Annotated in this window: 107 protein-coding genes and 1 tRNA gene (1 of these 108 running past the window's edge); 43 read left to right on the top strand and 65 right to left on the bottom strand. The window is 46.1% G+C overall.

Annotated features, from left to right (window positions below; translation table 11 throughout):
* Positions 1 to 1,409 carry the 5' portion of a response regulator gene (locus C9J01_RS00540; protein WP_107296163.1) on the bottom strand. The gene continues 1,039 nt to the left of window position 1, outside the view, so only the first 1,409 of its 2,448 coding nucleotides appear in the window; its start codon is at positions 1,407 to 1,409; the stop codon falls past the left edge of the window.
* Between the two features lie 79 nt (positions 1,410 to 1,488).
* Between C9J01_RS00540 and C9J01_RS00535 the strand changes: the two genes are divergently transcribed.
* Positions 1,489 to 2,250 (top strand): substrate-binding periplasmic protein, encoded by a 762-nt coding sequence (locus tag C9J01_RS00535; protein WP_107296162.1) that lies wholly within the window; start codon positions 1,489 to 1,491, stop codon positions 2,248 to 2,250.
* A 55-nt stretch (positions 2,251 to 2,305) separates the two neighbouring features.
* Here the strand turns inward: C9J01_RS00535 and ribA are convergent, their stop codons facing one another.
* The 5 genes from ribA to hdfR all read right to left on the bottom strand — a co-directional run bounded on the left by ribA (position 2,306) and on the right by hdfR (position 5,870).
* Positions 2,306 to 3,358 carry a GTP cyclohydrolase II gene (gene ribA / locus C9J01_RS00530; protein ID WP_107296161.1) on the bottom strand — a complete coding sequence of 351 codons (1,053 nt, stop codon included), beginning with the start codon at positions 3,356 to 3,358 and terminating at the stop codon, positions 2,306 to 2,308.
* A gap of 437 nt (positions 3,359 to 3,795) precedes the next feature.
* Positions 3,796 to 3,978, bottom strand: coding sequence for a restriction endonuclease subunit S domain-containing protein (locus C9J01_RS00525; RefSeq protein WP_107296160.1), 183 nt, complete (start codon positions 3,976 to 3,978; stop codon positions 3,796 to 3,798).
* An 84-nt stretch (positions 3,979 to 4,062) separates the two neighbouring features.
* Complete coding sequence (locus C9J01_RS00520; RefSeq protein WP_107296159.1) at positions 4,063 to 4,386, bottom strand: DUF6916 family protein; 324 nt, start codon at positions 4,384 to 4,386, stop codon at positions 4,063 to 4,065.
* A 122-nt stretch (positions 4,387 to 4,508) separates the two neighbouring features.
* On the bottom strand, positions 4,509 to 4,667 hold the full coding sequence (locus tag C9J01_RS29735; RefSeq protein ID WP_170114868.1) for a hypothetical protein: 159 nt from the start codon (positions 4,665 to 4,667) through the stop codon (positions 4,509 to 4,511).
* A 342-nt stretch (positions 4,668 to 5,009) separates the two neighbouring features.
* The gene (gene hdfR, locus C9J01_RS00515; RefSeq protein WP_107296158.1) at positions 5,010 to 5,870 is read right to left on the bottom strand and encodes an HTH-type transcriptional regulator HdfR; all 861 of its coding nucleotides are present in this window, start codon (positions 5,868 to 5,870) and stop codon (positions 5,010 to 5,012) included.
* A 101-nt stretch (positions 5,871 to 5,971) separates the two neighbouring features.
* Between hdfR and C9J01_RS00510 the strand changes: the two genes are divergently transcribed.
* The 3 genes from C9J01_RS00510 to C9J01_RS00500 all read left to right on the top strand — a co-directional run bounded on the left by C9J01_RS00510 (position 5,972) and on the right by C9J01_RS00500 (position 9,475).
* Positions 5,972 to 6,376 (top strand): MaoP family protein, encoded by a 405-nt coding sequence (locus C9J01_RS00510; RefSeq protein ID WP_336596055.1) that lies wholly within the window; start codon positions 5,972 to 5,974, stop codon positions 6,374 to 6,376.
* Positions 6,377 to 6,480: 104 nt separating this feature from the next.
* Positions 6,481 to 7,509, top strand: coding sequence for a glutathione synthase (gshB, locus tag C9J01_RS00505; protein WP_107296156.1), 1,029 nt, complete (start codon positions 6,481 to 6,483; stop codon positions 7,507 to 7,509).
* Positions 7,493 to 9,475: a flavohemoglobin expression-modulating QEGLA motif protein gene (locus tag C9J01_RS00500; RefSeq protein WP_107296155.1), complete on the top strand. Its 1,983-nt coding sequence runs from the start codon at positions 7,493 to 7,495 to the stop codon at positions 9,473 to 9,475. Before gshB ends, C9J01_RS00500 begins: the two co-directional genes overlap by 17 nt.
* Positions 9,476 to 9,559: 84 nt before the next feature.
* Here the strand turns inward: C9J01_RS00500 and C9J01_RS00495 are convergent, their stop codons facing one another.
* Positions 9,560 to 9,958 (bottom strand): VOC family protein, encoded by a 399-nt coding sequence (locus tag C9J01_RS00495; RefSeq protein ID WP_107296154.1) that lies wholly within the window; start codon positions 9,956 to 9,958, stop codon positions 9,560 to 9,562.
* Positions 9,959 to 10,194: 236 nt separating this feature from the next.
* Here C9J01_RS00495 and C9J01_RS00490 point away from each other — a divergent pair, with 236 nt between their 5' ends.
* Entirely contained in the window at positions 10,195 to 11,193 is a 999-nt protein-coding gene (locus tag C9J01_RS00490; RefSeq protein ID WP_158264466.1) for a YdcF family protein, read from the top strand.
* Positions 11,194 to 11,257: 64 nt separating this feature from the next.
* Here C9J01_RS00490 and C9J01_RS00485 read toward each other — a convergent pair whose 3' ends face one another.
* Entirely contained in the window at positions 11,258 to 11,716 is a 459-nt protein-coding gene (locus C9J01_RS00485; RefSeq protein ID WP_107296152.1) for a c-type cytochrome, read from the bottom strand.
* A 279-nt stretch (positions 11,717 to 11,995) separates the two neighbouring features.
* On the opposite strand from C9J01_RS00485, the gene C9J01_RS00480 reads away from it, so the two are divergent.
* Positions 11,996 to 12,400, top strand: a complete 405-nt coding sequence (locus C9J01_RS00480; protein WP_107296151.1) for a hypothetical protein — start codon at positions 11,996 to 11,998, stop codon at positions 12,398 to 12,400.
* A gap of 86 nt (positions 12,401 to 12,486) precedes the next feature.
* On the opposite strand, the gene C9J01_RS00475 is transcribed toward C9J01_RS00480, so the two are convergent.
* From C9J01_RS00475 to C9J01_RS00460, 4 genes are all read right to left on the bottom strand, one after another.
* Positions 12,487 to 13,326, bottom strand: a complete 840-nt coding sequence (locus C9J01_RS00475; protein WP_107296150.1) for a 2OG-Fe(II) oxygenase family protein — start codon at positions 13,324 to 13,326, stop codon at positions 12,487 to 12,489.
* 382 nt (positions 13,327 to 13,708) lie between these two features.
* Positions 13,709 to 14,167 (bottom strand): NfeD family protein, encoded by a 459-nt coding sequence (locus C9J01_RS00470; RefSeq protein WP_107296149.1) that lies wholly within the window; start codon positions 14,165 to 14,167, stop codon positions 13,709 to 13,711.
* Complete coding sequence (locus C9J01_RS00465) at positions 14,164 to 15,108, bottom strand: SPFH domain-containing protein (RefSeq protein ID WP_107296148.1); 945 nt, start codon at positions 15,106 to 15,108, stop codon at positions 14,164 to 14,166. The genes C9J01_RS00470 and C9J01_RS00465 overlap by 4 nt, the downstream gene beginning before the upstream one ends.
* A gap of 132 nt (positions 15,109 to 15,240) precedes the next feature.
* Complete coding sequence (locus tag C9J01_RS00460; RefSeq protein ID WP_107296147.1) at positions 15,241 to 16,884, bottom strand: methyl-accepting chemotaxis protein; 1,644 nt, start codon at positions 16,882 to 16,884, stop codon at positions 15,241 to 15,243.
* Between the two features lie 413 nt (positions 16,885 to 17,297).
* On the opposite strand from C9J01_RS00460, the gene C9J01_RS00455 reads away from it, so the two are divergent.
* From C9J01_RS00455 to C9J01_RS29730, 4 genes are all read left to right on the top strand, one after another.
* Positions 17,298 to 18,884, top strand: coding sequence for a methyl-accepting chemotaxis protein (locus C9J01_RS00455; RefSeq protein WP_107296146.1), 1,587 nt, complete (start codon positions 17,298 to 17,300; stop codon positions 18,882 to 18,884).
* A gap of 138 nt (positions 18,885 to 19,022) precedes the next feature.
* The gene (locus C9J01_RS00450) at positions 19,023 to 20,948 is read left to right on the top strand and encodes a RecQ family ATP-dependent DNA helicase (RefSeq protein ID WP_107296145.1); all 1,926 of its coding nucleotides are present in this window, start codon (positions 19,023 to 19,025) and stop codon (positions 20,946 to 20,948) included.
* 179 nt (positions 20,949 to 21,127) lie between these two features.
* Complete coding sequence (locus C9J01_RS00445) at positions 21,128 to 21,427, top strand: YfcZ/YiiS family protein (protein WP_039456122.1); 300 nt, start codon at positions 21,128 to 21,130, stop codon at positions 21,425 to 21,427.
* A 348-nt stretch (positions 21,428 to 21,775) separates the two neighbouring features.
* The gene (locus C9J01_RS29730; RefSeq protein ID WP_170114867.1) at positions 21,776 to 21,940 is read left to right on the top strand and encodes a hypothetical protein; all 165 of its coding nucleotides are present in this window, start codon (positions 21,776 to 21,778) and stop codon (positions 21,938 to 21,940) included.
* Positions 21,941 to 22,080: 140 nt separating this feature from the next.
* Here the strand turns inward: C9J01_RS29730 and C9J01_RS00440 are convergent, their stop codons facing one another.
* The 3 genes from C9J01_RS00440 to C9J01_RS00430 form a co-directional block, all read right to left on the bottom strand.
* Complete coding sequence (locus C9J01_RS00440) at positions 22,081 to 22,401, bottom strand: DUF1496 domain-containing protein (protein WP_107296144.1); 321 nt, start codon at positions 22,399 to 22,401, stop codon at positions 22,081 to 22,083.
* A gap of 94 nt (positions 22,402 to 22,495) precedes the next feature.
* Positions 22,496 to 22,846 (bottom strand): RidA family protein, encoded by a 351-nt coding sequence (locus tag C9J01_RS00435; RefSeq protein ID WP_107296143.1) that lies wholly within the window; start codon positions 22,844 to 22,846, stop codon positions 22,496 to 22,498.
* A gap of 141 nt (positions 22,847 to 22,987) precedes the next feature.
* Positions 22,988 to 23,665 carry a DNA alkylation repair protein gene (locus C9J01_RS00430; protein ID WP_107296142.1) on the bottom strand — a complete coding sequence of 226 codons (678 nt, stop codon included), beginning with the start codon at positions 23,663 to 23,665 and terminating at the stop codon, positions 22,988 to 22,990.
* A gap of 231 nt (positions 23,666 to 23,896) precedes the next feature.
* Between C9J01_RS00430 and C9J01_RS00425 the strand changes: the two genes are divergently transcribed.
* From C9J01_RS00425 to C9J01_RS00405, 5 genes are all read left to right on the top strand, one after another.
* Positions 23,897 to 25,264 (top strand): glutamine synthetase family protein, encoded by a 1,368-nt coding sequence (locus tag C9J01_RS00425; RefSeq protein ID WP_107296141.1) that lies wholly within the window; start codon positions 23,897 to 23,899, stop codon positions 25,262 to 25,264.
* Positions 25,265 to 25,279: 15 nt separating this feature from the next.
* Positions 25,280 to 26,749: an aldehyde dehydrogenase family protein gene (locus C9J01_RS00420; protein ID WP_237156824.1), complete on the top strand. Its 1,470-nt coding sequence runs from the start codon at positions 25,280 to 25,282 to the stop codon at positions 26,747 to 26,749.
* Between the two features lie 3 nt (positions 26,750 to 26,752).
* Complete coding sequence (locus tag C9J01_RS00415; protein ID WP_107296140.1) at positions 26,753 to 27,916, top strand: iron-containing alcohol dehydrogenase; 1,164 nt, start codon at positions 26,753 to 26,755, stop codon at positions 27,914 to 27,916.
* A 21-nt stretch (positions 27,917 to 27,937) separates the two neighbouring features.
* Positions 27,938 to 28,693 carry a glutamine amidotransferase-related protein gene (locus C9J01_RS00410; RefSeq protein WP_107296139.1) on the top strand — a complete coding sequence of 252 codons (756 nt, stop codon included), beginning with the start codon at positions 27,938 to 27,940 and terminating at the stop codon, positions 28,691 to 28,693.
* An 83-nt stretch (positions 28,694 to 28,776) separates the two neighbouring features.
* Positions 28,777 to 29,091 carry a DOPA 4,5-dioxygenase family protein gene (locus C9J01_RS00405; protein ID WP_107296138.1) on the top strand — a complete coding sequence of 105 codons (315 nt, stop codon included), beginning with the start codon at positions 28,777 to 28,779 and terminating at the stop codon, positions 29,089 to 29,091.
* 128 nt (positions 29,092 to 29,219) lie between these two features.
* Here C9J01_RS00405 and C9J01_RS00400 read toward each other — a convergent pair whose 3' ends face one another.
* Positions 29,220 to 30,017 (bottom strand): PAS domain-containing protein, encoded by a 798-nt coding sequence (locus C9J01_RS00400; protein WP_107296137.1) that lies wholly within the window; start codon positions 30,015 to 30,017, stop codon positions 29,220 to 29,222.
* A 307-nt stretch (positions 30,018 to 30,324) separates the two neighbouring features.
* A complete protein-coding gene (locus tag C9J01_RS00395) occupies positions 30,325 to 31,239 on the bottom strand; it encodes a LysR substrate-binding domain-containing protein (RefSeq protein WP_107296136.1) in 915 nt (304 codons plus the stop codon).
* A gap of 207 nt (positions 31,240 to 31,446) precedes the next feature.
* On the opposite strand from C9J01_RS00395, the gene iadA reads away from it, so the two are divergent.
* Together iadA and dcuC are read left to right on the top strand one after the other, a co-directional pair.
* Positions 31,447 to 32,583, top strand: a complete 1,137-nt coding sequence (gene iadA, locus C9J01_RS00390; RefSeq protein ID WP_107296135.1) for a beta-aspartyl-peptidase — start codon at positions 31,447 to 31,449, stop codon at positions 32,581 to 32,583.
* 11 nt (positions 32,584 to 32,594) lie between these two features.
* Positions 32,595 to 34,058, top strand: a complete 1,464-nt coding sequence (gene dcuC / locus C9J01_RS00385) for a C4-dicarboxylate transporter DcuC (RefSeq protein WP_107296134.1) — start codon at positions 32,595 to 32,597, stop codon at positions 34,056 to 34,058.
* A gap of 195 nt (positions 34,059 to 34,253) precedes the next feature.
* On the opposite strand, the gene C9J01_RS00380 is transcribed toward dcuC, so the two are convergent.
* The 3 genes from C9J01_RS00380 to arfB form a co-directional block, all read right to left on the bottom strand.
* Positions 34,254 to 35,147 (bottom strand): aspartoacylase, encoded by an 894-nt coding sequence (locus C9J01_RS00380; RefSeq protein WP_107296133.1) that lies wholly within the window; start codon positions 35,145 to 35,147, stop codon positions 34,254 to 34,256.
* 127 nt (positions 35,148 to 35,274) lie between these two features.
* Positions 35,275 to 35,724, bottom strand: a complete 450-nt coding sequence (locus C9J01_RS00375; RefSeq protein ID WP_107296132.1) for a hypothetical protein — start codon at positions 35,722 to 35,724, stop codon at positions 35,275 to 35,277.
* An 88-nt stretch (positions 35,725 to 35,812) separates the two neighbouring features.
* Positions 35,813 to 36,226, bottom strand: a complete 414-nt coding sequence (gene arfB / locus C9J01_RS00370; protein ID WP_107296131.1) for an alternative ribosome rescue aminoacyl-tRNA hydrolase ArfB — start codon at positions 36,224 to 36,226, stop codon at positions 35,813 to 35,815.
* A gap of 178 nt (positions 36,227 to 36,404) precedes the next feature.
* Here arfB and C9J01_RS00365 point away from each other — a divergent pair, with 178 nt between their 5' ends.
* Positions 36,405 to 36,740, top strand: a complete 336-nt coding sequence (locus C9J01_RS00365) for a DUF3392 domain-containing protein (protein WP_107296130.1) — start codon at positions 36,405 to 36,407, stop codon at positions 36,738 to 36,740.
* A 326-nt stretch (positions 36,741 to 37,066) separates the two neighbouring features.
* Here the strand turns inward: C9J01_RS00365 and C9J01_RS00360 are convergent, their stop codons facing one another.
* Positions 37,067 to 38,782 carry an NAD-dependent malic enzyme gene (locus C9J01_RS00360; RefSeq protein WP_107296129.1) on the bottom strand — a complete coding sequence of 572 codons (1,716 nt, stop codon included), beginning with the start codon at positions 38,780 to 38,782 and terminating at the stop codon, positions 37,067 to 37,069.
* A gap of 949 nt (positions 38,783 to 39,731) precedes the next feature.
* On the opposite strand from C9J01_RS00360, the gene C9J01_RS00355 reads away from it, so the two are divergent.
* Entirely contained in the window at positions 39,732 to 41,144 is a 1,413-nt protein-coding gene (locus C9J01_RS00355; RefSeq protein ID WP_336596054.1) for an endonuclease/exonuclease/phosphatase family protein, read from the top strand.
* A 64-nt stretch (positions 41,145 to 41,208) separates the two neighbouring features.
* Here C9J01_RS00355 and C9J01_RS00350 read toward each other — a convergent pair whose 3' ends face one another.
* A complete protein-coding gene (locus C9J01_RS00350; RefSeq protein WP_107296127.1) occupies positions 41,209 to 42,597 on the bottom strand; it encodes a glycoside hydrolase family 1 protein in 1,389 nt (462 codons plus the stop codon).
* A 240-nt stretch (positions 42,598 to 42,837) separates the two neighbouring features.
* On the opposite strand from C9J01_RS00350, the gene C9J01_RS00345 reads away from it, so the two are divergent.
* Positions 42,838 to 44,586: an SgrR family transcriptional regulator gene (locus C9J01_RS00345; protein WP_107296126.1), complete on the top strand. Its 1,749-nt coding sequence runs from the start codon at positions 42,838 to 42,840 to the stop codon at positions 44,584 to 44,586.
* Between the two features lie 77 nt (positions 44,587 to 44,663).
* Here C9J01_RS00345 and C9J01_RS00340 read toward each other — a convergent pair whose 3' ends face one another.
* The 3 genes from C9J01_RS00340 to C9J01_RS00330 form a co-directional block, all read right to left on the bottom strand.
* Complete coding sequence (locus tag C9J01_RS00340; RefSeq protein ID WP_107296125.1) at positions 44,664 to 44,921, bottom strand: HP1242/YdcH family protein; 258 nt, start codon at positions 44,919 to 44,921, stop codon at positions 44,664 to 44,666.
* An 88-nt stretch (positions 44,922 to 45,009) separates the two neighbouring features.
* Positions 45,010 to 45,849: a histidinol-phosphatase gene (locus C9J01_RS00335; RefSeq protein ID WP_107296124.1), complete on the bottom strand. Its 840-nt coding sequence runs from the start codon at positions 45,847 to 45,849 to the stop codon at positions 45,010 to 45,012.
* A gap of 88 nt (positions 45,850 to 45,937) precedes the next feature.
* Positions 45,938 to 46,837 carry a LysR family transcriptional regulator gene (locus C9J01_RS00330; RefSeq protein WP_107296123.1) on the bottom strand — a complete coding sequence of 300 codons (900 nt, stop codon included), beginning with the start codon at positions 46,835 to 46,837 and terminating at the stop codon, positions 45,938 to 45,940.
* Between the two features lie 163 nt (positions 46,838 to 47,000).
* On the opposite strand from C9J01_RS00330, the gene C9J01_RS00325 reads away from it, so the two are divergent.
* Complete coding sequence (locus tag C9J01_RS00325) at positions 47,001 to 47,696, top strand: pirin family protein (protein WP_107296122.1); 696 nt, start codon at positions 47,001 to 47,003, stop codon at positions 47,694 to 47,696.
* 101 nt (positions 47,697 to 47,797) lie between these two features.
* Here C9J01_RS00325 and selB read toward each other — a convergent pair whose 3' ends face one another.
* From selB to C9J01_RS00310, 3 genes are all read right to left on the bottom strand, one after another.
* The gene (selB, locus tag C9J01_RS00320; RefSeq protein ID WP_107296121.1) at positions 47,798 to 49,597 is read right to left on the bottom strand and encodes a selenocysteine-specific translation elongation factor; all 1,800 of its coding nucleotides are present in this window, start codon (positions 49,595 to 49,597) and stop codon (positions 47,798 to 47,800) included.
* Complete coding sequence (gene selA / locus C9J01_RS00315) at positions 49,594 to 50,961, bottom strand: L-seryl-tRNA(Sec) selenium transferase (protein ID WP_107296120.1); 1,368 nt, start codon at positions 50,959 to 50,961, stop codon at positions 49,594 to 49,596. Before selA ends, selB begins: the two co-directional genes overlap by 4 nt.
* A 210-nt stretch (positions 50,962 to 51,171) precedes the next feature.
* Positions 51,172 to 51,263, bottom strand: a tRNA-Sec gene (locus tag C9J01_RS00310).
* A 345-nt stretch (positions 51,264 to 51,608) separates the two neighbouring features.
* Here C9J01_RS00310 and C9J01_RS00305 point away from each other — a divergent pair.
* The 3 genes from C9J01_RS00305 to C9J01_RS00295 all read left to right on the top strand — a co-directional run bounded on the left by C9J01_RS00305 (position 51,609) and on the right by C9J01_RS00295 (position 55,461).
* On the top strand, positions 51,609 to 52,052 hold the full coding sequence (locus C9J01_RS00305) for a GrdX family protein (RefSeq protein ID WP_107297366.1): 444 nt from the start codon (positions 51,609 to 51,611) through the stop codon (positions 52,050 to 52,052).
* A 242-nt stretch (positions 52,053 to 52,294) separates the two neighbouring features.
* Positions 52,295 to 53,857, top strand: a complete 1,563-nt coding sequence (locus C9J01_RS00300) for a bifunctional metallophosphatase/5'-nucleotidase (protein WP_107296119.1) — start codon at positions 52,295 to 52,297, stop codon at positions 53,855 to 53,857.
* Between the two features lie 98 nt (positions 53,858 to 53,955).
* Entirely contained in the window at positions 53,956 to 55,461 is a 1,506-nt protein-coding gene (locus tag C9J01_RS00295) for a hypothetical protein (RefSeq protein ID WP_146157051.1), read from the top strand.
* A gap of 374 nt (positions 55,462 to 55,835) precedes the next feature.
* On the opposite strand, the gene C9J01_RS00285 is transcribed toward C9J01_RS00295, so the two are convergent.
* Positions 55,836 to 56,993 carry a winged helix-turn-helix domain-containing protein gene (locus C9J01_RS00285; RefSeq protein ID WP_107296116.1) on the bottom strand — a complete coding sequence of 386 codons (1,158 nt, stop codon included), beginning with the start codon at positions 56,991 to 56,993 and terminating at the stop codon, positions 55,836 to 55,838.
* A gap of 249 nt (positions 56,994 to 57,242) precedes the next feature.
* On the opposite strand from C9J01_RS00285, the gene C9J01_RS00280 reads away from it, so the two are divergent.
* On the top strand, positions 57,243 to 57,728 hold the full coding sequence (locus C9J01_RS00280) for a VOC family protein (protein WP_107296115.1): 486 nt from the start codon (positions 57,243 to 57,245) through the stop codon (positions 57,726 to 57,728).
* 66 nt (positions 57,729 to 57,794) lie between these two features.
* Here the strand turns inward: C9J01_RS00280 and C9J01_RS00275 are convergent, their stop codons facing one another.
* Complete coding sequence (locus C9J01_RS00275; protein WP_107296114.1) at positions 57,795 to 58,760, bottom strand: alpha/beta hydrolase; 966 nt, start codon at positions 58,758 to 58,760, stop codon at positions 57,795 to 57,797.
* Between the two features lie 139 nt (positions 58,761 to 58,899).
* Between C9J01_RS00275 and C9J01_RS00270 the strand changes: the two genes are divergently transcribed.
* The gene (locus tag C9J01_RS00270; RefSeq protein ID WP_107296113.1) at positions 58,900 to 59,820 is read left to right on the top strand and encodes a LysR family transcriptional regulator; all 921 of its coding nucleotides are present in this window, start codon (positions 58,900 to 58,902) and stop codon (positions 59,818 to 59,820) included.
* A gap of 85 nt (positions 59,821 to 59,905) precedes the next feature.
* On the opposite strand, the gene C9J01_RS00265 is transcribed toward C9J01_RS00270, so the two are convergent.
* From C9J01_RS00265 to trxB, 12 genes are all read right to left on the bottom strand, one after another.
* On the bottom strand, positions 59,906 to 60,874 hold the full coding sequence (locus tag C9J01_RS00265; RefSeq protein ID WP_107296112.1) for a hypothetical protein: 969 nt from the start codon (positions 60,872 to 60,874) through the stop codon (positions 59,906 to 59,908).
* Complete coding sequence (locus C9J01_RS00260; protein ID WP_158264465.1) at positions 60,871 to 62,145, bottom strand: cytochrome-c peroxidase; 1,275 nt, start codon at positions 62,143 to 62,145, stop codon at positions 60,871 to 60,873. The genes C9J01_RS00265 and C9J01_RS00260 overlap by 4 nt, the downstream gene beginning before the upstream one ends.
* The gene (locus tag C9J01_RS00255; protein WP_107296110.1) at positions 62,117 to 62,521 is read right to left on the bottom strand and encodes a FixH family protein; all 405 of its coding nucleotides are present in this window, start codon (positions 62,519 to 62,521) and stop codon (positions 62,117 to 62,119) included. Before C9J01_RS00255 ends, C9J01_RS00260 begins: the two co-directional genes overlap by 29 nt.
* 492 nt (positions 62,522 to 63,013) lie before the next feature.
* Positions 63,014 to 64,312 (bottom strand): glycine reductase complex selenoprotein B, encoded by a 1,299-nt coding sequence (gene grdB, locus C9J01_RS00250; protein WP_107296109.1) that lies wholly within the window; start codon positions 64,310 to 64,312, stop codon positions 63,014 to 63,016.
* Between the two features lie 14 nt (positions 64,313 to 64,326).
* Positions 64,327 to 65,619 carry a glycine/sarcosine/betaine reductase component B subunit gene (locus tag C9J01_RS00245; RefSeq protein WP_107296108.1) on the bottom strand — a complete coding sequence of 431 codons (1,293 nt, stop codon included), beginning with the start codon at positions 65,617 to 65,619 and terminating at the stop codon, positions 64,327 to 64,329.
* A 104-nt stretch (positions 65,620 to 65,723) separates the two neighbouring features.
* Positions 65,724 to 66,767, bottom strand: coding sequence for a selenide, water dikinase SelD (selD, locus tag C9J01_RS00240; protein ID WP_107296107.1), 1,044 nt, complete (start codon positions 66,765 to 66,767; stop codon positions 65,724 to 65,726).
* Between the two features lie 105 nt (positions 66,768 to 66,872).
* A complete protein-coding gene (gene grdD, locus C9J01_RS00235) occupies positions 66,873 to 68,036 on the bottom strand; it encodes a glycine/sarcosine/betaine reductase complex component C subunit alpha (RefSeq protein ID WP_107296106.1) in 1,164 nt (387 codons plus the stop codon).
* A gap of 12 nt (positions 68,037 to 68,048) precedes the next feature.
* Entirely contained in the window at positions 68,049 to 69,590 is a 1,542-nt protein-coding gene (gene grdC, locus C9J01_RS00230; protein WP_107296105.1) for a glycine/sarcosine/betaine reductase complex component C subunit beta, read from the bottom strand.
* 80 nt (positions 69,591 to 69,670) lie between these two features.
* On the bottom strand, positions 69,671 to 70,135 hold the full coding sequence (gene grdA, locus C9J01_RS00225) for a glycine/sarcosine/betaine reductase complex selenoprotein A (RefSeq protein WP_272898703.1): 465 nt from the start codon (positions 70,133 to 70,135) through the stop codon (positions 69,671 to 69,673).
* Between the two features lie 14 nt (positions 70,136 to 70,149).
* Positions 70,150 to 70,617, bottom strand: a complete 468-nt coding sequence (grdA, locus tag C9J01_RS00220; RefSeq protein ID WP_107296104.1) for a glycine/sarcosine/betaine reductase complex selenoprotein A — start codon at positions 70,615 to 70,617, stop codon at positions 70,150 to 70,152.
* A gap of 105 nt (positions 70,618 to 70,722) precedes the next feature.
* The gene (gene trxA, locus C9J01_RS00215; protein ID WP_107296103.1) at positions 70,723 to 71,049 is read right to left on the bottom strand and encodes a thioredoxin TrxA; all 327 of its coding nucleotides are present in this window, start codon (positions 71,047 to 71,049) and stop codon (positions 70,723 to 70,725) included.
* A 10-nt stretch (positions 71,050 to 71,059) separates the two neighbouring features.
* Positions 71,060 to 72,271 carry a thioredoxin-disulfide reductase gene (gene trxB, locus C9J01_RS00210; RefSeq protein WP_107296102.1) on the bottom strand — a complete coding sequence of 404 codons (1,212 nt, stop codon included), beginning with the start codon at positions 72,269 to 72,271 and terminating at the stop codon, positions 71,060 to 71,062.
* Between the two features lie 911 nt (positions 72,272 to 73,182).
* On the opposite strand from trxB, the gene C9J01_RS00205 reads away from it, so the two are divergent.
* Together C9J01_RS00205 and C9J01_RS00200 are read left to right on the top strand one after the other, a co-directional pair.
* Positions 73,183 to 74,580, top strand: coding sequence for an aminopeptidase (locus C9J01_RS00205; protein ID WP_107296101.1), 1,398 nt, complete (start codon positions 73,183 to 73,185; stop codon positions 74,578 to 74,580).
* Between the two features lie 92 nt (positions 74,581 to 74,672).
* Positions 74,673 to 76,151, top strand: a complete 1,479-nt coding sequence (locus C9J01_RS00200) for an oligopeptide:H+ symporter (RefSeq protein ID WP_107296100.1) — start codon at positions 74,673 to 74,675, stop codon at positions 76,149 to 76,151.
* A gap of 77 nt (positions 76,152 to 76,228) precedes the next feature.
* Here the strand turns inward: C9J01_RS00200 and C9J01_RS00195 are convergent, their stop codons facing one another.
* The 10 genes from C9J01_RS00195 to yihU form a co-directional block, all read right to left on the bottom strand.
* Entirely contained in the window at positions 76,229 to 76,504 is a 276-nt protein-coding gene (locus C9J01_RS00195; protein WP_107296099.1) for a PTS sugar transporter subunit IIB, read from the bottom strand.
* A gap of 75 nt (positions 76,505 to 76,579) precedes the next feature.
* Positions 76,580 to 77,626, bottom strand: a complete 1,047-nt coding sequence (locus C9J01_RS00190) for a TRAP transporter substrate-binding protein (RefSeq protein ID WP_107296098.1) — start codon at positions 77,624 to 77,626, stop codon at positions 76,580 to 76,582.
* A 62-nt stretch (positions 77,627 to 77,688) separates the two neighbouring features.
* Positions 77,689 to 78,978, bottom strand: a complete 1,290-nt coding sequence (locus C9J01_RS00185; RefSeq protein ID WP_107296097.1) for a TRAP transporter large permease — start codon at positions 78,976 to 78,978, stop codon at positions 77,689 to 77,691.
* Positions 78,979 to 78,988: 10 nt separating this feature from the next.
* Complete coding sequence (locus C9J01_RS00180) at positions 78,989 to 79,597, bottom strand: TRAP transporter small permease (RefSeq protein WP_107296096.1); 609 nt, start codon at positions 79,595 to 79,597, stop codon at positions 78,989 to 78,991.
* Positions 79,598 to 79,669: 72 nt separating this feature from the next.
* Entirely contained in the window at positions 79,670 to 79,879 is a 210-nt protein-coding gene (locus tag C9J01_RS00175; RefSeq protein WP_107296095.1) for a hypothetical protein, read from the bottom strand.
* Positions 79,880 to 80,053: 174 nt separating this feature from the next.
* Positions 80,054 to 80,914: a class II fructose-bisphosphate aldolase gene (locus C9J01_RS00170; RefSeq protein WP_107297364.1), complete on the bottom strand. Its 861-nt coding sequence runs from the start codon at positions 80,912 to 80,914 to the stop codon at positions 80,054 to 80,056.
* Between the two features lie 270 nt (positions 80,915 to 81,184).
* A complete protein-coding gene (locus C9J01_RS00165) occupies positions 81,185 to 82,435 on the bottom strand; it encodes an AGE family epimerase/isomerase (RefSeq protein ID WP_107296094.1) in 1,251 nt (416 codons plus the stop codon).
* Between the two features lie 93 nt (positions 82,436 to 82,528).
* Positions 82,529 to 83,269: a sulfite exporter TauE/SafE family protein gene (locus tag C9J01_RS00160; RefSeq protein WP_107296093.1), complete on the bottom strand. Its 741-nt coding sequence runs from the start codon at positions 83,267 to 83,269 to the stop codon at positions 82,529 to 82,531.
* A 74-nt stretch (positions 83,270 to 83,343) separates the two neighbouring features.
* Positions 83,344 to 84,405, bottom strand: coding sequence for an aldose epimerase family protein (locus tag C9J01_RS00155; protein ID WP_107296092.1), 1,062 nt, complete (start codon positions 84,403 to 84,405; stop codon positions 83,344 to 83,346).
* 17 nt (positions 84,406 to 84,422) lie between these two features.
* Positions 84,423 to 85,316, bottom strand: a complete 894-nt coding sequence (gene yihU / locus C9J01_RS00150) for a sulfolactaldehyde 3-reductase (RefSeq protein ID WP_107296091.1) — start codon at positions 85,314 to 85,316, stop codon at positions 84,423 to 84,425.
* Positions 85,317 to 85,540: 224 nt separating this feature from the next.
* Between yihU and C9J01_RS00145 the strand changes: the two genes are divergently transcribed.
* A complete protein-coding gene (locus tag C9J01_RS00145) occupies positions 85,541 to 86,431 on the top strand; it encodes a PfkB family carbohydrate kinase (RefSeq protein WP_107296090.1) in 891 nt (296 codons plus the stop codon).
* 29 nt (positions 86,432 to 86,460) lie between these two features.
* The gene (locus C9J01_RS00140) at positions 86,461 to 87,234 is read left to right on the top strand and encodes a DeoR/GlpR family DNA-binding transcription regulator (RefSeq protein WP_107296089.1); all 774 of its coding nucleotides are present in this window, start codon (positions 86,461 to 86,463) and stop codon (positions 87,232 to 87,234) included.
* Between the two features lie 108 nt (positions 87,235 to 87,342).
* Here C9J01_RS00140 and C9J01_RS00135 read toward each other — a convergent pair whose 3' ends face one another.
* The gene (locus C9J01_RS00135) at positions 87,343 to 87,708 is read right to left on the bottom strand and encodes a YybH family protein (protein ID WP_107296088.1); all 366 of its coding nucleotides are present in this window, start codon (positions 87,706 to 87,708) and stop codon (positions 87,343 to 87,345) included.
* A gap of 143 nt (positions 87,709 to 87,851) precedes the next feature.
* Between C9J01_RS00135 and C9J01_RS00130 the strand changes: the two genes are divergently transcribed.
* Positions 87,852 to 88,730 (top strand): LysR family transcriptional regulator, encoded by an 879-nt coding sequence (locus C9J01_RS00130; protein WP_107296087.1) that lies wholly within the window; start codon positions 87,852 to 87,854, stop codon positions 88,728 to 88,730.
* Positions 88,731 to 88,833: 103 nt separating this feature from the next.
* Here the strand turns inward: C9J01_RS00130 and C9J01_RS00125 are convergent, their stop codons facing one another.
* The 3 genes from C9J01_RS00125 to C9J01_RS00115 form a co-directional block, all read right to left on the bottom strand.
* Positions 88,834 to 90,090 (bottom strand): PTS ascorbate transporter subunit IIC, encoded by a 1,257-nt coding sequence (locus tag C9J01_RS00125; RefSeq protein ID WP_107296086.1) that lies wholly within the window; start codon positions 90,088 to 90,090, stop codon positions 88,834 to 88,836.
* A gap of 9 nt (positions 90,091 to 90,099) precedes the next feature.
* Positions 90,100 to 90,387: a PTS sugar transporter subunit IIB gene (locus C9J01_RS00120; protein ID WP_107296085.1), complete on the bottom strand. Its 288-nt coding sequence runs from the start codon at positions 90,385 to 90,387 to the stop codon at positions 90,100 to 90,102.
* Between the two features lie 80 nt (positions 90,388 to 90,467).
* Positions 90,468 to 90,911, bottom strand: a complete 444-nt coding sequence (locus tag C9J01_RS00115; RefSeq protein WP_107296084.1) for a PTS sugar transporter subunit IIA — start codon at positions 90,909 to 90,911, stop codon at positions 90,468 to 90,470.
* A gap of 312 nt (positions 90,912 to 91,223) precedes the next feature.
* Here C9J01_RS00115 and C9J01_RS00110 point away from each other — a divergent pair, with 312 nt between their 5' ends.
* Both C9J01_RS00110 and C9J01_RS00105 read left to right on the top strand, forming a co-directional pair.
* The gene (locus C9J01_RS00110; protein WP_107296083.1) at positions 91,224 to 92,252 is read left to right on the top strand and encodes a LacI family DNA-binding transcriptional regulator; all 1,029 of its coding nucleotides are present in this window, start codon (positions 91,224 to 91,226) and stop codon (positions 92,250 to 92,252) included.
* A gap of 281 nt (positions 92,253 to 92,533) precedes the next feature.
* Entirely contained in the window at positions 92,534 to 93,097 is a 564-nt protein-coding gene (locus C9J01_RS00105; RefSeq protein WP_107296082.1) for a porin family protein, read from the top strand.
* A gap of 60 nt (positions 93,098 to 93,157) precedes the next feature.
* On the opposite strand, the gene C9J01_RS00100 is transcribed toward C9J01_RS00105, so the two are convergent.
* Positions 93,158 to 93,523 (bottom strand): DsrE/DsrF/TusD sulfur relay family protein, encoded by a 366-nt coding sequence (locus C9J01_RS00100; RefSeq protein WP_107296081.1) that lies wholly within the window; start codon positions 93,521 to 93,523, stop codon positions 93,158 to 93,160.
* A 154-nt stretch (positions 93,524 to 93,677) separates the two neighbouring features.
* On the opposite strand from C9J01_RS00100, the gene C9J01_RS00095 reads away from it, so the two are divergent.
* Positions 93,678 to 94,499 (top strand): TOBE domain-containing protein, encoded by an 822-nt coding sequence (locus C9J01_RS00095; RefSeq protein ID WP_107296080.1) that lies wholly within the window; start codon positions 93,678 to 93,680, stop codon positions 94,497 to 94,499.
* A gap of 13 nt (positions 94,500 to 94,512) precedes the next feature.
* Here C9J01_RS00095 and C9J01_RS00090 read toward each other — a convergent pair whose 3' ends face one another.
* Entirely contained in the window at positions 94,513 to 94,758 is a 246-nt protein-coding gene (locus C9J01_RS00090; RefSeq protein WP_146157050.1) for a hypothetical protein, read from the bottom strand.
* Between the two features lie 388 nt (positions 94,759 to 95,146).
* Here C9J01_RS00090 and rbsD point away from each other — a divergent pair, with 388 nt between their 5' ends.
* From rbsD to C9J01_RS00060, 6 genes are all read left to right on the top strand, one after another.
* A complete protein-coding gene (gene rbsD / locus C9J01_RS00085) occupies positions 95,147 to 95,566 on the top strand; it encodes a D-ribose pyranase (protein WP_107296078.1) in 420 nt (139 codons plus the stop codon).
* Positions 95,567 to 95,590: 24 nt separating this feature from the next.
* Positions 95,591 to 97,096 carry a ribose ABC transporter ATP-binding protein RbsA gene (gene rbsA / locus C9J01_RS00080; RefSeq protein WP_107296077.1) on the top strand — a complete coding sequence of 502 codons (1,506 nt, stop codon included), beginning with the start codon at positions 95,591 to 95,593 and terminating at the stop codon, positions 97,094 to 97,096.
* A complete protein-coding gene (gene rbsC, locus C9J01_RS00075) occupies positions 97,093 to 98,076 on the top strand; it encodes a ribose ABC transporter permease (RefSeq protein ID WP_107296076.1) in 984 nt (327 codons plus the stop codon). Before rbsA ends, rbsC begins: the two co-directional genes overlap by 4 nt.
* A gap of 66 nt (positions 98,077 to 98,142) precedes the next feature.
* Positions 98,143 to 99,021: a ribose ABC transporter substrate-binding protein RbsB gene (rbsB, locus tag C9J01_RS00070; RefSeq protein WP_039461926.1), complete on the top strand. Its 879-nt coding sequence runs from the start codon at positions 98,143 to 98,145 to the stop codon at positions 99,019 to 99,021.
* 219 nt (positions 99,022 to 99,240) lie between these two features.
* On the top strand, positions 99,241 to 100,161 hold the full coding sequence (gene rbsK, locus C9J01_RS00065; protein ID WP_107297363.1) for a ribokinase: 921 nt from the start codon (positions 99,241 to 99,243) through the stop codon (positions 100,159 to 100,161).
* Between the two features lie 44 nt (positions 100,162 to 100,205).
* Positions 100,206 to 101,210: a substrate-binding domain-containing protein gene (locus C9J01_RS00060; protein WP_107296075.1), complete on the top strand. Its 1,005-nt coding sequence runs from the start codon at positions 100,206 to 100,208 to the stop codon at positions 101,208 to 101,210.
* Between the two features lie 481 nt (positions 101,211 to 101,691).
* On the opposite strand, the gene C9J01_RS00055 is transcribed toward C9J01_RS00060, so the two are convergent.
* Together C9J01_RS00055 and C9J01_RS00045 are read right to left on the bottom strand one after the other, a co-directional pair.
* Positions 101,692 to 103,188, bottom strand: a complete 1,497-nt coding sequence (locus C9J01_RS00055; protein ID WP_107296074.1) for an oligopeptide:H+ symporter — start codon at positions 103,186 to 103,188, stop codon at positions 101,692 to 101,694.
* Positions 103,189 to 103,546: 358 nt separating this feature from the next.
* On the bottom strand, positions 103,547 to 105,877 hold the full coding sequence (locus C9J01_RS00045; RefSeq protein WP_107296072.1) for a hypothetical protein: 2,331 nt from the start codon (positions 105,875 to 105,877) through the stop codon (positions 103,547 to 103,549).
* Positions 105,878 to 106,100: 223 nt separating this feature from the next.
* Here C9J01_RS00045 and C9J01_RS00040 point away from each other — a divergent pair, with 223 nt between their 5' ends.
* Entirely contained in the window at positions 106,101 to 106,973 is an 873-nt protein-coding gene (locus C9J01_RS00040) for a hypothetical protein (protein ID WP_237156823.1), read from the top strand.
* Positions 106,974 to 107,031: 58 nt separating this feature from the next.
* Here C9J01_RS00040 and C9J01_RS00035 read toward each other — a convergent pair whose 3' ends face one another.
* The 5 genes from C9J01_RS00035 to fabG all read right to left on the bottom strand — a co-directional run bounded on the left by C9J01_RS00035 (position 107,032) and on the right by fabG (position 113,081).
* Complete coding sequence (locus C9J01_RS00035) at positions 107,032 to 108,729, bottom strand: hypothetical protein (RefSeq protein WP_107296070.1); 1,698 nt, start codon at positions 108,727 to 108,729, stop codon at positions 107,032 to 107,034.
* A 6-nt stretch (positions 108,730 to 108,735) separates the two neighbouring features.
* A complete protein-coding gene (locus C9J01_RS00030; protein WP_107296069.1) occupies positions 108,736 to 109,308 on the bottom strand; it encodes a sigma-70 family RNA polymerase sigma factor in 573 nt (190 codons plus the stop codon).
* Complete coding sequence (locus tag C9J01_RS00025) at positions 109,308 to 110,765, bottom strand: chromosome partitioning protein ParA (protein WP_107296068.1); 1,458 nt, start codon at positions 110,763 to 110,765, stop codon at positions 109,308 to 109,310. The genes C9J01_RS00030 and C9J01_RS00025 overlap by 1 nt, the downstream gene beginning before the upstream one ends.
* A gap of 29 nt (positions 110,766 to 110,794) precedes the next feature.
* A complete protein-coding gene (locus C9J01_RS00020) occupies positions 110,795 to 112,120 on the bottom strand; it encodes a serine/threonine-protein kinase (protein WP_107296067.1) in 1,326 nt (441 codons plus the stop codon).
* A 226-nt stretch (positions 112,121 to 112,346) separates the two neighbouring features.
* On the bottom strand, positions 112,347 to 113,081 hold the full coding sequence (gene fabG, locus C9J01_RS00015; protein ID WP_107296066.1) for a 3-oxoacyl-ACP reductase FabG: 735 nt from the start codon (positions 113,079 to 113,081) through the stop codon (positions 112,347 to 112,349).
* Between the two features lie 262 nt (positions 113,082 to 113,343).
* On the opposite strand from fabG, the gene C9J01_RS00010 reads away from it, so the two are divergent.
* Both C9J01_RS00010 and C9J01_RS00005 read left to right on the top strand, forming a co-directional pair.
* A complete protein-coding gene (locus C9J01_RS00010; RefSeq protein WP_107296065.1) occupies positions 113,344 to 114,315 on the top strand; it encodes a LysR family transcriptional regulator in 972 nt (323 codons plus the stop codon).
* A complete protein-coding gene (locus C9J01_RS00005) occupies positions 114,266 to 115,183 on the top strand; it encodes an alpha/beta hydrolase (protein WP_107296064.1) in 918 nt (305 codons plus the stop codon). The genes C9J01_RS00010 and C9J01_RS00005 overlap by 50 nt, the downstream gene beginning before the upstream one ends.
* Positions 115,184 to 115,343: the final 160 nt, after the last annotated feature.

The raw sequence follows: 115,343 nt of genomic DNA, 5'->3' as shown, positions 1-115,343 counted from the left end.
ATAACAAACGAAAACGTACTCCCTTTACCCGGCTCACTATCAACGACTATCTCGCCGCCCATCAATTTGACCATCTCACGGCAAATGGCTAACCCCAGCCCTGTGCCACCATATTGCCTGGTCGTACTGCCATCAGCCTGTTGGAACTTCTCAAAGATGGCAGCTTGTTTGTCTTTAGCAACCCCAATCCCTGTATCGATGATTGAAAACTTAACTTTGGCGAGTTCTTCCGTGCTCCCTAAGTGTTCAATTGCCAGGTTGACCTGCCCTTTATCCGTAAACTTAATGGCATTGCTCACTAAATTATTGAGAATCTGCCTTAATTTAGCACCGTCCCCCATTAACATCGGGCTGATGGTTTTCTCTACCGAACACGAAAATTTAAGGCCCTTCTCTGCCGCTTTTATCATAAACAGAGATTCGACTTCCTTGTTCACTTCAAATAAGTTCAGGGGCACCGATTCTAGTTCAAATTGGCCAGCCTCAATTTTGGAAAAGTCTAGGATATCATTGATCAGATCAAGCAGAGACAGCGATGAGGTATGCAGCATATTAATGTATTCTTTTTGATCGGCTGGCATCTCCATTTCGCGCATCAGCCCTGATAAGCCAATGATGCCGTTCATTGGGGTGCGGATCTCATGGCTCATATTAGCCAAAAACTCACTTTTCTTTAAGTTGGCCTGCTCTGCGGTTTCTCTTGCTTCTTCAAGTTCCATATAGTGTTGGCGAATATAACCCGCAGAACGGTTGTACTGCTCAGCTAAGGTAGTAACTTCATCATCAAACCACCTTTTAGGGAGCGTAACGGGTAACGGAACGTTTTGCTCATTAAACTTAGTCACTGCGATAGACATCTTGGTCAGCGGTTTAACAACCAAGTGGTAAGCAATCAGCATGATACAAATCGAAATGAAGAAGATTTGTAAGCTATGGCCGAACAACAGAAGTAGAAAGGTATCATAGAGGCTTTGATAAACAGGCTTGAGATCTGACTGGACCATCAAGGTACCGAGTACAAACTCTTTCTTCATGGCCTGATGAGAAAGCTGCCACTGCTTTTCCAGCACGCCGTCATTCAGCGCTTCACCCAGTTCTAGAATGACCTGGCTATCATCGAAGATTTTGACATAGGAAATTGATGGTAGACTGAGTACCCCTTCAGCCTGTGTCATCAATAATTCTCGGTCTTCAACCCATAAACTAGACGTTAGACTGGACTGATAACTATCTTGGATTTGGGTAAATCGGCTTTCTATATCTTTGAGCTCGCCTTTGTATTCTAGGTATAAACTCAGTGTTGTTGACAGAAGTGTAAATAGTGAACTGAGCAAGATGATCGAAAACAGTAATTGCTTGGCTATACCAAACTGACGATGTTTTTTTAACGGCCTTGTCACGTCCTTCATCCTTAAACTCGCATCTTCCTATTACTCTACTAACCTAATAATAGACCTTCAAAACGGAATATTAAGACAAGGACCAAAAATGAAGAAAAAAACACTATTCTCATTAGGGGTTATGTTGAGTCTCCCACTATATGCCGTCAATACTCAGGCTGAAACCGTCAATTATTATGTCATCGCTAAACAAGCCGAACCTTTCCAAATTGAAGAAGGTAACAACCACCAAGGGATCGTGACGGATATCGTTAAAGCTGTATTCGAACAAAGTCCATATAATATCGAATACCATACCTATCCATTCAACCGCATGATCACACTGCTTGAAGCAGGCGGTGAAGCAAACTGGATTACGTACGGTAGTCCTAATTGGGGAGGCGTTCAGGCCGCAAACCTATCAGATAGCCCTATTTATAATGTTCATCATGTTTTGTTAAGTAGCACTGGCGCCCCTTTTAACTTCAATACGATGCAAGATCTACAAGACAAGGTTGTTGTTCTGTTACATGGTTTCGACTACCCCCAATTAGAGCCTTATATTGATAAAGGGGAAGTAGAAGAACTTCGAGTCAAAGATTACAGTGCTGCTTTTCGAGTGATCAAGAAATTACCCGGTGATACCGCTTTTGTTGAAATGGAGTCACGGATAAAATACAACCTCGGTAAGCAAGATAAAGACAAAAGCAACTATAATATCCAGTCATTTAATGCGGTTATTCCAGACTACCCAATTTATTTAGCCTTCGACCCAAAAATGGATCCAGAACTACAACAGTTTATCAACCAACGCTTAAACACACTAAAGTCGACAGGGAAGATAGACAACATTGTAGATAAATATCTTTAATAATTAATGCAAGAAGGCCACATTAAAGTGGCCTTCTTATTCGTCTAATTAAAAATTATTTAATAAAAGATGAGTCAAACATATGGCCTAATTTACTGGCTTTAGTTTTCAAATAGCCACTGTTATGAGGGTTATTACCCTCTTGTAAAGCGACCCGTTCAACGATATTAATCCCTGCCGTTTTAAGTGCTTTTACTTTTCGAGGATTATTCGTCATCAACTTGACCGATTCAATATTTAAAAAACTCAGCATTCCTTTACAAAATTCATAATTTCTCATGTCAGCAGCAAAGCCCAGCGCTTCATTGGCTTCGACCGTATCGGCACCATTATCTTGTAAATGATAGGCACGGATTTTATTTAAGAGTCCTATTCCTCGTCCTTCTTGACGTAAGTAAAACAAAACCCCGCTACCGGCATTAACGATATTTTCCATTGCTCTTGATAACTGGAACCCACAATCACAGCGGGCACTAAACAGTGCATCGCCGGTTAAGCACTCAGAATGAAGACGAATGAGCGGCGGTTCTCCTTGTTTAAGTTCACCATAAACAAGGGCAAGGTGCTCTTTACCCGTTTTCTGCTCAATAAACCCATACATTCGGAAGGTTCCCCACTGGGTGGGAAGTTTTGCACTGTCGACATAATGAACGTGGTTAAACGGTTCTTGTTCAGCGAAGTAATCCCTCACTTCCATCAAGATCTTACCCAATTCATTCTGCCCTCTCCCATCTCCGCCATCGCCCCAATAACTGTCTTTGTGTGAGTGCTCAGTCAATCGTTTTTCTCCCGTACTCACCAAGAGGTGAGTAAAATATGGATTCTGGCGAAATTTTTCAAAAACGATATAACGCATGACAGAATGACGGACATCCATCCAGTCCGATTTCACTAAGTGGTTATACTTCCTACTTAATTGAAAGGCTTCATCTGGTGTTGGGGCATTTAATATCTGTTGTACAACAGCAGGGTCGGTAAACTTTTGCGCTTGGTAATAATGTTCGCTGGTAGGCCAGATAACATCACTTAACTGGATGGGGCTATCTGCAAAGTTGGATAAAAAACCAAAATCTTCATTGGGTTCATAGAACTGAATTTCTTCAATCATTCATTGCACTCCTAATAAATGAACAATTACAACTGATGATATTGTAATGCCTCCTTTTGCGTACAATTAAGTATAGTTAAAGTATGAGAACCACAACAAAAAAGTTAAACTATTTTATGAATTACTCAATGATAATTTCGGTAAATCACTAAATATTCACCATTAAATAAATCAAACACTCGTTTAATTCATAAATAATAAAACACAAAATAATGCTAAAGTATTATAAGGGTGCCTAACCAATTAGCCAGTTAAGGTATGCAAATGAATATTGTTCTTAGTTCATGAAAAGAGCTATGGCAAGAGAATACAAGTAAATTAAACATGTATTCTTATTTTAGAAATAATAAAACGGCACAATGAAAGCTCATCATGCCGTTCCCTTATCGTTGTCTGTGCCAAGCCTGATATTGATCGTAGCAGGCTTCTTCATACAATTACTCGCCTTCTGGAGCTGTACGCTTACCTGTCATGAATTCTTCAAGGATTTCTGGCGTCAACTCACCGGCTTCCTCTAGGCGCTTCAGTTCTTCAACAATGCGCTTTTGCTCGTCAATCGAAGGGATCGCCAACTCAGGCTCTTTTTTGATATCTTCAGGAATAGAAAGATTGTCTAGCATCATTTCACTCTTGTCTTGCAGTATTTGAATTCAAACTGGCGTCAGTATACATGATTTGCAACAAGAAATATTGATCAAGATACATCAACTAAATTGGCCGATAACCAGTTCTGTTTCAACCAGTACTTCATAGTCATGATCGTGTTTATGGATCACATGTAGCTCAACTTCGCCAAGCTTGGGGTGCTTGAAATGATAATGGCCATCAGGAAAATGGGTGCTGCCATCCCCTTGAAAAGTGATCACAAAGTGCTCGATAAACCGACCGAGATCATCAAAGCCGTGGCGGGGCTGTTGGGTGACTTTGCTGACTGTAAATTCTGCCTCATGGCCAGACTGATCAAAGACCTTAACTTGCTCGCCAACTAGCTTCTGAACATTATCCATCGACATAGGGTTTTTAGACATAGTGACAGCCTCTTTGCAGATACGGTTCTGACTATAAGCGTAAACCACTCGCGCTAAAAACCACAAAGGGCGCCAATCGGCACCCTTTATCGTTACATCAATCGTAAAATCGCGTTATAGAATCAATAGCTGTCGTCATACTCCGGGAATGCGTCGCGCTGGCGTGCGATACGGCGCTTCTTCTTCTTTGAGGATTGCCCGAAATCTTGAAAATCTTCTTCAAAATCGAACTTGTGTTTTGACTTAGACCCTTTAGAGAATTTTTGATCTAACTTAGCCATGATTGTTTCCTGAAACCATTCCAGAGTAAGTAACAAATACAGATTAATTGAACGCTAGCAACGATACATGCCAACAGCAAAATATCACTACCAAACCTGATCGAAGTGTAACTTTGGATTATGACAAAAATACTAAACACCAGCGGACCGGCCACAAATAGTATCAAGGTCATCAATCCCATAATGCCGTTTGTGATATACATCTACATTCTCGTATCGCTATCCCCCCACTACTAAGGGGGGGATAGCGAGAGGATAGGAGATCAATGCATTTTATGTACAACAAGTAATTTCACTGGCATCGATAAAAGAATCTGATTGCCCTTTTAGCTCTTGTTTGCGCTATACACTTTCAATAATTTGATTAAATGGTACTGCCAGCATCGACTCTAGCATCTCTGCTTTTTCGATGTCTTCTCGCCATACCAAATAAAGCGACTGCTCCATTACAGGGGCATCCTCGACCGGGAACAGTAAGCCTTCCTGCACACTGGCCGCTACAACCGGTGAAGGCAAGAAACCCACACCTTTATTGTTAATCAAAAACTCCAATGCCATTTTACTGGAATGGGTATGCATAATTGGCGTCTTTTGGAGTTCCACTATCCGGCTATGTTCTACCGAAAAACGGGTACCCCAATCTAGATAAACCAACGGCAGTGATTTCAGCTGCTCCATCGTGCAACCTTTCTCTTTGGTTACTAACTGCAACTGGTAATCACGAACCTTGGTCACCTGCAGGTTTTCTATTTTAGGAGGCTCAGAGGTAATGGCCACGTCTACACTTTTATCCAGCAATTGTTTCGCTAGGCTCTGGCGTGGAATCGACTCCAAACGCAGAGCCAATCCTTCTACATGCTGATAGATGCGGCTTACCCAATCTGAAATACCATCGAATTCCCAGAATAATGAAGAAGCACCAATTGTCACTTGTTGATTCAGCGACTCCGTCAATGCCACATCCTGCCTTGCCCTACCCCAGGTTTGTAATATTGCCTCGGCATAAGGCTGCAGACGCTCTCCAGCAGCAGTGAGGTGCACATTGCCGCGCTGGCGCGAAAACAAGTCATTGCCCAATTGGGTTTCAAGTTGGCGAATACGAAAGCTCACCGCAGACTGGGTTAAAAACAAGTTGTCTGCCGCACGGCCAAAATGGCGTGTTTTGGTCACTTCAAGAAAGGTTCTGAGTAGTTCTGTATCCACTAGCGTCCTCGACGACGAAGATTAAGGGTTAAAAGGAGCATAATACATCTGGATGCTATTTCATCTTAATCAAATATTTTTATCGTTACGACGAAAAACTTTTGATTTACAAGATCAACAACCTGAAAGAATATCTGCGCAAATCACGTTCGGAAGCATATTCAATGAGAAGTGTAGGCAAATTTTACGACGATAAAAATTTCCCACGAGGTTTCAACCGCTCAGGTGTTTTCACCATTGGCGAAGCGCAACTATTAGAGAACTTTGGCCGCACCATGCGTGGCCTCGCTGATGGTTCATTATTTCCGGAAACGGATAATGAACAAGAATTTCTGGCCGAAATCAGCGGCGTGAAGGAAATTCATACCAGCTATGCAAAATGCTGGTCTAAGTACGTGAACAAAACCACTAACAAAGTACGTAGTTACACGTTGTGTGTTTCGCAAAGAAAGCAAAACAACAGCGACTATGAAGATGACGACGTCGATACCGACCTAGACATCTAAACTCTTTAAAGACGATTAACCATTAACGAATAAGCCATCCACCTTTGTGCGATGGCTTACTTCTTTTTACCCCTGTCAACGTTGACAGTAATTAGGCGACTGCTATGAAAATTTGTTTTGTTATGTATCCGTGGGACAAAGTTGAGCCAGAAAACGACTCAACACTGCGTCTGATCCACGAGGCTGCCTCGCGCGGTCACACGGTAGCCATTACAACACCGAATAATCTAACTATGCGGCACAGCACGGCGATTGCATTCTGCCAAGTGCTGAAACAAACCGAGGTATCTAACAATATCCCGAGTTTTTACCGCAAGGCAGAGTTTCGCAAAGCCCAGTTACCGTTGGCAGGTTTTGATGTCATTTTCATGCGCGCCAACCCGCCGCTGGATACCATGGCTCTTAACTTCCTAGATTCCGTTCGTGATCACACTTTCATCATGAACGATATCGATGGCCTGCGTGTGGCGAACAACAAGCTTTACACCACATCGCTACCGGATCCGAACAACGAGTTCATTCCAGTAACCCACGTGTCGAAAAACCGTGATTACCTAGAGCGCGTTCTAGAGGAAAACCAAAACGATCGCATGATCCTAAAACCGTTGAATGGTTACGGCGGTAAAGGCGTGATTCTGGTTGAGAAAAGCGCTAAGTCGAGTGTGAAGTCCCTACTGGATTTCTACATCGGCGACGACAAAAACTACGTCATTCTACAGGACTACATTGAAGGTGCTGAAGAAGGTGATGTGCGCATTATGATGCTTAACGGTGAGCCTATCGGTGCAATGCGCCGAGTACCAGCCCAAGGCGATGTGCGCTCTAACATCCATGCTGGCGGTAAGGAAGTGAAGCATACCCTAACCAAGCAGGAGCTGCGTCTGTGTAAGCACATCGGCCCTAAACTGGTGCGCGATGGCCTTTACTTCGTTGGTCTGGATGTAATCAACGGCAAATTGGTTGAAGTTAACGTATTAAGCCCTGGCGGCATTACCCGTATCAACCGTTTGAACCGTACTAAGTTGCAAGCTCAAGTTATTGATTTTGCTGAAACCGTGGTTAAGGCAAAAGAAGTCAGCATTGCTCGTAAAAATGAATTTCGTCAGGTGATTGCCGATGCTACAACTTTCTGAAGCGGAAATTCTGGAAAGGATCCAGCAACATGTTCCGTTTGAAGCGCAGCTTAACGATGGGAGCTTGACCATTCGCATCAGCGAATATCAACCATACATCGCCACAGCTATCCACCATGGTCACCGCCTTCGCGGTGACCTGATGCCAAACTGTTTGCTCACAGAAGAAGAGCGCTATTTCGAGGAAGACCCGTTCACGGGAGATTTCATTTCCTCGCTGCCGATCGTACTTCAGGGTGAAGATTCACGCTATGAGTACGACTTGAACCGTGCGCCCGAAAACTGCATCTATGATGAAGCTTGGGGCAAGCCGGTCTGGCAAACTCCGCTTTCTGATGAGGAACGTGCGGTTTCGCTGGCAAAGCACAGTTGCTACTACCGTATTCTGGCGTGCCTGATTGATACGTTGGAAAGTAAATTCGGCCTTTGCCTGTTGTATGACGTGCACTCATACAACTACCAGCGTATTGATCGCGATGTGCCGGTGTTCAACCTTGGCACGCGACAGGTCAACACCCGTCGTTGGCGCAAGGAGATTGACAGCCTAGTTGGCAAACTGCGCAACATCGAATTGCCGAACATTGACGTTAATGCCGAGGTCAATGATGTGTTCCAGGGCATGGGCTACCAAGCGAGCTTTGTCAAAGCCAACTTTGCCAATACGCTGATCATGCCGCTGGAAGTGAAGAAAGTCTTCATGGACGAGGCACGTGGTGAAAGCTTCCCGCTGGTGCTTGAGAAGCTTCGCGCTGAAATGAAAAACGTTCTGACTGAACACGCTGCAGAAACTATTCTGCGCCGTACCAAGGTCAAGAAGCTTACCAGCAGTCATGTTTTGGCATCCAAGTTGCCGCGTGAAGTACTCAAGCTTGACCGTCAGTTGTTTTCGATTGCCCGCGGGGTGAATACGCTTAGCTATATCAACCCGCTGAACATCAAGCAGGAGAAGCGTCGGTTCTTGCACCGTCCCTATGATTACCAACCTGACTTTACTTATCGTCAGCTAGATCTGGACCCGTTCAAGTTCCGCGAACAGTTATACCGTTTGCCGGTAGAAGATATCCGTGATGCGGATATCCAGGCAATGTATCGCAAAGTGATAGATCAGCTAGCAGTGCGTATCGACTTGCTGACCAGCATAGGTAGCGATGAGTTTTTGTATAACTCGCTACGTTACTATGGCCAGCCGGATCAAAACGACATCGCCAATGCCAACTTCATCTTGCACGCCTGTGAATATAGCGAGCCAGAAGAAGAGACAATCACGGCCCAAGAAGCGATTCAGGCGTTCAAGCTTGCAGCTGAAGAGTATGGCGTGAAGTGTAAAGTCGCTGGCTCCAAGCAATTGATTGCTAGAGCAATGGTCAGCGGGCGGACTATCAAGGTGAACCAAGCGGCGAAATTCAACCGCAAGGATCTTGATGCCCTGATCCACCACGAGCTTGGGGTGCACTTAGTCACCAGTGCCAATGCCGACTTGCAGCCATTGAAAGTCCTAAAACTGGGGCTTCCAGGTAATACCCATTCTCAGGAAGGCTTAGCAATATTGTGTGAGCACCTGTCGGGGAGTTTCCCACTGCACCGCTTGAAGACGCTGGCATTACGGGTTATTGCGGTAGATATGATGGTTAAGGGCGAGAGCTTCAACGAGACCTTCCATGTTCTTAAGCATGATTATGGGATCAGCAACGATCAAGCCTTCACCGTGACGGCACGAGCTTATCGCGGCGGCGGTTTTACCAAGGATTACCTTTACCTGAAAGGGCTTAAGGATGCACTGCATGCTTACGCCAAAGAAGATTTGACGTCGATGTTTATCGGTAAAACTGGTTTTGAATTCAAACCGCTACTGGATGAACTGATCACCCGTGAGATCCTCAAAAAGCCGGCTTACTTGCCCAAAGCACTAGCAATGAAAGATACCAGTGATCCTATCATTGGCTATATGCTCAAGTGTATTAAGTAAGGTCAGCACAAAAAACAGAAAAGCCGCAGGGTTCTAACCTTGCGGCTTTCTTTTTGTTGTTATGTGGGTACTTACATTGGCGCTCTAGTCTTCACACTCTTTGTTCTCGTAAGCAATCACCGACACAATGGCACCGTCTTGGTCGCTGATAGCGCATATACGCCCTACACCCGGGATATCCTTGGGTTCATAGACAATACAACCACCTGCCGCTTTGGCCGATGCTACGGTATCATCCACATCCTCTACCGTGATATAGCTACCCCAGTGGTTGGGGATATTCTCATAGCCATCAGGCTTGCCCATAATACCGCCCACAGGCTCACCACCAGCTTTTATAACATGGTAAGTCCCACCTTCCATTGGCATGGCTTCCACCTCCCAGCCAATGACTTGCCGGTAGAACTCAATCGCTTTCTCAGGATCATCAGTCATTAACTCAGACCAACTAAATGCACCGTGCTGCTCAAAAACACTCGCCATCTTGCTCTCCTTATCGATGTTGCACACCTGCTATTAAAGCTAGCCTAACTCACCAACTCTGCTCTCTAAATTCAGCGGGGATTTTGATCAATAGCTGTGATGTGTAGTATCAAGTTTAATCAGCTTAACAATCTGTTTTTATGATCTTTTCATATGCTTGTGCTTTGATTTCTTTTGGTAGAAAGTTACGATGACTTATGCAGCACATGCATTCAAACTTAAGGCATAGATTACCCATGGACAACATCAAACAGGCACTGGAAGCCTATAACAGCCCCCATCGCCACAACTTCAACCTAAATGGGCAATCTGTTTCCAATCTTGATGCGGTCCTGCATTACTTAACTAACGCTTTGAGTTCGGCAAAAGCTGATGAGACAATCAATATCCTCATGACCATGGCGAATATGGTTAGCTTCCAAGGTAAAATCGACGAAGCCATTAATGGATACGAGCAAGCGCTACAAACAGCAAATCAGTGGCAGCAAATATCCCTACATACATACCTAGCGATATGGCGTCACTATCAAGTTGATTCAGAATTGGTCAACTCACATATTGATGCCCTGTCCCAACTTTCCCCATCTACTGCCAAAACTGTAAGAGCGGTTATCACAATCATTGAAAGTAACCTAAAGACTCCCATTACTTATGGTCAAAATGGCTCCAATTCAGCACAACAGCCAAATGCAAAGCACGCCATTGTTACTCTTGGTTATAAACTCAACGCTGATGGTTCTATCGCCCCCCCTCTCGAATTACGGCTGGAAAAAACTCTCGAAATAGCAACCCTTAATCCAGACAGTATTATCATTGTCACAGGCGGTGTAGAGACAGCAGGGATAACCGAAGCGGAACAAATGGAACGCTGGCTATTGGCAAGAGGAATCAATGGCAGACGGATTATCAAAGAAGATAAAGCCATCAATACGATAGAAAACGCCCAACGCAGTTTGGGGATCTTGCAGGCTCAGGAGATCAGAAAAGCTACGTTAGTCAGCGCTTCAATTCATGTTCACCGTTCCCAGATTTTATTTGAGACCGTTCTATATAGAAGCCGACAAAGCAGTCATAGTAATTCTGTAGCTACAATGACTTTTGACCACATAGCCGTCGAAGATGGCTTATCACCAGATGCCATTCCAACAGGACAAACACGCATCAATTGCTATATTGATGCGCTTCGAGGAGCTGGGCTAAAGGCTTTTCAGTGTGGCCATTTCACGCAAATATAGAACAAAAAAAAGGCCCTCCATGGGCCTTACTCTCAAACCGCACGTGGCGGATGGAGGTCAAATGCTAATAGTAAAACCCTTCATACTGGGTATATTCAAAAGGCTCTAGCTCGTATTTACTTTCAAGGAAGGTGATAAGGTCGACCAAATCAGTAACGGTCATCACATCGTTATAGCTTGGCATGATTGATTCGCCAGATCGGACGACTTCACCGGGGTCAAACCCTTGTGCAATACGGTGGCTTGGGTTAATGACCGAGATAACCAATTCCTGATACTTCTTAAGCCTTGGTACGGGGCCACCTAGCTCTACGCTCACACCAGATTCATCTAATACTTCTGGACGCTCATAGCCTTCCATAGTGTGGCAGCTGAGGCATTGGTAGTGTTGGAACAACTCTTCACCATGGGCGGCATTGCCCGGTGGCAATGTAAACGCAGCGGTATTACCACGTTCGGGCGGTGAACACCCAGTTAATATGGCAACTAATACTGTACCAAGTAGTAATGATAAAGTTTTCATAAATCACCACCTGTCTTTTGCTTGGATTTGTTCAACAGATTCTGTGGCTATGTTAAGTGTAGGAGTGGATGTGAAGCACTACAGGCTAGATGAACGGCTAAATCCGCCTTGGTTGATTCAGGTCAAAAATACTGAGCACATTGAGCAATGTTTGGCTCGGGCGCGACTTTAGGAGGCGAACAGCGAAGTTCGAAAAAGTAGATTAGCGCAAGATACAGGGTTAGGATTAACCGTAAGCAACGTCTAAACGAAAACACTTAATTTGTGAGAGTTACCCAAATGTCTAACGTAGTTCAGTTCTCGGCTTTTAGTGGCAATAACAAAAATAACACCCCTACAGCTAACAAGCCACTGAGTCCCAAAGCGTTAAGAGAGCAAGCGGCTATAAAACAAGACAATCGCTGTTATTTTTGTGGCGAGCGTAACACGCCTAAGGCACTCGGCTGGCTAGATAAGACCGGTTTCAAAGCAAAGACACATGTTATCTGTGGCTCCTGTAGCTCAAGTGCCAAGTCACGTTCAATGGATGAGCTGCGTATCATCCTAGCTCTGAAAGCATTGGATTTCAGAACGGTAAAACTGCAGCAGTACCTCGAATTAAGGGATAAAGGGGTACAAATAGACGGCGTACGTGAGTACAAGTTCTACTTTGAAAAGGCAGGCAATAATCCCGATAAGGTATAACAAACCTTGCTACTTACTTTAAAGTACTAATAAAAACAGCCCGGCAAAAGCCGGGCTGTTCTAAAAGATTTGCTCTAGTTGGTACTTTAGATAACACCCAACTCGCGCAGACGCTCCATCAGATAACTGTTCGCAGTATGGCGCTCTGACAGCACAACCTCTGGTTTAGGGTGCAGGAATAACGGGAGTGAAATACGCGCTTTCGTCTTGTCCGCCCCTTCAGGGTTGATTACACGGTGCGTCGTCGACGGGAAGTAACCCCCAGAAGCTTCTTGCAGCATATCGCCGATATTGATGATCAGGTTTCCAAAATCACACGGCACATCCAGCCACTCGCCTTCTTTGGTCAATACCTGAAGGCCAGGCTCATTGGCAGCAGGTAGCACCGTTAGTAGGTTGATATCTTCGTGGGCACCTGCACGGATAGCGCCCAACTCTTCATCACCTTTTAGCGGCGGGTAGTGAAGTACACGTAGCAAGGTCTTTTCGCTTCCATCAATCATCGACGACAGCGGCTGAGAATACAGTTCAGATACATTTGCCGGAGAATGCTCTTCGACCCAACCTAGTAGCTGGCTTGCCAGTTTATTGGCTTCCTCGTAGTAACGCTGCAACTCTGCTTTTAGCGTGTCTGGGCACTGACCCCATGGGTAGTAGTGGAAATATTCCTTGATGTCTTTCTTGGAGTGGCCTTTAGCCACTTCCGATACTTCTGAAGGGAAAAAACCGTCCTGCGTGTCAACATTAAAACGGAAGTTGTCTTTCTCTTCGGTGTTAAAAAATCCTTGCCAATTGTCATAAATCGACTGAACTAGCTGCTGCTGGATTGGGTGGTTCTTAAGAACACCAAAACCGGTATTACGGAGTGACTCGACAAAACGCTCGGCGGCATCGGGCGCATTGTAATCAACTGCTTCCAATTTCATAATTAATCTTCTTCTATCTGACTGACTCGTTATTTTTATACCAAGTAGCTTGGCTATTTTTACCGACGTAATCGGTTGCATGGCATTTTATCGTTTGCATCAAACAACCTACACAGCCATTTTGGAAACAATCTGTTCACAACAGGAAACATAAAAAAATGCCTCCGCATAAGCAGAGGCAATACCAGCAAATTACAAACACATTTAAGTAGTATGAAGACACCCAACACTGACTGAACATGACTAATGGGTAGATCGTCAGCTCAGCAGTATTAAGTTGTGCTGCAAGGTTGTGTCCTCAAGCACAGAGCCAATATAGTCGAAGCAATCCGCATAAACTTACCATTACACGCCACCACTCAATATTGCTCATTCTTTGCTATTACTGGTTGGCTTTTTCTTGGATAACGACAACGATGCCTTCAACCCGAACAACCTCGACCAAGGTTCCAGCGGGAATATTGGCCTCTGATTTGGCAGACCAGGTTGTATCGCCAAGTTGCAAGCGACCTTGACCGATCGGAAAGTCATTATCAAGTACACAGGTTTGCCCGACTAATTGCTCGGAACGTTGGTTCAAGCTGCGTTGCTCATCGCCGGCCTTATCTTTTTTGTGCTGATAACGCCACCACAACCAAGTGGTGAACAAACAGAACACCGCAAAAGTCAGCCACTGCATTTCCCAACCGAGCGGCAGGAAGAACAAAATCGCCCCGACCAATAAAGCGGATACACCAAGCCATAGTAGGTATCCAGCGGTGCCTAATAATTCAAGTAGCAATAATACCAAGCCCAGCGCTAGCCAGTGCCAGACATTCATTTGCTCAAGTAGCGTGATCATGCCTGCTTACCTTTCTCACCCTCTTTATTGCGCCCCGTCTGGCTTAAGATCTCGGTGATCCCTGCAACTGAACCCATCAAGCCCGTTGCTTCCAGCGGTAGCATAATAATTTTACCATTTTCAGCTTGGCCGATAGTTTTCAATGCCTCGGTGTACCCTTGGGCGATAAAGTAGTTAACCGCCTGCAAGTCCCCTTTTGCAATCGCATCAGAAACCATTGCCGTCGCCCTTGCTTCAGCTTCAGCAGCACGTTCCCTCGCCTCTGCCTGTAAAATAGCAGCTTGCTTATCACCTTCAGCACGCAAGATTTCAGATTGCTTATGACCTTCTGCGCGCAAGATTTCGGCTTGTCTAACCCCTTCAGCCTCTAACACCTCAGCACGTTTATTACGCTCAGCTTTCATCTGGGCATTCATTGCCGACGTCAAATCTGCTGGCGGCTGAACATCTTTGATTTCGATACGGGTAACTTTTACCCCCCAAGGATTGGTTGCCTGATCCACAATCGTCAACAACCTACCATTGATGGTATCGCGCTGGGAGAGCATCTCATCAAGCTCCATCGAACCAAGTACGGTACGGATGTTAGTAAGAGTCAGGTTGCGGATAGCGTGTTCCAAATCCGTCACTTCATAAGCAGCTTTGGCAGCATCGATTACCTGTACAAAGCACACTGCGTCAATTGTCACATTGGCATTATCACGCGAGATAACCTCTTGGGCAGGGATATCTAACACTCGTTCCATCATGTTGATCTTATTACCAATCTGATCAATAAATGGCACAATCAAATTAAGGCCTGGACGGAGCGTTTTGGTATACCGGCCAAAACGTTCTACTGTCCACTCACTTCCCTGCGGAACGGTTTTGACACCAGAAGCAATAAAGACAATTGCCACGACGATAAATACGCCGACAGTGACCAAAGTATCGTACGGCATGTTACTCTCCTTAATATACAGCGTTCAGTTGGTAGTCAGAATAGCCTATGCAACCATACCAATACAATGGCTAGGCTACTGACTTTCAATAAAAAGACTCTCTTTTACAGTCAAATTCATTCACACCAGTCATCAAACCCGAAAGCGTCCAACTTGACCACGTAGTTGGTGGCATTGCGCAGCCAACTGGCCAAAGGCATCTTTGGTCATGGTAATTTTATCGACTACCCCCTGACTTTTATCGGCAATTTTCTGGACATTCTGGCTGATATCTTCACTGACTAGGCTCTGCTGCTTTGCCGCTGCTGCAATTTGCAGGTTCATATCATTGATCACTTCAATAGAATGATTAATAAGATCCAGCGACTCATTGGCTTTGTTGGCTTGGCTAACCGTTGCGATACCACTTTCTCGACTTCGCGCCATAGCCTCTACGGCTTCTTTGGAGCCCAGTTGCAGCCGTTCGATCATCGTCTGGATTTCCCCAGTGCTCACTTGGGTTTTGCTTGCTAGCGAACGTACTTCATCAGCCACAACAGCAAACCCCCGGCCCTGTTCACCGGCCCGCGCAGCTTCAATAGCGGCATTGAGTGCTAACAGGTTAGTTTGTTCCGCAATACCGCGGATCACATCGAGAACCGAGGCAATAGTTCCTACATCCTGCTCAAGATCCAAAATTACCTGGCTTGAACTCTCGATATCGTCCGCCAACTGGTGAATTGACTGCACCGCGTCACCCAATACCGATTTTGCAGCCTTGGATTCACCATTGGCATGCTGACTAGCCTGCGCGGCTTCACCTGCATGCTGGCTAACATCGTCGATAGTCGCACTCATCTTATGGACTGCTGATGCGACATGGGCACTTTCTACTTGCTGTGCTTCGGCATGGCCGGCAACTTCTTGGGATTCATGCTGGATATTCCCCGTCGCCTTTTGCACGACTTCGAGTGTTGCAGAAACATCTAATATTGTGTGATGGATAGTCGACACAAATGCATTAAAACCTTCCGCGAACTGCCCCACCTCATCTTGACTGTCGACTTTCACGCGTTGAGTTAAATCCCCATCCCCCGAAGCTATATCATGCATCGCAACAGATAGCCGTTTTAGCGGCGAGATAATAATATTTGAAAGCAGCCAAGTACCGAAAAGAGAAACAAGCACTGTTATTCCACCGCCGACCTTGAGTAACGCCGTTACCGACTCTACTTTTTCGTTCAGTTCCTGCTTTACGTATTTATCTTTTTCTTCAATCGTTTTTCGCAGCAGCAAAAACGGGTCGATCAAAGCAGTAAAGCTATTATTCATCACGTCACGGTTGTCGAGATAATAGCTTTCGGCCATTTGAGGGTTGTCATAGATATACTGATAGTGGGTTATCCACTGATAGTACTTTGAACGGATAACATTGAGGAGTTGTTGGTTGGCCCCATCGATGTAACCGTCTGCGACCAGTGTTTGTGCAGACAGCAACCGCTTTAAAGCCGGGGGCTCATTTTCGGCAAAAAGCGCTTTGTTATAAGCGAGTAACTCAGCATCCCCAGAAGCCAGAACTATCCCTTGTGATACAGTAATCACTTCGTAAAGGTCTCTGTATCCTTGATCCATCTGCGACAGTACAGGCTGTATCTGCTGATCTTGGAATGCATTCATACGATTTTGATCGTTTGAAACGCTGATCACAATGCTTAAACATATCGTGAACATGGTAACGGAAAAGATGACGGGAATAAGAAACTTCCAGCGAAAGCTAAGATGATGAATCCATGGCATAACGTACTCCAAATTATTGTATTCCCTAATGGCTCTCAACAGCATTCCGCTACAGGTTCAAACTGAAACAAGAAGCAAAACTGAAGAATGCAGGCAGCAGATTAGCTATTTAAATCAAAGAGATATTTTTTGAAGGGCCACTTTACCACTCTCACAATGGGTCATTTTCCTGCAACAGTAAATATTCAACCTAGTTCATTACAATACGTTATATGAAGTGTTACTTGTACCGCTGGTGACCCATAAACAAAGTGCGTCAAAAATTTGGCAAACGTCTAATTTGATTACAAATTAACAGCACAATACGCCCGAGTTAACATTTCAAGTCAAAAAAAGACAAATCATTTCCATTTGCTACATTGGTATGCTCTCATTGCCCAAAAAACAACAATATACATACAAAGGGTTATCTAGTGACGCGCTCAACACCAACAGTCAATGCTACCCACCAGCCAAACCACAATCAGGAAGTGACATTCGCACAAGGTGAGCAATTAGTCTCCACGACGGACCTTAATGGGGTTATCACCTATAGCAATGCCGCTTTCTGCTGTGTTGCCGGGTATTCTGAACAAGAATTGCTGGGACAAAACCACAATATTATCCGCCACCCAGATATGCCAAAGGTCGCTTTTGCTGATCTATGGCAACAGATCCAAGCCGGCAAGCCTTGGCGGGGTATCGTCAAAAACCGCACCAAATCCGGTGGCTACTACTGGGTCGATGCTTATGTCACCCCGATTTATGAACACGGCAAGGTCGTCGGATATCAATCAGTCCGGGTTAAACCTGAAGCGCAGTTGGTCAAAACAGCTGAATCCGCCTACAAGGCGTTGATCAAAGCTGAGCGCGGTGGTAAGTCCATCTCATTCAAACTGTCTTCACCTTTAAAATATGGCCTGCTCATTACTGCCTGTGCCATCCCATCTTTAGCGACTTTACTGTCTGAAGGGGCTAGCATTAATGCCTTGCTTGGCTTTACACCAGCACTCGTCTTGGGCACCTTATTCCGTCAGGAGTTATTCGGTACCCCATCTAAAATCGAGCAATTAAAGTCTCAGTATGACAGCCTCAGCCGAGCTATTTTTTCTGGTAGTGATAGCTACTCGGTGGTCGATTACCACTTGAAAATGGCATCTGCAGGCATGCGGACAGTGCTCGGGAGAATGACCGATTCAGCCGCTCCGTTGCATGATTTAGCAGATGATTTAAACGCGACAACCCATAAAGTAAATAGCGCCATCTGCGATCAAAACAAGAATATCCAGTACATGGCCACGGCTATTGATAACATCTCAGACTCAGCCCGAACCATTTCACTCCATGCTGGCGAGAGCCACCAACTATTGGATCTCACTAGAGGCCAGTGCTCCGTTACCCGTACCCAATTAGATGCGACCCAGTCAAGCTTGAACGCTTTATCAACCCAAGCCCGACAAGCGACCGATGCGACTGACAAACTCAGTACAGAGGCGGAAACAGTAAGTGCTGTTATGTCTGAAATCAGTGGAATTGCCGACCAAACCAACTTGCTGGCACTCAATGCCGCCATTGAAGCGGCAAGGGCTGGAGAGCATGGCCGGGGTTTTGCCGTCGTAGCTGATGAAGTCCGTGCCCTGTCCTCCAGAACACAAACTGCAACCGAACAAATTCAAACAAGTATCGGCAATATGCTAGCTACCATCGAAAACTGGCAGGTACTGATAAAGAATAATCACGATGATACCTTGGCATGTGTCGAGCAAGCAGCCCAAGGTGCGGAAGCGCTTGGGGCTGTTGAGCAGAATATGCAGGCGATTAACGAGCTCGTCGACCAGGTATCTTCATCAGCGCAAAGCCAAGAAGCCCACGCCCAGCAAACCAGCGAACACATTCATGCCCTGGCTGATACTTCGCAGCAAAACCTTGAAGGCGTCAACCAAGTTGAACAAAGCAGTGCTGAACTCAAACGCCGTGTTGATGATTTCTACCTGCTCGCAGATCGGTTTAAACGTCATTAGCGCCACTTCACAGTTTGCTGCAACTTTTAGCCAACGAGAATAGTGCAATAAGAGCTGGGTAGTAATCGCGACCACGACATGGGCAATTCCTCCATACTTAGGTATGATCAGTGAATTGCCCCTTTTTTAGTCGTGCCCATGTATCTCGATAACCTTAAACAATATTTTGGCTTTGATAACCTGCGTCCAGGTCAGGATGAGGTGATCAGCAAAGTCGTTGAAGGCCACTCTGCTGCCGCTATCTTTCCAACCGGTTCAGGCAAATCGCTGTGTTACCAACTCCCTGCTTTGCAACTCCCACACCTGACACTGGTTATCTCGCCTCTATTGGCACTAATGAAAGACCAAATCAGTTTCCTCCACAGTAAAGGGATACCCGCAGCCTCTATCGATTCAAGCCAGACATGGGAAGAGACCCAGCAGGTGATGCAAGGGGTACGTTCCGGCAAGATTAAAATCTTGATGATTTCAGTCGAGCGATTAAACAATGAGCGCTTCCGCCAGTTTATCTCCCAAGTGCCAATCTCTTTATTGGTTGTTGACGAAGCCCACTGTATTTCCGAGTGGGGGCATAACTTCCGTCCGGATTACCTCAAACTTCCGCAATACCGCCATTTGCTGAATATCCCACAGGTTCTATTGCTGACAGCGACAGCAACCCCTGCGGTTATCGAAGATATGGGTCAAAAGTTTGGTATTGGTGAAGACAATATCGTTATTACTGGTTTCTATAGACCGAATCTCGATTTAACCATTGCTCCGACACCAGACGCCGAGAAACAATCAACGTTATTCCATACCCTCAACAATGATCCGTCACTGCCGACGATTGTTTATGTGACTTTGCAAAAAACGGCTGAGGATCTTGCCAATTACCTTCAACAGCAAGGGGTAATGGCACAGGCCTATCACGCTGGCATGGATAGCGAGCGCCGCCAGCAAATACAAAATGACTTTATGGCTGGCAAGCACCAATGCATTATTGCCACTATCGCTTTCGGCATGGGGATTGATAAGTCGGATATCCGCAGGGTTATCCATTTTGACCTGCCTAAATCAATCGAAAACTACAGCCAAGAAATTGGCCGTGCAGGGCGTGATGAACAGCACTCCGATTGTATTTTGCTAGGCAGTAAATCGGGCCTCAATGTACTGGAAAATTTCGTTTATGGCGACACACCGGATCAGTCAGCGATAGAAACGGTACTTAGGTTAATCCAACAAAATGCACCTCAGTGGGAAGTGGTACAGTTACGGCTATCTAAGGAGAGTAACATCCGTATGTTACCTTTGAAGACCTTGCTGGTGTATTTAGAAATGGCCCATATTATTGAGCCTCAATATACTTACTTTGCAGATTATCGCTTCAAACTACTGGTTGATCAGCAATTTATTATCAACCAGTTCCAAGGTGAACGACAACAGTTCGTCAGCAACATCTTTGCCTGCTCACCGAAGGCCAGAACCTGGCATACCGTTGATTTTGATGCGTTGTGGCAGACTACCCAAGCAGAACGGAAGCGTGTGGTTGCTGCAATCGACTATTTCAGCGAAAAAGGCTGGGTTGCCCTAGAAAGCAAACAAATGACCGATGTGTATCGAGTGATAAACCCGAACTTCGATATCCAACAAGAGGCTGCCCGACTTTACCAGTTGTTCAAAGCGAAGGAGCAAAGTGAAATCACCCGGTTAGACAACATGCTGGCCTTCTTCGAAAGCGAGCAATGCCTCAGCCATGAACTGGCAAGTTACTTTGCTGATCACCAAGCCCCGCAGCAATGTGGCCATTGTTCAGTGTGTCGAGGTAGTGTGGCAACACTACCAGCAGAAAACCAATTGGCCGATGTCTCCGAGAACATGTTGAAGGCATGGTGCGACCCATTTCTTGCCGCTTGTCCTTCTTCCCCCTCAGCAGCGGCAGTAACCCGTTTCTTATGTGGTATGACAAGCCCTCTTCATACCGCCATTAAAGCCCGCCAGTTTTCAGGTTTTGGCAAGATGGAGCAATACCCGTTCCAGCAAACCTTAACGCAAATTCATCAGCTTTATCCGAACCTTACCTAGTTCGGGTCAGGCAATCGCTATTCATTAAAAAGAAGTTGGTATGCTTTCTACCAACTTCTTCTCTCTTTTTCACTTCACAATACGCATTTGTATTATGAAAAATAACATTACCCCGTAGCGATCTTCGTCACAACGTTTTAGAATGTCCGCATAATATAAATGGAGATAGAGTAAACGCCATGACAAACGAAAGCCAAGAATACCAAACCTGCGAAGCTTGCGGTGTCTCTGCTGAGATGGGTTTCATCATCAAAGAAAATGATGATGTTGCTGACGTAAAGATCTTCGGTGGTGATAAAGCAGCACTAGAAGCTGAACTTGCCAACTACCTAGCACTTGCCAAAGAAGTTAACGCTAACTTCAAGCATGAAGTGAGCCCGATGCAAGACGACAGCACTGAACTGACAGCACGCTTCCAATTCGAATGCAGCGCTGAAAAGCTGATCTTCGAACTTAAAACACGCTCGCTAATGCGTTAATTGGCCTCAACAGGCTGAAAAGTTATGTAATTTTACAACACTTTTCTCAAATTCCAGAAAAGCCGATTCCCTTTGGGTATCGGCTTTTTTTATGTCCATTTGCAGCTATATTTAACAAAGCACTCAATAAGGACATAGTTACTCCATTTGCTTGCATATTTTCCCGAAAAACTGGTCAGATATGCCTGTGAGCGATTCTCTGTTATCAATGGGTATCAAAATAAGTGCATTTGCATAGCGAATTAATAGTGGAAATTGATTTCGTTTTGTATGAAAATGACAGCAACTTTATGAATCACTAAGCACATGATATCTAGCCCATATCATGGATAGAAAAGGAAATATTCGATGAACAGCAATAAAGCACGAGTGATCTCTAACTGGAAACCAACTAACGAGCGCGAATCCGCCGCATTGAAAGAGTTTTTGATGCAAGAAATGGGCGCGAAAACGGCTCACCATGAAGGTGGTACCGGTAAACTAGGCCCTGATTCAGGCCGCCTAGTTCGCTAATTCGATCCAGACGTTAAAATTCACGTAACAGTTCCCCCTGTTACGACAATGCAGCCAGTTCCGTTAGGAAATGGCTGCATTTTCTTACGCAGTGATGCAATCGCTTACAGATAATCGACTTCAACGTTCACAGCGCCAAGCTAGGATTTCTTTTCAACCCTTACCCACTGCAGGGCACCGTTAGTTTCAAAGTGTTTTTCAGGTTGGCATTCAAGCAAAACGCCTTCAACCGAAATCACCGAACCTAACGAATAAGACTGACCATCATAGAAGCAAACACGCTGTGTATTGAATGTCCCTTCAAGGCTAACTTTGGGCTGAGACTTTACCGATATCTCTTTCGCCATTATGGGCTGAGAGAGGAGTAATGTCGTTAGTAGTGACACCAATAATATCAAGAACTGGGGTTTACCCACAGGATTATAAAAAGCCTGTAAGCGACTACACCTTGCTATTGTCATCCACTCCTCCTTGGAAAGTCCTATGCACAAAAATTACATCACTCAGTCATTACATCGACCAATTTAGCTTTCCACTTAAGGAAAACGGCAGTGTTTATTCTTTAACTGCTGCAACAACAGAAATTTCCACCAGCAACGCTTCACGTGCCATACTCGCTTCAACACAAGCACGGGCCGGAGCATGGCCAGCAGGTACCCAGTTGTCCCATACTGCGTTCATTTCAGCGAAGTCTTTCATATCTTTGATATAAATAGTCGCTGACAGCATGTGCTCTTTATCACTTCCCGCTTGCTCTAGTAGCTTTTCTACTTTATCCAGCATCGTTTGGGTTTGCTCAGTGATACCTTGGGTTGCATCTGCACACACCTGGCCGCAAAGGTAAACGGTACCGTTATGCTTAACGATACGACTCATACGCTGACCAGTTTCTTGACGTTCAATCACAATAATTGCCTTTATGTTATTGGGGCCTGAGGGCCTTGTTTAAATGTAATTCCGCTGATTACGGCTCACCGCTATACTATCAACTACACCCAACCCAGTAAAAAGAATTTATAACTATCAATTTGATAGGTAATCGATCGTTTATATATTCTTCAATGCTTCTTGTCGACTCAAAGAAGATAATTGTTCTTGATGAGTCCTTACAAAGCGCTTCACAAACTCCGCATCTGTTTTGGCATACTCCCTAAGCACCCAACCAATCGCCTTGCGAATAAAAAACTCTTTCTCACTGGCTAACATCAAAATGGTTTCTTCAAGCAATGGAAGGTTGGTCTCAGCTTTATGCTTGAGGTGAACCAGCAATGATGCCCTGCGAAGCCACATATTTTCTGACTCACGCCAGCCACGGACAACACCTTCCAATTCTCGGTGTTCCTTCACCAATGGACCGATGAGGTTAGAGGCGAGTTTATCCACGGTATCCCAATGACTAGCCTCGTTAAGCATCTCTTCGTAAACAGGAAATGCCTCTAGGGTCCTGAAAGACTTGTAATATTCGGCTGCATCCATCGCAAGGTACTGCTCCTCACGGTTTTCCCCGGACCATAACCAAAGCACCAATCGCTTGTACTCGATGAAACTGGAGATTTTTGTGTGCTCGCGGGCTTGTTTAAATATCGCCTTACGCTCTGGAGATTTCACGCCATAGAATGGCTGCTCGGTTTTCATATACGCTTGCATGGCCTTCGCATCATCGGTATTTCCCGCTTCGGCCATTCGCTGCTGCATGAATATCACCATAGGAATAACAAGTGACATCAATAACTTCCTTTTCTTTACTTATCATTAAAATATTTTCTGATATTGGAACACAGTTATTGACGCAATACCAACGTCTTACAAGTGAGACTTTTTCACCGTATTGATAAGGTTGACGAATGTCTGACCTCTACCTAGGTTTATATCAATAATAAAAAAATCCTAGTCATGACACTTAGTTGCCTATTTTCCTAACCACCGCTTAGTAAATTACAGAAGGGATACCCACCTATGCAGCCAAGAGAGGTCAGAACCGTTGACGATGCCAAGCAGATTATCGAGGAGCGAAAACTCAGCCATGTCAAAGTCGGCCTGTTCGACAATGACGGAGTGATGCGTGGCAAGTATATGTCGAAGGAAAAATTTTTCTCTTCGCTCGATAAAGGGTTTGCCTTTTGTGATGTGGTGTTAGGTTGGGATGTTAAAGATCAGCTCTACGACAATACTCAGTACACCGGCTGGCATACAGGCTACCCTGATGCGCCTGTCAAGATTATCCCTTCCAGTTGCCGCGATGTGTTAGATGAAGACGGCATGTTGCTGTTTATGGCAGAGTTTGCCGGCGAAGCCGAATCGGTTTGCCCGAGGGCCACATTGCGCAGAGTACTTGATAAAGCCAAATCGATGGGGCTGATCCCAAGAGCCGCCTTCGAGTATGAATTCTTCCTGTTCCGAGAAACGCCACATTCCGTTCGTGAGAAAGGCTTCAGAAACCTCGAGCCAATCACCCCAGATTGGTTTGGTTACTCAATGATACGCAACTCAACCTACTCAGAGCTCTACAAATCAATCCTCGCTATGGCTGAAACCATGGACTTTCCTATCGAAGGGATCCATTCAGAAACCGGTCCAGGTGTTATCGAAGCTGCCATTGCCGTCGACCACGCATGCCATGCTGCCGACAAAGCGGCACTATTCAAAACCTACATGAAAGTGCTGGCGCAGAAAAACGATTTGATGGCTACCTTCATGGCGAAATGGAGCAACGACTATCCTGGTCAAAGTGGCCATATTCACCTTTCTCTTCGCGACCAGGATGGCAACAATGTCTTTTTCGACAACAAAGAAACCCACTCGATGAGTGCCTTACAACGGCACTTCTTAGCCGGCCAGCAGCGTTTGATGCCGGAGTTGCTCTGTATGGTCGCCCCCTCAGTTAACAGCTATAGCCGAATGATACCTGGGTTCTGGGCCCCCACTGATGCTACTTGGGGTATTGAAAACCGTACAACGTCACTGAGGGTGATCACCGGTTCTGAAAAATCCCAGCGTATCGAATACCGTATTGGGGCTGCAGATGCCAACCCTTTCCTAGCACTAGCTGCAGCGCTTGGCTCGGGGCTTATCGGTATCGAACAAGCTTGGGAGCCAACAGAGCCCGTGTTAGGGAATGCTTACCAACAAACTCATAGCGAGACCCTCGCCCTACCACGGACACTATGGGATGCCACCCAAAGGTTTAAGCAGTCAGATGTCGCAGCCTCCTTGTTCGGGCAGGCTTTTGTCGACCACTTTGCCGCCTCAAGGGAATGGGAAGACCGAGAGTTCAGGAAACATGTAACCGACTGGGAGCTCAGCCGTTACTTCGAAATCATTTGAGACGAGGAAAGGCACTTGAAGCAATCTGCCAACCTAGAAAACCAAAGTGGTGTTGTACAGAATACGCTGTCACCTGCTGATGGAAGTGTCGTGGCAACCATTGTGTTAGCGTCGCCGGAAGCTGTTCAAAGGACGCTTGATAATGCCAATAATGCTCAAAAAGAATGGAAGCTTACCCCTCTTTCCGAGAGGCAAGCGTATTGTAACCGGGCAATTGATGCGCTTTTGAGCCACAAAGAGATGATCGCTAGCGAATTAAGCTGGATGATGGGCCGCCCTATCAAACACAGTGGCAGTGAACTAAGAGGTGTCGAGGAGCGCGCCCGCTACATGATAAAACACTGTGAGCAAGCACTTGCACCTATTGAGCTACCGGAAAAATCGGGCTTTACCCGATACATAACCCGGGAACCCCTCGGGACAATTCTCGTTATATCTCCCTGGAACTACCCGTACCTGACAGCTATCAATTCAATCATCCCTGCATTGCTTGCTGGAAACAGTGTGATTTTGAAACCGTCTTCTCATACCCCACTCTGCGCGCAACGCTTCCAACAAGCCTTTGACGAGGCCCAGGTACCTCAGGGAGTCTTCCAACATTTATTCATGAGCCATAATGCGACAGAAGAGTTGGTCAGTAGCGAGCAACTCCAGCATGTCGTTTTTACTGGCTCTGTCACCGGTGGTGCATTGATTGAGATAGCCGCTGCTGGTCACTTCCATGGCCTAGGACTTGAGCTTGGAGGCAATGATCCCGCCTATGTCCGCCATGATGCCGATATCAGTGGAGCTGCAGAAACCATTGTTGATGGTGCGCTTTATAACGCTGGACAGTCATGCTGCGCAATCGAACGGGTGTATGTCGACTATCGGGTCCATGACGAGTTTGTCGAAAAAGCCGTTCAGTTAGTCAACCAATACCAGCTAGGTTTCCCTCTCGATGAAGACACCACGCTAGGGCCTTTGATATCGACTAAAGCCGCCGACTATGTCCGTCATCAGGTCGCCGATGCGAAACAAAAAGGTGCCCAAACACATATATCTGAAGCCTGCTTTCCTAACAGTAAACTGGGGAGCCCTTACCTTGCCCCACAGGTGTTAACCGACGTGGATCACAGTATGCAAGTGATGACTGAGGAAACCTTTGGTCCTGTCATCCCCATTCAAAAAGTTTATTCAGACCAAGAAGCTATTTCGTTAATGAACGATAGCGAATTTGGACTGACTGCAAGTATTTTCACTTCAGACATTCAGCAAGCCATCACAATCGGCAATCAAATTGAAACCGGCACATTTTTCGCTAACCGTTGTGATTACCTCGACCCAGCATTAGCTTGGACAGGCATCAAGCACTCAGGCAAAGGCTATGCTCTATCTACACTTGGGTTTGAAACACTCACCCGGCCAAAATCATTTCACCTGAAACACCTGAAAAAACTGCATAGCAATGACAATAATAACGGCTCACCAAATACTTCGGACTAGACCATGACACTTCTGCATTGGCATTACCCCACCGAAATACTCGTTGGCGAACATGCCAGCTCTCAGCTTCCCGCGACTTGCCAACATTTATCTGTCCAGCAACCGCTCTTCGTCATCGATCCCTCACTAACCAATACCAATGCGATAAAATACATCTTGTCTCAATATCAAGGTGCTGGCCCAACAGCACCAGTCTTTGATAGCTTCACCGGTAACCCTACCGGAGAGCAGGTTGAAAGTGGTATTGCTACCTTTCTCGATGGCGGGCATGACGGTATTGTTGCCATTGGTGGAGGCTCATCATTAGATATAGGAAAAGCCATAGCCTTAGTGGCTAGGCAGCAACAATCTTTATGGCAATTTGAAGACATTGGTGACAATTGGACAAAAGCCGACACCAGCCTTATCGCTCCCATTATTGCCCTGCCAACGACGGCAGGTACTGGGTCTGAAGTAGGAAGGGCTTCGGTTATCACAGATACTCAGCACCAGTGCAAGCGCATCATTTTCCATCCGAAGATGCTACCTGCCCAGGTGATCCTAGATCCTACCCTAACCGTCGATCTTCCTGCCCACCTCACCGCCGCAACGGGTTTGGATGCCCTTTCCCACAACCTTGAAGCATACTGCTCGCCAAGCTACCACCCCATGGCTGAAGCCATCGCTATTGAAGGTATGCGATTAATCAAACTCTATCTGCCCATCGCCTACACTGACGGGACCAACCTTCAAGCCAGAACCCAAATGCTTATTGCTTCTACCATGGGAGCAACAGCTTTCCAGAAAGGGCTCGGTGCGATGCACGCATTAGCCCATACCCTCGGTGCCCGCTACAACCTCCACCATGGGCTACTGAATGCGGTATTAATGCCCTATGTACTCTGTGCAAACCGACATTATCTGCACGAGAAAATGCTGCGGCTCTCCCACTACCTAGAATTAGAGAAAGAGGGCTTCGATGGCGTGCTTGACTGGGTGCTGGAGTTGCGAAAACAACTCCATATCCCACACTCTTTATCTGAGTTAGGTGTCGATAATCAAGAGCAGGAAGCCATAGCTGCTCAATCTATGCAAGATGCGGCTGCAAGTGGAAACCCAATCCATTTATCTCAGGAGCAGTATCAGGCGCTCTTTAATTTCGCCCTTGATGGCAAGCTGGATTTATAGATCTAAATTTAAGGTAATAATATGAAGTTAGGTGTATTGCTATGTGATGATGTCAGGCCAGAGTTACAGCCCAAACATGGCAACTACCCAGCGATGTTTACCGAGTTATTTGCACAGGTAGACCCTACTATTGAGCTGCTATTCTACCGGGTGATTGATGGTCACTACCCGCAATCGCTTAGTGAATGCGACGGCTACCTGACCAGTGGTAGTCGGTACAGCGTGTATGAGCAAAGCCGCTGGATCAATGTCTTTCAGGGCTTTGTTCATCAACTCTACTTTCAACACATACCTTTGGTGGGTATTTGCTTTGGGCATCAAATGATTGCCCAAGCACTTGCCGGTGAAGTCATGCAGTCTGATAAAGGCTGGGGAATAGGTGCAGCCTCAGCCACCATCGATGTTCCGTCAAACCTACAACCACCTTGGCTAACCGAGCCACCAGCCGATATATCCCTTTTGGTCAGCCATCAGGACCAAGTGATCCGCCCACCGCAAGACACAACGATTCTCGCTAGCAGCCTTTTTTGCCCCAACAGCATTATGCTCGTTGGTGAGCACTTCCTTGGTATTCAAGGCCACCCAGAGTTTACTCCTGAGTATCTGGCAGATTTATTGAAGCTACGAAAAAGCATCTATCCAATAGAGACGTACCAAAATGCATTGGAATCGCTAGAGCAACCCACAGACCACCTGAAAGTGACTCAATGGATCATCCAATTCTTTCGCTACCGCCAACTGCTCGGTGATCAGTATACCTTCAATAAAACCGAATAACTCCATCAACCTAATGGCCTCGTCTCTATCGCCTGTCGGCTTACAATGATTTCCATAAACGCATGGAGTTCTTGGAGACCGTCATGTACCACGCCCATATTTACTTTGATACCAACCAAATCAAAGCAGCCGAACGGCTACACGAAAAAATATCTAACCATAAAGGCATCAATCGTATATTTCCGCTTGTTCACCGTGAAGTTGGCCCGCACAGCAAGCCTATGTTTGAGGTTCACTTTTCTGATAATAAGCAAAGCTTTGTTCAGTGGTTGGACAATGAGCGCGGGGAATTATCAGTACTGATCCACCCTGTCTCTGAGGATGCATTAACCGATCACACGACAAGGGCTGCTTGGCTTGGCGCAGCGCTTCCTATCAAGACTAAAATATTACTTTAAGTGCTTACTCGGTCAGTGGTGGCCTAGGGGTAAACCAATGAAAAAACAAAGCCGTAGCATCAGCTACGGCTCTTTATTTACGTCACTCATCAATGACCCAAAAATCGAAATATAAATATCTACTTCGATTAGATGTCCTTACCAAAATCATTGAACATGGTAGACAAATCAGAAACAGAATTATCACGATGATTGCTATTACTCGGTATCGCAGTCAACGTTTTAATCGTATTTGTCATGATCCCAGCAGGTGATAAATTGGTGATGCGATTGTTCAGTAAATAGTCTCTCAGTGCTCTTCTGCTGTTAATACTGCCACAATAACGAAGTTGCGCTTTATCAAACAACCGAGCCATGTTGTTCTCAACCGTTTTGATCGACTTGCCCAAGACAGTACTGATAAATTCATTGGAAAACCCACACATTATAAAATAAGCATACGTTTCCTGTAGCGAGGTAAAGCTTTTACATAACCTAGATGCTTTAAAATCAACCTCATGGCCTTGGTTGAAATACATGGTTGGATCATTGAAAGCCGAGGATAATGTGAAAATGAAGCCCGTATTATACATACTGACATCAATACCAACGACTTTACCGGACGTATTGATGATTGGGCGTTTAGACACATAGTAAGCCTTACACCCAGAAGAGAGTTTAATGATATTCAAAGAAAAGAGATAATCTTGCGTACCCAAAACATGTTTATTTTGAACATCAATCACATCAGCAAAGTCACTGAAATTGCTTTGTACTTCTGAGTTTTTTACCCCAATAACTTGCTCATTTTGTAAACCCATAATATTTTCATAGGGTCGATTTATAGCCGCATAGTTACCCTCGCCATCATAAACGGCGCATGGAAATGGGCTTGATATGTTTTTTAGCCCAACAGCATAAAGGTACTGTTCATCTGTTATGTTCATTCTTGTTTGTTAGATGACCGAAAATCAAATTAAATTATGCATTCAATTAGCGACATAATAATACCTAATAAGCATAGCTAATCAATATTTTCCTCTGTTTAATTGTAAGAAAATTTAGCGACTCCCAAATAAACCCTTAATGTAATCCATTACAGCACGGAAATTTAACTGAGTGTGATACCTGATAGCTATTTAGCATTTGATGGTTTACGAAAAAGTCGATGGGTAAAAAGGCTGCTCGTTTGCAGCCTCTAATTACATGATATGACTATACGCACTTACATATTTACAGATATATTGCGCCTATTCATTTGTAAGTATTATTTACCTCAACAACTTGCTTGAGTCCCTGCCAAAACTGACTAATTGACTCTCGGCGGGATTCTTTAGCCCGGTAACAAACAATATCAAGGCCAATAAGCAACTCAGTCATTTCTGGAAACGCCCTCACCAGCACACCTTGCGTTAACTCAGATTCAATAGTATGGCGCGGCGCCCAGGCAACACCATACCCATTGACCGCCATCTTAATTAAGGACTCCGTCAATGTCGTTTCGAACACTTGCTCGAGTGGACATCGGCTTTTCTCGACTAAAGGGGCAACGACATTGTGCAGGAAAGTATGCTCCGAATACGCTAAATACGGGTAAGATTCTCCTGATTCGTGTTGCTCGAGCAATGTTGGTGATGCAACAGGGATAATTTCCTCTTGGCAAACCAGTAGCTTTTCCACTTTATCCTCAATCAAGAATGATGGACGCATTCCCTGTGTATTGTACGCAAAAAGAATATCGCTCGAACCATCCAGTAGTGCCTGAAAATGATTGTCTATTCCTTGAACCGAGGGGTTAATAGCCAAATTGAGAGCTTTGAACTGCTCACTCCCCTTTCGAAAAAGCGTGGGTAACAAGTTGACCGCGAATGAATGCAAACTAACGATACGTACCGTATGATCCGTTTTCAACGCCACTTGAGCAAAGTCTTCTTTGGTCACCTTGATTTGCTCAAGCAAATTTTCCACATAAGGGACAAACTTCTCACCATTCTCTGTTAGGTTGATCGGGTAAGAGGTGCGATCAAACAAAGGGGTACCCACCCACAACTCTAATGCCTGTATTCTGCGGCTAAATGCGGATTGGGTAACATGCCTAGCCTTAGCGGCAGCACCGAAGTTCCCTAACTCCCTCAGGCTCATAAAGTCGTCTAACCATTTGAAATCCATAATCTCTTCCTGCCATACGTCAAGCTATGATCTAAATGAATAGTTTCATTCGAAAACAGCAATAGAAATAAAAATACACTTATAAAAATTAAGGTTAATCTCTTTTTTGTGGCAGCCAGACTGGTGACAACAGAACCTTCTGCCAAAGCAACTGATTTGGTTAGCCCCCAAATACAGTACTTACAATCAAAAACAAAAGAGCACCCTATGTTTACCCTACTTAAGAACGCTGATCTTTATTCCCCGTTACCTATTGGCAGGACGGATATTCTAATTTCAAACGGCAAAGTACTGGCAATCAGCCCTTCAATGCAAGTTAATGCGTTGAAAGATGTGAGTACCATCGACTGTCAGGGCAAAATAGTGACTCCTGGCCTCATTGATCAACACCTTCACCTAACAGGCGGCGGTGGCGAAGCCGGGTTTGCCAGTCGCACCCCGCAAGTCACTTTGAGTAAACTGATTAAGGCGGGTACTACAACAGCCGTTGGCGTGCTAGGTACAGACGGTATCTCCCGCTCGCCTCGCGATTTATATGCCAAAGCCGCAGCCCTAAGAGAAGAAGGCATCAGTGCTTACATGCACACTGGCTCCTATGAAGTGCCAACCAAAACGATTACCGGTTCGATACGTGATGACATCACTTTCATCCCTGCTATCCTCGGTGTCAAAATTGCCCTTGCCGATCACAGGTGTTCTTTCCCAACCTCCGAAGAGCTTGCCCGTATTGTCTCTGATATCAGAATCGCAGGTATGTTATCTGGCAAGCGAGGACTGTTACACATCCATATGGGTGGCCTCGAGAACCCATTTGCCCAAGTCAATGAGCTACTTGATATGGGGTTACCTATTCACCATTTCTCGCCAACCCACGTCGCTCGCACCGAGCACTTATTTAATCAGGCCATAGATTTTGCCCGTAAAGGGGGCTACATCGATGTGACATCTGGCGGCAGTCGCTTCACCCCGCCAGAGCAAGCCATCAAATACGCAATGGAGTCCGGCGTCGAAGCTCATCACATCACCATCAGTTCTGATGGAAACGGTAGTTTGCCGAGGTTTGATGAAAGCGGCGCTCTCATTGGCATGGCAGCTGCCGACGTCGATAGCAACTTACTGATATTGCCAAAGTTAATTAATGCGGGTATTGCACCGGAACTCGCTGTTGCAATGGTCACAGCAAATGTAGCTGACTCTCTAGGCATTAAAAAAGGCCGGGTGGAAGCCGGAGCAGATGCCGATCTCTGTATCTTCCATAACGACTTCAGCCTCGATAGCGTGATTGCACAAGGGAAGACCGTGATGCTTCACGGCGAAATGCAAGTAACAGGAAATTTTGAGTAAGGAATACAACAATGAGTTTGTTAATTGCCCTTATAGGGCTAGTCATTGCCGGCCGGTTTATCCTCAAGAACTACAACCCGCAAGGTGTCCTATTTACAACCGGTATTGCCATGATGATCGTGGCTATATTTACCAACAATGCCAGTTTTGTAGATAAGTCCACCGGCTGGATCGGGTTTGATATTTTCGAATATATCAGTAACACCTTCAGTAATCGTGCTGGCGGCCTGGGGCTGAAGATCATGCTAATTGGTGGCTTCGCGATGTTAATGTCAGCGATTGGTGCCAGCCAAGTGATGGTAAAAGTAACGTCCAAGCCATTAATGAAGCTGAACTCCCCTTATCTCATGCTGGCAATGGCGTTTATTCTCGGCCAATGCCTTGCGCTCTTTATCTCTAGTGCGACAGGTCTTGGTTTACTGCTCATGGCCACGCTTTACCCTGTGCTCATTCGCCTAGGTTGTAGTAAAGCGGCCGTTGCTGCAGTACTGGCAAGTACCTGTGCAATTGAATTTGGGCCAGGCTCCGGCAACTCTATTATGGCAGCGCAAACTGCAGGGCTAGATATCACTGAATACTTCATCAATGACCAGCTTCCGGTGATCAGTATCCTGATTGTGGTTGTCGCCGCTATCCATGCCCTCACCCAGCGTTACTTTGATAAAAAACAGGGAATAGATACGAATAATACTGAGATCGGCACCCAAACAATGGATGACGGTACTGATACCCCACTGTATTACATCTTGCTGCCTATGCTCCCACTCTTCTTCATGTTGACCTTTAGCAAAATGGGCGTTGGAACCATAAACGTCGGCATGGCTACAGCGATTCTATTGAGCATCTTCATTAGTTTGAGTTGTGAGTACTTGCGTCACCGTAAAGCCCAAGTGGTTTTCGAAAAACTACAGGGCGTGTTTAATGACATGGGGAAAGTCTTTGCAACTGTGGTTACACTCATCATTGCCGGTCAAACCTTCGCCATGGGCCTAAAATCAATTGGTGCTGTTGATGCTCTACTCAACTTAGCCAGTGGAGCAGGGTTTGCCGCTAGCGTGATTGTACTGTTCATGGCAATACTCACTTTCACCATTTCCGCATTGATGGGATCGGGTAACGCCGCCTTCTTCTCTTTTGCACCAATGGTGCCGCAAATTGCCGACAAGATTGGTACCAATGTGGCAGACATGATCCTGCCAATCCAACTATCTGCGGGATTTGGGCGTACGATTTCACCTATTGCAGGCGTCATCATTGCCGTAGCGGGTATCTCCGGCTTATCCCCATTTGATATTGTTCGGCGTACCCTGATTCCGATGATCAGCGGATGGTTGATCATGCTAGTGATTACCTTTACTCGCAGTGGACAAATTATGGAGTTGCTACCCTTCCTCGTCGGTGCAATTGCGCTGGCTATTGGCGGTATCACAGTAATGAAAGCACGGTCCAAACAAAAATTAAGCCCTCAAGTATGAGGTAGCGGTTCTCTAAACTTTATTATTCAAACAACAAGACCAGCGCATTACTCAAACTAAAAAGCCGTAACACATTGCTACGGCTTTTTTCTCATTTTGAGTGGGTTAAGCCTACAAAAAAGAGGAGCACCCAAGGTGTCCTCTTCCATGTTGATACAAAGCTCTATTTTTCAGAAGGTTAATGCGCCCTTCAAATTAGACCGTAACAGTAACCTTTTTAGCTAGCGACATCGCGAGGTTGTTGTCGTAGTAAGCGGCTTCATTAATGAAGTGTGGATAGGCCTCGTAGTCCCCATCCCAACAGATTTCCTGACCATCAAACAGGGTAAAGATGGGATCGCCATGGCGTAGCACTTTGAAATCAGCATCTTGCACATTTCGGTGGACCATGCCTATACGCTCTCCCTGAGCATTTTCTGGCAGCTTCAACGTTTCGTGGTATTTGAACGCGTCGTAGCTCGCAGGGAGATCCGGCAATGCATTACGATTATGCAGATCGACAAAATCAAGGATATGGCCAGTCATCTCTTCCATCCAGTCCAAGACATCTTGGCGGATCACAGACTGAGGCTGAGGCCCAACTTCAACGATTACGCCCTGTTCGGTAATTGAACTCAAGAAGCAGTGCTCATGAACAGCAACATGATCTTCCAGAACGATAACCGCATTAGGCATTTTTGCTGAAACGTAAGCGCCCAACTGGCGATTGAACGCATCTGTCTGCAGCAAGATAAGCGATGGCCCCATATTGCTGGTCGTGTTGTGCAGATCGATAATAAAATCGGTTTTGGCGTTCCCTTTAGGGCCTAGCTGGGCGTTGATCGCTTTCGCTCGGCTTTGCTCGTAATTCGCCAACTCAGGGTTGTTAAGCTCATCTTGGCCAAACTGACGGTTCATATCACAATCTAAATAGCGCTTGTTCTCTTCAAACGCCTTAGGGTTTGCGAAGACGGTTTCAACCGTAAGACTGTCTCGCTCAACCAACTGCGGTGTTTCACGCCATTTACGTAGCAAGTAAATGCCGCTAAATTCATTACCGTGGGTACCGCCAACAATGGCGACTTTGTTCAATTTTTTCGTCCCTGTCATCTCGAATCAGACTCGCATTAATCAAAAACTTTCTTAGATTCACTGATACCAGCTTAGCGGGTACTTTTCCAGAAAAAATGCATATTTAGTTGCCTGCAAAACACTGGTCAAGCCAATAAATACCCAATCAACCCACTTGAGGTCGTGTTTGTGCCAACTTCAAATAAGCATGTAACTGATCATTTTTGTACTCAATCGCAGAGTGAACACTGCTTCCCTGATTAGCCACAACCGTACTTGTGTAGCGGTTGTCATCTTTGTAAATGATCAACTCAAGCATCCCATTGACTAACTGCCACTCACCTGTCGTCTTCTGACGCCGGAACAAAGTGAACTCATCTAAGCTGCCATTGGGGTGAAGCACCAACTCGGTGGTGTAGCCTGCGGTACATGTTTTAATCCAATGCTGCTGAGTGAGCTCAGACAGGGAAAAGTCGCGCTTACCTGTCAGCCAAACTTGCAGTTCATCCTGCTCTTTGCCATCTGGGGCTGGGAGCTTACCCAATTCCAGCAGTCTCACCCGCTCCGATTCTCGATAAAACAACTGCAGTAATTTTTGGGTTTTCAGATCAGACATCCCTATCTCCATAGAACAACGTAAGCTTTCCAATGTAACGCTAATTATATGACAACATTAGTGTTAAACATTGATTTTGCAATACAAGTCAAAACTTAACCTTGCCACGCATGACTTTGGTCTGACCCCGCTGAGTTTTTTTATCCATCCGCTTTTTCTGCGATGACCGCGTCGGCTTGGTTGGCCTCCGTTTCTTTTGCTGCACCACCGCAGACTTAATCAAAGCGACCAACCTCTCCAACGCATCTTCACGGTTTTGCTCTTGGGTTCGGTATTGCTGGGCTTTTATGATAATAACCCCCTCTTTGGAGATGCGGCTATCAGATAATGCTAGCAACCTTTCTTTATAAAACGGCGGTAATGATGAGCGAGGGATATCAAAGCGAAGATGGATCGCAGAGGAGACTTTGTTCACATTTTGCCCACCCGCACCTTGGGCACGAATAGGCGTCAGTTCAACTTCCCAATCACCTAATTGAACTGAGTTGGAAATCTCTATCATAAAATATCAATCTATATGGATTCTATGGACAGTATACCTGCCCTTGGCTTTTTTGTATTAGGCCATGATTCACTTAATCCTGACTAGTTGCTGGTCGTCTTTAGCCTATATACCTTCAACATTTTGAGAGTCGTCAAATACCTTTAAGGTTAATAGGCGAACATCTGGATAGAAACCTATGGAAATGATCACTTCATTGATTGCGGATGTCGGAAATTGGATTAGACCGTGGATCGATGACATATCAACAGCAGCTATTACTTGTGTTCTCGTTATGTTTGCTGCTGATATTAACCGTTTTATGAGAAAGCAGCTTATTGGCACCAACTTTATCATCAGGACGATGATTTTTATTCTGATTAATGCCTTTGGCTACGGTTTATTTATCGTTACCACCGCACCCTTTTTATCAAAACAACTAAGCCAGCTAGCTAACCACTGGCTTATCTCTGTTGTGATCTCAATGTTCATTATTATTGGTATATGGGCACAACGCCACCGCCAACAAGTTTAACTAGCCTGTGACACCATAGCCATTATGCCGCCATTCTGAAGATGTGGTACATCATCATTAACCATAAACCGACACCTGAAACGGCTAGAAATGAGATTACAAGTAATTGCTTTAGTTTTGATAGAAAGCACGACGTAAGCATACGAACCTCCTGAGCTGCCACTCGCTTGAGATATTAGGTAAATCAAGCTTTAACAACATCTTAACCCTGAAGGTTCAGAAACTGTTAAGATACAGATCGGCTTATGGAAAAGTGGCCCAAAATGCTAAATCAATGGCATGAAATGTAAAAAGCCCGGCTTAAGCCGGGCAATGTTAAGCGAGAGTTAGACTCGGCGGTATGGTAAGTAAATCGGCTCCCAAATATGCTCAGCCAGTTCATGGCTAATATCTTTTCCTGCCAAATCGCAGTTAGGGTCCTTAGCTTTCATATCATCGAGAATGCGCGTCGCAACATGCAAAGAGACTTGCTTCAACTTACTAATTCGCGGATACACGCAACCGGCTTGCAAATCTTCATCGGAGACCATCTCAGCCAGCGCATAGGATGCTGTAGTGAACATATCCAATGTAACCTTACGGGTTTGTGACACAATTGCCGCCAAGCCAACACCTGGGAAGATAAAGACATTATTACCTTGTCCAATGCGGAATGAATGCCCGTTGTAAGCCACATCACCAAACGGGCTACCAGTCGCCACAATTGCTTGGCCATCACTCCAACGATAGATATCTTCCGGCAAGGCCTCGCAGTTTGCGGTTGGATTGGATAACGGGAATATCATAGGGCGCTTGGTATATTCCATCATTTTCTGGATATGCCCTTCCTTGAATGCACCACCAATACCGCTTGTACCAAGCAAGACAGTAACAGGATAGTTATCAATCAATTCCGTCAGCGATACTTTGCCATCTTCTGTCACCGACCATCCTGCTGCGAGAGCTCTTGGTTTGGCATAACGCTTCTTATACTCATCCAAGCCTTCACGGTCATCAAATACCAAACCTTGCGAATCAAGAATAAAGATTCTGTCCCGGGCAGTGGCATGCGAACAACCTTCTTTGAGTAGCCCAGCAAAGATTTGGTCGGCAACACCTACCCCACCAGCACCCGCGCCATAAACAACATAGTTCTGCTCAGCTAATGATTCGCCCTTTATTTTGGCTGCGCCAAGAATACCAGCAAGCACCACCGAGCCCGTACCTTGTATATCATCATTGAAAGAGGGTAGGAATTCCTCATAGTCATTGAGATTGTCGAAGGCGTTAGATTTGCTGAAGTCTTCCCATTGAAGAACCGCTTTGGGGAAATTGCGTTTAACCTGATGCACAAACTTTTTGATAAAGGCTTTGTAATCTTCGCCTCTCAAACGCCGCTGGGGCACGCCCAAATACATTGGATCATCAAGCAAGTCTTGGTTATCAGTACCGATGTCCAACGCTATCGGCAAGCAATGGGCAGGGTGAATACCAGCTCCCAAGGTATATAAAGACAGTTTCCCAATGGGAATACCCATACCACCAACCCCTTGGTCACCCAGCCCAAGAATGCCTTGGCTATCGGTCACCACGATAATTTTGATATCTTTTCCAGTGAAGTGGCGGGCTAACTCGTCCATGTTATCGACGTTGTCTTCGGTAATATACAGACCACGCGCTTTTTGGTAGCGATGGCTAAATTCCTGACAAGCCTTACCTACGGTTGGGGTATAGATAATGGGGGTCATTTCTTCTATGTGTCTGGAAAGCAGCGCATAGAACAAGGTTTCGTTTCTATCTTGAAGAGCACGCAGGAAAAGGTACTTTTCTATATCCGTTGAAGCATTCCTGAAACCGTCATAGACCCGGTTCAATTGATCTTCAAACGTCTGTACCCGAGGAGGAAGCAATCCGTCTAATTGAAAAGCCTCCCTTTCCTCATATGAGAATGCCGTGCTTTTATTCAAGGTACGATCGTTTAGCAACTCTGTCCCCGTCAATGATACGGGTCTAAATTCATTGCCGTTTTCATCCTTCCAACGTAGGTATTTTCCTATCGTCATTTGATCCTCCGTTCACATTATTATCATTGTTATTCATTGACTTTCTATTTAATAGAAAGTCAATGAATTGTAATACTTATACACAATAAAAAATGTGACAGTTGGAGGCTTGTATTAAATGAGCATTCAGATATGGCAACAAGAAGAATAATCCTAATTACCAAAGCAGCTGTGAGGCATTTTTTATGTCTTACATAGAGCACATAAAAATGAATATAAACTCATTTTATGTTTTTTTTACCATGTGCTTACTTCTAGCTTTTGCTAATATACTCATAGACTTAGACTTTACAATTTTACGAACCAACTTCTGATCTTTCATAGCCTTTTCTCCTTACCACAATCAACACATTTCCATATTGACTTAAATTTCAACTTTTGAATCCAATTTCTGCGTACTTGAACAAGACGCCCATTGCAATAATCACACATACAAGCAACCAGTAGATTTTCTTTCAGATAAATCGATATTTAATATGTCACAACCCTGATACCATTCTTCAGGGAAATGTAAATTTAATGTCTGCGTTATGTAAGGTTGAGCTATTTGGAACCCACATCCCAATTTTTATACTCTTGAATATTTCACACTGGCTAATGGCACTTTCTTGCCTAGTTTATCCAAGCCTAACATTCATCAATGGCATGTTGCTCTACTTCGCTTTAACGCCCCAAATGGTACGCAGTACGTTTTATTTTGTAAAGTCAAAAATATGTCACCAGAACTGATAAAGATCATGGATTGCAGAATTCAGCAAGCAAACGGTTTCTTGCTCGGTTTTTAGACAGACAATCGGTTACTTTTTTATTGACTTGATTGTATTTCAATCATACTCATAAAAAACATTTGAAACTGCTCACAAAAAACTGAAACCCAACAGATGCAAGCAAAAAGTTTCTTTAGCCTTTGTCACTCATTTGGCTCTGAACGACAACAAATACAATGACTATGAAGAAGACTTTCATTGCGGCTTCTATTGCGCTAACTGCTCTATCAGGCTGTAACAGTGATGACACTGTACAGACATACACTGAAGCTCGATTCGCCACTTTCAATCTTTCTTTTGATAGAGCGTCATACGAAGACTTAGTGTCAGAGATGTCGCTAACTAACAAAGAACAAAATCAACTCGTCCGTGATTTCAATAAAAACGCACTAACTGGTGATGATCTCGAAAAAGCAAAAAAAGTCATCCAAATTCGTAATGTTGCAGAAATAATCCAACGTGTTCGCCCGAATGCCTTTGTCCTAGCCGAGTTCAACAACGATGGTAAAGGCGAGGATATGCGTGCACTAAATGGTTTCCAAGATAACTATTTGGCGTACTCACAAAAAGACGAAACACCAATCTTCTTTGCTTACAAGAAAAACGTAGCAACCAATACTGGTCTGCAAAGTGGTTTCGACCTAGACAACTCTGACAGCATTGCCGACATCGAAGGCCGTGCTGGTGACGATGCATGGGGCTTTGGTGACTACCATGGCCAATACGCCTTTGCTGTATTCTCTCAATTCGAGATCGATGAAGCCAATGTACGTACTTTCCAGCACTTCAAATGGAAGGACATGCCTGACGGTAAAGGGAACGCGAAGACAGACAACATTAAGATTGCCACTTGCGAAGGACTAGATAAAGATAACAACAAAATTAATATCTGTCCTGAAGGTAAAAAAGTCGGCGATAATTGGTACTCCGATATGGCTTGGGATCAATTCCCAGTTTCTTCGAAAAACCACGCCGATATTCCTGTCATCATTCCGAAAGCTAATGGTGAAAAAGAAGTGGTTCACTTCTTGGTCTCACACCCTGCCCCACCGATTTTCGACAACGCAGCTAAACATAACACGCAGCGCAACCGTGCCGAGTTGAAGTTCTGGAATGACTATATTGCTTCAGAAACCTACTTCTACGATGACCAAGGCCATACAGGTGGTCTAGCGGCTGGCAGCAACTTTGTGATTGCAGGCGATCTAAACGCTGATCATGAAATGGGAGACGGTGATCAAGAAGTTATTGGAAATCTTCTTAATAGCTCATTGGTAAATACACGAGCGACAATTGGTGACTATTCGCCTCAGAGCCTTGGCGGCCGTTATTGCCTGGATAGCAAAGTTTGTAAGCAGGACAACGTGAATACCCCTCATCCACTAAACATTACTAGCACTAGTGGTCTGCGCTTAGATTACGTGATTCCTTCCGCAACATTAGAAGTGAAAGGTTCCGGCGTATTCTGGCCAGTTGAAGGTCAAGACGGTTACCACCTGGTGTTCGATGAATCACTCAACAAGGATTACCCTCACAGCAAGTCTGTGTCTTCTGACCACCGCATGGTATGGGTAGATTTGGATTTGTCTAAATAATCCCCCAAATAGACAAAGCCTCACCATAGGGTGAGGCTTTGATTTACTGAATAATATTTACGACTTACTTTAACGAACGTCCCTGAGTGTTGATCACTTCCTGATACCAACTGAAACTCTTCTTGCGCTTGCGCTCCAGGGAACCGGTGCCGTTATCATGGCGTTCAACATAGATAAAGCCATAACGCTTGCTCATTTCAGCGGTTGAGTTAGCGACCAAATCGATAGGCCCCCAACTGGTGAAACCCATCAGTTCAACGCCATCCAGTAAGGCTTCTCTCGCCTGCACCAAATGATCATTGAGATACTGAATACGGTAGTCGTCTTGGATCTCACCGTTCTCATCAATTTCATCACGCGCACCCAAGCCATTTTCCACAATAAACAACGGCTTCTGGTAACGGTCATACAAGAAGTTCAACAGGATCCGTAGCCCTTTCGGATCTATTAACCATCCCCACTGGCTTTTCTCCAAATACGGGTTTGGTACGCTATCAACAATATTGCCGACTTCTTTCTGTTTAGGATCAGCACTGGCGCAACCACTGGCATAATAACTAAATGAAATAAAATCGACTGATGCACTAGCTATAGCTTCCAAGTCGCCGTCTGCCATTGCTATCTCAATATTATTTTCGCGGAAGTAACGCAGCATGTATCCCGGGTATTTACCACGGGTTTGCACATCACCAAAGAACAGCCACTTGTTGTTCTCTTGCATCGCTGCAAGGACATCATCCGGGTTACAGGTATACGGATAGTTAATCGCGCCAAGCAGCATATTGCCGATTTTGCCATCCGGAATAATTCGCTGGCACAACTTTACCGCTTTTGCATTGGCCACTAACTGGTGGTGTATCGCCTGGTAAATAGCCTGCTCACTGGCATCTTCCTGCAACCCCACTCCAGTAAAAGGCGCGTGCAATGACATATTGATTTCATTGAATGTCAGCCACAACTTTACTTTGTCTTTATAGCGTTCGAAGACGGCTGTAACGTAGCGCTCGAAAAATTCAATCAATTTGCGATCAGCCCATCCGCCATAATTTTCCACCAGCGCGTAAGGCATTTCGTAATGGGAGAGCGTCACGAATGGAGTGATGTCGTGCTTGGCTAGCTCGTCAAAAATACGATCATAATAAGCCAGTCCCGCTTCATTCGGCTCTAGCTCATCACCATTAGGAAAAATCCTACTCCAGGCAATAGACAACCGAAGGCAATTGAACCCCATCTCCTTGAACAAAGAAATATCTTCTGGGTAGCGGTGGTAAAAATCAATTGCTACGTCCTTGATACCAGCCGTCCGCTCCTCACGGGTTTGGTGAGGACTCAATATACCAGATGGCAGCATGTCAGACGTCGACAACCCTTTGCCATCAAGATTGTAAGCACCTTCAACCTGGTTGGCAGCAATTGCCCCACCCCACAAGAATTCTTTCGGAAACTGATTCATCGTTACCCCTATTGAGACCCTATTGAGTCATAATGTTCAAATACCCACGACTGACGCCAGGCACAACAAACTGAATATAGAGCTAGTATCTTTCAATATAAGGAAAAGAAATAGAGCGCGTTTTCAGTTAAATTCTTCCTCAAATAAGTCACAATCAGCAAGTCTCTCGCCAATGACCGCCACCTCCCTTAAAATAAGGAAAATAAATAAGGAACGAGTTCCTGATATTAAGAGTGATTGATGAAAGACCACAGAGCATTCCAGTACTACTCCCGTTTGCTTTCCTTCGAAGCCAAACAGGATAACTTTACCTCATTGGCCGAAATCGCAGAGGTGCTCTGCACCACGCCCCGTCATAGCAGGACACTTCTGCAACAGCTACAAGAGAGAGGATGGTTGAGCTGGACCCCCAAAGTGGGAAGAAATCAACGCTCTATTTTACACCTTCGCTTTTCACTTATGGAGCTACAGCAACAGCTTGCCAAGCGAATGATCGAGGGTGGGCAATATAAAAAGGCGCTTGAACTGGTCAATGGGGACCAAAACCAATTCGCTGCCTTGCTTCAGCAAACCTCTGGAGCAACGCTGCGTGAAGGCCAGCTACATATCCAACTGACTTACCAACGTATTTTCAGCCATTTACTGCCGCACAAACCGCTTCGCAATAGCGAGCGTTTTTTGGTTCGCCAAGTCTATGCGTGCCTGACATCCTGCGACGAAACTGGACAAATCCATCCACAATTGGCTCATCATTGGCAGCACAATGAAGACGCTACGGTGTGGCGGTTCTATATCCGGCCTCAACTCCGGTTCCACTCAACCAGACCTATTGATGCCCCCCTGATCAGCGAACTGTTTAACCAACTAAAAAGCTTGCCAGAATACCGGCAAGAACTATCACATCTGGTAAAAACCTCAGCCAGCCATCAATGTGTCACCTTTGAGCTAGACTCGCCTGATTTAGGGTTTGCCGGCTTGCTGTCAGATCTGCGTTATTCCATTCAGCCACCGCTACAGCTAGCCAATAACCAGAGCGATAGCATTGATGGCTGCGGCCCCTTTCAGGTAATAGAGCAATCAGACAAACGGCTTCGCCTGCAGGCATTTGAGCATTACTTCTCACTTCGTTCGCTGACCGATACAGTGACTATCTGGCAGTTTGACCAAACCCCAAGCGAGCGGATCCAATTTAGCCGCAGTGGTCAAGATAGTTCAAACGCCCCCATAGAACACCCTGCACACCTATTAAAAACTAATGATGCAGAGGCAAACAGCTCACAGTCGCGTATCGAAAATGGCTGTATCTATTTATTGTTCAATATGAATTCTAAACCGCACCCCCTCAGCTTCGCACAAAGAAAATACCTAAGTAAGCTATTTTCCCCTAGCTTGATCCTCGCTCGAGAGGGTTTATCTGAATTGCTGCTAGCCTCAGAGCCTGCAAACAGTTTGCTGCCGGGCTGGACCAAGGTTCAACCGCAAGAAATGGAACAAACACCACTTCCAGACAGGCTAGATATAGCGGCCTATGATCATCTGGTGATCCTTGATTGTGCCAATGCACTCTGCGCAAAATTAAACCAAATGGGCATCGCCAGTCAGGTCAATGTCTACCCTTTCTCCGAACTGCACCAGCAGGCTGAACAAGGCGTGTTGGAAGAAGCAATCGTGATAGCCAGCTTAAATGTGGATGACAACCTGCCGGTATCGGTCTTTCGATGGTTTTGCTCTAACCCTATCCTGCACCACGGCCTATCAAGCGAGGCCAAGTGCTGGCTCAATGAGCAGTTAGGCGATATCCGCCAAAACTGCGATGTGGGTGGTTATCTGAATAAACTCGAATCTATCGGGACAACAATGCAGTATGAAAATTGGCTAACGCCACTGTTTCATCACAGGCAGACCTTGCGTTGGCGAGGTGTGTTGCAGGGAGTAACAATGACCGACTGGTCTTGGCCTGACTTCAAAAATGTTTGGACGGATGAGTAGTGTTCAAGAAGATAGCAAATGAACAGGCGAGCCAAATTGCTCGCCTTTTATCTGATTAGTGCAAAAAAACAGACACCTTAACTTCCAGCCTGATCATGGTGCTGGGTTAGTTGCTTATAAAGCTTATCTTTCAACACCATGCGCTGCTGTTTCAATTCATGCATGCTGGTGTCATCAATCGGGCTACCTGATATCTCCAACTGGCGGATATCGTAATCAAGTTCATGGTAGCGCTGCAGTTCGGCTTTGAACCTTGGGTCATCGTGGTTCAGTTGAACTATATCTAGTTTGAGTTCTGGAAAATCTAAAATAAACGCGTGGTTCTCATTTAGCATCGGCAATCCCTCAATAATTGGCTCATCACCTAGTATAGAGCCACCTTATTGGGAAAACTGTGCCATAGACATCCCTCTGGAAAATCAGCTATAACGCCACATCTTGCCACTGCCCCCCAAGCAGGACTCTCTGCTGTCGGTAGCCGGCTTGCAAAAGAATTTCACGGCAGCGTTGGTGGTGGACGCCCAAATGGTATGGTGCGTGGGCATCGGCATTAATTTGAATGGGGATATTTCTCGCTTTTGCTTGTTTGAGCAACCAAGGGGAAGGATAGACATCATCGGTTGCACCGCGCAGCATACCACCGTAATTCACTTCCAAAATAACACCAGATTTAGCAACGTCATCCAAGGTTGATATCGCCACCTCCCTATACCAATGGGAGTCTTCGTCAAAAAACTTGAGTGCCTTATTATGCTTTTTGACCAGATCGTAATGACCAAGAATATCAAAGCCCCCTTCCCCGCATAGTTGGCCGACTCTCCGGAAATAGGTTTCAATCATATCTCGGGCGCTGCCCTGATAAACCTCGTTCAGCAAAGTCTTGAACTCATCATGGGGACCATCGACACTTAGCATCGGATAACGCTCGTCTGGCGCTGCCAGTGTATGAACCGAACCTATTTTGTAGTCAAGGCCCAGCGCATCCCACTTGGTATCTCTCGGTGAGAGAAGGCCGCGAATATAATCAACCTCCAGCCCTAAATAGACCTCGATATCAGTATCCGCTTTAAGTGCATTGATCTCTTCGACATATGCGTCAAGGTTTTCCTGTTGCATGCAGAAATCATTTTCAAAAGGCAGGGGGGCATGGGAGCTAAAACCGATAGCCTTGAAGTTGAGTTGCTTTGCCTGTTCAACCATATCAAGTGGTGAGCCCTTACCATCACAGTAATGGCAATGAGTATGAAAGTTGGTAAGCAACATCGTGAGCCTCCCTGGCTACAAAACACTATGAACTTGTATATTATCGACTTCGCCAGATAAATACACACAAATAAAGTGGTGAATATTCTTATCTATTCAATTGCCAATCGACGTTGCATAGCCGTTCGATAAACCACTCCAATGCTTTTCCTTCCTGCCCTTTATGCCAGGCAATATATACATCCTGATCCGGCCTTGGAATTTCGCACAGCTTTGCCACTAACTCACCAGTATCCAGATAGGGCCTTGCCATGTGCTCAGGGAGAAAGCCCACACCCAAGCCGTTTAGTTGTGCCCGCAACTTGGAAGCCATCGAATTCACTCTGATCACTTGCTTGCTATTAAACTGACCGCTATCGCGAACAGGAAGCAGCTGGGAAGTATCTGATACGACAACGGCAGGATATTGGGCAATCCTATCTGCTTCCAATACACCTTCAACGTGCGCCAAAGGATGATGTGGCGCAACGGCGAACACAAATGACAAACTGCCGATATTGTGAGTTTGAAAAAGGCCTTTGGGCAACTCCCCTGTAGCACCAATCACAATGTCAGCCCGCCCGCTATGAAGAGCATCCCAGCCACCACCGAGCACTTCCACGCCAAGGGAAACATCCACGTTATGGTCTAGTTGGGTAAACTCTCCGACCTGTTCAAAGAGGACAGATTCCGATATTACGGTATCCCTTGCGATTCGAATTTCGCTCTCCCAACCGGACTCCAATTGCTGGACAGAGTCCACCAACCTGTTGGTAGCCAAAAGGATTTCCCGTCCATGTTCCAGAACAAGCTGGCCGGCCGGTGTCAATTTGGCCCGCTGTTTAGTCCTATCAAACAATGCTACGCCCATATCCTCTTCCAGCTTCTTGATGGTATAGGTCAGTGCCGAGGGGACTTTGAACAGAGACTCTGCGGCAGCAGCAAAACTGCCCTTCTTGTCTATCGCATCCAACGCCCTGAGAGCATCTATAGTGATTGCCTGTTGCATTGCCACACCCTTTATTCAAAATTTTTGAAGTTAAGATTCAAATCATTCCGATTTTCCTTTCAATCTAGCACGCCTAAAATTTGATTCAACAACGACTGACAAGCTATTGGATTGCTTAGTCCAGAATTGAATTAATTTGAATATAGTAGGTGGAGGAAAGGAAATGCTCACAGTACGTAAGGCGCAAGATCGTGGACAAGCCAACTTCGGCTGGCTCGACAGTCACCATACCTTCTCTTTCGGCAGTTACTACGACCCACAGCATATGGGTTTCTCTGCACTTAGGGTTATCAATGATGATGTCGTCAAACCCGGCGCAGGATTCGATACCCATGGCCATAAAGATATGGAAATCATCAGCTATGTGTTGGAAGGCAGTATTGAGCACAAAGATAGCGAGGGGAATATCCAAACGCTCCCTGCCGGTGAATTCCAACTGATGTCGGCAGGCCGAGGGATTTACCATAGCGAATATAATGCTTCAGCAGGCCAAGATCTGCGATTTCTGCAAATCTGGATCCAGCCAAATGTATTTGGCAATAAGCCTGGCTACCAGCAGAAAGATTTTGGTAAACAGAATGGCTTAACACCCATTGCAACTCCCAATGGCGAAAAAGGGACACTGCAAATAAAACAAGATGCATCCCTATACCAATTAATTCTACAACCTGGACAGCAGATTGATTTTGAAGTAACAAATGGCAGGAATATCTATCTTCACCAAGTCAGCGGAAAACTAACAGTCGGAAATACTGAGCTTGAAGCAGGAGACGGTGCAAAGGTTGAACAACTAACCAAGATATCAATGGCAAATGACAAGCAAGAGCCTGTCACGGCACTTTTGTTTGACTTGCCATAGGACGCTGAGGTAAATGGGGAAGGTAAGTAAAAGCCCCCAAAAAAGCCTATGCTCACCCAGAGCATAGGCTTTGATACACCTCTGGAGGTTTATCCACTAAGCTATGCGCACTCTGTCTCAAAAGCTTTGAGTACTTGCCTATCGTTTTCGACCCGTTTGATCCAGCCATCAGCTTCCATACGGTTTAGCAATGGGATCATATATTTTCGGGATAAACCAGTACGTTCCCTGGCTTCAGAAATGGCAAACCGCTCCCCTTCAGAATATCCCTGCAGCAAGTCGTGCACCAACTCCTCATAGAGAGAGGCAAGGTAGTAAATCTTGCCTTCCATCGGTACGGCAAAGCCTAACCTGACGAGGTTCCTCAGCTCCTTCTGAGCCCCGGGAATTTTCTCTTTATCCGCTTCATAACCTTGTTTACCGGCCTGCTCCATATGCTCGAGGATCTTCTTCGCCGTCGGAGAAAGCTGCGCCTCATTTTGACCGCAGCCAAGAGAATAATGTTCGTTGCTCTTGCGCAGCTTACCTTCTACGACAAATAAATCGAGAACAGCAGTAAGAGGAGATGCATCCATTTGCACTTTGCCGCTCAGTTCAATAGCCGATAAATCAATTTGGCCCTGCTTCAACACCGCCTCTACCTGCTGGTAGGTTTGGTTGAAACACTCCTCGGTAAACAGCCACTCGCCACACACCTTATACCCTGACTCATCAAGTGCTTGCTCCCCACGTTTGGCAAAGCCATAGAGAGACATATTGATAGTGACATAGTCTTCCCACGCAGGACGCTCCGGCATCGCCATCAGAAGATCGTAGAGTTTGTTACGATAGCTTTTGGCTACCGCTCCCGACCAAACAATAGCCCCGCAATTGAGAATTCGGCTACCACCATGTTGGATCAACAAAGCACGTTGATTCCAAAAGCAACTCGCAGGCTCTTTCAGGCGCAATCTGGCAATGTTAGTGCCTTTGAAAACAAATATTTTGGCCAGTGTATTGAACGTACCAAAGGCCACTTCCACTTCGCTGTTATTTCGGCACTTATTTTCAAACAATTGGCTATCAAGACGGACAATCAGTTCATCGGTGACAAAAGACGCTCCTTTACGGCTGGTAAGGCAAAAGCCGCGCTCAACCTCTTTCTTCTTGATACCCTTCAAACCAATAGCCACACGGGAAACCGGCTTGGCCAACTCGATATTCTGATGGTAAGACTGCAGACTTTTCACCTGCACCTCACGTCCGCTAGGCTGCATGTAAAGCTTTTGGCCGACAGCAAATTCGCCACCGCATAGGCTCCCCGTCACCGTGGTACCGACGCCATTTACCGTAAACACACGGTCAATATATAAGTGGCCGTGACGCTCGTTGTCTTCCCTTTCGTCATCTACGCTGCCATCAAGCTTATTGCAGATATGATGTCGCAGGCCATCAATCCCTTCTCCTTTATGGGCAGACACCGTTACAGAGTCTGGAATAAAGCCTGCGATATCGAGAAATTGCTCAAGTGATTCCTCTTCAACCAGTGCCAGCATCTCATCATCGACCAAATCAGATTTGGTGATCACCAAGGTAACATTCTCAATACCCATAGAGGCAATCACCTTGAGGTGATCGGTCGACATCTGCATCCAGCCCTCATCGGCCGCCACCACAAACAACACCATATCGAGGCTCCATACCCCGGCAACCATGTTGCGGATGAAGCGCTCGTGTCCAGGTACGTCGATCACCCCTACCGGTTCACCGTTCTGGTGCTTGAAATAGGCGAAACCCAAATCAATCGTCATCCCCCGCTTTTTCTCTTGCGGTAAATGGGCAGTGTCTATCCCGGTCAATGCTTTGATCAACGCCGATTTACCGTGATCAACATGGCCTGCAGTGCCAACAACATAACTCATCGCAACACCTCCGCTAATTGGCTTCGCAAGTATGGAATTTCAGTGGCTTCTATTGTTGCCATATTGAGCTGAACCTTGTCGCGCTTGATCACCCCGATCACCGGAAGTGGCCATTGCCTCATTACGGCCAGTAACTTTTCCGGGGAACGCTGGAAAGCGGGTTGGCTAGGGTTGATCTGAACTGACCATGAGGGATCATCCTGATCAGGCAGCGATCCTCCCCCAACCGTCATTTCTGACGGGACTACTGTCAGCAAACCATTGAAGCCTAAGACAAGTTCTTTGGCCCTTTGCTCTAGCAGGGTCAGTTCTGCCGTGCTTTTGCTTTCGGCAACCCCTTTGCCTTCTAATTGCTGGTTTAGCTTTCTCACGACCAGTTCTTCAAGCAGGGAGTAAACAATCCGGCTGGGGCGAAAAGCCCTCATCATCGGGTTTTTCTCAAGCTGCTTTATGAGGGCGTCTTTACCCGAAATCATACCTGCCTGAGGCCCGCCAAGTATTTTGTCCCCGGAATAACAAACCAAGTCAGCCCCTGAATCGATGTAACTGGCTACGGTTGGTTCATCGGGCATCTGCTCGGTCGTTGTACCGGAACCTTGGTCAACGGCCAGGATGACATGTTCTGGCAGGGCCTTTGCCAGCTCTTTGATATCAGGAGATTCTGTAAAACCCCGGATCTTGAAGTTTGAGGTATGGACAATCAAAACCAAGGCCGTCTCTTCAGTGATAGCATCGAGATAGTCTTGTGTAGTCGTAATGTTGGTTGTCCCCACCTCCACCAGCTTTGCACCTGACAAGGCCAAGATATCTGGAATTCTAAAGCCGCCACCGATCTGGATTTGCTCGCCACGAGAAACGATCACTTCCTTACCTTTGGCTAACTCGTGTAGCAGCAAGTAGATTGAGGACGCATTGTTATTTACAACTAGTGTGTTTTCGCCCTTAACAAGGTATTGCATCAGTTGCTGGAGGAGCCCCTTACGCTTGCCCCGCTTACCCGTGCTCAAATCGATTTCAAGGTTGCTGTAATGGGTGTTTACCTCGGTAACCTGCTGCCAAAGCTCGGCATTAATCGGCGAACGGCCCAAGTTGGTATGAACAATAACCCCAGTACCATTGATTACCCGCTGCAACCGCTGCTGGTTCATCAACCAACAGGCCTGCTCTATGTTGTGGTATAACTGCTCGAGCGAGAAAGGATGATTGTCTGGATCTTGCAAGTGCTGCTTCTTATAGATGGAGACTTGCTCACGAACCGCGTCAGCCACCATAGGACGGCTTAAACGCTCAATGAAAGGTGCCAGAAAAGCTTGCTGGAGGATTTTTTCAATTTGTGGAATTGACGATAAGGTGCTTATTGCCATGATAAAGCCCCATAAGTTTAAAAATAAAACTGTCAAAATCAATATTCTAACAGCTATGAATTAAGTAAGGCTTTGAAAAAGTCAGGGACAATAATAAAAGAAGACTTGATATAGAATCAGTGGTATTAAAATGCCGCCGTCATTTTTCACCCCTGAATAAAACAAACGAAAATTCGATTTTTTATAATTTCCGAATGTTTAGAAATGAGTTGGCGGAAGGAGCAGGAATCGAACCTGCCAAAGCCTATTCAGCTCACGTCGGTTTTGAAGACCGGGAGGGCCACCAGACCCCATCCACTTCCGCGTTTCGATGAGGCAAATATAACTATAATAATCATTAAGTTAAAGCAAAAAACAATCATTATGTGAACTTACAGGCAAAGTGAAAACATTATGCAACCAAATGTATTCAACTGTGCGTCAGTTAACATTATTTCAATTCAATATAATTTTGCTTTCTGCGCTTTTATCAGTTTCAAATACAGAAAAATCACAGCAAATTAACATCATCCATAATCTAACTTATCTGAACTATTAGATTTCTTTGAACACTCACTTTTTCGATAAAATAACTAGTAAGATCAAATTTGTGCGTTGGAAATAAAACTATAATACGGCGGGATATTAAAACTATAATGGACAAGAACGTGAGATACGACAGATTAGAAATTATCAGCAACAACTTGAGCCTTGCGACCTTATCAAACCACGTCACTATCACACATCGTGATCATATTCTGGATGTACTGACTTTAACCCGTGACAAAATCCATCTTGGGGCGCGGCTTGTCTCCCACCCTTTGGCGGGTAGCGTTAAACCACACGAAACACCTTACCGGAGCATTGTACTGCTCAACCAGCAAGAGGGACTCGACATGGATTCGCTCAATACCATTGAGCAGGCCATCGAACGCTACCAAATCCTGTGTCAACCCAACCCGGATCATATGACGTTAACTGCCGCAGACATTCATCGCCTGTTCCCAGAGAAGCAAAACCGTGACTTCCAGTTCATCGACCTGCAACTGATCAAATCAAGCTTAAGTGCAATGGGGATTCGATTTGCTGATTACCAAGCTGCTGTCGTTTAACCCTACACAACATTTTTAGAGGTTGCCTCCAGAACAGTGCAGCCTCTCTACATCCCCCCTTCTTCCCTTTTCTGCATTGTCTCCATGCCTTGTAGTCACCTTCACTCAAAAGGTAACTTCTCTACGAGGGCCTTCAAAACAGCCTTTATTGCGTGACACCGCTCAAACTTTTTAGTCAAAATTATCACTAAAGTCGCTCCATCTCCACCAAGCAAACGATCAACTGACGCGAGCGTAACATTATGAAACTTACTCCACGCAAACCACTAGCCGTAGCAATGATGCTATCTCTGGCCGGTTTCTCATCACTGTCTTTGGCCGAAATAAAAGAAGTCACCCTGCTTCACACCAATGATATCGAAAGTGTTTACGAGCCTGTCGATGCTTTCTGGAATGAAGACATTACCCGAATTGGCGGCATTCCATACCTTGCGACACTGATCAAACAAGTTCAAGCCGAAGAAGCAACCAGCTTTTTGCTTGATGCTGGTGATATTTATACTGGCTCATTGTCTAAGAAAACCCTCGGCAAACTTTCTTTCGACCTTTACAGTGCGATGGGTTATGACGTAATCACTCTGGGTAACCACGAATTCGAATATGGCTGGGAGTCATTGCGTGACACCATGCCTCGTGCACGATTCCCGGTTTTGAATGCCAACATTGTGTATGAAAACGGTGATGTGCAATTTGCCCAGCCTTACACCATCCTTGAACGTGACGGGGTAAGAATTGGTGTTGTCGGCGTAATGGGTATCGATGCATTTTACAACACCATGTGGAAAGGCAACCGCAAAGGTCTGACAATTAAGGATCCTATCGAAACCGCACAATATTGGGTCGATGAGATCCGTGATGAAGTCGATATGGTAGTTGTCCTGACCCACCAGAACAAAACCGCCCCGATGCAAACTGACAAAGAAGCCGATCCGGAAGTACAGCGTGGTTTCGAAGAAGATTATGAAATGGCGGGTAAACTCAAAGGAGTTGATGTCATCTTCGGCGGTCACTCGGATCACGGCCTGTGGGAACCTGTTGTCCACCCAGAAACCGGTACGGTTATTGGTTTGACCTTCGGACAGGGCAAATACCTAGGCTACACCAAGTTCGAAATCGACACTGATAAAAACTCGGTAAAATTACTGGACGGCAAACTGATCCCAGTCGAATCGGATAAATTAGCGCGAGATCCTAAAACTAGCCAACTTATCGAGGACGCACGCCAACAATACCCTCAGCTAGCTGAAGAATTAGCAACCATTGATGCAACTGCTTTCCGCCGTTATTACCGTGAGTCGAATATCGGTAACCTAGTTGCAGATATGATGAAAGAAGCGGGCAACGCAGATATTGCCATGATCAGCTCAGGTAGTATCCGTGTTGACCTAAACCAAGGTCCGATAACCATGGAAAACGTCATGAACGTTTTCCCATTCACCGACACACTCTCGGTGGTTTCCCTCACCGGCGCCCAGGTTAAAGAGTTACTGGAATATAGCTATACCTTACCTTATGGCCTTGCCCAGTTCGCCGGTATTGAAGCCACTTATGATAGCACCAAACCTGAGAACCAACGCTTGCTCAGCTTAGATATCAATGGCGAAGCGGTTGATCCAGCCAAATCATACCGAGTCGCTACCTACTCATATGCTGCAAGCGGAGGTGATGGATACCATGTCTTCGCTGAAGGTAAGCTTGAATCTCAGGGCGATCTGGTAATGCAGGTATTAATCGACGCTTTCAAGCAGACAAAGACTGTCTCAGTCCCTGAACTGGGTAGACAAATTGACGTCAGCGAAAAGTAACTTCACCTATATCGCGTTAAAATAGAAATAGATTGAGCCACTGATAGATAAGGGCGGTAGTTACCGCCCTTGCTTGCGACGACATTTACGGGTACCAGGTGTTTCGAACTGAATATAACGGCTGTAAATCTTTTGGTTGTGAGAACCTCGGCAACCCAGATCTTAGCCTCTACACTCCATCAACACGCTTGGGTTACCCAGCTTATTTCTGCCCAAGTTGTGGCGCTTATCCGCCCAAACTTCTCAACCAACCCATTTTGGGCCTTGCCTATCACATCGACAGACAACGCCATAATGCAATCTCTCAGTTTGCCCCCCAATGTAAATGCCAACAAAGCATTTCCTTAGCGAGCCATAACAATTGGCGGTTATATGATAAAACCCGAATCGGCACCCTGCGAGTCCAGTGTCGCCATTGCCATACGGTTGCAAGCTTGACCAACCCGCAAAAATTAGCCAACACTCTGCAGCCATTAATGGCTTTACTAGAATCAGGTACCGCGGCAGGCGAGTTATTAACTCAATCAAACTTAAACAAGAAGCTCTTTTATCAACGCCTCCACAAGCTCGCCCTATTACTTGAAACGTTCAGTGCCCTATATGAAGAGAAGTGGCTTAACGAGCAGCAATCCTTGTCCCTTCACACCCGTAGCCATGTTTTACGCTGCCGTTCGGGCTTAACGAGCGTAAAGCATCTTGGCCTTGATTGCTGGCTACTTTCAACGGTAGATAACCAAACGGGTTATCAGTTTTTGATAAGCGATAACCTTTTACCCCAAAGCAAAGCGGAGCAGGACTTGGGACAGGCTTGCGAAGAGCTGGGAGAATATACGCTTGATGAGATTGAGCAGCCCGTCTTGCCCTCACACAATATTTTGGAAACGGCTAAACAGACTTACCACAAAATCATGTCTCGCCAGCAGTTTGACAAATTGGCGTACTGCACAAGAGAATTCGCTAAATCCAACGAAGGGACACTACTGCGCCCTGTTTACGCAGCCCACGCCCATATGCAGAACCTCAGGCTACGCCTCTCTGAAAAGCAAAATATAAGCCTGGTGCTAGAACACGAAAGTTTCATTAGAGGTGCTGCAATCACCGCTTTTGCCGATCAAGTCAAACCAAATACTGCGGCCGCCGATGGAGCGGTAAATTTATACTATTTACATACTTTTCGCTGCCAGTCGCCAGCATCACTGGCTGGTGCTTCAGCCAGCAATACAAAAAAACTCAGTTGGTGGCATGAAAAGTGGCACCAGTTCAGCCATCAATATCAAAATGATCACTGGCAACTTGGGATTGGTGTGCTGACCCAAAACGCGGAAATTGACCATTCACTCATACAAACAGTCACCCCTACCCGCCCAGATTGGCACCAGCAGTTCTGGTATCTCTTCGATATGTGGCTTCCTGCATCGGCCCGCAAAAAAATCAGCCATGCTCAACTTGTGCAATTGATCAGCATTTTTCGTTATATCTATAACTTTTCCGGGAAATACATCTCGTCGGGCTTATATCAAAAGCATGAGGATTGCCCCATCGTTTTCGACTGGTGCTCGGTTGAAAGGCTAGCAGAGCTTGTTAACCAACAATACATCAAATGACATAACTCTAACTTTAACTCCTTAGAAAGAAAGTAAAATAATTATAGGTATCAAAAATAACTAAGGGATGTCATGTCGAATTTACAGACTCAAGATTCGATGTATAGTCATCGTTGGCAGCCAGAGAATGTGGGCCGGGTAACCATAGTTTGCTCAGAACATCAGTTGAACTGGTTACATGACACAGAAATCGCCGGAGTGGAAGTTATCATCACGACCGCTGCTAATTGCTCTAAGTACAATTTAAAGCGGATCCCTTCGATCTTGTTTCATGAGCATGGATTGATTACTTGCGGTATCAAACTTTCGACGGCGATTCAGGATTTAGAAAAAATGCTGTTGCGAAAATCGAAGTACCAGAGAAGTAACGATTACTAATACGGTGTGGTGGACGTTTTTGCTATAGCATATCCACCGCATTGGTTAAATGCAGCAAAGGCCTGCAACTCTTGATCGAGTGCCTCAATGAAAGCCTCTTTCGCTTTCAGTGAGTTTTCCAGGAACAAGTGGATCACATCAAGCCTCGAATTCTTCTTATCCACTTTACAGTCGGCTCTGGCAACCAACCTACCACCCCACAAAATCGGCAGGCAGAAATAGCCAAATTTACGCTTTGCTGCTGGGACATAACATTCCAATTGATAATCGAAGTTGAAGATCGAGCTTGCGCGGCCTCTTTGGATCAGCAAATTATCAAACGGAGAAAGGATCTTTGCCGTTTTACGTGAAAGCCGCTGGTCAAGCAGAGCCAGTGACTCTTGAAGAACGTAATACTCAAGATTGCTAACTTTCACCTTCTCAATTTCACCGCTTTCCTGCAGATCCAATAGAGCAATAGCAACCTGCGCTTTAACCCCTTTAAGTAAATAGGTGATTTCCTGCAGGGTACCAATGGCATGGGCCTTTAGAAAGCTGACAACAAGGTAACGGGCATGCTCCTGCTCAGTCGGGACTCGGGTATCAATATGCGCAGGCAATACCCGTTCGGTGAGATCATAAACTTTATGAAATTGACGACGCTCTGTGATCATTAAATCACCCTGCATATAGAGCATTTCTAATGCCTGCTTGGTGGGTTTACTCTCCCACCCCGTCCTTTTGGCAAGTTTTGACTCGAAATCTTTGGCCATTAACGGCCCGTCCAATTCAATGCGCTTTAACACACTGGCCATCAGTTTGCGGTCTTTTTTAAACCAATGGTTCTGCTCACCAGATCTAATCGCCAGCTTTCGGGGTAAACTGAATCGGTAATCTTCCATTACCAGATAAGATGCTGCATGTGACCAATACTCGAAGGCCTGTTTTTCACTCACCAACTGCTCCAAGTGCCCCAATTGATAGTCGGGGTTGCGGCTCCAAAGCGTGTGGTGATGGGCGCGCTGCACTACAGAAATCGTATCTATCTGTACATACCCAATCCGGTTAAATGCCGACAAAGTCTTGGCATAAGCGCTACCTTTCTGTGGTTTGGCAGGAAGGCCTTGGGAGAGCAAAACCAGTTTCCGAGCTTCAGGAATAGATAGAGAGTTCATAAGATACAGTGGTTCTCCTTCCTTTGAGTATCTTGTAATTGTCACCTTTGCTTTTGTGCTTGTCCAATATGACCGGTTGCAATCTCGGCCTGGAATGCAGCTTTATCCTTAGCGCCTGGTTATAACCAAAAATTATCAAATAAATAATTTTTGATAATTTCATTTGATAGTGGTTTATCCATATACTCTCCTCATCGAAACAAATCACGTACAAAACACGTAGCAAGTCATCAGAGCCTGGAGCAAATTATGAAAATGAATCACGTAGGTATTATGGTCGGCGACATGGATAAAGCCGTTGAGTTTTACACTAACGCGCTTGGCCTGAAAGTTGTCATGGGCAACACCAAAGTAATCGAAGAACGTGAAACCGCTATCGGCAGAATGTGTATCGCTGTTTTCGGTGAAGGCTTCAAAGGCTTCAACATTGCCCACCTGGTAACCACCGACGGCATTGGTGTTGAACTTTTTGAAATGAAAGAGCGCCAAGAGCGTCACGAAGTTGATTTCTCTCGCATCGGTATTTTCCACTTCTGTCTTCAGACTGATGACTTCGCGGCAACCATTGAAAAAGTAGAGCAGTTCGGCGGTAAGGTTCGTATGGATATCATGCGCTACCACCCAGAAGATGACAACAAGCCAGCCAAAATGGTTTACCTAGAAGACCCGTTCGGCAACTTGTTCGAGCTTTACTCTCACACTTACGAAGAAACTTACGCTTCTGAGTACGAGTAAAACACAATGAAATGAAAGGATTGGCAGCAATGCCAATCCTTTTTCTTTATCACACCCAATCATCGGTTATAAGTGGGTATCTAAGAAAGCAACCATGCGCTCTATAATTGGTGACCGCGCTAAATCCGTCCCTAATGCCATTGCCCCAGCGGGATAAAAATGACCAAAACCGGGAACCCAAGCCAAATCGACATCGATACCAAGTTTTTCATAGCTCGGTAATACGTATCGTACACTGGTAACAAGAGGCTCCAAGTCATACTGGCCCATTTGCAGCAATGCCGGAGGCGTTGTGTCTCGATCTTTTGCTGCCGCTTCAACATTAAATCCCAACGACCTACCAGAATTCGCTAACACAGCTTTGACTGGCGCATTCATCCCATAAGCCACATTGAAGCTGGTCATTGCCCCAGCTGAAAAACCACCGACAGCGATGCGCTCTGGATCAATACTGTACTTATCAGAATTGGCCTGCAAATACTCCACTGCACGATAAAGATCTTCTGCCGCTGAAATAATGGTATTGCGAACAATCGGGCTACCATCCGGTAGAGGTTCTAACCCCTTCCCCTGCCGAAGCATGTTGTGGCGGTCATGAAGCGCCTTCATGCGCAGCTCATCTTCTACCAGCAACTCATCGCTATAGCCAATATTCGAAGGCACCGGCTCCTCCAACGACAATCGATAGTCGATAGCCACACAGGTATAACCTTCTTTGGCAAACAACTTACAGTAGTCTCGCATGGTTGTCGTTTGTGCCCCCTCGACCGAATACACATCATTACGCCCACCGCGAATAAAGTTACCACCAAAAGTCATTACAACAACTGGATTTTGATCTGCTCTAGGTTCTGCGGGTTTAACAACATCCATTAGCAAATCACGCTGAGTGATGTTGCCATCAACCGTTACCAACCCTTTACCATAAGGAATATCTAATTCAGCTGTGAAATGCTCACCGACTAATTCAGCCGAAGCCGCAGTGGATAGCAAAAGTGTTGATAAAACAAGGGAAGTCAGGGGCTTTGTCATCTTTCCATCCTCTTTGATTGAATGGTTATATTTTCTCAAACAAGCAAATCCAAACAATCCGATATGAAAAATACCAGCTATCGAAAATTTTGATACTGCTGTATTGTTATTCTGTTGCCGTTTTAGATAGGGACAAATAATGCACAACGCTTTTGAACAATTAGCCGCATTAGATCTAAAAATGCTCCGCATGTTATTGGTACTGTTAGAAACCAAAAACCTATCACGTACCGCAGAGATTCTGGAAATTCAACAAAGCACAGTCAGCTACCAGCTTGGAAAACTACGTGATGCGTTAGGTGATCCTCTTCTGATCCGTTGCGGACGAAGTTTAGAGCCTTCACCTTATGCCATTCAAATTCAACCGGCATTGACAGCGCAATTACAGTCGCTCGAAAACCTACTGTTTGAATCTCAATTCGATCCTCTAAAAGCGACGGGCACTCTGCGTATCGCTTGCCATCGCAACGGTGCCCGTAGTTTCATTCACGCCTTGATATCACGAATGAACAAAACACTGCCCCAAGTAAGGTTAGATATAGTTGACTGGAATGAGCGGGTACCTGAAATGCTTCGTGAAGCTAGGCTTGATTTCGCCATAGGCTTTGCACCCGATAATTTATCTCAGGTAACCGCCTTACCGTTAGGCAAAATCAACTACCAAGTTGTCATGGCCAACACCCACCCTTTGGCTTGTACACCACTCACCGAAAGCCAACTCTTTGACTACCCACATATTGTGGTAAATACCCATGAAGCCGTAGAGAGATGGTTGAATTATTTAGCTACTAAGCACCATCAGCACCGGAATATTGCCTTTTCATCATCATCGATGGAGTTTGCGGCCATGGCTCTGGCGGGTACCGACCGGCTAATGTTCGCAGCCGAGACGAAAGATCCATTTTTCCAACAATATGATGTAACGACCCATCCTGCCCCGTTTATTCCAGCACAAAGCCTGTGCATACTTTTCCACGAGAGGGCGTCATTAGACCCACTTCGTATGTATGGAAAATCGCTGATAGAGGAAGCTGTAAATACAGTTCTCAAGTCAGGATGATAGTTACCATTCTGGTGAAATTTTATGCTGCAACACCGACCCAACTTATAGCCAGCCATTAGCGACTGGCTATATATTCTGGAGATTAACTAGCGGTCTTTAATTGAGGCTGATTAGATGACTTGTTCACTGACTCACACAGCAAAATAAAAGCAATGGCGAATATAGGCAGGTGTCCCAGCAAGTCAGTAGGCCCCGCTACATAGGTGGTGATAGTGAATATCGTTGCCAACAGTCCGACGACTAACCGGTTGGCAAAGCCAAGCATCAACATCAGACCGAGCAAGGACTCGCTCAAACCAACAAACCACACAAAATGCAAATGACTAAATGCTTCCCAACCTAATAACTGAAAGAAGTTATAGTATGGGTACATTTCAAGGAAGGTTAACGACAGGCCCGGTAACATGAGTTTATTGTGCACCCCCAAGATCAACAGTTGTAACCCCAGCATAAAACGAAGCAAAACTACGGCGCTCCCCCGTCCCCCTATGAAATTCACAAAGCGACTGAACATCTTCTTGTCAAAGGGGGTGATATAAGGGCCAATCAATATTAACGCCCCCCCAATACCGAACAACTCGGGAATATAGTCAATCACGGCAGAAAAAGGCAGCAATATACTTGAAGTGAGTGCGATCAACAGGATCATAAGGCCACTGATAGATACAGAAAAAACCATGGTAGTCGCCACAGCGACTTGCAAACAAACACCTATCATCTCGCGCCCTGTATCCAGTTGCAGGTTAGGCGCGATAAATTCGCCAAGCACCACATTGAGGATAAAGAACAACGCCATAATTACCGTTAGAACACGCCAAAAAAAGAAGGAATCGGTCATAACAGGATTGGCGGTTACCGGGCCAAGTAATCCCTGCCGGGTAATAATGGATGCAAAAAGACAAAACCCAACCACAGCGACCAAAATAGAATAAAAAAGTGGATCAATAGGTAAGCTGACATCTGGGAACTGGGTAGAATTAACAAACCATCTTACATGTGCCCAACTAGGCATTGAAAATAAGGCAAAAAACAACAGGGAAATATATCTCATTCTACTTTCTCCTTGTTGTGGGCAAGCTCCCATACCGATGAAGGTGCTATTCCACTTTCAAGTGATAATAAAAACTTTTCAAGCTGTTTGAGTTGGAAAGGAAATAGGTAAAGCGGCTCTAACTCTGTATGGTTCAAGCTATTACGAGGCGATCGATTATAATAATCCATTACCTCACCAAGTTCGTCAAATGAGCCGTTATGCATGTATGGCGCCGTCAAACTTATATTCCTAAGTGTGGGGACTTTAAATGCATGGCGTAACTCTTCACCTTCTGTTTTCAAATAAACCAGTTCATCACAACTCCCCTCACCTTCATCGGCGTATTGGCTTAAACAATTGAACTCGTTATTTGGTAGTTGCTCAATAATCGCCAAACGTCCTTCATCATTCAGGCTTCCAGGCGCTGCCGTTGCGGTGAATCCGCCGTTTGAAAACAATGGACCGCTATGGCAGCGGATACATCGCCCTCGATCGCTGATAAATAGGCTAAGCCCTGCTTCTTCAGCGGGACTCAAAAGCTTATGAGCCGATTCATAATCCTTTTTGACAACCGCTTCGACATACTTATCAAACCTCGACTCTGCGGGCATCAACCGGGCTTGGTATGCCGCCAAAGCCTTACCAATTGACGCATAAATCTGGTTGATTTGGTTGCGCTGCCGATCGGTCAATAATTGCCAGTTTTCGGCACTGTTGACCGGCGAGGCTTGTCTTGGCAATGAGGCCTTTTCGTTTAGAAAATGAGTTAATTGCTCCGTTACTCCAAATGCCTCTTGGTAGTCATCCTTAAAGTTGTCTAACACGATGTGAACAACTTCAAGCCGACTCAGTGCATGCTCGGTAGGATCTTCGAGCGGAAACAGTGCCTGTGACCATAAACTATCGGCCCGGCCATCCCAAAATTGCCAAGAAAAAGCCGCACTACCCACTACAGTCGGCGTATTACGCTTGCCGTCTAACGGCTTACCTGATGTAAAGTAATGTTTAGGTTGGTGGCAATGGGCACAAGAGGTATCGCCTTTTTGACTTAACTGGGGCGAGAAAAACAGTTTTCTCCCTAACTCTGCAGCAGCATCATTACCGATATAAGCATTACCCGGATCAGTGACTGGCGGTAGATTGGACAAATGCAGTGACTGCAGAATAGTTAGTTCATCTTGGTTCCAATGCTGGCGAAAAGCAGGCCCCTCACCGGGGCATCCGATAATCACCATACATAGCAATAGGTAATTGAAACGCCTAAAGCATAAACTCAAAGATAAATTCATGGGTACGCTCTCTGTCATCCTTACATGAAAAGATCACTTGCCATAAACCCGGCATCTGAAACTTCAAACCATCTATTCGGTAGTTTCCAACTTCTCTCTCTTGGTGCCATTGTGGTTGAGTAGGTAACCCATGCCGATGGGCAGGCATCCCGCCCCTTACCTGCTCTGGAGCACAACCGGTAGGGTTTCCTGCACCATCCGTTATCTGCAAATTCCAACTATGTATCTGATTGATAGGTACATCACCATATTTATCAACGTTATACGCCCTCCATCCAAACTCACTAACAGCCCCGATACTCTCTGATGCGGTTGCTATCACGCTATAGATAATTGAAAAAAAGACAAAGAGAGGACCTGTAACTGCCCTTACCATAAATATATTTACCTTATATAAATTATTTGTTGATTAAATTTAACCTATGAATATGTCTTAAATAATTTAATACTGGTTAAATCAATAACAAAACAAATAAAACTGAACAATTAAGTGAATATATTAAAAATACTCCATCATATTTTTAATATAGAAAGTGAAAAAATTGCCATTAAGAATATTCTCACTTTCTTGGTAAAAATCCCTTTATGAAGCGGCGTCACACATTCAATAAATCAATCGCAGATTACATACATAGATGTTCACACAAGTGCACAGTAATTTAGTCAAAAACCACCACCAATAACCATAATCCACAGATGGTTATTTAGCCACATTCAGAAATGAAATCTTTATTACATCTAGGAATATGCCCAAGCTACTTCAAGATACAGGTTCAGCGCCTTGAGGTAACTTGGTTATAAGACAAAAAAGCCAGCCGTTTCCGGCTGGCTTGGTCTCATGCAATTGGGTAATTACACAAGGCTCGACTTAGAATACCGTTTGGTCATCTATCTTAGTCTGAAGTGCACCCAGTGACTTCTCAACTAACTGACGACGCATGTATTTCTCTTCTGCTGGTTGCATATTCGGATCACCCAGAGGATGAGGAATAGCCACCGCTGGGACAATACGGTTCGCACCCACTGTTTTCGAAATTGGAACAACAGTTGCAATGTGAACTACTGGCATCACTTTCTCGATTTCTTTGACCATCGTTGCGCCGCAACGTGTGCAAGTGCCTCAAGTGGAGGTGAAGATGGCGGCTGTCACCCCGGCCTTCTGAAGCTTCATCGCAATCTCTGCACCATATTCCTTGGCTTTCGCTACCGCAGTCCCATTACCGACTGTGGTATAGAACATGTCATGCAGGCTACCGATAACCCCTTCACGCTCCATATCGCGTAACACGTCGACAGGCAGCACACGGTTAGGGTTCTGGTTACAGGCAACCGGGTCATAACCACCGTGGGCAGTTTCATGGGTATCTTCGGTCAGTGTTTCCAGTCCCTGAATGCTGTACTCACCGTACTTAGAGGCACTAGATGACTCAATGTGATCCGGGTTGCCTTTAGGCACAACGCCGCCAGAGGTCACTAAAGCAAACTTCGACGTGCTTAGCATCTCAACCGGAGGTTGTGGCTCGACACGGTCAAAGACCGGCATTGGGTATTCCGTAGTAAACTCAGTACCCGCAAGCTTATTGATTAGCAAATCAACCGCACGCTCAGAGCCACGCTTATCAGCGAAGAAGTTTACCCGGATACCGCGAGGCATGTAGCCCGCTTCTTCAGGTGATCCCATCTCGCCTTCAGTATCGATGAAACGGTTGATCATCTTCACCATGGCCGGAATGGCTTTACGCATACTTGCTGCGCTATTGCCGGTTTCCACCATGTAGGCATACTGACGGAATAGCTCGTAGCCTGGGTTTTCGATGTACATGCCAGAAATGGTGGTAATTCCCATTTCATGAGCTACTTTGGCAACGGTACCACAAGCCATACCATAACGGCCCGCATTGAAGGCAGGACCTGCAACAACAAGATCAGGTTTTAGCTGGGCTAAGATTTCCTGCAGGCTGTGGCAGCATAAGCTTTCATTTTCATTGAAGTAAGAGTCACCACAGATAATGGTATGGGTAACTTCTGCACGGTCTTGCAGCATGGTGTTCACCTGCGTGCCGACACCGATAGTCCCTTCAACCACTTCCATTGGAGTGTGGGCCATCTCTTCACCACCTTTTTGGGCGAAGAACTGGTTTAAGTAATATACGACTTTAATTGTCATTAGAGTGTCCTCGCTTAGCTAGCTTTGGTAGTGAGGGTATGGAAACCAAGCTCACTGGTTGCCCCGATAATCGCCTGTAGTTCTACAGTGATTGAACCGTCTTCATGCAAGCTACCGTTGAAGCCGCCCGCGACGACATCGGCGTAGCGGTCATGGCCAATTACGGTATTCATAGCAGGTAGGGTCACTAGCTGGTTGGCATTACCATTGGTGATCACCGCATCGGCACTCTTGTGCGAGTCTGCCAAAGACTGGCTCTCACCGTTCTGGCCGGCATATTCGTCAGTCAGCAATACGGTCTTGATACCAGCAGCTTCCAGCTTGGCACAGTTCATCATCAAGTCGGCATCTGGGTTACCAAAGCCTTCTTCACTCACGATCGCCGCTTCCCAGCCCATTTGTTTGGCGAGTTTGACGGTGAAGTTGGAAGAGCGCTCTTTGTCTTTCAGGGTGACGTTTTCGTTAGTCACGATGACACCCATGAAGTTGTACTTGGTGCCGTGGTGGCGGTACAAGTCGTAAATCACAGGGCTGTTCTGGTGAACGAAGCTGGTGTTCTTGTCACAGGCCGATACACAGTTACCACTGATAATCGCACCGTCCATCACTTCCGTCGGGTACATCAATGTTGGCAGGATGCCTTTAACATCAACCCCGTAGTAGTATGTGTCGTGCAGCAGGCCTTGGCTTTGCAACATATAGACATAACCCACCTTCGGTAGGTGCGGGAACTCTGCAGCTTGCTCTAGCAGTGGCTTGGTTTCGTAGGTCTCAACCTCTTCCGGTTCGATATGCTCAGCCAAGCGGCCAATCCAACGTGCCGCTTCCAAACCAACAAGACGAACAACGCCTTCATGGTCGTACTGGTTGCAGCTTTCATCCACTTCACATTGGATAACTAGGTTCAGTGTCGATGAGAACGGGGTGTAATCCGCACCCGGGCCGCTCATATCGATGATCCCTTCCTGGAAACCAACGATCTCACCGGTAGTTACAACCGCCATGCCTTTTAATACATGGGTACGGCCTTCACCAACCATGGCTTCTTCGCCTAGGTGACGGCCAGGGAAGATATCGCCTTCGCAGCCAACTTTTACACGCGGTTCAATAACATCTTTGACCGGCATAATACGGGTACTGTCACCCGGTTTGGCGATAGACAGTGCTAATGAGCGGATACGGTGATCCAGTTCGGTCAGGTGGGCAATTAATGCCTGCTGATCGATGACCACAGTATTTTCTTTGACTTCGCTTACTGGACCAAAGGCCAGATCACGAACATGGATATTGCCTAGTTCGAGTTTCATGTGTTTCTCCAAACAAGCGTCAAATGGGAGGGGATCCCAAGATAGAATTGATTTAGCAAGGTGCCGGCCTCGGCTGAAGCCGGACAACCTAATTAGTGACCGAGTCAGCTGACCTTGAGGCCAGAACCTTCCTCGGCATACCCGACAACCCAACAGGGTTCATCTTGACTGCTAAATTCAGTTAATAACGCATTCAGACAATCTTTTGGTACAGCTGCCAGCAGGCCACCGGAAGTTTCCGGGCAGCACAGCTTGCGATGCCAACTTTCATCCAGACCATCAGCAAACACTATGTCTTCACGGTACGCATCAAGGTTGCGCTTCGCTCCCCCGGGGAATAACCCTTGGGCGGCATAGTCTTCGGCTTCTGGTAAGAACGGCACCTGTTCCGCCTTGAAGTGCATACAGATATCACTTTTCTCGGCCATCTCGTGGGCATGACCCAGCAGAGAGTAACCAGTAACATCGGTACAAGCCTTAACGGGGTAATTAGCAAAAATCTCAGCCGCTTTGCGATTTAGCTTTTTCATGCTGTCAGTAGAGGCTTGGATCGCCGCCTGACTCGCTTTACCGCGTTTCGCTGCAGTTGAAATCAGTCCGGTACCAATTGGTTTGGTCAGTACCAGAACATCGCCACTTTCCACCGCCGCCTTGGTTTGCACTTTAGACGGGTGGATGGTGCCCATTACAGACAAGCCAAATTTCGGCTCGCTGTCTTCCACGGTATGACCGCCAACCAATACCGCGCCAGCTTCACGGACTTTCTCCGCACCGCCTTTGAGGATCTGGCCGACGACTTCCTGCGGAAGGTCGGTTGGCACACAAAAGATATTCATCGCCAGTGTTACCTGACCACCCATGGCATACACATCGCTCAAGGCATTCGCCGCGGCAATGGCACCGAAGTCATAGGGGTCATCCACGATTGGAGTAAAGAAATCCAATGTTTGGATAACGGCAACATCGTCGTTGATTTTGTAGACGGCAGCATCATCGCTTACCGTCAGCCCAACCATCAGATCGGGGTACGCTTGTTCGGGAAATAGGGGTGAAATGGACTGCAGAACCTGCGCCATGGCCTTAGGGCCTATTTTAGCGGCTCACCCGGCTTTCTTGGTCATCTGCGTCAGACGAATTTTCTCTGTCATCTCTAATTCCTTTGAAGTGGACGGTAAGGGTAGCGAACTACCCGATGATCTATTCCGATAAAGCAGAATAGTGCAAATGTCTGGATTTAAAGCAAAAATCCATAATTAGCTGATATAGTCTGCCTCAACTAACTTGGTTTTTGCTTGCTCCAAATCACTTTTTGCCACTAACACGATAGGACCGGTACAGCCCATCCCCGTGCGGGCAAAAATGTTCGCTTTCCATAGTGCCTGGCAGGCCTCTTCAATCACGAGGATATCGATCCCGCCTATCTCTGCATCGGTCACCTTCTCCGGTGGTGCAACCACCGTTTCGGTCTCCTCTGCAGCGGGCTTAGCCGTACAATACTTGGCCAAGACACTGTTCAACCCTGACAGGGTGGCGGCTTCCCATTCCTCGTCAACGCGCTTCATAACCTCTCCTCTCGCTGCGTCAGCACACAACCTCATGGCACCTGCCACGACCGGTGCGCCTGACGCCCGTGAGATGATATTCACAGGTTGTTTCGTCGCGCCCTCACCTAACCCCGGTCCATAGCCAAAGCCAGAAGCTTCATAACTACCACCAGTCGTAAATGACGAGAACATTTTCATCAGCAAGTTGCCTGTCAGGCTATCGGTTACCATCACATCCGGTGTACCCTGAAGCAGATCGTTACCACGCATGGCAATTCCACCATCGGCACGTCCTGACTGGGCAAATTGGATATCGTAACCCCCTTGCTGAAGCTCACGCAAAGCACGCTCGCAGACTGAAGCACCATCAACATTAAGGACACCGACAGTCGGTTTTTCGATCCCAGTTGATTTGGCCAGCGCGATACCGTAAATCGCATTTTTCAGCATGGAAGCCTGCCGCTGGGTATCTGTGGTCCCTGTCGTGGAAGCGATGATCATCTCGCGCCCCGTTGACGGTGTTACCACCTTGCCCATGGTGCTCACTCCTAATGGGAAAGCGTAATGAAGGGTGACGCAGCCATCGAGCTGTTGCTCGGCAAACAGGCTCTCCATCACCTTGTGGCACTCATGCAGATCCGCTGCCGGATAACATTCGAAACCACAATCGGGTCCATCACAGCCAATCAGCACCGGTTCGATATCGCTATACTGGCGGGCGACCATTTGTGCCCCGCGCAGCAACTCCTGCGAACCGTGCTCACTGCCAATCAGAGTCAGGCCGATGCGAAGTTTTTTGCCAAACTGACCACTCATCAAGCCATCTGCCATGGCATTGAAAGTTTCGGCCAGTTGTTGATTGATATTCGCCATCTCAGCCTCCGGTTACTGCTCGCCCTGTTTAGGGGACAGTAGGTTCTCAGCCACATCGCGCATTGCCTGCGCAACGACTTGTTTAACCTGATTTTCGTCAAAGGCTTCAGCCTGCTTGCCACTGTTTTTCTGCACCACAAAGCTGAGGCCATCGAACAGGTTGGTCATACGACCAAGGAACAAGCTACCCTTGCCAACCATCATGAAATTATTGATATCACCGTTAACAATCATCTCGCGGCCAAAGCCAAGGAAGGGAACCCCTGAAGGGATATGGCCCTGGGTCGGCGCAAAGCCTGTCATGCCATGCTGCTGGACAAAGGCAGGTAACTGGGTGCGCTCCATCTGGCCTTCTTTTACTGCCAAGGCTGCAATCATCTTGTAGTTTGACTCAGGCACATTACCGGCACCGGCTGGCTTGGTAATCTCTGGGTTTTGCATTTCAACCGAATATTTGTCGATATCGGTCATCTTCATACCAGCCGCTTTCAGCGGGTTGGCGATTAAAGCCGTCATTACCGCCTGCGGCGATGAACCCGTACCAATCTGGTGACGGCCAACAATATCGGTGTTAATCTCTGGGCTGATGCCGTCATTTTCAGTCACCATGCAAGCAAAGCCCGCCAGGCAGTCTTCCAGTACCGGCATGTTTTGCTTCACATGGTCACGGCCGTTCATGCCAAGCTTGGCAACCGCACCACCCGCAACCACCATCACGTTCTTAAATACGCCGGATTTCACCAACGCTGCCGCCAGTGTCATTGCATGGGCAGGGGCTGCACAGAATCCTCGCACGTCGGAACCCGTCGCGCTGTTACAACCGATGATCTCACCGATAGCTTTGGCAAAGTTACCGCCACCACGCTGGTTGATATCGCCACAGGCTTCCTCAGAGCACTCGATGATGTAATCAACGTTGTCAAAATCAATGCCCTGCTGCTTGAGGTGCATTGCTGCCATCACGCCTGATGCCTTGGTACAAAGGTTTTCAAGCATGATGTGGGCGGAGAGGTTCTCATCCTCGTCGTGGGCGGCCTTGACGCAACCGACCAACTCGCCGTTCATCATCAGCACTTCGGCTTGATGATGCTCAACCAACGCCAAGATTTCATCCTTGCTGATCAGTTGGTGGCCTGCTAATAAATCAACCTCGCCATAAAGCGGATGGTGGCCAGCACTAGACTGATAGGTATCAATGAATTCCTGGGTTAAGTGGACCAAGTTGAACACATCCACGTGATTCAACATGGCATAAAATTGGGGCTGGTTGTAGATTTCGCCGAACTTACCTTCCTGAGCCGTATGCTCATGGTTTTCATACCAAGGTAGGGGAATATCTGCCAACTGCTGTGGGGTCAGGTTTCCGATGTAGCACTGGTTCGCGGGGTAAGATACCACTTCATCAAAAGGGCGAAGATGGTCTTTCAATTGCTGCAAGTAAGCGTCTGATGGGTCTTTAGCCCTGGTTTGAACTTGCACCGAACCGTGTTGGATCAACACATCTGGGGTATGGGCGAGCACATAGCTCACGCCTTTTATTACTGCGTATCCCATTGTTACTCCTGCATCCGAGCCGGATAAAAGGTTCGAACCTGCCTGTTTGAAAACAGATCCGAACCAGCATTGAGATATACTTATGCTAATGCAGTTTCGCTGCGGTATTGTTGCATTTCCGCTTTGATAGCATCGACATCAAGTACCATTTCCATCATTCCAACCTGTTCTTCATAAACAGCCGGATCGACGGCATTTTTAACTTCGTCTTCAACCACGTGATAACAAGAGAGTCCTAACTGGACTCCCGCCAATGGTCCTGCAAAAGTCGGATCACCGGTGGTGACGGTTTCACACGCTAGGCCAGAAGCTTCCGCTTCTGCACCACCCAGAATCACAACCAGATTCTCGGCGCCTTTTTCATCGGCTAGGGCTTTAATCCGCTTTTGGTTCTCAAGATCCATTGCGCCTGCGCTTGTTCAGACGAAACATTCTGTGGTGGAGAAAGCAACGTGAGCACCTGTTGTTTGCATGCAGGCTTCGATTGCCTGCCCAGGTACGCCGTCACGGTCTCCCAGAATGATCACTGTTTTGTTAGCGAACACAATTCTGCTCCCGATTAAACATACTTTCCAAATTGCTCACGATACTCTTTGACTTCCGCCACGATGGCATCGACGTCAAGTACCATTTCCATCATGCTGACCTGCTCGTCATAGATAGCAGCGTCGACATTGTCTTTAATTTCCGGCTCAACCACATGATAACAAGAGAGTCCCAACTGGACTCCGGCTAATGGTCCGGCAAAAGTAGGATCGCCGTTTGTCACGGTTTCACACGCTAGGCCAGAAGCTTCCGCTTCAGCACCGCCAAGTACGACAACCAGATTCTCTGGGCCGAACTCGTCAGCGAAACCTTTAATCCTCTTTTGGTTTTCCAGATCCATAGCACCTGCGCTGGTTCAGACGAAACACTCAGTTGTAGAGAAAAGAACATGTGCACCGGCAGATTTAATGCAGGCTTCAATTGCCTGGCCCGGTACACCGTCCCTGTCTCCCAAGATAATAACTTTCTTATCTTTGAGCATTGTTCACTCCAAGGGTACGGATTACTTAGTGTTTAATGTTGGTGATAATTCACCGGTTTATTTGTGCCAACGGGGTTGCCCCCATCCAATACAAATTCTTTATCTTTAGGCCGTTTCTGCCACGAAGCTTTCGATCATGCTTTCAACATGTTCGATTTCCAATTCTTCACCAGAAAGGTGTTCTGCTTTCTCACCGTTACGGTAGAAAACAAACGACGGTAGCCCCATCACTTTCTGTGCCATCGCCAAACGGCGATTGCCCTGAATATTCAGTTTGCAGAACTTGATTTCCTCACCGTACTTCTCGGCTAGCGCCATTACCTCTGGCATCAACTCGATGCAGCGGCCACAGTTCTCGCTCCAGAAGTCCACCAATACGATGCCATCGGTTTTGACTTCGGCATCAAAGTTTTCTTTGGTTAGTTCTATCATTGCGTTTCCCTTAATACAGAGTTTCTAACTCGGTAATATCCTTAACATCTACTCGCTTGGCTTCCTGCCCAGCGTCAAATCGAATCACTACAGGCACTTCAGATACCGAGAAACGGTTCGCAATGTTCTGGCTCTTATAGGTATCAATCGTCACAACACGCTGTTCTGGGTGGTCTTTGCACTTAAGCTCTAGCTGGTTGATAACTTCCAAGCTTTCTTTGCTCAGCGGGTTCCAGAATGCCACCATCGCCGTTCCACCAAATTCCGACACCGACTTGCGCCAACTCTCCTCTTCCTCGATATACCGGTCAGCAGCAACGGCAGCGACCGCCCCGTCACCCGCAGCAGTAACAACCTGGCGGAGGAATTTATCGGTCACATCACCGACAGCGAAAATGCCCGGTACACTGGTTTCCTGCTTGTCATTGGTAATGACATAACCCTGTGGTGTCAGCTCGATTAGCTCTTTGACAAAGTCGGTTTTTGGCACAGTACCGACAAACATGAACACACCGTCAGCAGCCAGTTCACTGATCTCGCCAGTTTTGAGGTTCTTGAGTTTCACGCCGTTGACCAACTCATCGCCAGTGATCTCTTCCACCACTGAGTTCCAGACAAATTCGATTTTGTCGTTAGCAAACGCCTGTTCTTGGGCTGTTCGGTCAGCATCGAGAATACCTTGGTCATGGAGCACAACCATGGTGACTTTGTTGACAAACTTGGTCAGGAAAACAGACTCTTCCACCGCTGTATTGCCAGAGCCCACGACCACCACATCCAGTTCTTCATAGAAGTCAGCGTCACACGTCGCGCAATAGGACACGCCTTTACCACGGAATTCAGATTCACCGGTAATACCAAGAATTCGTGGTGTTGCCCCTGTCGCGACAATAATACTTTTTGCCAGGTAGGTTTCGCCTTTATTGGTGGTTAAGGTTTTGATGAAGCCGTCTTCGGCAATCGAGATCCCCGAAACCAAACCACGCGCGAATTCCACACCGAATTTGTCACAGTGTTCCCGGAACATATCCATCAACTGCGGGCCAGTAGCCTCGAGAATACCCGGATAGTTTTCCATTTCACTGGTTGTTGCAGCTTGGCCACCTGTATTCCTTTTATCTTCTATGACCAGGGTTTTCATTTTACCGCGAGCAGCATAGACACCAGCAGACAATCCACCAGCTCCGCCACCGATAATAATGACATCGTATAGTTCTGACATATTTTTCACCGATTGCTATTTCACACCACACCCTTAATACCTCTAGGTATAAAGAATGCATTTAGAACAAATCAGTTATTGCAGACCCAAAGTTAGACGAGAACCAAATATCAAGCTTCAGTATCCATAGTTACAAAAAGGACTGCCGCATCTCTCTTGGGTAGTTATTTATCTTGTAATTTTCCTTTTACCCAGTAATAGCTTCTTGTTCGTAAAACTTATGGCTGATTATAATTAGTAATGTGATGTTTTTTGTGAGCAAAGCCCAATTCCAGTATAAAACTCTAAACCAACCATCAATATGATACGCAAGTCATATTAATGCTTCTAAAAAGCCCATACTTGTTAAGTAAAAACACCTAACCAATAACAACCAAGCAACAAAACATGTTCCGATAGTGAATTTTTACGTAAATATTCTACTTATAGTGAATTTCCACTCATTCTGGAAACTGATGTGATCATGGTTCAACAAAATTATATAATTTTGATGATTGTCTGAAATCGCACAGATGCATTAGTAAAACTAATCAATTGTAAAAATAAAAGTATTGCGTTATCTCAGTGGTAAAATAGGGATATATAGCAAAATAATGAAAACGCTCTTTTGTACTGTTTTCATGAGACTGACCCTGTCTTGAAGCTAGTTTTATTTTTATTTTTGAAATCTCCCCACCCACTACTAATAAGCGATAAGACTTCAATAAGTGTAATATTTACGGAATGGACAAGCACTTTTATGCAAGCCCTGTAAAAACACAACCAGCAGAATATTAAATTACAAAATCATCAATAAATTAGCATAAATTCCTGTTATTTTTGTTTATATAAGCAGATCAAACTCACATTAAACCATTATTGCGGAGTGATAGTCTTCGGTTTGAAATTAATCCTTCTTTTGGAGACAAGCAATGGAAACGCTGCAATATACAAATGGCTGGTTGAATCTCGATAACACTCAAATTAATGACATCAACCATTTCTGCGAAGACTACAAACACTTCCTCGACAAAGGTAAAACAGAGCGGCAATGTGTCAGTGTCGCCATTGAAAAAGCAAAGCAACAAGGCTTTCGCCCAATAGAAGATTTCCAACAACTTAAACCCGGCGATAAAGCCTACTTCATCAATAGAAATAAAAACGTTGTATTAGCTATTATCGGCCAACAAGCCATTCAAGAAGGCATCCGCTTTGTTGTTTCGCACATTGACTCACCTCGTCTGGATCTCAAGCCCAACCCGATGCACGAAAAGCACGAACTGGCACTGATGCGTACCCACTATTACGGCGGCATCAAAAAATACCAGTGGGCATCCCGCCCTCTCGCCCTGCATGGCGTTGTGGTCACCAAATCTGGCCGCCGTGTTGATATCGCAATTGGTGAAGAAGACACCGATCCTGTCTTCACTATCCCGGATCTCCTCCCCCACCTTGACCGCAAAGTGCAACGAGACAGAAAAGCAGACGAAGTGCTAAAAGGGGAAGAGCTTCAAATCATTGTCGGCTCAGTGCCAATGGCTTTTGATGACGAGAAAGTCAAAGACAAGGTGAAGCACCACGTACTCACCAAGCTGTTCGAGAAATATGAAATCAGCGAGACCGATTTCATTTCTGCCGAGCTGATGCTGGTTCCTGCAGGAAAAGCCCGCGATGTCGGTATCGATCAGGGAATGATCGGCGCCTACGGTCAGGACGATCGCATCTGTGCCTACACCTCACTGGAAGCGATTTTCGATATTCCAACACCAGAGCAAACTGCTGTCTGCTTCTTGGTGGATAAAGAGGAAATCGGCTCTTCTGGTGCCACAGGTTTAGAATCCCGCTATCTGGAATTCTTTGTTGGTGAGTTGCTTATTCGCCAAGCTGGCAATAACTACAACGACCAAATGCTTCGTCGCTGCTTGTGGCGCTCCTATGCTCTTTCATCTGATGTGAACGCCGGCCTCAACCCGCTATTCGAATCTGTACATGACGCACAAAATGCGTCCAAGTTGGGGTACGGTTTGGTTCTGACCAAATACACCGGCCATGGTGGCAAGGTCGCTTCCAACGACGCAGATGCAGAGTATGTTGCCTCCCTACGTCGTATCTTTGATGAGCACGAAATCAGCTGGCAAACCGGCCTACTTGGCAAAGTTGATGAAGGAGGCGGCGGCACAGTAGCCAAGTATCTTGCGCATTACGGTATCAACACCATTGATGCGGGTGCAGCTCTACTCTCCATGCACTCTCCATTCGAATTGTCTTCCAAGTTCGATATTTTCGAACTGTACCGCGCATACAAGACTTTCTACACCAAGGCGCTATAAGCCCCTTTGTGTTACGTGCCCTGCGAAAAACAGGGCACGTAGATTGTGAGCAATCAGTGACATACAACTAATATAATCGCGGGACTCTACACATGAAGAAGAAACATCCGATCACCTTTTATATTCTCTGTTCATGCCAGTTCTGGTGGGCACTCTCTTTCTACAGCCTTTGGGCTATCTTGCCGGTATTCCTTGGCGATGAACTGGGTATCGACCAAAAAACCTCGTTCGCCACTTTCGGGGCATTCGCCGCACTGGGCGCTGCCATGCTGTTTGTCGGTGGTTGGCTTGCCGATAAAATACTCGGGGCCAAACGCACCCTGGTCTGGGGATTCTTTTTCCAGGGCCTTGGTTATTTCATCATTGCCTACTCGGCAATCACTGCCCAACCACATTTCGTCTTTGTCGGCTTGGGTACGGTTGCGGTTGGCCGCGGTATCGGCAGCGTTGCGCCACCGACCATTATCGCTTCCGCCTACGACAAGAATGATCCCCGCCTAGATGGCGCCTATACCCTGTTCTACATGGTCAACAATATCGGTGCATTTGTTGCCCAACTGGGCGCGCCTATCATGGCATACAGCATTGGTTGGACATCGGCGTTTATCTTGTCGGGCGTTGGTATGGCGGTGAACGTCATTACCTACCTGATGCTCAACAAAAAGATCAACAAAGCTACAGAGGCCGACAAACATGCTATCCCATTCAAGACCAACAGCCTGTTCTTGTCTGGTGCGCTGATTGCCGTCGCATTGGCAAGTTACCTGCTCACCAACTTGCCACTGGCCCAGTTTGTATTGGCAATGGCCGCACTGGTGATCTTATTCTTGATCACCAAAGAGATGAAGAAAGAAGCCCCAATCAGCCGCAAGCGCATGATTGTCGGCTTGGTACTGATGGGGCAGGCTTTGGCCTTCTTCGTACTGTATAACCAAATGCCAACGTCGCTGAACTTCTTCGCTATCAACAATGTTGAAGCAGAGATTTTCGGTATTGCCATCAACCCAGTGTCGTACCAGTCCTTCAACCCATTGTGGATTATCTTCCTCAGTCCTGTACTGGCTCATATCTACACCACGCTGGGCGAAAAAGGCAAAGACTTATCCATGCCCGGTAAGTTTGCGCTGGGGATGTTGGTGTGCGCCGCTGCCTTCGGTTTGGCTGGTTTCTCGCAATACTTCGGCGACGAAAATGGCATGCTCAACCCATTCTGGATTGCAGCACCGCACTTCCTGTTTGCTATCGGTGAATTGTTGATTTCAGCACTTGGTCTCTCTGCCATCGCCAAGCTATTCCCAAGCCGTATCCGGGGTTTCATCTATGGTGCATGGAACATGACACTTGCAATAGCATCAGTTGCCGGAGCTTGGGTGGCAGGCTTGTCCTCAACAGGCGAAGCGGAAATGACACCAGTTGAAAGCTTGGTCTCTTACGGCAATTACTTCTACGCCTTGGCTATCGCTTCGACCGTTGTTGGTTTGGTTTGTGTCTACTTGGCGCCGCGCCTCAACAAACTTATCGAAACCGATGTTAGCGAAGATACAGAAACGAAAGATGCGCAAACAGCGTAATTTTCATCTCTAAAACAATGAAAAAAGCGAGGTACTCCCTCGCTTTTAATTACTTCTATCGTGTCTTGGCTAATAGCCTAAACCACCTCAGCAGCAATGACATCCCTTAGTGCTTGCGTAATGGCATGAACATCAAAGAACACGACTTGGACTTGGTTGTCCGGCAACTTGATAAACCCCAGCGCTCCCTGGCGACGCAGTATATTTTCATCCACCGCATCAATATCCACCACTTGAATGCGCAGGCGGGTAGCACAGTTATCAATTTGTCCTGCTACTAAGTTATCCAGCCCACCAAGGCCATGCAGGATCTTCTGCGCTTTGGCGATTAGGTTGCCCTTGTCATTAATCATGACCCTATTTCTCTCCCATCAAAAAAGGCCAGCCGAAATCAGCTGGCACTAAAAAATAATTCTTAAGATATTGAATTACATTGATAGCTGGTAAGACGCATCAATTTTCGCTTCACAGGTTTTAATCTCATTCTGGAAGCGCTCTAGCCACTTTTTGCCTTCAGCATTGGCATTGCTTGCCCAACTATCAACCACTGGCTGAGTCGCTTTCTTGAATGCTTCCTTTTCTGTCGCTGACGGGTTGTAGATCTTGCCGTTGGCTTTCTTAAACGCTTCGTACGACGCATATTCGTTATGCTTCGGATAAGACATCAAGTACTGCTGTTGGGCATCGATGCCATCCAAAACCACTTTCTTCAACTCTGGTGACAGTGACTTAAATTTCATATCAGACATCAACCATGCACCGCCCATGTACGCATGACCATCCAGTGTTAGATAATCCAAGCTTTCGTGGAAACGGCTCTGGATAATATCAACGATGCCGTTCTTGGTACCCTCAACCACACCCGTTGATAGTGCTGTGTATACTTCTGGCCAGGCAATAGGTGTCGGTGAGCCATCAAGTTCTTTGACAAGATCCTGCTGAACCTTGGCCGGTACCGTACGGATCTTCATGCCGTTGACATCTTCCGGTGTTTTGACCGCTTTTTTGGTGGTCGCGAAGTTACGCCAACCGCCCGAGTTTGCCACCATCATCAAGCGAACATTCGGCGCTTTCTTCAAGACATTGCCACGAACATCAGCAATGAACTGATCGTTGCCGTACACACACTCTGCCACACGGTCGTTAGGCAGTAGGTATGGCAAATCAAATGATTCAGCAGGCTTCCAGTAGTAAGCAATCTCAGAGACTGTGGTTGGGAAGTAATCGAACATACCAGCCTGAACCCCGGCAATACATTCTTTACCCGAACCACAAAGCTGGCCTGAACCGTAAATCTTAACCTTCAACTCACCATTCGAACGGGTTTCCAGATGGTTTTTGAATACCAACAGCGATTGGTGGTTGTAGCTATCAGGCGATGTCAGGTGAACTACATTGAATTCAGTTGCCGCCAGCGTAGTGCCAGATACCATAAGTGCTGCAGAGGTCGCTAATGTCAAAAGTGTTTTTTTCATAATAATTATACCGTTATAGGAAATTTAGAGGTTGTGCCTAAGCACGCCAGTTTTTAATTCTTCTACATAATGCCGAACAGTTGAGGTAAGCCGATCACCAACTGTGGGAAGCAGGAAATCAAGAAAATCAGCGCCACTTCAACCAGTAGGAATGGGATAATCTTCTTCGAGATTTCCGCCACCGAGACTTTGGATACGCCCGATGCCACGAACAGTACTAGTCCCATTGGCGGTGTCGCCAAACCAATCGACAGGTTTGCACACATCACGACACCGAAGTGGACTGGGTCGATACCGGCGCTGATCATGATTGGGGCAAAGATAGGGGCGAAAATCAGGATGGCAGGGCCAGCATCAAGGAACATCCCGATGATGAACAACAGCACATTAATAATCGCGAACAACAAGTAAGGGTTGTCGGTAATGCCATTCATGAAATCGGCCACCATGGTGGACACACCAGACAGGCTGATCAATGAAGCAAAACCACTTGCGGCTGCCACGATAATCAAGATTGATGCGGCGTTTACAGCCACCTTGGCAAACAAGGCGTAGGTCGCTTTCACATTGGTAGCACGGATGATGTAAAGCGAAACAACGATGGCATAAGCAACGGCGACTGCAGCAGCCTCGGTTGGGGTGAAGATACCGCCGTAGATACCACCTAAGATAATCACAGGTGTCATCAGAGGCAGAATTGCCAGTTTAAATGCCTGGCGGCGCTCCATCGCTGGCGCTCGCTCCATTGGTTGAACTGCTGGGTACTTACGGATCTGGTAGCGGTTCATAATCATCAAACCGATACAGAAGATGATGCCCGGCGTGACGCCTGCCAAGAACATCGCCGCCACTGACGTGTTCATCACAAAGGCATAGATAAGCATGATACCTGACGGTGGAATAATGTTACCCAGTACTGTAGCTGCCGCCGTCAACGCTGCCGAATAGCCAGCATCATACTTGTACTTCTTCATTTCGGGGATCAGCATGCCACCGATAGCGGATGTCGCTGCCACCGCTGAACCTGTTAGGGCACCAAAGATGGTTGCCGCCAGGATAACCACGTGTCCCAGGCCACCGCGCAGGTGCTGTACCATGGTTTGGGCAAAAGCGATAATACGTGGGGTAATCCCCCCTGCCGTCATACATTCACCGGCTAACATAAAGAATGGTAGCGCGAGAAGAAGGAAACTATCCAAACCAGAATAGAGGCGCTGGTATAGCATATTGGCAAATAACATCTGTTCATTTTGGAACAGGGTAATAATAGGTGACAGGCCAAGGGTAAATAATACCGGTACACCAATAATAAGTAAGACTAAGAAATATAATAGGAAGATTGGAGAAACCATATTTTGCCCCTTACGCCGCCGGTTTTAATTCAAGTTGTTCGGTATCATCCGAATCTTCTACGGGCTTGTTTGATTCAAGCATTTCTGCTGTTTGGCTTGTTTTGGAAACATCTTCAAAATCGCCAAGCATCCCGCGGATAGATGCAATGCTTTTTTGTACGGCATACAGCATGGTAACGGCCATCATCACTGGAGGCATGATATACACGTAATACATTGGGATTGGCAGGCTGTCTGCCATCACGGAACCGGTTTGGAAGAAGTTCCAACCGAAGGTGATCCAGACAGAGAACACCAACATAGCAGAGATATGGCCTAGCAATAATAAGAAGGAATAAACGCGCGGTGCTTTTTTTTCTAATATTTCTGTCAAGAAAGTCATGGCTATATTTTTATCTGCTAAATATACAAACGGTAAACACAGATAAGTCATATAGATCATTAAGAATCGGGAAGATTCATCCGTCCAGCTTAGTGGAATATTAAATACGTAGCGAAATAAAACCTGGGCAACAACAATGGCTGTCATTAATAAAAGCAGTATTCCGGCAACATGACGCAACAGTCGTGATAACGGTGTTGTCACGATATTCAATGCTTTCTCAATAGTACGCAGCATAGAATCACCATCCAATGTGAATGAGGGCATAGTTATAGTGGGTACCCATAGAGGTGCCCGATTAATGTAGAGTTAAATCAGCGATAGTGCTGTAACAACAAAGCTGTCACCTTGTTGAATCACAGAGCAGTGCTGGAGGTCTTTTGGGTTCGTTTTGTCTTTTTCACTGTTTCCTTGAACATGAGCACCTTGCATGTCAGCTTGAAAAAAGCGCATCAGGCGATGCTGTTGTTTGGCATGAGCAAGAGTTCTAATAACGTTCGTTGGTTTCAGTGAAGACATTGTGTATCCCTTTTGTTCCAGTCCATTTATGTGTTTGGTAAATGACATGCTGTCCGATAAATTCGCTATATTGATAACTTAATTAGTGGCAGTAATCCGTGACGATTTTCACATACGGACAAAACATGTCATTTTTATGTATCTTAAGTGCCAAAAACGGACACTTTATAAGATTTAAGCTTTACCATTTGAACCAAACAGACGGATCTTGTGCTGTACCACTTCTTTCATTGCAGCGATGCCGCTATTCATGACATCAGCAAGAATGTAGTCTTTCTCGTTTGCACGCCAGTGTGCCTGAACCCCGTCAATGAAACCTTGGCGCAGTTCGGTATCTACGTTGATCTTGGCGACACCACGCTTAACGGCTTCGATAACCTGATCATCGGGTACACCCGAACCACCGTGTAGTACGATTGGCTTCTTCACGGCTTCTTTGATTTCAGACAAGCGCTCAAATTTCAGCTCCGGTGTTGTTTTATAGACACCGTGTGCAGTACCGATAGACACCGCCAGGTAATCAACGCCAGTGCGCTCAGAGAAGTCCAGCGCCTCTTCAACCGTGGTGATCATGGCATCTTTCTCGTCAACCGTGATGTCATCTTCGGTGCCACCGATTTTGCCGATCTCACCTTCAGAGCCAAGGCCTAGGGCATTTGCCACTTCGACAACCGCTTTGGTAATACGTACGTTCTCTTCAAACGGCAGCGCAGAGCCATCAAACATCAGGGAATTGAAGTTACAGCGCGCAGCTTCCATGGTCTGCTTGAACTGGCGGCTGTGGTCTAGGTGGATACATACTGGCACTGAGATGTTGTGATGCTTCATCAGTGAGTCAACAGCGTTTTTCAAAGGCTCCATGCCCATCTCATTAATGGCTTTTTGGCCAATCTGGATCATGATTGGAGACTGTTCTTCTTCGGCAGCCAGCAGGACTGCTTTGATTGTTTCAAGGTTGTGTGCAGTGAAAGCGCCGATCGCATATCCGTTGTTCCACGCTTCCTGAATCATTGTTTTACCAGACATGTATGCCATGTTGAGTGTTCCTCTTTGTTCACTTGTTTGTTCGTTGTTGTAAATAAAGTAACAGCCCAGCAGGTTCATTTCTGTTAGTTACGTATCACTTTCCAACAAGAAGATACAAAAACAGACACAAATAGACAAAAATGAGTGCTGGAGCACATCTTATTTCATTCAGGGGGAGAAGTGGCCAGGGCCAAGCGCTGAGACAAAAAAAGGTGACAGCCCGAAAGCCATCACCTTTACGCATAAAACGACAAGTCAGAGGGTAGTCGTTTTAAAACATTAGCCCATGTTCTTATCCAGCAAGCCAGCAGCTAGAGCTGGCGCCAGACCTGGAGTTAGAGGTAGACGAGGGATCACCAGACAATGCATGAGGTGGTAGATATCTTGCTTGCCATCCCATACTTTGCTGGTGCCTGCTTGGTTGTTGGTATCCAGCTCTTGCCACCAAGAACAACCTTCGTAATCAATCAGGTAAGTGCGGCAGTAATCCCACCATGTGCGGTAGTATTCTTGGTACTTCTCGTCCCCTGTGACAGTGTACAGCGCATAAGCAGTACCAATTGCTTCCACTGGTGCCCAGCGGATACGTTCACGAACAACCGGCTTGCCGTCCCAATCTACAGAGTAAACAAAGCCCGGCGCACCATCGACCGACCATGCATCACGCACAGTGGCATCAAACAGGCCGATAGCATCTTCCAGTAGCCAATCAGGGCAGTCGGCACCGATTTCAAGCAATGTCGCGCGTAGGTGACAGATCAAACGGCCCCACTCGATCCAGTGGCCAGGTGTACCGCCGTATGCACGGAAGTGACTGGCTGGGGTTTCTTTGTTGTAGTCTGGAAGCGGGTTCCAGTCTGCGTCGAAGTGCTCGTTGACACGGTAGTTCAGTGATTTTGCTGTCTTGTTGATCATGAACTCAGTGATGTGCAGTGCGCGATCCAGCCACTTTTTGTCTTTCGTTACATCGTAAACAATCAGAAATGCTTCAACCGAGTGCATTGCCGCATTACCACCACGGTAGTCTTCCGTCTCAGAGAAAGTTTCATCCCAAGACTCGAAACACATCTGTTTTTCTTCACACCAGAAGTGGTTTTCATACACGTTAATAGCTTCATCCAACAGTGCATGAGCCCTCGGGTGGCCTGTAGTTACGGCACTGGCTGCACCGAGTAGGACAAAGCAATGCTGATAACCCTGCTTGGACGCATCAACGATACCCTCCCCTTCATTGTCGATAGTCGCGTACCAACCACCGTGAGCCTTATCTTTCAGAGGACCTTCTAATGCCGCGATACCATGCTCAACCAGATCGTAAGCACCAGGACGGCCCATCAGCGCTGCCAGCGAGTAACAGTGCAGCATACGCGCAGTGATCCACAGGCGAGTGCCCATTTCTTCACGGATGTTGCCGTTGTTGCCCACCCAGCCAAAACCGTTTGGTACGACCGATTTTCTGCCGAATTCAAAGATTCGATCGGTTTCTGTATCTAGCCAAGCGTTATGAGATCGGGTATTAATCCATTTCATGAAGTGTTTCCTCGTTATTTTCTTTTGCTACTGAAATTAACAGGCAGTAGCATTCAATTCTGTTATTTATCTATCACTTTTCAACAAAAACAATCAAAAATTGACATTCTTGAGCACTAGCACACAACCGATAACCAAAAGTAGGCCGTGTACAATATGGTGGTAGTTGATCTTATATTTCTGCAGGAAGTGGTATCCCACCATGCCCCCGGTCATCCCCACTAAAAATGCAGGCATTGCCGAGACAACCAGACTGTTTACATCTGGGGTAAAAAGTCCTTCATTCCAAAAACTGACAATGGCACCAATCATCTGCAGCATGAAAAAGAACACCAGCGTTGATTTAGCTTGGTCTGCAGTCCATGGCTGCATGGATGTGTAAGCAATCACCGGCGGTCCAGCTTCGCCGACACTGGCGCCCAACACACCGGAGGCAAACCCGGTTCCGACAGTCACTGGCACCGACGTCTTTGAAAAAGCAGGCTTAGTGCTTCGCATCGAATGGATGCTTGATGCAATCAGCACAACCCCCATGGTGATGAGAATGTACTGCGAAGGCAGGCTTGCCAGCAGTTTGGCACCAACAATAGAGGCAGGCAGGGAGCCTGCAACCAGGATCAGGCCAGCTTTGTATTGAATGGAGTGGCGCATTTTCCAAACAATTGGAAAGGTCACGAGCCATCCAAAAATACCGGCAATAGGCACTGCCATTTTTGCGTCCACCACCATAGAAAGCAGCGGCACAGATACAAGGGCTAAGCCAAACCCGGTCAAGCCTTGCGTAAAGCCTCCTAATGCAATGATCAGGGAGACCAAAACAACGGTCATATCCATATTTAATTCCTGATTAGGGGCGACTACCCGCCCCTACTTTGTTACTGGCAGCGGTAATACTGCCCGGAGAAGCTCTACTTCACGGAGAAGCGGTGGATGGTTTTCTCTTCAAAGACTTCACCGGGGTTTAGGCGCACATTAGGAAAATGCGGCTGGTTCGGGCTGTCCGGGAAATGCTGAGTTTCAAGGCACATCCCATTAAACGACTCATACTTGTAGCCATTGCGACCAAACCAAGGTTTGTTCGACAACTTGGCCCCGTTGTAGAACTGGACAGCCGGTTGGGTCGTCAGCACCGTCATCACACGCCCGGTTAGAGGTTCGTAGAGTTCAGCGGCATAGGCATATTCGCCAAGCTTGCGCTTTTGGTTAATCACAAAATTGTGGTCAAATGCGCCATCCGGTACTTTCTCTTTGTTGCCTCGTATTTCCACCGGTAGGGTAAAATCAAGCCCCGTTCCTTTAACGGCGAGGATCTCGCCAGTCGGGATCATGTTCTCGTTTACCGGAGTGTAGAAATCGGCGTAAAGCGTCAATTCATGGCCGTCCACCAAACCTGAGTCATGGCCACCTAGGTTGTAGTAGCTATGGTTGACCAGATTAACGACCGTCGGCTTGTCCGTGGTTGCTTTAAAGTTGAAGTGCAGCTGGTTGTGCTCATCCAAGCCTATGGAATGTGTCACATGTAAAGTGCCGCCATAACCAGACTCTCCATCCGGTGAAACCCGGTTGAAATGAAGGTAAATCGCTTCTCTTTGCTGTTCGACGGCAACGTCCCAAACATACTTATCAAACCCTTTGCTGCCACCATGGATGTGCTGTGACGTCGGTAGCTCATTGGTTTCCAGCTGGAATACCTCACCGTCCAACTCATAGCGACCATCCTTGATCCGATTGGCGTAACGACCGGCAACCGCACCGAAAAATGGATGCCCAGCTAAATATCGCTCAAGGTTCTCGTAGCCCAGAACTACATCGGCCAATTGACCGCCACGGTCAGGCGTTTCTACCGACGTAACGATACAGCCGTAGTTGGTGACTTGAACCTTCATGCCTTGGCTATTTTCGAGGGTGAACAGCTTGACGGGTTGCGATTGACCTTCAACTTCACCCCAGTTTTCACTGGATAGTTTCACGTTATTGTCCTTGGTTATTATTTGATTTTTGCTTCCAGGCCAGATGTCACGCGTAACTGTTCAAATACCGATGTCCAGTCCTGACGACCGCGACCTGCAGCACGGGTAATGCTGTACAGTTCACGAGATGCCGCGCCACATGGCACTGGCACATTCACCTGATTGGCGAGATCCAAGGCAATACCCAAATCTTTATGGGCAAGATCGACCATGAAGGCTGGTGACAGATCGCCTGCAAGAACTTTACCCGGCCAAGTTGTTGTAAAATGGCCTTTACCTGCCGGTGTGCCACTCATCACTTCAAGCGCAGTTTCAAACTCCAGACCAATTGCTTCAGACAAGGTCGCCGCTTCTGCAGACAGGGCGTTCAGTGCAATACTCATGTAGTTGTTGATGATTTTGACTCGGATACCTTTACCCGCGCCGCCTGCGTCAACAGTCTCTGATCCCATGCAGTCAAACAGTGGCTGAGCGCGCTCGATTTGTGCTTTGGTACCACCGGCAAGGATCAGCAACTCACCTTTTACTGCGTGATCTGAAGTACGGCCTACTGGCGCTTCCATCATCGAAAAGCCTCTGTCACTCATCTGCTTGATCAGCGCATCGGTTTCAAACGGGTGGATAGTCGACATATCGATAAGCAATGCATTCTTATCTAGTGACTCGACGATACCTGACTCGCCAAACAGAACATTTTTTACCAGAGTGCCATTTGGCAGCATGGTGACAACAAACTCGGCATCCAGTGCCGCATCGGCAGGAGAGCTTGCGGCTGTCGCGCCCTGCTCGACTAGCGCTTCAACAGCGGATGTATTGATATCGAAAACACGCAGTGAGTGCCCGCCCTTGATAAGATTCAGCGCCATTGGGCTGCCCATTTGTCCTAATCCGATAAAGCCAATTGTTGACATGTATTTATCCTTACTCTCGCGGTTGATTTGCAATCAATATAAACACTAAGAAACAAAACAACCACAACAAATGTCACATTTTGTTGTTTTTTGTCGTTTTAAGTTGTTTTGTGATTACAATCTCAATCATTTTGTCAATAATGGATATACTGTAGATATAAGGATGCACTTAGTGAGTGCATTGCCAATAACGTCAGACAACGGATTTAGATAAGAGAATAACTATGACTATTGCGTGTTTAGGAATTACGGTACTTGATAGGATCCAGCGAGTGGACAGCTTGCCAACCCAAGGCGGTAAATTTGTCGCCAAGGATTATTTCGAAGTGGGTGGCGGGCCGGCGGCAACGGCTGCTGTTGCGGTTGCAAAACTAGGCCATGATGTTGATTTTATTGGCCGTGTTGGCCAGGATGCCATCGCTGACACCATGCTGACCGAGTTAGCTGGTTACGGTGTCAATGTTGATAAAGTAGTCAAAATTGCTGATGCCTCATCGGCGTTCTCTGCTGTGCTTGTCGATGACGAAGGCGAGCGAATGATCATCAACTATCAAGATACGTCTTTAAAACGTGATACAAAACCACTTGAATTAATTGATTTTTCTATCTATAAGACAGTACTCACAGATGTAAGGTGGGTGGAAGGGGCAAAATACGCCCTCGAGCAAGCCAAACAGCACAACATACCTTCGGTACTGGACGCAGATATCACGCCGGATGCAATAGATGATCTAGTCAAACTGGCCGACCATGTGGCATTCTCTGAACCGGGCCTTGAAAAGTTCACCGGAAGCAGTGATCCAATAGAAGGGCTCAAAATCGCTCAGAAACAGACAAAAGGCAAAGTTTATGTGACAGTCGGCTCAAAAGGCTGCTACTGGTTCGAAAACGAAGAGCTCTGCCACCAGTCAGGTGTCAAAGTCGACGTTGTCGATACCACCGGCGCTGGCGATGTCTTTCACGGTGCGTTGGCTGTAGCCGTTGCTGAAGCCATGCCTGCTCGTGAATCGGTGATTTTCTCTAACACGGTTGCCGCAATAAAGTGTACCAAGCGCGGTGGTCGTGAAGGCATCCCGACCAGATCGGAAGTGGATAGCCAACTACATAATAAATAGCGGTAAAAATAAGCGGTAAAGGGTTTAACGTGACGAATCCAAGACAAGACAAACTGATAAAACTTGTAATAGACAAGGGCTATTACACCGTAGAAGAGCTAGCTGAAAAGCTTGACGTATCTACGCAGACTATTCGCAGGGATATCAAAAAGCTCAGCGAAGAGCGCTTAGTGATCCGTCACCATGGTGGGGCAAGCTCTCCGGCCAGTAAAACCAACCTAGATTACGAAGTTCGTAAGGTCTCAGCGACCGAGCAAAAGCATGCCATCGGCAAGGCAATTGCTGAGATGATCCCAGATGGCTCAACAGTGTTTATCACTATCGGCACCACAGCCGAAGTGATTGCCAGCCACCTTGCGGACAAGAAAAATCTTCAGGTCATTACCAACAGCTTACGTGTTGCCAACGTATTGCATAACAATAAAAGCATTGATGTACTGATCCCGAGCGGCAAGATCAAAGCCTTCAACGGCGGTATCGTAGGAACTGAAGCGTTGGATTTCATCTCGCACTTCCGCTTCGACTACCTGATCACCAGTGCAGCATCGATGGATGTTGACGGGACCTTGCTGGAATATGATTTGAACGAGACGGTGATCACCCAAACCGTCATGAAATCGGCTCGCCATGTCATCATCGCGCTGGACTCGTCGAAGTTTATTCCAAAAGGCTCCATTGAGCTTGGTCATATCAAGGAGGCCACTTACCTCTTCACTGACCAGTCACTGGATGCCAACCTCGACAGTGTAGCGAAACAGGGTGAAACAACGATCAAGGTCTGTGAGCCCGTCGTTTCACACTAACTATGCGCACACAGCGTCTTAGCCGATACACGAAAAAGGGAATAGGCTTAAAACCTGTTCCCTTTTCTTATGACTGGCAATTATCTCATTCTGGATTTATCGAGCTATTTACCGCTCACCCTGTACTTCAAAGTAATCACTGACCAAACGGGCATGACCATCTTCCTGCACTACCCAATGCTCACGGTGTACCACACCAAAAGCCTTGTTCATGGTCCATGATGATGACAGGATATAGCCGTTCTCCCCTTCTGCTTCCCAGCGCACGTCGCTGTATTGAACATCAGCAAAGCCTTGGTCGATGATGTTTTGCCAGAACGCCTGAATCGCTTCTCGCCCTTCGAAAACACCAAACGGTTTGGCTTCCATAACGCACTCTTCGGTGTATTGCGCTGCGCACCCTGCTGCATCTTGCTGGTTAAATGCCTGCTGCCAAGCCGCGATACCCGCTTTACAACGCGCTAATGTGTCCATCTTGAATCCTTATTCTGAATGCTTATCAAGTTGCCCTAAGTGTAGGCACTCAATTAATATAGAAAAACAAACCTATTAGAAATGACTGTTCTGTTTTTACGGACAATAGATGTCGTGTTGATAAATAAAGAAATGAGATAATAATGAACCGACTACGCCAGATGTCATTGTTTGCCCACATCGTTGAATCGGGTTCGATCACCGCAGCAGCCGACGGACTGGGGCTTTCAAAATCCGTGGGGAGCCAACACCTCAAGTTACTGGAGACAGAGCTGGGGATCAGCCTTCTCAAGCGTACCACACGTCGCCAAATCCTGACCCAAGCAGGACAGGCCTTCTATGCTGAATGCAAGAAGCTCAATGATCTGGCTGACTTTGCTTGGCAACAGGCTCTGGAAAGCCAGCAAGAGCCGCAGGGTAAAATCGTAATAACGTCGTCAGATGCCCTGATGTCTACCCTTGTCGCCCCAGCCATTGGTTCGCTGATGAAGAGCTATCCAAAATTACGGCCTGAACTGATAAGCAGCGACCAACCTCTGAACCTGATGGAGAAACACATTGATCTTGCCATCCGGGTTGGCGCCTCCTCTGAAAACGCGCTTATGCAAAGAAGGATCGGGGAGTTCAGAGATGTGCTGTGCGGAACGCAAAGTGTTATCGACAATGAAAAAGAGAGCGCAGGGTATCTTGCCAACCAGTGGCAGCCTTCAAGGATCCTCCACCATTTTAGTCATACCAAAATGGCCGGAGAAAACTATAGTTATCAAGCCAATATCACCTGCCGTGCCGACTCTTTCCATACCTGCCTGAGCTTAATTGAATCCGGGGCAGGTATTGGCATTGTCCCTGATTACATCTTTCATCAAAAACCACACCTGAAGGCTATATTTCCCGACCATCAACTTAAACCCAACCCGGTATATGCACTTCACCCCTACCCCAAGCAGCCTCCCATTAACGTGACTACCTGTATCAGTGCTATCGAACAGCAATTGGCTAACCTGAGCGTTGAATCGAGTTGATACTACTTCCGAAACAACCCGCGGCCCCATCCTAACAAAAAAGCCCGCGACCAATATGGTTACGGGCTTTTAGCTGTCATGGAGGTGGCTCTAGTTGATGTGATTAACGAACAATCAGACCCAGTAAGATACCTACGATACCGAAGTCAGCATCACTAAAGGTGGTGTTGGCAAAGCCAAGGTCACCCAGTACTGGCAATAGGAATACTGGTAGGAAGGTGATCAATAGGCCTTGGGCAAATGCCCCCAACATTGCGCCACGACGACCACCGGTTGCGTTACCGAATACACCAGCTGCTGCACCAACGAAGAAGTGCGGTACTACACCTGGGATGATAACCGTCAGCCCCATGATATATAGCAGGAACATACCAAACAGTCCGGCAGTGAAGCTTGATAGGAAGCCTACCAATACCGCATTCGGCGCGTATGGGAATACAACCGGGCAATCTAGAGCTGGTTTTGCGTTCGGTACCAGTTTGTCAGAGATCCCTTTGAATGCAGGTACGATTTCAGCGATAACCATACGTACACCTTGCAGGATAACGTAAACACCGGCTGCAAAGGTGATGGACTGCATCAGCGAGAACATGAACCAGTGCTTGCCGCCGCTCACTTCGCGGACAAAATCACCACCAGCGAACAAACAGGTGATCAAGAAGATGATACTCATGGTGAAGGAAATCGCCACCGGCGTATCACGCAGGAACAGCAAACTCTTTGGCACATCCATATCTTCGGTAGAGTGTTCTTTGTTACCAAACTTGCTACCGATGAAACCTGCCAACACATAAGACATGGTAGAGAAGTGGCCGATTGCCACATCATCCGAGCCAGTCACCTGCTTCATGTACTTGTGGGCAATAGCAGGGAACAGAACCATGACAAAGCCAACAACCAACGAACCCGTTGCGATTAGAGGGACACCCGCCATGCCGCTGGACGACAAGATAGCTGCAACCATCATCGACATGAACAAGGTATGGTGACCTGTCAGGAAGATAAATTTCCACGGGGTAAAGCGGGCGATCAGGATGTTCACTAACATGGCAAAGAACATGATCATTGCCATTTCTTTACCGAATGCTTCCTGGGCAATCGAAACAATGGCTTCGTTGTTTGGCACAACACCGGTAATACCAAAGGCTTCGGTGAAGATAGCCGAGAAATCACCCAGCGAGGTAACCACCAAGCCCGCACCAGCACCGAGGATGACAAAACCCATAATGGTTTTGACCGTACCCTTGATACATTCTGTCACCGGTTTTTTCTGAGCTATCAGGCCGATAAGCGCTATCAGGCCGACAAGGACGGCTGGCTCGGCCAGCACGTCATTCATTAGGAAACTAAAAAATTCCATCGCTACCTCTTACAGAGCGCCAAGTTCTTTTAGGGCTGCTGACAAACGCTCTTTCATCGCGTTTTTGTCGACCATGTTATCTAGCGAGACAATCTTGCCGTCAACGCCCTGGGCAACTAGCTGTTCAGTAATGTCATTGGTACCGATGAAAATGTCACATGCCGTACCTTTCGCCGAACCCAAATCGCAGTGGTCGACAGTTGCAGCAACTTCTAGCTCTTTAACGATGCCCTTAAGGCTCATTTCCATCATTAGGCTAGTACCAAGACCGTGACCACATACAACCATAATTTTCATAATATTCTACCTTTCTACTTCTTGAGCGTTATTAGTTTGCGAATAATTCGCTGTAATTGGGATGGCCGAAGCCATTGGAATTAATAGGTTTCAATGATGCGGCTAATAGCATCCACATCTTGTGCGCTACAAATCTGCGCGACATGTTCTTCATTCATAAAGAGTTCAGCGAGCTGAGCAATAGCATCCACATGGCTGTTGCTGTCGGTTGCCGCTAGCGTCACCAGCATTTTTACCGGGTCATTTTCATCGGCATCGAAGTTCACACCATTGCGGATCACCGTTAGGCCAAGTGCCAGGCGATTCACGCCATTTTCAGGACGGGCATGCGGCATGGCGATGCCAGGACCGATAACGTAATAAGGCCCCATTTCCTCGTGTGACTTAAAAATGGCCTCAACGTAGCTTGGTTCGATAGCACCATTGTCAATCAATGGTTGGCAAGATAGCTCTATGGCCTGTTGCCAGTTTTCAGCCGAATCATGAAGGCTAATTACATCCGGGGTAAGCAGTTCTTTCAGCATCGCTCTTCTCGTTTTTAATAGGGTAAGTTGTGTCGATGGGGTCACTTTAACGATCGCTCGCTACAAATAAAGAGATCAAAATCACATTTGGTAGCGCTACCTGATAGCGCTACCAAATTTTGTGATAGCGCTACCATTTTTCATATCACAGACCGGGCAAACCAGTTGGAACCTTGGTATTAACAAGGTTAAAATGCGTAATTCACAGTGAAGATATTGAAGTGGTATATTTAACCACCTGATTTTTAGATAAAAATATCATTGCTAATAGCCAAAGGTTAGCAATGCTATTTTAAGATGTAGGGAGATTCGATGGCTGAGCCTCGAAAACGTCGAAGTACGGGTCGTGCAACACTTGCAGATGTCGCCAAACTCGCAGGTGTGGGTTCGATGACGGTATCTCGGGCATTGCGTACCCCAGAGCAAGTTTCAGATAAACTGCGTGAAAAGATCCAACAGGCAGTCGATGAGCTGGGATATATTCCCAACAAAGCTGCCGGTGCGCTGGCTTCTGGTCAGAGTGATACGATTGCCATGCTGGTTCCTTCCATGACAGAAAGCGCCTGCTGCCAATTTATCGGTCCCTTCCAAACTCAGTTGGCCAAGCGTAATTTCCAACTGCAGATCAGCTATACGGGTGGGGTTCTGGATCAAGAAGAGAAAATCCTGACCAATATTCTGGCCAGCAGTCCCGCCGCCATTGTGCTATTTGGTAGCGAAAGGTCGGCCAAAGGTCGCAAGCTACTTGAAACCTGTAATATCCCAGTTTTGGAGGTTAACGAAATCACGCCACTGGCGATCGATCTCAATGTTGGCGTCGACCATTATCAGTCAGCAAAAGTCTTGACCCAGCAGCTTATAGAGCAGGGCTTTAAAAATATCGGCTTTATCGGTGGTCATGGTGATCAAGCGATCCTTAATAAACAATTGAGGGGCTGGCAGGCTGCAATGATAGAAGGATATCTCGCACCCGATCATTTCCTGACCTCTCATGAGCAAGCCAGTATAGAGTTAGGAGCACAAGGGTTGGCCAAGCTTCTTCTTCGGGAGCAAGAACTCGATGCCCTGATCTGTACCCACGAAAACATTGCTATGGGCGCATTGTTCGAATGCCAGCGCCGGGTCTTAAAAGTTCCCAATTCAATGGCTATTACCTGTCTCGATGGGGGGGCTTTTTGCCATCAGAGCTATCCGGGGATCACAGCGATTGAAGTTGATTACAGTGCAATGGCAAACCAAGCAGCTGACTTAATCAGCTCAAAAATCCAAGGCAATACAATAATGACAAATAGCCTTAATGTTGGCTTTCAATTACAACAGCGAGCAAGTAGTCAGACCTAAAAAAGATAAGGGTTCAAGGGTTCAAGGGTTCAAGGGTTCAAGGGTTCGCACTTTGAACCCTTAATTTTCTCAGGGCCATTATTAAACAAAATATTGTTGCTCTGTTAATTATCATAAGTATATTCATAACACCCCTCTATATACCCATGCGACTCATACACATTAAAAATCAGTACATATTTGCATACATATAAACTGCCACTATTGCGCTGATTGTCTCACCATTAAATTAAAAAACACTGTATTATTTGTGCATGTATTTGTTTTAGTTTGTCTATTCCATGAAAAAGCACACACTTCTTGTCGGGCTGTTGTTCTGTACAAACGCAACTGCTAGCCTTATCCAAGGCCATGAAATATATACAATGTTTGGGGCAGGGTTTAATAATGACAACACCCAGTTTCAGTTTACCCCGGGCTTTCAAATCAGCAACAGGTGGTACTTAGAAAGTACTATGCTATTCGATTACGATATCGACATGTATTCCTATTCGTCAAATTCTAAATTAAACCAGAGCACGGATTCCTTTTCGGTTGCACTCACACCGTTATACATGTACCCGGTCAGTGAATATTTTACCTCCTATGCAAAACTAGGAGGCTATTTTGCCAAATACAAATCAACGCGTAATGATGAAAGCAATAATTCAGTACAGCTACTAGAAAAATATTCTGAGGATGGCATAACATTTGGAGTAGGACTCCAATACACCACAACTGGACCGACTATGGGTGAAACAATGCTGAGTGCCCGCTTGGGTGCCGATTGGTATAATAAAGGGTATACGCCAAAACACCTCGACAAAAGGCCGGTCATCGGTATTCAGATGGGGCTGGTGTTTTAGTATTTAGCAGTTAAATAGCCTTCCAAGGGCGAATCATTCGCCCTTGTGCCCTATCACAGGTTAGAAAGAAACCACCTTATCAGCTAGCAATGTCCAATAAGACAAATCATCCAAAGTACCAATTTCAGCCCCTTCGATTAGAGGCAATGACGAAAGACCTCGGGCATTACAACACGTCTTGCATAATTTCACTTCAGCGCCTTGAGCTAGCAGTATCTCAAGCATTTGCTGGACATTGTAACCCTCCCCAGGTGTTTGGGCCAGTAACGCACAGCTTACGGCATCAGACATCAGGAAAATTTTGATATCAGTCTCTGCTTCACTTTGCTCACCCAGATTAATGGCTAGGCGCAGGCCGTTGAAAGAACGCTCAGAACCGTAGGGAGCATCATTTAAGATAAACAGCAGGGTTTGTTGGTTTTTCATGGTAATCACAATCCTATTGAATGCTCAGGTAATCTTAGCGATAAAGGAGATCGCCAAACCTGTTAGAAAATCAGGTATACTCTACGTTAATTAAGCACTTAGATACTCACGCTAGCTCACGTTATTAGCAGTAAGGCTGTTCAGGAACCCTCACATGGACTTCGATGCAATTCTGACTCTATCGCAACAGGGAAAAATGTTCGCCAATCCCCGCCGCATCGCCTTGTTGAAAGCAATAGCCTGTACGGGGTCGATTAGTCAGGGTGCCAAACAGGCAGGGCTTAGCTATAAAGCCGCTTATGATGCCGTTAAAGAAATGAATCGGCAGTCGGACCATGCCCTTATCGAGTCAGAAAAAGGTGGCAAAGGCGGAGGTGGTGCTTCGCTGACGACACATGGCCAACGACTTGTACAAATGTACGAACTGTTAGATCAGATCCAGTCGATGGGTTTGGAAGCGCTCAACGATGACAGTGTACCGCTGCATAGTTTGCTCGGGGTCATGAGCAAACTATCATTGCAGACCAGTGCCCGCAACCAACTGTTCGGGACCATCGCAGATATCGAAAACCATGCCCTACATGATTTAATCACAGTGGAATTACAGAGTGGGGTTAACCTAACAGCGACCATTACCCATGGCAGTACAGTCCGGCTGAACCTGCAACCGGGTAAAGATGTGGTAGCGCTAATCAAAGGGCCAGCTATTGATATCAAACTCCCTTCTTTTCAATCTAAAGAGAAACCAGATATTACAAAGACTACGCCCTCTTCGGAGCAAAACTGGCTTAAGGGGAAAGTAACTGCCATTGATAGAGATGATAGTTCGGTCGAAGTCACCCTAACACTCAATCAAGACGATGAGATTTGTGCCCTGATTGATAAGGGAAGCGAAGATGTTTCAACACTCAATCTTGGGGATGAGGCCTATGCAGTTTTCCCTAGCGCGCAGGTTATCTTGGCAACACTGAGCTAACGTTCAATATCCGCTAATTAAATTTGAAGCACTGGCTTTGAAACGGTTTATAGACCTCGCCCTGCTGAAGACAATTTTCTAGGTGGCGATAGTCCAGATATTGAAAAGCAAAGAGCAAGAGCACCGATAATACCATGCCAATCAACGACAACCGCATCAGCCACACTTTCTTTCTCTTCATCGCGTACAGCATAACTGCCACCGAAACAGGGGCAATACTGAGCAGAACAGGTTGAAGCTGTAGTACGGTTACCATCACGAACAATCCATTTAGGTGATTGAAGAACGAAGAGGGACTCCCAAACCATTAAAAGGGTGTGGGTATATAACGCCGTAATAATACGCTTTTAGTGCATGTAATATCAAAGCAAACTGGCGCCCTTTGCAAAACCTTACATAAAAATCACATATCTACTGCATTCAATTGTTGATAGCGGACAAAAAACATTCACTAAAAGCATATTTCTTCTGAGCCCAATCACATTTTTCAACCATAATTAGTGCGCATCGAAACGTTTGCTTTTACATTTATCGCCATCGAAACGATTGCGTAATCGTTTCGATGTTCGATTAAGACATGGATGACACTGCCACGGTTGGCATACGACGTTAGAAGCATCACCACCATCAATAATTAAGGTGCAAGCATGAAAAAGAGCGCACTCATCAACTCTGAATTGTCCTATCTGGTAGCCACTCTTGGCCATACCGATGAAGTCACTGTGTGTGACGCCGGTCTGCCTATCCCAGATGAAACCCAACGTATTGACCTTGCCCTTATCCCTGGCGTGCCAACTTTCATCCAGACAGTAAAAGCGTTGTTGGGCGAAATGCAGATTGAAGGCGTGGTGATGGCAGAAGAATTCAAGCAAGTCAGCCCTGATCACCACGATGCGCTGATTGCCCTTATCCGCGAAGAAGAAGCGATGTGCGGGAAAACGTTCAATATCGCTTATGTGCCTCATGAAGCATTCAAAGTACACACCCAAAACAGCAAAGCGGTGATCCGTACCGGTGAATGCACCCCATACGCCAATGTTATTTTCCAAGCCGGCGTTGTGTTTTAAAAGGCCTAGTTGCAAGGACTCCCTATGACTCAGCCAATTCTAGAACTCAAAGACATCGAAAAGGCATTCCCCGGCGTGAAAGCGCTGGATAAAGCCAGCCTGAATGTCTACCCGGGCAAGGTGATGGCCTTGATGGGTGAAAACGGTGCAGGTAAGTCAACACTGATGAAAGCGTTGACCGGCATCTACCATATGGACGCAGGCGAAATCCGCTATCAGGGCCAACCTGTTAACTTCAATGGTCCACGCCACTCACAGGAAGCAGGTATCAGCATTATCCACCAGGAGTTGAACCTGATCCCTGAGTTGACCATTGCCGAAAACATTTTCCTTGGCCGTGAAAAAACTAACGCATTTGGCGGCATCAAATGGGCACAAATGTATAAAGAAGCCGATGCCCTGCTGGCTCGCCTCAATGTTAAACACAGCTCGCGCACATTGCTTGGCGAACTGAGCCTTGGTGAGCAGCAGATGGTTGAGATCGCCAAAGCGCTGTCTTTCAAATCTCAGGTCATCATCATGGATGAGCCAACCGACGCCCTGACCGACACCGAAACAGAATCCCTGTTCAAGGTGATCAATGAGTTGCGCGAAGAAGGCACAGGTATTGTATATATCTCACACCGTTTGAAAGAGATCTTCGAGATCTGTGACGATATTACGGTACTCCGTGACGGCAAGTTCATCGGCCAACGTGCTGTTGCCGATATTGATGAAGATACCATGATCGAGATGATGGTTGGCCGTCGTCTGGATGAGCAATACCCTCGCATTGATGTCAAACACGGTACCACCTGCCTTGAAGTGAAAAATCTTTCCGGTTCAGGTGTTAAAGAGGTGAGTTTTACCTTGGATCGCGGTGAGATCTTGGGGATCTCTGGCCTTATGGGTGCCGGCCGTACCGAATTGATGAAAGTCATTTACGGTGCCCTTCAGCGTGAATCCGGTGACATTGTTCTTGATGGCAAAGTGATTAACCCACTGAGTCCACAAGACGGACTAGCCAACGGTATCGCTTATATCTCTGAAGACCGAAAAGGTGATGGTTTGATCCTTGGCCTATCAGTGAAAGAAAATATGTCGATTTGCTCGCTAGAACAACTGTCAAAAGGTGTTCAGCTAAGGCACTACGACGAAGTCACCGCAGTTGAAGATTTCATCCGCCTGTTCAACATCAAGACACCGACCCGCAACCAGATTATCGGCAACCTTTCTGGTGGTAACCAGCAAAAAGTAGCCATCGCCAAAGGTCTGATGACCAAGCCAAAAGTATTGATTTTGGATGAACCGACCCGGGGTGTAGACGTTGGTGCGAAGAAAGAGATCTACCAGCTAATCAACCAATTCAAGTCAGAAGGGATGAGCATCATTCTTGTTTCTTCTGAGATGCCGGAAGTACTCGGCATGAGTGACCGCATTTTGGTGATGCACGAAGGCAAAATCAGCGGCGAATTCATGGCTGAAGATGCCGACCAAGAAAAACTTCTTGCCTGCGCTGTGGGTAAACAAATCAACGAGGTAGCAGCATGAGCAGCAACGCTATGACCAAACAACAAAACTCCGGTAGCGCCAAGCTATTTAGCAAAGAGTGGCTAATCGAGCAGAAGTCTCTGATTGCCCTTGTATTCCTGATTGTCGTGGTGTCATTCCTGAACCCGAACTTTTTCACTGTCGACAATATCCTAAATATCCTGCGTCAAACCTCGGTCAATGCCATCATTGCTGTGGGTATGACACTGGTTATCTTAACCGCGGGTATTGATCTGAGCGTTGGTTCGGTCCTTGCCTTATGTGGTGCCTTTGCCGCTTCTCTTATCGCGATGGAAGTACCGGTAATGATTGCGGTGCCTACCGCCTTGCTGGCCGGTGCTGCTCTGGGTGCTATCAGTGGCGTGATTATCGCCAAGGGTAAAGTCCAAGCCTTCATTGCTACACTGGTGACCATGACCCTGCTACGTGGTGTGACCATGGTTTACACCGACGGTCGACCTATCTCTACCGGCTTCACCGACGTTGCTGACAGCTTTGCTTGGTTCGGCACTGGCTATGCAATGGGTATCCCTGTGCCAATCTGGCTGATGGTGATTGTGTTTGCTGCGGTATGGTACCTACTGAACCACACCCGTTTCGGCCGCTACATCTACGCTCTAGGCGGTAACGAATCAGCTGCTCGCCTATCTGGTATCAACGTGGATCGCGTCAAGATTGGTGTTTACGCCATCTGTGGTCTGCTAGCTGCTCTTGCTGGCCTCATCGTTACCTCTCGCCTGTCTTCGGCTCAGCCGACAGCGGGTATGGGCTACGAGCTTGATGCGATTGCAGCCGTTGTTCTTGGCGGCACCAGCCTAGCCGGTGGTAAAGGCCGCATTATGGGCACCTTAATCGGTGCACTGATTATCGGCTTCCTGAACAACGCCCTAAACCTATTGGATGTCTCCTCCTACTACCAAATGATTGCGAAGGCAGTGGTTATCCTGCTGGCAGTCCTTGTAGATAACAAAAATAAGTAACACAACCTCTGTATGCGGGTAGCCCCCTGCCCGCCTCCACCCGACATATGTAGAAAGGAAAATAGAATGAAAAAGTTAGCAACCCTAATCTCTGCCGCTGTACTGTCAGCTTCATTCAGCTCTACGGCTGCCGCGCAGGACACAATGGCAATGGTTGTCTCCACGCTAAATAACCCATTCTTCGTTACCATGAAGGAAGGGGCAGAAGCCAAAGCGAAAGAGTTGGGCTATAACCTGATTGTTCTTGATTCACAAAACGATCCAAGCAAAGAGCTTTCTAACGTGGAAGATCTAACGGTACGTGGCGTGAAGGCAATTCTAATCAACCCTACCGATTCTGATGCCGTTTCCAATGCTATCCGCATGGCTAACCGCTCTAACATCCCTGTCCTGACCCTAGACCGTGGCGCAAGCCGTGGTGAAGTGGTTAGCCACATTGCCTCTGACAACGTGGCAGGTGGTGAAATGGCTGGTAAATTCATCATGGAAAAAGTGGGTGAAAAAGCACGTGTTATCCAGCTAGAAGGTATTGCTGGTACTTCTGCGGCCCGTGAGCGCGGTAAGGGCTTCATGCAAGCGGTTGACGGTAGCGGCATGGAGCTACTTGCTAGCCAGCCAGCAGACTTCGACCGTACCAAAGGCCTGAACGTAATGGAAAACATGCTAGCTGCTAACCCTGACGTACAAGCCGTATTTGCCCAGAACGACGAAATGGCATTGGGTGCTCTGCGTGCAGTTCAAGCTTCAGGCAAAGATGTCCTAATCGTTGGTTTCGACGGTACTGACGACGGTATCGCAGCGGTTAAACGTGGCAAGCTAGGTGCAACTATCGCCCAGCAGCCGGATCTAATCGGTGCGCTAGGTGTAGAAACTGCAGACAAAATGCTGAAAGGCGAGCAGGTTGAAGCAAACATCCCTGTTCCTCTGAAGGTGGTTTCGGAGTAAGAGGCAGATCCTAGAACCTGGGTCCTGGGTCCTGGGTCCTGGGTCCTGGGTCCTGGGTCCTGGGTCCTGGGAATAGCATGAAGCTAAGGCGTCGATATGGCTCACCTTTCGCGCCTTAGTTTCAGCCCCAATAACTTTCAAAATCTATCGCTTAGCAAACACCCCTTCCCAACTGCTAAGCCATACATTTTGGCCAATGAGAATGAAAAAGGTCCCAATATGAATAAATTAGTCGTTCTTGGCAGTGTGAACGCCGACCATGTTCTGCAAGTTGCTTCTTTCCCACGTCCGGGAGAAACGCTGCATGGCCATAGCTACTGTGTGATCCCTGGCGGAAAAGGGGCAAACCAAGCAGTCGCTGCTGCCCGCCTGGGTGCCGATATCGCATTCATTGCCTGTGTCGGCGATGACAGCTTCGGCCACGAAATGCGTGAAGCCTTTGCCAAAGATGGCATGAACACCGATGGCGTGATGATTGAAAAAGACATGCCAACCGGTATTGCGATGATCCAAGTCGCGGCAACGGGTGAGAACAGTATTGCGATTTCCGCTGAAGCCAACGGCTGCTTGAGCCCAGCCCGTATCGAGCCGCACCATAACCTTATCAAGCAAGCCGATACGCTATTAATGCAATTAGAAACCCCGATGGCTACGATTGAAGCGGCAGCTAAAGTGGCCAAGCAAGCAGGTACTCGTGTTGTCCTCAACCCGGCCCCTGCCCAACCATTATCGGATGACTTATTGCAACATATTGATATGATTACCCCTAATGAGACTGAAGCAGAGCTACTGACGGGTATCAAGGTAACAGATACCACCAGCGCGCAGAAAGCGGCGGATGCCCTGCATGAAAAAGGGATCAAACAGGTAATGATCACCTTGGGTAGCCAAGGCGTTTGGGTCAGCGAAAACGGTCAGGGCCGACAAGTCCCGGGCTTCCGTGTTGATGCCAAAGATACCACCGCAGCAGGTGATACCTTCAACGGTGCATTGCTGACCGGCCTTCAGGAGAACAAGGCGATGGATGATGCTATCCGCTTTGCCCATGCCTCTGCTGCAATATCAGTCACCCGAATGGGTGCTCAAACGTCTATTCCACACCGCCGTGAAGTGGAACGCTTTCTTATTGAGCACCAATAAGTTATTGATACCGTGCCCATCCGGGCACGGTTCAGGGAGAACCTATGGCGACAATCAAAGATGTAGCAAAGCTTGCAGGGGTCTCGACTTCGACAGTTAGCCACGTCCTGAATAAAACCCGCTTTGTCAGTGAAGACATTTCTGTCCGCGTTATGGCGGCAGTAAAAGAGCTGAACTATGCCCCATCGGCCTTGGCGCGAAGCCTGAAGGTTAACCACACCCGTACTTTCGGTATGCTGGTGACCACCTCGACCAACCCGTTCTTTGGTGAGGTAGTAAAAGGCGTTGAGCGCCGCTGCTATGAACAAGGTTATAACCTGATCCTGTGTAACACCGAGGGCGATTTGGCCCGTATGCGTGATAGCCTAGATATCCTGCTGCAAAAGCGTGTCGACGGCCTGCTATTAATGTGTAGTGAAGTCGACGGTCAAGCCTTCGACCTATTCTCTCGCCACCAACCGGTGCCAACAGTCGTGATGGACTGGGGCCCTATCGATTTCCCTAGCGACAAGATCCAAGATAACTCCCATCATGGCGGCTACCTAGCGACAAAGCACCTTATTGACCAAGGCCATACCCAAATTGGCTGCCTGACAGGGCCATTGGATAAACTGACTGCCCAGCAACGTCTGTCAGGCTATGTGCAAGCGATGGAAGAAGCCGGATTGGAAGTTAACAAGCAATGGATAGCCTCGGGTAATTTCGAATGTGAAGGCGGGGAGATCGCCTTTAATGAGGTGTTTGGCCGTGGGCCGTTACCAACTGCCCTGTTCGTTTGTAACGACATGATGGCGATGGGCGTCATTAATACCGCCAGCAAAAAAGGCATCCGCGTGCCTGAAGATCTCTCCATTGTGGGCTACGACGATATCAAGTTGGCGAAATACATTACCCCGTCGCTAACGACTATCCACCAGCCTAAACACAGGCTAGGCCAACAGGCTGTCGATATCCTACTCAGCAAGATCCAAAACAAGCATGAGGCCAATACGGTGATCCAGCTTGAGCCGACACTGGTAAAACGTGACAGCGTCAAACGTATTCACTGATACTTCGACACTGATATTTTGACATAGTCAGACAAATCAAGAGCTCATCAATGATGGGCTCTTTTGTTATCGGTGAGCATGACTTACTCTTACTCCCCCCCATCCTCTTTGCCCTCCCCTCTTCACCAAGGGTTAAGCTTCGCAAAATTCCTGTTTCACAAAGTACGAACATTTTAACCATTGACCTGTTCTCCCCTTAAGCGTAAAACCCAACTTAGAGAATCAAAGCCAATTCTAACCGCCAGTTATAAGTTAAAGGCGAATAAGGGCAATCATCATGCTAAAGAACATCACACACTGGTTACAGCGCCGATTTAAAGGCTCAAAATCTACTGAATGGGAAAGTGATTTTATCTCCAGCCACTTTTAGTCTTCTTCCTTATCCTAAAATGGCATCGATGGATAAGATCCCCGATGAATTGTGATAAACAAAGAGCCCACATGGGCCCTTTGTGATGTCATTGATTAATATTGAGGCTCGTCAACTTGCAGCCTCGACCTGTTCTTTCTCTTCCTCATTTCGATTTTCAATCAAGCTATCTAGCTTCCTCGCTGTCATGAACATGATCAATGCCATGATGCACGCACCTATACCTATTTTGAGGAAATAGCTGGCATATACCGGTAGGGTCTGTAGCGAGTCCACACTTCCAGATGACTCAGGAACAGCAATATATACAGCAAGATTAGCCGCAACCATCGAGGAAATGCCCAACGTCAGCGTCCTGAAGCCCAGCGTAAAACCAATCATGTGATTAGGCACCAATTGCGCCAGTACTGAAATACCCAAGGCACTGATCAGCAACTCACCCAAACCTTGGAACAAGTGTGTAAGAATGAGCCAGAACGCAGATACCCTTCCCGTCTCGTCCGCCATGAAGTTAGCACCGTAGGCTAAACACAAGAAGGCCATAGAGCAGAACAACATGCCCATAGCGAATTTCAGCGGCAATGAGGCACCTTTACCTTTAGCACTGCTGCGCTCATAGAAGATCGCTAACAATGGGCTGAGGATAATTATCCAGAATGGATTCAGTGCTTGCGTGGAAACCGGGTCGAAAGGAATGCCAAGGAATTCATGGCGGGTATTATGAATAGCAAAGAAAGTTAGAGAGGTTGGCATTTGCTTATATAAGATGAAAAATACTACTGAGAACCCTAATAATATTAAACTAACTATCATCTTTTTCTGTTGGGCCCAAGATTCTTTTCGCATATAGTTGATAAAAAATGTAAGGGCAATACCTAGAGCAATAATCAATAGTATCTGCATCAGTTTATAGTGCGTTATTAACCAACTACCTAATAATGTCAGAGCGATTAATCCCATCAGTAATAATGCATAGGTTTTCAAGTTAACTACTTTAAAATCAGCATCTGCACCAATATTTTTCACCCAATCTCTTTTATACAGGTAGAATGCGATTGTAATCACGTTCCACATTGCTGCAATAGCAAAGCCCGCTGAATAGGAATATTTATGTGCAATAATCGGCGTAATGATAAGAGAAATACACGAGCCGATATTAATCATCATATAGTAAAGGGTAAATGCGCTGTCTATCCGAATATCGTCTTTCTTGTAAGCTTTGGAAATCAAGTTGGAAGGACAGTTATTGGCTAGGGCCCTACTGACCCCGCCACCGGCAATCCCTATCATAGCTAGCGGGATACTGCCTATTGCCGCTGCATAACTCAAGAGCAGTAAGGTTAGCACAATGCCTAGGTTGCCGATAATCAATGACCGTTTAACCCCAATGACTTTATCAGCTAAATATCCACCAATGGCATAAATAATCGTTGAAAAAGCAGAAGCAGCGCCATTAATTAAAAAGGCATCACTTTCTGACATACCGAGATCGTTGACCATGAAAACAGTGACAATTGCCACCAAGCCATACATTGAAAGCATAGCGGGCAAAATAATAATGCACATCAACTTGAATGCAGAGGGTTGACGGGAAAATGCGATTGACATAAAACTTTCCTCGTAATTCAGACAACAAAGTCTGAAATCATTATTCAGTAAAAACTTATAAGATATTCCTTAAAACATTGAATCACGTAATATATAGCTTGAGAAAATATTACTTCCTTATTGAATATACCTCCCTGTTTAGTCAATGGTTAATATTTTCTCAAACATCCTAGCTCTTTTTCTATGCAACAATAGTGATAGAGATCTTATACAAATAGGCAAAGCCGTATATAGCTCGCAAAACGGCATTTTTATAAAAATAACAAATTCATTTATAAACAACCTCGTTATTAAACAGATAAAAAAATCCCCTGCTCAAAAGCAGGGGATTTTTGTTACCTAGCCAATAGTTGTTCTATTAATCGTTGTTACCTGTACCCGTCCAAACCATGTTGAACTTGATGGCTTCCATGTACTCACCTTGGTCTTCATGAATTTTACCAATGATGCTGTACTTCTGGCCTTCTACAAGATCTGGCATAATGAAGCCGATAGCAACACCTTGAGCACCAGATTCATTACAAGTTGAGCCCAAATCATAATGACCGCCGTTGCCATCCATATCATCAGCAGTGACATTGAAACTACGGTAGAACTCATCTAAATTATCACAATCGAATGTTTCACCCACTGCAGTATCAATAAATACGCTAACCTTACTTTCACCTTCAGCATTACTCATCTGCAAGCTAACCCGGCCTTCGGCATACTTGCTATCTTGACTCGCCGGCACATACATAGGGTAATCACGACCTTCTGGTCCAGCGTCAGATTGGATATCCAAACGGGCTTCAGCATGGTCGATGTTGCTGTACCAAGTGTAACGCTCAGTGATTTTTTCGTTACCATCTTCTTCTGAATACAGGACAACTTTCGCACCGTCAGAGATGTAGTCAGCATCAGTTGCCACAGTGTAATAGGTCTCTTCCATCGTTTTAGCTGAGCCATCTTCGCTCGGCCAAGTCGCAATAATCATGTCGCCTTCAACACGGTAGCTTGCGCCTTCATATGGGATGTTCGCCGCTGAACACTCTGTTTTGTTATCCATGTTGCGTTCGTTGGAGTAAATTTTGCCGCCTTCAAAACGGTTAGAATCACACCAAACTCGCGAGTAGTCTAGACCATCGGAATCGTCACCATCGCTGCTGCCGTATTCCAGCTTATACCAAGTTTTGCCTTCCAGTGGGTGGGCTACAGGTTTACCCTCTTTCACCTCAGGAAGTGTAAAGGTTACCCAAGTTTTGGCACCGTTATCATCTTTAGCGGCGACTTGGAAGGTTTGACCAGCTTTGTATGAATCAAGTGGGATACCTGATACTGCAACAATACCATTATTATCAACACTCAGATTCAAGCCAGCGATCGTCATGTCGCTTGCTTCATAGCCTGCAATTGTGCCATCGTTATCAGTAAATAGATTCTTGATATCTAGCGTTAAGTCAACGGCTTCACCTTGCTGCAGGTACCAGCTATTCACTTGTTTCTGAATGGCTTCTTTTTGAGCATCAACAACGACCGGTGCAAAGTTCTCTGACTTTACCTCTACCTTGAATACTGCACTTGATGTACCGACAACATTGCCTTCAGAATCTATGTCTTGAGCAGTAAGCGTAATGGTGTATTTACCTGGGCTAACGACTGGGTTTACGGGATCTAGAGTTAACATTGTACCATCGTTAGACAGACTGACATTGATACCTGTTTCTTCTAGAGTATCTTCAAGTTCAGGAATAATAGCAACTGTTCGATCGCCATCTACTTTTCGATCTTCATCGACAAACAACCCCGTTATATCTAGCGTTGCACCACCGAAGTTTTCATTTTCCTCGATAGTTGGGAATGCATCTTGAGCAGTTTTAAATACCTTGTTATCAACGAACAGTTTGATGTTGGTGATGACTTCTGGGTCAAAGGAGGCGTCAGAATTTCCATCGTTTTTATCAACAATGACTGGTTTAATATTAACATCATTGATGTTTTCACCTTTATCGACCATATCTTCTACGATGGCGTCAGCCTGCTTTGCAAAATCAATGGCTTTATCTTCGTAGCTGGTGTTAGCCGCCTTCGACTCAGTCAGAATCTGAGCAGTTTTATGTAGCTCAGCATCTTTCTCAGTACCTTCGATAAAGTTCGAGTAGAGCGCACTTTCATCAGCCTCGCCAAGTGCTTCACTAACGGCTTGCTTGGCTTCAGTTTCTGTTTTACCTGCCGCCATTTCAATCGCAACAAGGTCAGTAATCGGTGAAATTACATCAGACGAGTTTGGAGCACGGAACACTAACTCATGCGCCATTGGCTGAGATTCATGATCCATATCCACTGTGTATGTGCCTGCATACTTATCTTTATTGATAGTCAACAAGCGCTTTTGAGCATCTCCACCAGGGGTTACGGTTTGTAGTGCTAGGGTGCCAGAAGGTTTTTTATCCTGCTTAATTTGACCTTTAGCGTCTGTCACATCAAGGAACGTATCACCATCATTCCATTTACCGTCGTTATTATTATCAACAAAAACTACAGCATTTTTAAAATAGCCGTCAAAGCCAGTAATGACGACTGCACCACCTGGTGCTGGAATATCTGGCGTACCTGTATTACCGCCATTGTTTGAATTACTATCAGAACCACCGCCACAGCCCGTTAAGGCAATAGCAACAGATGCCGCAAGTAAAGTAACCTTTTTCATGTGTAACGTCCCTTGATGGATTGGATTAAACCTTTGTCATATTATTTTGTCTTCCTTGTCAGTCACTACTCGTACAAGGAAGGCCTGTATTTTTATGGCTTTACTACTTTCTATCAAGAAACGAAATTCAATAAAAAAACCGTAAAATTTATTTTTCTTTTTTTTCTTTCTAAAGCTTGGAAAATTAAATCTGTCCGTTAATATCCTCGGCCAACATTCAGTCATGGATAAAAAAATGAAAAAAAGGTGTTGGTTAGGTTTATTTCCAGCCACCTTGCTGGCATTTCCAACATTTGCCAATGACAAGGCGGGTTATTCTTATATCACAATGGGTGTTGAAAATATCACCTATCAAGAATCTTATTCCGGGCAAGGTGTTGCTAAATCGGATGTCTCTGCATCAAGCCCGATGCTTAACACCGGGGGCCTTTACCGAATCAATGAAAAATTTGATTTTTCGATAGATGCATTGGCAACCTTTTCGCCTGTTAGCACAACAGAGACTTGGCATGGAAATAACGGACAGGCTTACCAAAAAAATCAATTTGAGTACCTTAAAACATCCACCAATATTCTGATCCATTACAAGTGGACTCCAGACTGGCGAATTGTGGCTGGGCCGTCTCTCACCTATCAGTCATATAAACGTTATGGACTTGAAGGCTTGAACGGTTATGAAAACCCGGTGTTTCGCAAAGGCGACACTTGGGAAGAGAAATCAACCGATATCTTCATTGATGCTGGTGTCGCCTATGACAATGGCACTTTATTCGGTAGCAACAAGTGGAAGTTAAGCGGCCGGTGGATAATTGGTGTCCCTATCTGGAGTACCACAGAGAATACCAAATTTGTGGATACCACCTTTGATGATTTCGGCTTCCGTACATCGCTTGAAGGTACGCTAAGTTATGAAGTGATGAAGGGGCTACATTTGGGTTGGTATGTCATGATGGGCTATGAAAAGCGCTTTGAGACCGATCCTGAGCCGGTATCCTTCATTGATAACCAAGGCGAAGAAAGACAAGGCTTAGCCATTTTGCCTGATGCTGAAACCTATAGTTTTAATACGGGCATTCAAGCCTTGTGGAGTTTTTAAGTTTCCTGAATATGGATAAACCAGGGCAAAGTTAACGCCCTGGTTAATAACACAATGATTAATCTTTACGGTTGAAGTATTGAAAGTTTAATTTCACTTCTTCAACTAGGTGAGCATATTGAGGCTTTGGTTTAAGCACGTAGCTATATATTTCACCTGGTACAAAAATATCGTAGTCATTGTAATGCAAATTCATAAAAACATACTCTTTCTGCCATTCATCATGCCACCAATGCGCACATTCGATAGGATGTGGATCTTTACCATAAGGGTCGAAAGAGTTTGAAATAATATCGCCGGTTTCACCTTGACCGGCCATTTCTGAACTTTGCCAAAAAGGACGTAACTGTGCACAAGATAAATCACTTAGCCAAGACTGCATGTTTAAATCAGAGTCCATACTCTCATGAGGAATTCCGGGTAAACGCCAATCATAGATGTAATTTCCAATTTGCCCCAAGACATATTGTCCATTGGCTTGCGGATAGAGGTAATCAAACATCACCATCTGGTATTCGTATTCTCCGGTTCTGATATTAAGCCTTGCCTCCATCGCACGCTTACTGGCCTGCATGGTGTAAGTCTCATTGGCAGTATTACCATAAACGGTGGTGAAATAGTTTGTGACTCCCGGTTGTAATGTCGATGGATATTCCTTTTTGAGTTGCCAGCGCTGCTGTCTCATGTCATCGACATTGCTGTTTAGGATAAGATCATTATGTTCATTAAAGCTATAGTATCCAATTTCCTGCAGTTGAATGTCCTGTGGACACTGAGTTCGGTTATCTGACGCTGCAAAATACGCAACGCCATCGATAAATCGCCATGCTTCGCAGAACACCACTTCGTAGTTGTAATACACACCTTCAAGTAAGTGAGTGGTTTCAAGCCTATATAAGGTTTTGGCTTCTAGCGGGTGCAAGGACTCTTCTGGTAAAGGCTCTACAGAAGGTAACGACAAATTGACTTTTGCCCAAGCAACTTGGCCAGTACCGTGAAAATCATCCCTGGCAGCCAAGTGCAAAACAGGTGAGACAATTGGGGCTTGCGGAATACCTTGAATATGTAATGTGTCATTCCCAGTCACGGTGATACCCGCAATATTCAGGCTAGCTCTTTGGGTCAACGTATCGCCATCAGGATCGTTAAACAAACCGTGCAATGGCAAAAAGTAATTTGCCGGCGCTTGCTGCGAAAAAGTCCATTGCTTAACTGTCGCCTGCAACTGTTTCAAGACTGATGGGTTAACCCTTGGCTTATGATTTCCTCCAGAGGCTTCAAGATTGACATCCTCAAGTCTGACTTCGACGTTACTGACTTCGAAAGCCCCGATCAAGCCTACCGATATTGGATTCAACGACGTTGCCGACAACCCCTGTTTAGCGGCAGTCTCTCTTCGATCGTTTACTAGGGATGACATTGAAGAGACTTCAGCGCTATACCTTTGTTTATCATAACGTTGATGCATTGGCTTTGACTGGCTAGATAAAATTGCCACCTCATTATCTTCCGCTGCATCTGGGTTAGGTATGTCATATACCGATGGAAAGGCTGAATCTTGGCGTGACAGGTGTGCAGGGCCGACTGCATGCATCTTTTTTTGCGCACCATAGCCAGTTGAATGGCTTGTATCCGCAAGCACAGGTTCACTCGAGCTCTTCTCACCAGACAAAGCAACCGCAGGCGTTTGGTACAACCACCAACCACCGACAGCCAGCACCAAGCTGACTGCAACTTTTGTTACCGTAGACTTCATCTTTGGTTAAGCCATCCGTGACTGGAGCCAACAACGAGAAAACTTAAGATCTTTCTCAATCAAGCTGGCGCTACACTCAAGTAAATGGCTGATTTCTTTGGTACGCATTCCCATAAGATACTTTAATTTAAGCGCATTAGACTGACGAGGATAGCGAACACTAAAGTGCTCCAGTGCTTTATCCATAATCATCAACTGCTCGAACTTATCGTCTTGAGAGTTGGGTATCATTGTGATGTGCTGGCGCTTTTGTGCCTGAAGTGAGCGAGCGTTATCAATCAAGATCTGACGCATCACCTTGGCAGCCATAAGATAGAAATCGCGCTTATTCTCAACACTTTCCATATCTGTATTCGATAACTTTAGGTAAGCATCATGGACCAGGGCCGTTGTACTATTGACACTGTCGACCAACACTTGATTTTCAAGGCCATATTTCGCGGCACTTCGGTCTCTTTCCTGTTTGGCAATATTCCGCAACTGTAAATACGCAAATTGATATAACTTACTCTCTGCCTGTTTATCACCGGCTTGCCACTGTTTGATGATTTGGGTGATTTCTGAGCTTCCTGACGACATTAGATCTCTCCGGATACTTTCTTAAATTCTGAAATGGCATAAGTTTGAATCTGATCAGATCCATCACGATTACGTGTGATGTTCTGCTGATACCTATATAAGATCCCTTGATCCCACTCTCTGCCGGCAGGAAGGTATTCCCAAGTGGTGTATCGAGGAGGCATCCCCGCCGGATACCAACGAACCATCACATTCATTTGTGCTAATTCAGCCGTCCTCGAACTATTGCTAAGCCACCACATATCGCCGAACTCATCAGTCACATCCTGAGTATATGCTGTACTCTCTGAAGGGCAGTTTTCCTCTTCGACTGGGCCTTGCCACACCCTATCATTCTCAAGTTTTAAGCAACTTTGCTGGATATCCGTATCAATATAGGTCGTCTGCTGCCAGATTCCTTCAAATGGGATTTGATGGCCCAATTGTTCTGGGTAAGTAAACCAAATCATCTCGCCTTGATTAGCATGACGGACTTGCTCTTTTGGCCCCAACCCCTGCACTTTTTCCATTAGCAACTCAGTAGTAGGATCAAAATTGATCGCCATTGTGCGGTACTTCCAATCTCCTTCATCGTCAAAGTCTTCAACCGCAAAACCGTTTAGATCATTACGTGTACAACCCCTCATACTGCAAGCGACTAATCCTTGAGAATCAACAAAATTAGAAATAGGCTCTTCAACTTCCGCCTTTAAACCTTTAGAGCGGTCCAGGTAGCAATTTCGAAAATAATCCCCTGAGCTTGGGTATTGAAGCATTTGCGTCGGCGTGATCTGGTACTTTATTTCACCAATCGGTGTATTGTAGTTGGGTCGGTCGATATAACGAAGATCCACTAGGCACACTTTGCCTTGAGGATCTTTTTTCTTGATCATTATATTGCTAAGGCGTTTATTCAAAGGAGAGAACACCACTTGCTCTGAGGTAAAGTTCTCTTCAATGTACTGCTGACTTTGGTTCAGGTGTTCCACTGCGTCTTGAGCTGACACCCAATCAATATCAATACTGCCTTTCACGCTATCAAGGATATTGAGATCCAACTGGCGTAGTTGCTGCTGAAACTTGGGCTCTGCCAGCATATCACTGAGCAGTAAGATCTCTTCCCGGTTCTTTGGTGTACTGTCCAAAGAGAGTAACAAGCGGGTTAAGTTGATACTTTTACTTGGACTTGTTGATGACAATGTTGGTGTTACCACCTGTTGCCCAGACAGTTGAGTAAGCAAGAACCCTTTCTCATCTTTGCCTAGAAAAAAGCTGACAACATCCCCAGGTTGATATTGAAAAGCCCCTTTGTCAGTAAACCCTGTTAGATTTGAGCTGGTCGTATAGAATAACCCTGTCACAGGCGCATCAATAAAATACCCTGTCTGCGATTTAGTTGTATCGGCTGCATATGAAGTAGCAGATACAACCGCAGACAAAATGGATACCGTTAAACTTGCCAACCGCGAAATTTTCATCGGTTCTCTTTCCTTAAGTTATTATTATTTTACTTTTGCGTTTTCTTACGCTTATCTGATAACTCGACCTTGGGTTTTGCCGGTGTCGGGGTCATCATTATCATTAACAGCCTTTGCTTTATATGTTTGGGCAGGTCTGGATTAGATAATATTCTTCGTCTTGAGATATCCAGCATTGCCCCAACCGACATCAATGCCTGATCGCTGCCCTTACTATGAAACATCATACTGGTAACTTCATACATCATGTTTTCGGCTATCGTTTTTTCTTCCACCAGTCGCTGGTTTTGAACAGTCAGCGTAGTCGTAAACACAGCAATGGTTATTACCAGCAGAAAGCCAGACATAAAAGGCACTGGACGGCGTTGTACAAACTTGCCTAAGCAATAAAGTGGCAAATTTTGTTTAACTGAAATGGGCCGGTGTGTGAGGATATTCTCTATATCACAACGCAACTCACTCACACTGCTGTATCTATGCTCTGGTTGATCTTGTATCGCTTTTTCAATCACCGATTGAATGTCAGCATTTGCGTCAGGAAGCAAATACTGTAAGAGTTTTCCTAAAGAATAAATATCACTTTGCTGAGTTAGGAATTCGCCATGTTGCTGCTCAGGGCTAGCATATTCCCGACTAAACGCCACCAGTTCGTTATTCTGTTCACCAGTATTGCTGTTGATCGCCTGTGTTAAATTAAAATCAAGTAACTTCGGCTGATGAAGATTATCGACCAGAATATTTTCAGGTTTTATATCTGCATGCAAAATATGATTCTGGTGTGCATGCTCAATTGCAGAACAAATGCTTTTAAAAATTGACAGCTTATTTTTAGTTGAAAGTGTTTTTTTCTGCACATACTTGTTCAAAGTATCACCATCAACACATTCCATCACTATATACACGCAGCCTTGATATTCACCACCATCAAATACCTTAGCGATACAAGGGTGATTTAGGCGAGCCAATAATTGAGCTTCAGAAAATAAAGCACGTTTACCCAACACCTCGGTTAATTGTGGTTGGATAAACTTAATGGCTAGTTGCTGTTCAAACGTCTCATCCGCCCGGTGAGCGGCATAGACAACCCCCATACCTCCGCGACCGAGTTCATGAGTTAAATGGTACTTATCAACTACCTGCCCTAAAAAATCGAGTTCAGTTCCCATTGCATGTTGGGCGTGAAAACCAAGAAGTGAAGTCAGAGGCTGCCTGTCGCTAACATCAAGAAGCTGCTGAAGCTCGTTATAAGCCTCAGGATCATCGGACGCTAATTCAGATAAAATAGCTTGTTTGCCATCATCATCTGCATCGAGAAGTTGATAAAATAGATCGGTAGCGGTTGAGCTTGATTGCACTGTGTAATTTTTATTCTAAGTATAAATTTGCGGTGTAATCTACTAAAGTCTCAATATGCTTGTAAAGATTTAAATTAGACTCTCAAAGGATTGTTATCACAATATAAAAATATTATTAAGGTAACCATTCAAATCAATATTTATAAATAAGATATTTGATTAATGAATCAGCGTTCAATAAAAACGGCCGCCTCAGCGACCGTCAAAATAATGGCGATTTGAGTTTTTAAATAACTAGCCCACCGTCAATCTTAAGTGTTTGTCCGGTAATAAACGCTGAGTTATCACTGGCTAAGAATAGTGCACCGTTAGCGATATCCTCGGGTTTGCCCATACGGCCTAATGGTGTTTTGTGGCGCATGAAGTCCAATACTTTTTCTGGAAGGTCGACAGTCATTGGCGTTTCAATAAACCCTGGTGCGATACAGTTTGCCCGTACCTGTGCACCTTTGCGAGAAAACTCTTTCGACCAACCTTTTGTCATAGCAATCACACCACCTTTAGTGGCTGCATAGTTAGACTGGCCAATATTACCGTCGGTACCCACAACTGAAGACATAGTAATGATGGAGCCTGCACCGCCTTCCACCATGACAGGTGCGATGGCCTGCGTCATGTTAAACACACCTTTTAGGTTAACGTCAGACACCAAGTCCCAATCTTCTTCAGTCATTTTTTCAATTAGGTTGTCTCGAGTTACCCCGGCATTATTGACCAATACATCAATCTTGCCGTGTGCTGATTTCACTTTTTCAACGAAATTCGCAATATTCTCACGATCACAAACATTTAGCTCAATACCGGTTACATTCGGGTACTTCGCTTCCAAGTCAGCCATTGCGGCTAGGTTCATGTCGCATGCATACACTTGTAGTGCGTCATTCTTGGCAAAGGTTTCAACGATGCAGCGGCCAATCCCTTGAGCACCACCTGTTACAATACACACCTTGTTATTTAGCATTTTTTTATTCCCCTATATGAATACCAAACTGTTACAGCAAACGGTTAGAACTGGTATTAGCGAGTGCCTGCAGTTGTGACGGGCAACACAACTCACTGTATTCTCGTATTTTAGAAGATTCACCCCAAACGATTAGTCACATTGATGCAAATCACCTTTGCGAATATGGGACGTTAACAGCGCCGATCACCATATCGTCATCATTTTCTGGCACTTTTTTGCTATAACTATATGTGGGTAAATGGATTTTATGGGGGTGCTCATGTTAGACAAGGTTGTCTTCTTTCTTCATGTTGTGAGAACAGGTTCGATCAGCGAAGCGGCCAAGCACAATAGTATTTCACCATCGGCAGCCAGCCGTTGGCTGAATGAATTGGAAGAAAACATGGGGGTCAGCTTACTTAAGCGTACCACTCGAAAAATCACGCCAACCCAAGCTGGGCAACGCTTATTCGACAGGTTCAGCCTTTTGCATACCCAAATTGATGATGTCTTCAATGAAGTCCAGAACATGAGTAGCGAAGACAGGGGCACCATAAAAATCGCCAGCACCCCTTTGTTTGCGAAACACTACCTCAGCCAAATCATCGGGGAATACCTGCAAGAGCACCCATCAATCAATTTTGTCGTACTGGAAACCGCGTTCGAAGTCGATCATGTCCATGATGTCGACTTTGCCATCCGTGCCAATGCAACTTATCGAGGCTTTCAAGATAAAGACAGCCTATTGGTTAAGCGTTCACTGCTAAGAGAACCTTTGATGGCGTGTTGCTCACCGGGCTATATCGAGAAAAATGGCAAACCTATTGTACCGGATGACCTCAAACATCATCGTTGCCTTTATGCCAGTACACTGGTTGGGGGCAACCGGTGGATCTTTGAATTGGATGGTGAGTACTCAACGGTCGAAATCGCCCAGACTGTAGAAGCTGATGATAGCGAAATCCTTAAAAATATAGCGCTTAATGGCGGTGGAATAGCCTATTTACCGTTGAGTTTGATTTCTCACGAATTCGACAAAAAAACGCTACAGCCTGTGTTAGAAAACTATGTGAGTAGTCAATTTGAGCTCAATCTGTATTTCAAACCCCGTAAGTATATGCCTGCACGCTGTGCCAACTTCAAGGATTATCTGATTGAGCGTGTGCCGGAAATCGAACGGTTAAAGCAACAAGGAAGCCCCCATGGCCGATATGCCAACAAGTCTGAAGACATGGCTAAAATCATTCAATGATGCCCTTGACCAAGCCAACCTACTGGCTATTCCGCCAACGCCAGAGATGGCAAGGTTAGGACTGGCGACCATCACCCAGCAACTTGTCGTCTCTGAGGTAGAGATAAGCTGTATCATTGACACCCATGTTAATGGGACATCCATTCCCTGCCGTATTTACCACCCCACCCCAAATGAAACTTTGCCGGTGCTTATCTTCTTTCATGGAGGGGGCCACATGTGCGGCAGTGTTGAGGTTTACGATCCTATCAGCCGCCGCCTCGCTTTTCACAGCCAGCATATTGTCGTAGCCATCGACTACCGCCTTGCGCCGGAATACCCTTACCCTAAGGGTTTGGTGGATTGCATAATGAGCCTTGAGGAGATAAACCGTACCCTAGAACAACTAGATCTTCCCTTTCAGCAAGCCGTCTCGATTGCTGGGGACTCTGCTGGCGGTGCTTTGGCTGCCACCCTCGCCCAACGTAACCCAGAAAAGGTCAACCATTTGGCCTTAATCTACCCAAGCCTTGATTACACCTTTTCAAGTGATTCCTTGGTGGACTACCGTGAAGGCTACCTCTTAGAAACAGCAAAGATGCAGTGGTACTTTGACCAATATTTCCAACAAGGCGAAGACCGCCGAGACGCCTCGCCACTGTTTAGTGCGTTACCCAGTAACCACCCTGAAACAATAGTCATAACTGCTGGGTTTGATCCCTTACAGGACGAAGGGAAGCGCTATGTTGAACGCTTGCAAGTGCTGGGGATCCCCACAGAGCACCATCACTTCGAGAATATGACTCACGCTTTTTTAAACTTGGAAGATCTTGTCCCCCCCAACTGTGAACAGACTTACCGGTACATTGCTAATTTTCTCAACCAATGATGCTATAACAAATACAAAAATGTCGAACGCCAAATACAAAAATGTATGGTCCGCCCCGTTATTGCAACTACAATTTCTAATGACGGGGTTGGTTTGCGCTAATGTATTCGGAGTCACTTTTGGGTGCTCCCGCATCCCAGCTCCACGATGATATCCGCGC

This window comes from Photobacterium rosenbergii (genome assembly GCF_003026455.1).
GTDB classification, from domain to species: domain Bacteria; phylum Pseudomonadota; class Gammaproteobacteria; order Enterobacterales; family Vibrionaceae; genus Photobacterium; species Photobacterium rosenbergii.
This window is presented reverse-complemented; position numbering and strand designations above follow the sequence as displayed.

Excerpts from the sequence above, each read along its gene's own strand:
- C9J01_RS00535 (WP_107296162.1), top strand. The coding sequence starts at position 1,489 with ATGAAGAAAAAAACACTATTCTCATTAGGGGTTATGTTGAGTCTCCCA.
- ribA (WP_107296161.1), bottom strand. The coding sequence starts at position 3,358 with ATGATTGAAGAAATTCAGTTCTATGAACCCAATGAAGATTTTGGTTTT.
- C9J01_RS00525 (WP_107296160.1), bottom strand. The coding sequence starts at position 3,978 with ATGCTAGACAATCTTTCTATTCCTGAAGATATCAAAAAAGAGCCTGAG.
- C9J01_RS00520 (WP_107296159.1), bottom strand. The coding sequence starts at position 4,386 with ATGTCTAAAAACCCTATGTCGATGGATAATGTTCAGAAGCTAGTTGGC.
- C9J01_RS29735 (WP_170114868.1), bottom strand. The coding sequence starts at position 4,667 with ATGGCTAAGTTAGATCAAAAATTCTCTAAAGGGTCTAAGTCAAAACAC.
- gshB (WP_107296156.1), top strand. The coding sequence starts at position 6,481 with ATGAAAATTTGTTTTGTTATGTATCCGTGGGACAAAGTTGAGCCAGAA.
- C9J01_RS00500 (WP_107296155.1), top strand. The coding sequence starts at position 7,493 with ATGCTACAACTTTCTGAAGCGGAAATTCTGGAAAGGATCCAGCAACAT.
- C9J01_RS00495 (WP_107296154.1), bottom strand. The coding sequence starts at position 9,958 with ATGGCGAGTGTTTTTGAGCAGCACGGTGCATTTAGTTGGTCTGAGTTA.
- C9J01_RS00490 (WP_158264466.1), top strand. The coding sequence starts at position 10,195 with ATGGACAACATCAAACAGGCACTGGAAGCCTATAACAGCCCCCATCGC.
- C9J01_RS00485 (WP_107296152.1), bottom strand. The coding sequence starts at position 11,716 with ATGAAAACTTTATCATTACTACTTGGTACAGTATTAGTTGCCATATTA.
- C9J01_RS00480 (WP_107296151.1), top strand. The coding sequence starts at position 11,996 with ATGTCTAACGTAGTTCAGTTCTCGGCTTTTAGTGGCAATAACAAAAAT.
- C9J01_RS00475 (WP_107296150.1), bottom strand. The coding sequence starts at position 13,326 with ATGAAATTGGAAGCAGTTGATTACAATGCGCCCGATGCCGCCGAGCGT.
- C9J01_RS00470 (WP_107296149.1), bottom strand. The coding sequence starts at position 14,167 with ATGATCACGCTACTTGAGCAAATGAATGTCTGGCACTGGCTAGCGCTG.
- C9J01_RS00465 (WP_107296148.1), bottom strand. The coding sequence starts at position 15,108 with ATGCCGTACGATACTTTGGTCACTGTCGGCGTATTTATCGTCGTGGCA.
- C9J01_RS00460 (WP_107296147.1), bottom strand. The coding sequence starts at position 16,884 with ATGCCATGGATTCATCATCTTAGCTTTCGCTGGAAGTTTCTTATTCCC.
- C9J01_RS00450 (WP_107296145.1), top strand. The coding sequence starts at position 19,023 with ATGTATCTCGATAACCTTAAACAATATTTTGGCTTTGATAACCTGCGT.
- C9J01_RS00445 (WP_039456122.1), top strand. The coding sequence starts at position 21,128 with ATGACAAACGAAAGCCAAGAATACCAAACCTGCGAAGCTTGCGGTGTC.
- C9J01_RS29730 (WP_170114867.1), top strand. The coding sequence starts at position 21,776 with ATGAACAGCAATAAAGCACGAGTGATCTCTAACTGGAAACCAACTAAC.
- C9J01_RS00440 (WP_107296144.1), bottom strand. The coding sequence starts at position 22,401 with ATGACAATAGCAAGGTGTAGTCGCTTACAGGCTTTTTATAATCCTGTG.
- C9J01_RS00430 (WP_107296142.1), bottom strand. The coding sequence starts at position 23,665 with ATGTCACTTGTTATTCCTATGGTGATATTCATGCAGCAGCGAATGGCC.
- C9J01_RS00425 (WP_107296141.1), top strand. The coding sequence starts at position 23,897 with ATGCAGCCAAGAGAGGTCAGAACCGTTGACGATGCCAAGCAGATTATC.
- C9J01_RS00415 (WP_107296140.1), top strand. The coding sequence starts at position 26,753 with ATGACACTTCTGCATTGGCATTACCCCACCGAAATACTCGTTGGCGAA.
- C9J01_RS00410 (WP_107296139.1), top strand. The coding sequence starts at position 27,938 with ATGAAGTTAGGTGTATTGCTATGTGATGATGTCAGGCCAGAGTTACAG.
- C9J01_RS00405 (WP_107296138.1), top strand. The coding sequence starts at position 28,777 with ATGTACCACGCCCATATTTACTTTGATACCAACCAAATCAAAGCAGCC.
- C9J01_RS00400 (WP_107296137.1), bottom strand. The coding sequence starts at position 30,017 with ATGAACATAACAGATGAACAGTACCTTTATGCTGTTGGGCTAAAAAAC.
- C9J01_RS00395 (WP_107296136.1), bottom strand. The coding sequence starts at position 31,239 with ATGGATTTCAAATGGTTAGACGACTTTATGAGCCTGAGGGAGTTAGGG.
- iadA (WP_107296135.1), top strand. The coding sequence starts at position 31,447 with ATGTTTACCCTACTTAAGAACGCTGATCTTTATTCCCCGTTACCTATT.
- dcuC (WP_107296134.1), top strand. The coding sequence starts at position 32,595 with ATGAGTTTGTTAATTGCCCTTATAGGGCTAGTCATTGCCGGCCGGTTT.
- C9J01_RS00380 (WP_107296133.1), bottom strand. The coding sequence starts at position 35,147 with ATGACAGGGACGAAAAAATTGAACAAAGTCGCCATTGTTGGCGGTACC.
- C9J01_RS00375 (WP_107296132.1), bottom strand. The coding sequence starts at position 35,724 with ATGTCTGATCTGAAAACCCAAAAATTACTGCAGTTGTTTTATCGAGAA.
- arfB (WP_107296131.1), bottom strand. The coding sequence starts at position 36,226 with ATGATAGAGATTTCCAACTCAGTTCAATTAGGTGATTGGGAAGTTGAA.
- C9J01_RS00365 (WP_107296130.1), top strand. The coding sequence starts at position 36,405 with ATGGAAATGATCACTTCATTGATTGCGGATGTCGGAAATTGGATTAGA.
- C9J01_RS00360 (WP_107296129.1), bottom strand. The coding sequence starts at position 38,782 with ATGACGATAGGAAAATACCTACGTTGGAAGGATGAAAACGGCAATGAA.
- C9J01_RS00355 (WP_336596054.1), top strand. The coding sequence starts at position 39,732 with ATGAAGAAGACTTTCATTGCGGCTTCTATTGCGCTAACTGCTCTATCA.
- C9J01_RS00350 (WP_107296127.1), bottom strand. The coding sequence starts at position 42,597 with ATGAATCAGTTTCCGAAAGAATTCTTGTGGGGTGGGGCAATTGCTGCC.
- C9J01_RS00345 (WP_107296126.1), top strand. The coding sequence starts at position 42,838 with ATGAAAGACCACAGAGCATTCCAGTACTACTCCCGTTTGCTTTCCTTC.
- C9J01_RS00340 (WP_107296125.1), bottom strand. The coding sequence starts at position 44,921 with ATGCTAAATGAGAACCACGCGTTTATTTTAGATTTTCCAGAACTCAAA.
- C9J01_RS00335 (WP_107296124.1), bottom strand. The coding sequence starts at position 45,849 with ATGTTGCTTACCAACTTTCATACTCATTGCCATTACTGTGATGGTAAG.
- C9J01_RS00330 (WP_107296123.1), bottom strand. The coding sequence starts at position 46,837 with ATGCAACAGGCAATCACTATAGATGCTCTCAGGGCGTTGGATGCGATA.
- C9J01_RS00325 (WP_107296122.1), top strand. The coding sequence starts at position 47,001 with ATGCTCACAGTACGTAAGGCGCAAGATCGTGGACAAGCCAACTTCGGC.
- selB (WP_107296121.1), bottom strand. The coding sequence starts at position 49,597 with ATGAGTTATGTTGTTGGCACTGCAGGCCATGTTGATCACGGTAAATCG.
- selA (WP_107296120.1), bottom strand. The coding sequence starts at position 50,961 with ATGGCAATAAGCACCTTATCGTCAATTCCACAAATTGAAAAAATCCTC.
- C9J01_RS00300 (WP_107296119.1), top strand. The coding sequence starts at position 52,295 with ATGAAACTTACTCCACGCAAACCACTAGCCGTAGCAATGATGCTATCT.
- C9J01_RS00285 (WP_107296116.1), bottom strand. The coding sequence starts at position 56,993 with ATGAACTCTCTATCTATTCCTGAAGCTCGGAAACTGGTTTTGCTCTCC.
- C9J01_RS00280 (WP_107296115.1), top strand. The coding sequence starts at position 57,243 with ATGAAAATGAATCACGTAGGTATTATGGTCGGCGACATGGATAAAGCC.
- C9J01_RS00275 (WP_107296114.1), bottom strand. The coding sequence starts at position 58,760 with ATGACAAAGCCCCTGACTTCCCTTGTTTTATCAACACTTTTGCTATCC.
- C9J01_RS00270 (WP_107296113.1), top strand. The coding sequence starts at position 58,900 with ATGCACAACGCTTTTGAACAATTAGCCGCATTAGATCTAAAAATGCTC.
- C9J01_RS00265 (WP_107296112.1), bottom strand. The coding sequence starts at position 60,874 with ATGAGATATATTTCCCTGTTGTTTTTTGCCTTATTTTCAATGCCTAGT.
- C9J01_RS00260 (WP_158264465.1), bottom strand. The coding sequence starts at position 62,145 with ATGAATTTATCTTTGAGTTTATGCTTTAGGCGTTTCAATTACCTATTG.
- C9J01_RS00255 (WP_107296110.1), bottom strand. The coding sequence starts at position 62,521 with ATGGTAAGGGCAGTTACAGGTCCTCTCTTTGTCTTTTTTTCAATTATC.
- C9J01_RS00245 (WP_107296108.1), bottom strand. The coding sequence starts at position 65,619 with ATGAAACTCGAACTAGGCAATATCCATGTTCGTGATCTGGCCTTTGGT.
- grdD (WP_107296106.1), bottom strand. The coding sequence starts at position 68,036 with ATGGCGAATATCAATCAACAACTGGCCGAAACTTTCAATGCCATGGCA.
- grdC (WP_107296105.1), bottom strand. The coding sequence starts at position 69,590 with ATGGGATACGCAGTAATAAAAGGCGTGAGCTATGTGCTCGCCCATACC.
- trxA (WP_107296103.1), bottom strand. The coding sequence starts at position 71,049 with ATGATAGAACTAACCAAAGAAAACTTTGATGCCGAAGTCAAAACCGAT.
- trxB (WP_107296102.1), bottom strand. The coding sequence starts at position 72,271 with ATGTCAGAACTATACGATGTCATTATTATCGGTGGCGGAGCTGGTGGA.
- C9J01_RS00205 (WP_107296101.1), top strand. The coding sequence starts at position 73,183 with ATGGAAACGCTGCAATATACAAATGGCTGGTTGAATCTCGATAACACT.
- C9J01_RS00200 (WP_107296100.1), top strand. The coding sequence starts at position 74,673 with ATGAAGAAGAAACATCCGATCACCTTTTATATTCTCTGTTCATGCCAG.
- C9J01_RS00195 (WP_107296099.1), bottom strand. The coding sequence starts at position 76,504 with ATGATTAATGACAAGGGCAACCTAATCGCCAAAGCGCAGAAGATCCTG.
- C9J01_RS00190 (WP_107296098.1), bottom strand. The coding sequence starts at position 77,626 with ATGAAAAAAACACTTTTGACATTAGCGACCTCTGCAGCACTTATGGTA.
- C9J01_RS00185 (WP_107296097.1), bottom strand. The coding sequence starts at position 78,978 with ATGGTTTCTCCAATCTTCCTATTATATTTCTTAGTCTTACTTATTATT.
- C9J01_RS00180 (WP_107296096.1), bottom strand. The coding sequence starts at position 79,597 with ATGCTGCGTACTATTGAGAAAGCATTGAATATCGTGACAACACCGTTA.
- C9J01_RS00175 (WP_107296095.1), bottom strand. The coding sequence starts at position 79,879 with ATGTCTTCACTGAAACCAACGAACGTTATTAGAACTCTTGCTCATGCC.
- C9J01_RS00170 (WP_107297364.1), bottom strand. The coding sequence starts at position 80,914 with ATGGCATACATGTCTGGTAAAACAATGATTCAGGAAGCGTGGAACAAC.
- C9J01_RS00165 (WP_107296094.1), bottom strand. The coding sequence starts at position 82,435 with ATGAAATGGATTAATACCCGATCTCATAACGCTTGGCTAGATACAGAA.
- C9J01_RS00160 (WP_107296093.1), bottom strand. The coding sequence starts at position 83,269 with ATGGATATGACCGTTGTTTTGGTCTCCCTGATCATTGCATTAGGAGGC.
- yihU (WP_107296091.1), bottom strand. The coding sequence starts at position 85,316 with ATGTCAACAATTGGCTTTATCGGATTAGGACAAATGGGCAGCCCAATG.
- C9J01_RS00145 (WP_107296090.1), top strand. The coding sequence starts at position 85,541 with ATGACTATTGCGTGTTTAGGAATTACGGTACTTGATAGGATCCAGCGA.
- C9J01_RS00135 (WP_107296088.1), bottom strand. The coding sequence starts at position 87,708 with ATGGACACATTAGCGCGTTGTAAAGCGGGTATCGCGGCTTGGCAGCAG.
- C9J01_RS00130 (WP_107296087.1), top strand. The coding sequence starts at position 87,852 with ATGAACCGACTACGCCAGATGTCATTGTTTGCCCACATCGTTGAATCG.
- C9J01_RS00125 (WP_107296086.1), bottom strand. The coding sequence starts at position 90,090 with ATGGAATTTTTTAGTTTCCTAATGAATGACGTGCTGGCCGAGCCAGCC.
- C9J01_RS00120 (WP_107296085.1), bottom strand. The coding sequence starts at position 90,387 with ATGAAAATTATGGTTGTATGTGGTCACGGTCTTGGTACTAGCCTAATG.
- C9J01_RS00115 (WP_107296084.1), bottom strand. The coding sequence starts at position 90,911 with ATGCTGAAAGAACTGCTTACCCCGGATGTAATTAGCCTTCATGATTCG.
- C9J01_RS00110 (WP_107296083.1), top strand. The coding sequence starts at position 91,224 with ATGGCTGAGCCTCGAAAACGTCGAAGTACGGGTCGTGCAACACTTGCA.
- C9J01_RS00105 (WP_107296082.1), top strand. The coding sequence starts at position 92,534 with ATGAAAAAGCACACACTTCTTGTCGGGCTGTTGTTCTGTACAAACGCA.
- C9J01_RS00100 (WP_107296081.1), bottom strand. The coding sequence starts at position 93,523 with ATGAAAAACCAACAAACCCTGCTGTTTATCTTAAATGATGCTCCCTAC.
- C9J01_RS00095 (WP_107296080.1), top strand. The coding sequence starts at position 93,678 with ATGGACTTCGATGCAATTCTGACTCTATCGCAACAGGGAAAAATGTTC.
- rbsD (WP_107296078.1), top strand. The coding sequence starts at position 95,147 with ATGAAAAAGAGCGCACTCATCAACTCTGAATTGTCCTATCTGGTAGCC.
- rbsA (WP_107296077.1), top strand. The coding sequence starts at position 95,591 with ATGACTCAGCCAATTCTAGAACTCAAAGACATCGAAAAGGCATTCCCC.
- rbsC (WP_107296076.1), top strand. The coding sequence starts at position 97,093 with ATGAGCAGCAACGCTATGACCAAACAACAAAACTCCGGTAGCGCCAAG.
- rbsB (WP_039461926.1), top strand. The coding sequence starts at position 98,143 with ATGAAAAAGTTAGCAACCCTAATCTCTGCCGCTGTACTGTCAGCTTCA.
- rbsK (WP_107297363.1), top strand. The coding sequence starts at position 99,241 with ATGAATAAATTAGTCGTTCTTGGCAGTGTGAACGCCGACCATGTTCTG.
- C9J01_RS00060 (WP_107296075.1), top strand. The coding sequence starts at position 100,206 with ATGGCGACAATCAAAGATGTAGCAAAGCTTGCAGGGGTCTCGACTTCG.
- C9J01_RS00055 (WP_107296074.1), bottom strand. The coding sequence starts at position 103,188 with ATGTCAATCGCATTTTCCCGTCAACCCTCTGCATTCAAGTTGATGTGC.
- C9J01_RS00045 (WP_107296072.1), bottom strand. The coding sequence starts at position 105,877 with ATGAAAAAGGTTACTTTACTTGCGGCATCTGTTGCTATTGCCTTAACG.
- C9J01_RS00040 (WP_237156823.1), top strand. The coding sequence starts at position 106,101 with ATGGATAAAAAAATGAAAAAAAGGTGTTGGTTAGGTTTATTTCCAGCC.
- C9J01_RS00035 (WP_107296070.1), bottom strand. The coding sequence starts at position 108,729 with ATGAAGTCTACGGTAACAAAAGTTGCAGTCAGCTTGGTGCTGGCTGTC.
- C9J01_RS00030 (WP_107296069.1), bottom strand. The coding sequence starts at position 109,308 with ATGTCGTCAGGAAGCTCAGAAATCACCCAAATCATCAAACAGTGGCAA.
- C9J01_RS00025 (WP_107296068.1), bottom strand. The coding sequence starts at position 110,765 with ATGAAAATTTCGCGGTTGGCAAGTTTAACGGTATCCATTTTGTCTGCG.
- fabG (WP_107296066.1), bottom strand. The coding sequence starts at position 113,081 with ATGCTAAATAACAAGGTGTGTATTGTAACAGGTGGTGCTCAAGGGATT.
- C9J01_RS00010 (WP_107296065.1), top strand. The coding sequence starts at position 113,344 with ATGTTAGACAAGGTTGTCTTCTTTCTTCATGTTGTGAGAACAGGTTCG.
- C9J01_RS00005 (WP_107296064.1), top strand. The coding sequence starts at position 114,266 with ATGGCCGATATGCCAACAAGTCTGAAGACATGGCTAAAATCATTCAAT.